The sequence below is a fragment of the Brenneria populi genome, from assembly GCF_036016195.1.
Classification (GTDB): domain Bacteria; phylum Pseudomonadota; class Gammaproteobacteria; order Enterobacterales; family Enterobacteriaceae; genus Brenneria; species Brenneria populi.
Window position 1 is genome coordinate 1 of record NZ_JAYWTM010000022.1, and the last position, 115343, is coordinate 115343.

102 protein-coding genes and 1 CRISPR repeat array (1 of these 103 running past the window's edge) are annotated in these 115343 nt (G+C 56.8%); of the genes, 56 read left to right on the plus strand and 46 right to left on the minus strand.

Features of this window, described 5'->3' with window-relative positions:
- The 8 genes from VSX58_RS17340 to cas6f form a co-directional block, all read left to right on the plus strand.
- The coding region (locus VSX58_RS17340) for a hypothetical protein (RefSeq protein WP_327619187.1) at positions 1 to 367 on the plus strand (367 nt) is incomplete at its 5' end.
- Between the two features lie 72 nt (positions 368 to 439).
- A complete protein-coding gene (locus VSX58_RS17345; RefSeq protein WP_327619188.1) occupies positions 440 to 1057 on the plus strand; it encodes a LysE family translocator in 618 nt (205 codons plus the stop codon).
- 310 nt (positions 1058 to 1367) lie between these two features.
- Positions 1368 to 2348, plus strand: a complete 981-nt coding sequence (cas1f, locus tag VSX58_RS17350; protein ID WP_327619189.1) for a type I-F CRISPR-associated endonuclease Cas1f — start codon at positions 1368 to 1370, stop codon at positions 2346 to 2348.
- Positions 2345 to 5614, plus strand: coding sequence for a type I-F CRISPR-associated helicase Cas3f (gene cas3f, locus VSX58_RS17355; protein WP_327619190.1), 3270 nt, complete (start codon positions 2345 to 2347; stop codon positions 5612 to 5614). The genes cas1f and cas3f overlap by 4 nt, the downstream gene beginning before the upstream one ends.
- A gap of 19 nt (positions 5615 to 5633) precedes the next feature.
- A complete protein-coding gene (gene csy1, locus VSX58_RS17360; protein ID WP_327619191.1) occupies positions 5634 to 6947 on the plus strand; it encodes a type I-F CRISPR-associated protein Csy1 in 1314 nt (437 codons plus the stop codon).
- Positions 6944 to 7894 carry a type I-F CRISPR-associated protein Csy2 gene (gene csy2 / locus VSX58_RS17365; RefSeq protein WP_327619192.1) on the plus strand — a complete coding sequence of 317 codons (951 nt, stop codon included), beginning with the start codon at positions 6944 to 6946 and terminating at the stop codon, positions 7892 to 7894. The genes csy1 and csy2 overlap by 4 nt, the downstream gene beginning before the upstream one ends.
- 18 nt (positions 7895 to 7912) lie before the next feature.
- A complete protein-coding gene (csy3, locus tag VSX58_RS17370; RefSeq protein WP_327619193.1) occupies positions 7913 to 8917 on the plus strand; it encodes a type I-F CRISPR-associated protein Csy3 in 1005 nt (334 codons plus the stop codon).
- A 10-nt stretch (positions 8918 to 8927) separates the two neighbouring features.
- Entirely contained in the window at positions 8928 to 9482 is a 555-nt protein-coding gene (gene cas6f, locus VSX58_RS17375; RefSeq protein WP_327619194.1) for a type I-F CRISPR-associated endoribonuclease Cas6/Csy4, read from the plus strand.
- 129 nt (positions 9483 to 9611) lie between these two features.
- A CRISPR array of direct repeats spans positions 9612 to 11680; the repeat unit is 28 nt; unit sequence GTTCACTGCCGTACAGGCAGCTCAGAAA.
- A 170-nt stretch (positions 11681 to 11850) separates the two neighbouring features.
- On the opposite strand, the gene edd is transcribed toward cas6f, so the two are convergent.
- The 6 genes from edd to VSX58_RS17405 all read right to left on the minus strand — a co-directional run bounded on the left by edd (position 11851) and on the right by VSX58_RS17405 (position 18564).
- Entirely contained in the window at positions 11851 to 13665 is a 1815-nt protein-coding gene (gene edd, locus VSX58_RS17380) for a phosphogluconate dehydratase (RefSeq protein WP_327619195.1), read from the minus strand.
- 88 nt (positions 13666 to 13753) lie between these two features.
- Entirely contained in the window at positions 13754 to 15094 is a 1341-nt protein-coding gene (gntU, locus tag VSX58_RS17385; RefSeq protein ID WP_327619301.1) for a gluconate transporter, read from the minus strand.
- Positions 15094 to 15633, minus strand: coding sequence for a gluconokinase (gntK, locus tag VSX58_RS17390; RefSeq protein ID WP_327619196.1), 540 nt, complete (start codon positions 15631 to 15633; stop codon positions 15094 to 15096). Before gntK ends, gntU begins: the two co-directional genes overlap by 1 nt.
- 334 nt (positions 15634 to 15967) lie before the next feature.
- Positions 15968 to 17161 (minus strand): amino acid aminotransferase, encoded by a 1194-nt coding sequence (locus VSX58_RS17395; protein WP_327619197.1) that lies wholly within the window; start codon positions 17159 to 17161, stop codon positions 15968 to 15970.
- A gap of 63 nt (positions 17162 to 17224) precedes the next feature.
- Complete coding sequence (locus VSX58_RS17400) at positions 17225 to 17839, minus strand: YitT family protein (protein WP_327612070.1); 615 nt, start codon at positions 17837 to 17839, stop codon at positions 17225 to 17227.
- A 245-nt stretch (positions 17840 to 18084) separates the two neighbouring features.
- A complete protein-coding gene (locus VSX58_RS17405) occupies positions 18085 to 18564 on the minus strand; it encodes an Lrp/AsnC family transcriptional regulator (RefSeq protein ID WP_327612069.1) in 480 nt (159 codons plus the stop codon).
- Between the two features lie 364 nt (positions 18565 to 18928).
- On the opposite strand from VSX58_RS17405, the gene VSX58_RS17410 reads away from it, so the two are divergent.
- Both VSX58_RS17410 and VSX58_RS17415 read left to right on the plus strand, forming a co-directional pair.
- Positions 18929 to 20314, plus strand: a complete 1386-nt coding sequence (locus VSX58_RS17410) for an amino acid permease (protein WP_327619198.1) — start codon at positions 18929 to 18931, stop codon at positions 20312 to 20314.
- A 40-nt stretch (positions 20315 to 20354) separates the two neighbouring features.
- Positions 20355 to 21119 carry a transporter substrate-binding domain-containing protein gene (locus tag VSX58_RS17415; protein ID WP_327619199.1) on the plus strand — a complete coding sequence of 255 codons (765 nt, stop codon included), beginning with the start codon at positions 20355 to 20357 and terminating at the stop codon, positions 21117 to 21119.
- A gap of 46 nt (positions 21120 to 21165) precedes the next feature.
- Here the strand turns inward: VSX58_RS17415 and alr are convergent, their stop codons facing one another.
- Positions 21166 to 22245: an alanine racemase gene (alr, locus tag VSX58_RS17420; protein WP_327619200.1), complete on the minus strand. Its 1080-nt coding sequence runs from the start codon at positions 22243 to 22245 to the stop codon at positions 21166 to 21168.
- Between the two features lie 94 nt (positions 22246 to 22339).
- On the minus strand, positions 22340 to 23746 hold the full coding sequence (gene dnaB, locus VSX58_RS17425) for a replicative DNA helicase (protein WP_327619201.1): 1407 nt from the start codon (positions 23744 to 23746) through the stop codon (positions 22340 to 22342).
- A 125-nt stretch (positions 23747 to 23871) separates the two neighbouring features.
- On the opposite strand from dnaB, the gene VSX58_RS17430 reads away from it, so the two are divergent.
- Entirely contained in the window at positions 23872 to 24858 is a 987-nt protein-coding gene (locus tag VSX58_RS17430) for a quinone oxidoreductase (protein ID WP_327619202.1), read from the plus strand.
- 483 nt (positions 24859 to 25341) lie between these two features.
- Here the strand turns inward: VSX58_RS17430 and pspG are convergent, their stop codons facing one another.
- Positions 25342 to 25563, minus strand: coding sequence for an envelope stress response protein PspG (gene pspG, locus VSX58_RS17435; RefSeq protein ID WP_327616158.1), 222 nt, complete (start codon positions 25561 to 25563; stop codon positions 25342 to 25344).
- Between the two features lie 198 nt (positions 25564 to 25761).
- Entirely contained in the window at positions 25762 to 26757 is a 996-nt protein-coding gene (dusA, locus tag VSX58_RS17440; RefSeq protein ID WP_327619203.1) for a tRNA dihydrouridine(20/20a) synthase DusA, read from the minus strand.
- A gap of 598 nt (positions 26758 to 27355) precedes the next feature.
- Here dusA and VSX58_RS17445 point away from each other — a divergent pair.
- Complete coding sequence (locus tag VSX58_RS17445; RefSeq protein WP_327619204.1) at positions 27356 to 28300, plus strand: pectate lyase family protein; 945 nt, start codon at positions 27356 to 27358, stop codon at positions 28298 to 28300.
- A gap of 155 nt (positions 28301 to 28455) precedes the next feature.
- Here VSX58_RS17445 and VSX58_RS17450 read toward each other — a convergent pair whose 3' ends face one another.
- On the minus strand, positions 28456 to 29409 hold the full coding sequence (locus tag VSX58_RS17450) for a LysR family transcriptional regulator (RefSeq protein WP_327619205.1): 954 nt from the start codon (positions 29407 to 29409) through the stop codon (positions 28456 to 28458).
- 276 nt (positions 29410 to 29685) lie between these two features.
- Between VSX58_RS17450 and lysA the strand changes: the two genes are divergently transcribed.
- The 5 genes from lysA (at position 29686) to VSX58_RS17475 (ending at position 37666) form a co-directional block, all read left to right on the plus strand.
- Positions 29686 to 30948 carry a diaminopimelate decarboxylase gene (lysA, locus tag VSX58_RS17455; protein ID WP_327619206.1) on the plus strand — a complete coding sequence of 421 codons (1263 nt, stop codon included), beginning with the start codon at positions 29686 to 29688 and terminating at the stop codon, positions 30946 to 30948.
- Between the two features lie 882 nt (positions 30949 to 31830).
- The gene (gene licT, locus VSX58_RS17460) at positions 31831 to 32676 is read left to right on the plus strand and encodes a BglG family transcription antiterminator LicT (protein ID WP_327619207.1); all 846 of its coding nucleotides are present in this window, start codon (positions 31831 to 31833) and stop codon (positions 32674 to 32676) included.
- 113 nt (positions 32677 to 32789) lie between these two features.
- Positions 32790 to 34709: a beta-glucoside-specific PTS transporter subunit IIABC gene (locus VSX58_RS17465; RefSeq protein WP_327619208.1), complete on the plus strand. Its 1920-nt coding sequence runs from the start codon at positions 32790 to 32792 to the stop codon at positions 34707 to 34709.
- Between the two features lie 10 nt (positions 34710 to 34719).
- Complete coding sequence (locus tag VSX58_RS17470) at positions 34720 to 36192, plus strand: glycoside hydrolase family 1 protein (RefSeq protein WP_327619209.1); 1473 nt, start codon at positions 34720 to 34722, stop codon at positions 36190 to 36192.
- Between the two features lie 76 nt (positions 36193 to 36268).
- Entirely contained in the window at positions 36269 to 37666 is a 1398-nt protein-coding gene (locus VSX58_RS17475; RefSeq protein ID WP_327619210.1) for a glycoside hydrolase family 1 protein, read from the plus strand.
- A 492-nt stretch (positions 37667 to 38158) separates the two neighbouring features.
- Here VSX58_RS17475 and VSX58_RS17480 read toward each other — a convergent pair whose 3' ends face one another.
- Positions 38159 to 39040, minus strand: coding sequence for a LysR substrate-binding domain-containing protein (locus tag VSX58_RS17480; protein ID WP_327619211.1), 882 nt, complete (start codon positions 39038 to 39040; stop codon positions 38159 to 38161).
- Between the two features lie 119 nt (positions 39041 to 39159).
- Between VSX58_RS17480 and VSX58_RS17485 the strand changes: the two genes are divergently transcribed.
- From VSX58_RS17485 to VSX58_RS17500, 4 genes are all read left to right on the plus strand, one after another.
- On the plus strand, positions 39160 to 40692 hold the full coding sequence (locus tag VSX58_RS17485) for an MFS transporter (protein ID WP_327619212.1): 1533 nt from the start codon (positions 39160 to 39162) through the stop codon (positions 40690 to 40692).
- A 277-nt stretch (positions 40693 to 40969) separates the two neighbouring features.
- Positions 40970 to 43126 carry a bifunctional acyl-ACP--phospholipid O-acyltransferase/long-chain-fatty-acid--ACP ligase gene (gene aas / locus VSX58_RS17490; RefSeq protein ID WP_327619213.1) on the plus strand — a complete coding sequence of 719 codons (2157 nt, stop codon included), beginning with the start codon at positions 40970 to 40972 and terminating at the stop codon, positions 43124 to 43126.
- Positions 43123 to 44334: a lysophospholipid transporter LplT gene (lplT, locus tag VSX58_RS17495; protein WP_327619214.1), complete on the plus strand. Its 1212-nt coding sequence runs from the start codon at positions 43123 to 43125 to the stop codon at positions 44332 to 44334. The genes aas and lplT overlap by 4 nt, the downstream gene beginning before the upstream one ends.
- Before the next feature lie 158 nt (positions 44335 to 44492).
- Entirely contained in the window at positions 44493 to 44948 is a 456-nt protein-coding gene (locus VSX58_RS17500; protein ID WP_327619215.1) for a GNAT family N-acetyltransferase, read from the plus strand.
- A 77-nt stretch (positions 44949 to 45025) separates the two neighbouring features.
- Here the strand turns inward: VSX58_RS17500 and VSX58_RS17505 are convergent, their stop codons facing one another.
- The 3 genes from VSX58_RS17505 to VSX58_RS17515 all read right to left on the minus strand — a co-directional run bounded on the left by VSX58_RS17505 (position 45026) and on the right by VSX58_RS17515 (position 46166).
- A complete protein-coding gene (locus VSX58_RS17505; protein WP_327619302.1) occupies positions 45026 to 45523 on the minus strand; it encodes a GNAT family N-acetyltransferase in 498 nt (165 codons plus the stop codon).
- Positions 45524 to 45549: 26 nt separating this feature from the next.
- Positions 45550 to 45819, minus strand: coding sequence for a type II toxin-antitoxin system TacA family antitoxin (locus VSX58_RS17510; RefSeq protein WP_327619216.1), 270 nt, complete (start codon positions 45817 to 45819; stop codon positions 45550 to 45552).
- A gap of 149 nt (positions 45820 to 45968) precedes the next feature.
- Positions 45969 to 46166 carry a type II toxin-antitoxin system ParD family antitoxin gene (locus VSX58_RS17515; protein ID WP_327619217.1) on the minus strand — a complete coding sequence of 66 codons (198 nt, stop codon included), beginning with the start codon at positions 46164 to 46166 and terminating at the stop codon, positions 45969 to 45971.
- Between the two features lie 237 nt (positions 46167 to 46403).
- On the opposite strand from VSX58_RS17515, the gene VSX58_RS17520 reads away from it, so the two are divergent.
- Complete coding sequence (locus tag VSX58_RS17520; protein WP_327619218.1) at positions 46404 to 47150, plus strand: sulfite exporter TauE/SafE family protein; 747 nt, start codon at positions 46404 to 46406, stop codon at positions 47148 to 47150.
- A gap of 191 nt (positions 47151 to 47341) precedes the next feature.
- On the opposite strand, the gene VSX58_RS17525 is transcribed toward VSX58_RS17520, so the two are convergent.
- The 10 genes from VSX58_RS17525 to VSX58_RS17570 all read right to left on the minus strand — a co-directional run bounded on the left by VSX58_RS17525 (position 47342) and on the right by VSX58_RS17570 (position 53722).
- Positions 47342 to 48403 (minus strand): hypothetical protein, encoded by a 1062-nt coding sequence (locus VSX58_RS17525; RefSeq protein WP_327619219.1) that lies wholly within the window; start codon positions 48401 to 48403, stop codon positions 47342 to 47344.
- A gap of 69 nt (positions 48404 to 48472) precedes the next feature.
- On the minus strand, positions 48473 to 48655 hold the full coding sequence (locus VSX58_RS17530; RefSeq protein ID WP_327619220.1) for a hypothetical protein: 183 nt from the start codon (positions 48653 to 48655) through the stop codon (positions 48473 to 48475).
- Complete coding sequence (locus VSX58_RS17535; protein ID WP_327619221.1) at positions 48616 to 48864, minus strand: hypothetical protein; 249 nt, start codon at positions 48862 to 48864, stop codon at positions 48616 to 48618. Before VSX58_RS17535 ends, VSX58_RS17530 begins: the two co-directional genes overlap by 40 nt.
- Before the next feature lie 390 nt (positions 48865 to 49254).
- Positions 49255 to 49383 carry an entericidin A/B family lipoprotein gene (locus tag VSX58_RS17540; protein ID WP_327619222.1) on the minus strand — a complete coding sequence of 43 codons (129 nt, stop codon included), beginning with the start codon at positions 49381 to 49383 and terminating at the stop codon, positions 49255 to 49257.
- 128 nt (positions 49384 to 49511) lie between these two features.
- Positions 49512 to 50648 carry a radical SAM family heme chaperone HemW gene (gene hemW, locus VSX58_RS17545; protein ID WP_327619223.1) on the minus strand — a complete coding sequence of 379 codons (1137 nt, stop codon included), beginning with the start codon at positions 50646 to 50648 and terminating at the stop codon, positions 49512 to 49514.
- Positions 50641 to 51234, minus strand: coding sequence for an RdgB/HAM1 family non-canonical purine NTP pyrophosphatase (gene rdgB, locus VSX58_RS17550; protein ID WP_327619224.1), 594 nt, complete (start codon positions 51232 to 51234; stop codon positions 50641 to 50643). Before rdgB ends, hemW begins: the two co-directional genes overlap by 8 nt.
- A 16-nt stretch (positions 51235 to 51250) precedes the next feature.
- Entirely contained in the window at positions 51251 to 51541 is a 291-nt protein-coding gene (yggU, locus tag VSX58_RS17555; RefSeq protein ID WP_327615712.1) for a DUF167 family protein YggU, read from the minus strand.
- The gene (locus VSX58_RS17560) at positions 51538 to 52092 is read right to left on the minus strand and encodes a YggT family protein (protein WP_327615711.1); all 555 of its coding nucleotides are present in this window, start codon (positions 52090 to 52092) and stop codon (positions 51538 to 51540) included. Before VSX58_RS17560 ends, yggU begins: the two co-directional genes overlap by 4 nt.
- Before the next feature lie 48 nt (positions 52093 to 52140).
- The gene (proC, locus tag VSX58_RS17565; protein ID WP_327619225.1) at positions 52141 to 52962 is read right to left on the minus strand and encodes a pyrroline-5-carboxylate reductase; all 822 of its coding nucleotides are present in this window, start codon (positions 52960 to 52962) and stop codon (positions 52141 to 52143) included.
- 46 nt (positions 52963 to 53008) lie between these two features.
- Positions 53009 to 53722: a YggS family pyridoxal phosphate-dependent enzyme gene (locus VSX58_RS17570; protein WP_327619226.1), complete on the minus strand. Its 714-nt coding sequence runs from the start codon at positions 53720 to 53722 to the stop codon at positions 53009 to 53011.
- A 20-nt stretch (positions 53723 to 53742) separates the two neighbouring features.
- Between VSX58_RS17570 and VSX58_RS17575 the strand changes: the two genes are divergently transcribed.
- From VSX58_RS17575 to VSX58_RS17585, 3 genes are all read left to right on the plus strand, one after another.
- On the plus strand, positions 53743 to 54753 hold the full coding sequence (locus tag VSX58_RS17575; RefSeq protein WP_327619227.1) for a type IV pilus twitching motility protein PilT: 1011 nt from the start codon (positions 53743 to 53745) through the stop codon (positions 54751 to 54753).
- A gap of 306 nt (positions 54754 to 55059) precedes the next feature.
- Positions 55060 to 55278, plus strand: a complete 219-nt coding sequence (locus VSX58_RS17580; protein ID WP_327619228.1) for a type II toxin-antitoxin system Phd/YefM family antitoxin — start codon at positions 55060 to 55062, stop codon at positions 55276 to 55278.
- Positions 55275 to 55658: a type II toxin-antitoxin system death-on-curing family toxin gene (locus VSX58_RS17585; RefSeq protein WP_327619229.1), complete on the plus strand. Its 384-nt coding sequence runs from the start codon at positions 55275 to 55277 to the stop codon at positions 55656 to 55658. Before VSX58_RS17580 ends, VSX58_RS17585 begins: the two co-directional genes overlap by 4 nt.
- A 449-nt stretch (positions 55659 to 56107) precedes the next feature.
- Here VSX58_RS17585 and VSX58_RS17590 read toward each other — a convergent pair whose 3' ends face one another.
- From VSX58_RS17590 to codB, 4 genes are all read right to left on the minus strand, one after another.
- On the minus strand, positions 56108 to 56239 hold the full coding sequence (locus VSX58_RS17590; RefSeq protein ID WP_327619230.1) for a hypothetical protein: 132 nt from the start codon (positions 56237 to 56239) through the stop codon (positions 56108 to 56110).
- A gap of 365 nt (positions 56240 to 56604) precedes the next feature.
- Complete coding sequence (codA, locus tag VSX58_RS17595; protein WP_327619231.1) at positions 56605 to 57873, minus strand: cytosine deaminase; 1269 nt, start codon at positions 57871 to 57873, stop codon at positions 56605 to 56607.
- Positions 57870 to 59105, minus strand: coding sequence for a PucR family transcriptional regulator (locus VSX58_RS17600; protein WP_327619232.1), 1236 nt, complete (start codon positions 59103 to 59105; stop codon positions 57870 to 57872). Before VSX58_RS17600 ends, codA begins: the two co-directional genes overlap by 4 nt.
- 1 nt (position 59106) lies before the next feature.
- Positions 59107 to 60369: a cytosine permease gene (codB, locus tag VSX58_RS17605; RefSeq protein WP_327619233.1), complete on the minus strand. Its 1263-nt coding sequence runs from the start codon at positions 60367 to 60369 to the stop codon at positions 59107 to 59109.
- 565 nt (positions 60370 to 60934) lie between these two features.
- On the opposite strand from codB, the gene VSX58_RS17610 reads away from it, so the two are divergent.
- The 4 genes from VSX58_RS17610 (at position 60935) to VSX58_RS17625 (ending at position 66340) form a co-directional block, all read left to right on the plus strand.
- Complete coding sequence (locus tag VSX58_RS17610) at positions 60935 to 62248, plus strand: GntP family permease (protein WP_327615419.1); 1314 nt, start codon at positions 60935 to 60937, stop codon at positions 62246 to 62248.
- Positions 62249 to 62264: 16 nt separating this feature from the next.
- On the plus strand, positions 62265 to 63410 hold the full coding sequence (locus tag VSX58_RS17615) for a glycerate kinase family protein (protein WP_327615420.1): 1146 nt from the start codon (positions 62265 to 62267) through the stop codon (positions 63408 to 63410).
- A gap of 31 nt (positions 63411 to 63441) precedes the next feature.
- Positions 63442 to 64884, plus strand: a complete 1443-nt coding sequence (gene pyk / locus VSX58_RS17620) for a pyruvate kinase (protein WP_327619234.1) — start codon at positions 63442 to 63444, stop codon at positions 64882 to 64884.
- Positions 64885 to 65185: 301 nt separating this feature from the next.
- Positions 65186 to 66340: a CdaR family transcriptional regulator gene (locus tag VSX58_RS17625; protein WP_327615422.1), complete on the plus strand. Its 1155-nt coding sequence runs from the start codon at positions 65186 to 65188 to the stop codon at positions 66338 to 66340.
- 124 nt (positions 66341 to 66464) lie between these two features.
- Here the strand turns inward: VSX58_RS17625 and VSX58_RS17630 are convergent, their stop codons facing one another.
- Positions 66465 to 68021, minus strand: a complete 1557-nt coding sequence (locus VSX58_RS17630) for a methyl-accepting chemotaxis protein (RefSeq protein ID WP_327619235.1) — start codon at positions 68019 to 68021, stop codon at positions 66465 to 66467.
- Positions 68022 to 68522: 501 nt separating this feature from the next.
- Here VSX58_RS17630 and VSX58_RS17635 point away from each other — a divergent pair.
- The 20 genes from VSX58_RS17635 to rplI all read left to right on the plus strand — a co-directional run bounded on the left by VSX58_RS17635 (position 68523) and on the right by rplI (position 86893).
- Positions 68523 to 69050, plus strand: coding sequence for a glutamine amidotransferase-related protein (locus VSX58_RS17635; protein ID WP_327619236.1), 528 nt, complete (start codon positions 68523 to 68525; stop codon positions 69048 to 69050).
- Positions 69051 to 69367: 317 nt separating this feature from the next.
- Complete coding sequence (gene nifH / locus VSX58_RS17640; RefSeq protein ID WP_327619237.1) at positions 69368 to 70195, plus strand: nitrogenase iron protein; 828 nt, start codon at positions 69368 to 69370, stop codon at positions 70193 to 70195.
- 71 nt (positions 70196 to 70266) lie between these two features.
- Complete coding sequence (gene anfD, locus VSX58_RS17645) at positions 70267 to 71832, plus strand: nitrogenase iron-iron protein, alpha chain (protein WP_327619238.1); 1566 nt, start codon at positions 70267 to 70269, stop codon at positions 71830 to 71832.
- 9 nt (positions 71833 to 71841) lie between these two features.
- Positions 71842 to 72192, plus strand: a complete 351-nt coding sequence (gene anfG / locus VSX58_RS17650) for a Fe-only nitrogenase subunit delta (protein ID WP_327619239.1) — start codon at positions 71842 to 71844, stop codon at positions 72190 to 72192.
- 12 nt (positions 72193 to 72204) lie between these two features.
- Positions 72205 to 73593, plus strand: coding sequence for a Fe-only nitrogenase subunit beta (anfK, locus tag VSX58_RS17655; RefSeq protein WP_327619240.1), 1389 nt, complete (start codon positions 72205 to 72207; stop codon positions 73591 to 73593).
- 76 nt (positions 73594 to 73669) lie between these two features.
- Complete coding sequence (locus VSX58_RS17660; RefSeq protein WP_327619241.1) at positions 73670 to 74074, plus strand: hypothetical protein; 405 nt, start codon at positions 73670 to 73672, stop codon at positions 74072 to 74074.
- Positions 74075 to 74111: 37 nt separating this feature from the next.
- Positions 74112 to 74618 carry a pyridoxamine 5'-phosphate oxidase family protein gene (locus VSX58_RS17665; RefSeq protein ID WP_327619242.1) on the plus strand — a complete coding sequence of 169 codons (507 nt, stop codon included), beginning with the start codon at positions 74112 to 74114 and terminating at the stop codon, positions 74616 to 74618.
- 29 nt (positions 74619 to 74647) lie between these two features.
- Positions 74648 to 75268, plus strand: a complete 621-nt coding sequence (locus VSX58_RS17670) for a Fe-only nitrogenase accessory AnfO family protein (protein ID WP_327619243.1) — start codon at positions 74648 to 74650, stop codon at positions 75266 to 75268.
- Between the two features lie 406 nt (positions 75269 to 75674).
- Positions 75675 to 77264 (plus strand): sigma-54 interaction domain-containing protein, encoded by a 1590-nt coding sequence (locus tag VSX58_RS17675; protein ID WP_327619244.1) that lies wholly within the window; start codon positions 75675 to 75677, stop codon positions 77262 to 77264.
- A gap of 3 nt (positions 77265 to 77267) precedes the next feature.
- Positions 77268 to 78416 (plus strand): sigma 54-interacting transcriptional regulator, encoded by a 1149-nt coding sequence (locus VSX58_RS17680; RefSeq protein WP_327619245.1) that lies wholly within the window; start codon positions 77268 to 77270, stop codon positions 78414 to 78416.
- Positions 78417 to 78620: 204 nt separating this feature from the next.
- The gene (gene nsrR / locus VSX58_RS17685) at positions 78621 to 79046 is read left to right on the plus strand and encodes a nitric oxide-sensing transcriptional repressor NsrR (protein ID WP_327619246.1); all 426 of its coding nucleotides are present in this window, start codon (positions 78621 to 78623) and stop codon (positions 79044 to 79046) included.
- Between the two features lie 41 nt (positions 79047 to 79087).
- Entirely contained in the window at positions 79088 to 81538 is a 2451-nt protein-coding gene (rnr, locus tag VSX58_RS17690) for a ribonuclease R (protein ID WP_327619247.1), read from the plus strand.
- Between the two features lie 106 nt (positions 81539 to 81644).
- On the plus strand, positions 81645 to 82376 hold the full coding sequence (rlmB, locus tag VSX58_RS17695) for a 23S rRNA (guanosine(2251)-2'-O)-methyltransferase RlmB (protein ID WP_327619248.1): 732 nt from the start codon (positions 81645 to 81647) through the stop codon (positions 82374 to 82376).
- Between the two features lie 78 nt (positions 82377 to 82454).
- Positions 82455 to 82853 carry a DUF350 domain-containing protein gene (locus VSX58_RS17700; protein ID WP_327619249.1) on the plus strand — a complete coding sequence of 133 codons (399 nt, stop codon included), beginning with the start codon at positions 82455 to 82457 and terminating at the stop codon, positions 82851 to 82853.
- Positions 82854 to 83464: 611 nt separating this feature from the next.
- Positions 83465 to 84199, plus strand: a complete 735-nt coding sequence (locus VSX58_RS17705) for an alpha/beta fold hydrolase (RefSeq protein ID WP_327619251.1) — start codon at positions 83465 to 83467, stop codon at positions 84197 to 84199.
- Between the two features lie 299 nt (positions 84200 to 84498).
- Positions 84499 to 85251, plus strand: coding sequence for an esterase (yjfP, locus tag VSX58_RS17710; RefSeq protein WP_327619252.1), 753 nt, complete (start codon positions 84499 to 84501; stop codon positions 85249 to 85251).
- A 197-nt stretch (positions 85252 to 85448) separates the two neighbouring features.
- Positions 85449 to 85841, plus strand: a complete 393-nt coding sequence (rpsF, locus tag VSX58_RS17715; protein WP_319604498.1) for a 30S ribosomal protein S6 — start codon at positions 85449 to 85451, stop codon at positions 85839 to 85841.
- Positions 85842 to 85846: 5 nt separating this feature from the next.
- On the plus strand, positions 85847 to 86167 hold the full coding sequence (priB, locus tag VSX58_RS17720; RefSeq protein ID WP_327615429.1) for a primosomal replication protein N: 321 nt from the start codon (positions 85847 to 85849) through the stop codon (positions 86165 to 86167).
- 4 nt (positions 86168 to 86171) lie between these two features.
- Positions 86172 to 86399, plus strand: coding sequence for a 30S ribosomal protein S18 (gene rpsR / locus VSX58_RS17725; protein ID WP_048637617.1), 228 nt, complete (start codon positions 86172 to 86174; stop codon positions 86397 to 86399).
- Between the two features lie 41 nt (positions 86400 to 86440).
- A complete protein-coding gene (rplI, locus tag VSX58_RS17730) occupies positions 86441 to 86893 on the plus strand; it encodes a 50S ribosomal protein L9 (protein ID WP_327615430.1) in 453 nt (150 codons plus the stop codon).
- Between the two features lie 101 nt (positions 86894 to 86994).
- Here the strand turns inward: rplI and VSX58_RS17735 are convergent, their stop codons facing one another.
- Complete coding sequence (locus VSX58_RS17735; RefSeq protein WP_327619253.1) at positions 86995 to 87558, minus strand: LysM-like peptidoglycan-binding domain-containing protein; 564 nt, start codon at positions 87556 to 87558, stop codon at positions 86995 to 86997.
- A gap of 229 nt (positions 87559 to 87787) precedes the next feature.
- On the opposite strand from VSX58_RS17735, the gene fklB reads away from it, so the two are divergent.
- Positions 87788 to 88408 carry an FKBP-type peptidyl-prolyl cis-trans isomerase gene (fklB, locus tag VSX58_RS17740; protein ID WP_327619254.1) on the plus strand — a complete coding sequence of 207 codons (621 nt, stop codon included), beginning with the start codon at positions 87788 to 87790 and terminating at the stop codon, positions 88406 to 88408.
- A 65-nt stretch (positions 88409 to 88473) separates the two neighbouring features.
- Here the strand turns inward: fklB and VSX58_RS17745 are convergent, their stop codons facing one another.
- The 10 genes from VSX58_RS17745 to VSX58_RS17790 form a co-directional block, all read right to left on the minus strand.
- Positions 88474 to 90150: an alpha-keto acid decarboxylase family protein gene (locus VSX58_RS17745; protein WP_327619255.1), complete on the minus strand. Its 1677-nt coding sequence runs from the start codon at positions 90148 to 90150 to the stop codon at positions 88474 to 88476.
- A gap of 238 nt (positions 90151 to 90388) precedes the next feature.
- Entirely contained in the window at positions 90389 to 92131 is a 1743-nt protein-coding gene (locus VSX58_RS17750; RefSeq protein WP_327619256.1) for a nitrilase-related carbon-nitrogen hydrolase, read from the minus strand.
- 233 nt (positions 92132 to 92364) lie between these two features.
- A complete protein-coding gene (locus VSX58_RS17755; protein ID WP_327615435.1) occupies positions 92365 to 92997 on the minus strand; it encodes an ANTAR domain-containing response regulator in 633 nt (210 codons plus the stop codon).
- A complete protein-coding gene (locus VSX58_RS17760) occupies positions 92987 to 94153 on the minus strand; it encodes a transporter substrate-binding domain-containing protein (protein ID WP_327619257.1) in 1167 nt (388 codons plus the stop codon). Before VSX58_RS17760 ends, VSX58_RS17755 begins: the two co-directional genes overlap by 11 nt.
- A 66-nt stretch (positions 94154 to 94219) precedes the next feature.
- Entirely contained in the window at positions 94220 to 95212 is a 993-nt protein-coding gene (locus VSX58_RS17765) for an acetamidase/formamidase family protein (RefSeq protein WP_327619258.1), read from the minus strand.
- 54 nt (positions 95213 to 95266) lie between these two features.
- Positions 95267 to 95989, minus strand: coding sequence for an ABC transporter ATP-binding protein (locus VSX58_RS17770; protein ID WP_327619259.1), 723 nt, complete (start codon positions 95987 to 95989; stop codon positions 95267 to 95269).
- Positions 95986 to 96711 (minus strand): ABC transporter ATP-binding protein, encoded by a 726-nt coding sequence (locus tag VSX58_RS17775; RefSeq protein WP_327619260.1) that lies wholly within the window; start codon positions 96709 to 96711, stop codon positions 95986 to 95988. Before VSX58_RS17775 ends, VSX58_RS17770 begins: the two co-directional genes overlap by 4 nt.
- The gene (locus tag VSX58_RS17780) at positions 96708 to 97766 is read right to left on the minus strand and encodes a branched-chain amino acid ABC transporter permease (RefSeq protein WP_407654889.1); all 1059 of its coding nucleotides are present in this window, start codon (positions 97764 to 97766) and stop codon (positions 96708 to 96710) included. The genes VSX58_RS17775 and VSX58_RS17780 overlap by 4 nt, the downstream gene beginning before the upstream one ends.
- A gap of 9 nt (positions 97767 to 97775) precedes the next feature.
- Positions 97776 to 98639, minus strand: coding sequence for an ABC transporter permease subunit (locus tag VSX58_RS17785; protein WP_327619261.1), 864 nt, complete (start codon positions 98637 to 98639; stop codon positions 97776 to 97778).
- Positions 98640 to 98739: 100 nt separating this feature from the next.
- Positions 98740 to 99909, minus strand: coding sequence for an urea ABC transporter substrate-binding protein (locus tag VSX58_RS17790; RefSeq protein ID WP_327619304.1), 1170 nt, complete (start codon positions 99907 to 99909; stop codon positions 98740 to 98742).
- A gap of 679 nt (positions 99910 to 100588) precedes the next feature.
- Here VSX58_RS17790 and VSX58_RS17795 point away from each other — a divergent pair.
- Positions 100589 to 101020 (plus strand): DUF2502 domain-containing protein, encoded by a 432-nt coding sequence (locus VSX58_RS17795; protein ID WP_327619262.1) that lies wholly within the window; start codon positions 100589 to 100591, stop codon positions 101018 to 101020.
- 53 nt (positions 101021 to 101073) lie between these two features.
- On the opposite strand, the gene VSX58_RS17800 is transcribed toward VSX58_RS17795, so the two are convergent.
- Entirely contained in the window at positions 101074 to 103026 is a 1953-nt protein-coding gene (locus VSX58_RS17800) for a bifunctional 2',3'-cyclic-nucleotide 2'-phosphodiesterase/3'-nucleotidase (RefSeq protein WP_327619263.1), read from the minus strand.
- Positions 103027 to 103230: 204 nt separating this feature from the next.
- On the opposite strand from VSX58_RS17800, the gene cysQ reads away from it, so the two are divergent.
- Positions 103231 to 103971, plus strand: coding sequence for a 3'(2'),5'-bisphosphate nucleotidase CysQ (cysQ, locus tag VSX58_RS17805; RefSeq protein WP_327619264.1), 741 nt, complete (start codon positions 103231 to 103233; stop codon positions 103969 to 103971).
- A 406-nt stretch (positions 103972 to 104377) separates the two neighbouring features.
- Positions 104378 to 104584, plus strand: coding sequence for a DUF1107 domain-containing protein (locus tag VSX58_RS17810; protein WP_327615444.1), 207 nt, complete (start codon positions 104378 to 104380; stop codon positions 104582 to 104584).
- A 219-nt stretch (positions 104585 to 104803) separates the two neighbouring features.
- Here VSX58_RS17810 and VSX58_RS17815 read toward each other — a convergent pair whose 3' ends face one another.
- Together VSX58_RS17815 and msrA are read right to left on the minus strand one after the other, a co-directional pair.
- Positions 104804 to 106126, minus strand: coding sequence for a hemolysin family protein (locus VSX58_RS17815; RefSeq protein ID WP_327619265.1), 1323 nt, complete (start codon positions 106124 to 106126; stop codon positions 104804 to 104806).
- 160 nt (positions 106127 to 106286) lie between these two features.
- Entirely contained in the window at positions 106287 to 106925 is a 639-nt protein-coding gene (msrA, locus tag VSX58_RS17820; RefSeq protein ID WP_327619305.1) for a peptide-methionine (S)-S-oxide reductase MsrA, read from the minus strand.
- A 336-nt stretch (positions 106926 to 107261) separates the two neighbouring features.
- On the opposite strand from msrA, the gene tamA reads away from it, so the two are divergent.
- From tamA to VSX58_RS17835, 3 genes are read left to right on the plus strand one after another with little or no spacing between them, the layout of a single operon-like run.
- Positions 107262 to 108983: an autotransporter assembly complex protein TamA gene (gene tamA / locus VSX58_RS17825; protein WP_327619306.1), complete on the plus strand. Its 1722-nt coding sequence runs from the start codon at positions 107262 to 107264 to the stop codon at positions 108981 to 108983.
- Positions 108984 to 108997: 14 nt separating this feature from the next.
- Entirely contained in the window at positions 108998 to 112939 is a 3942-nt protein-coding gene (tamB, locus tag VSX58_RS17830) for an autotransporter assembly complex protein TamB (RefSeq protein ID WP_327619307.1), read from the plus strand.
- 2 nt (positions 112940 to 112941) lie between these two features.
- Entirely contained in the window at positions 112942 to 113286 is a 345-nt protein-coding gene (locus VSX58_RS17835) for a gamma-glutamylcyclotransferase family protein (RefSeq protein WP_327615447.1), read from the plus strand.
- A gap of 68 nt (positions 113287 to 113354) precedes the next feature.
- On the opposite strand, the gene ssuD is transcribed toward VSX58_RS17835, so the two are convergent.
- Positions 113355 to 114521, minus strand: a complete 1167-nt coding sequence (gene ssuD, locus VSX58_RS17840) for an FMNH2-dependent alkanesulfonate monooxygenase (protein ID WP_327619266.1) — start codon at positions 114519 to 114521, stop codon at positions 113355 to 113357.
- A gap of 97 nt (positions 114522 to 114618) precedes the next feature.
- A protein-coding gene (locus VSX58_RS17845; RefSeq protein ID WP_327619267.1) for a sulfonate ABC transporter substrate-binding protein crosses the window boundary here: on the minus strand, positions 114619 to 115343 show its 3' portion. The gene runs 259 nt beyond the window's last position; 725 of the gene's 984 nt are visible here — the last part of the coding sequence; the start codon falls outside the window, past its right edge; it ends in the stop codon at positions 114619 to 114621.

The following is a 115343-nucleotide window of genomic DNA, read 5'->3' on the forward strand; positions in this document are numbered from 1 at the left end:
AAATTCAGTAAACCACTTCAACGGCAGTGAACGGCGACAGATCATGAAATATGGCGGCGTAGACTTTCTTAGCTGCCTGTACGGCAGTGAACATGGGTTTGGTTTTATTTCTGCTGCGGTGGGTTTTCTTAGCTGCCTGTACGGCAGTGAACTGTTGCAAAACAAATCTATTCGATTGGTTTTAAAAGAACAATTTTTAAATACATCCCTATACCCTTTTTTATCTTATATTTATAACCATTTGAATTTACGGCTACATTTTTCTCACGTCCCAAAAGGGTATAAACCGTACCGGCACGGCCGGCGGCGGCATTCCAGCCTGCTGGGGATATGGGATTTTTTATTAACGCCCACCTTCAAATGCTGACTACTGCATCTGCGGATGGATTGGGTGTATGGTAACGTGGCGATAGCGCTAAAACCGAAACGGGAAGAGAGTGTGGGCAGTGAATTTTGGGCTTTGATAACAATCGGCGGCGCCATTTTATTGGGCGCAATGAGCCCCGGCGCAAGTTTCCTGCTGGTTGCTCAGACGGCCGTATCATCCTCTCGCCGCGTCGCGATAAGCGTATCTGTGGGGATGGGGTTTGGGGCTATGCTGTTCTCCGTTATCGCTCTGGCAGGGATCCATATGTTGCTGATGTTTGTTCCGTGGCTGTATACGGCTTTAAAAGTGGCCGGCGGCTGCTACCTTCTCTGGCAAGCATGCAAGATGTTTCGTCGCTCAATCGGCCCATCAACGAATTCAACGATGGCGACGGAGGCTAGCGCTCGACGGGCATTCGCTACCGGGCTAATGACCCAAATGAGTAACCCGCAAACGGCATTAGTATTCGCGAGTATTTTTACGGCAACGCTTAATGTTCACGTCGAGATATGGATGTATATAACGGTGCCCGTAATGGCGTTCGCTATTGACGTCGTGTGGTATGCGCTGGTCGCTCTGGCCCTTTCCACAGATAAGCCGCGTCGCTTTTATATGAACTATCGTCGTCTGATAGACAGACTGAGCGGTGGAGTCATGTCGGCTTTAGGGCTGCGTTTGTTAATTAAATAATCGCCGGCGGCAATTACCGTCTATCTTGTCGCCAAAAGCCAACGCACAGGCAACTTGAAAAATGACGGGTATATTTCTATTAAATCGATTGCTATAGATATTTTCTTTTCTATACTCAATCGCATACCTCTTTTTTATTGCAAATCGCGCATGCGTTGGCTCTATTCTTCGGTTCTTTTCTGGACCTTGTTCACCCCGGCTACCTGATGTTAGCCATTGGCGCAATGCCGATTTTCTGCAATGTGCGTTGTTTAGGGTATATGGCATATAAAAATATTACGCTTGTTTAATACCTTTGGGGATATTGGAAATGGATGATTCATTTAGCCCATCCGATCTAAAAACTATTTTGCATTCAAAGCGCTCTAATATTTATTACCTGCAATATTGTCGAATTTTAGTGAATGGCGGCCGCGTTGAGTATGTTACCGATGAAGGGAAACAGTCGCTGTATTGGAATATCCCTATCGCGAATACCAGCGTCATTATACTGGGAACTGGAACCTCCATTACTCAGGCAGCGATGCGCGAGTTTGCCCGAGCAGGCGTCATGGTCGGCTTTTGCGGCGGAGGCGGAACCCCGCTGTTTTCGGCCAATGAGGTGGACGTTGATGTTTCATGGCTGACGCCGCAAAGTGAATATCGGCCGACAGAGTATTTACAAGACTGGGTGAGCTTCTGGTTTGATGATGAAAAGCGGCTGGCCGCGGCGGTCGCTTTCCAAAAAATACGCATCGCGCAGATTCGTCGTCACTGGTTGAATAGCCGGATGGAAAGGGAACAGGGATTTACGCTGAGTACCGATAGACTGCTGGCTCTGCTTGAACATTATGAAAACAGCTTGCAGCAGTGTGCCAATAGCAATGACCTTCTGGCGCAGGAAGCGGTGATGACCAAAGCGCTGTATAAACTGGCCGCCAATGCCGTTAATTATGGCGAGTTTGTGCGCGCGAAACGCGGCGGCGGCGTCGACCTGGCTAATCGTTTTCTCGATCATGGCAACTATCTGGCCTATGGATTGGCCGCCGTCGCGACATGGGTGATTGGTTTACCGCACGGGCTGGCGGTTTTACATGGCAAAACCCGTCGCGGCGGGTTGGTGTTTGATGTCGCCGATCTGATTAAAGACGCGCTGATATTGCCGCAGGCTTTTATCGCGGCCATGTCCGGAGACGATGAGCAGGAGTTTCGCCAACGTTGTCTGAACGGTTTTCAACAGGCGGAAGCGCTGGATATCATGATTGAAGCGTTGCAAACCGTTGCCAGCCAATTGAGTCAGGTCGGCCGATGAATATTTTATTGGTTTCCCAATGTAATAAGCGGGCGCTGACGGAAACCCGACGCGTGTTGGATCAATTTGCCGAACGCAAGGGAGAGCGTACCTGGCAGACGGCGATTACCCTGGAAGGGCTGAATACGTTACGTAAGCTGCTGCGTAAAACGGCCCGGCGTAATACCGCGGTTGCCTGTCACTGGATAAAAAGCGCTAACCGCACGGAATTGCTGTGGATCGTCGGCAATCTGCGTCGTTTTAATGCGCAGGGCGTGGTGCCGACGAATACCACCGAACGCGATATTCTGAAATCTCAGGATGAAAACCAGTGGCACAGCGTCGAGGCGATAAGTCTGCTGGCGGCGATCGCCGGGTTGTTTCACGATTTTGGCAAAGCCAATGCGCTATTTCAGCAAGGGCTGTCCGGCAGGGGAAAAACTTTCCAGCCTTATCGGCACGAGTGGGTTTCTCTGCGCCTCTTTCAGGCGTTTGTCGGCGATCGCGATGATCCCGACTGGCTCGCCGCTCTTAGCCGTATCGATATGGCGGATGAAGCCGAACTGCTGAATAGGCTGCGAAAAGACGGTCTTGAGCCGTTTAATAACCCGTTTAAAACGTTGCCGCCGCTGGCCGCGACCGTCGCCTGGCTTATCGTCTCGCATCATCGTCTTCCCGCTTACCCGGCGGCAAAAGAGTATACCTTTCCTCCACGATTGGAAGAGGCCGACAGCTGGCTTACGCAGCAGCTTACCGCCATGTGGAACGCCATCAATATGGATAAGGACGCGTGGAGCGAGCAGGAAAGACGGTCGGTTTGGCGTTTTCCGCACGGTACGCCGATACGCAGCGATACGTGGCGCGGCAAAGCGCGCAAATTCGCCGATCGTGCAAGACAGCTGGGATCGCTGGCGCACTACGGTAGGCTCGGCCAGCGTTTTTCCTGCCATCTGGCGCGCTTGACCCTGATGCTGGCGGATCACCACTACTCTTCGCTCTCCCCAACCGAGGGCTGGCAGGATGCCGGCTACGCCGCCATCGCCAATACCGATCGCAAAACCGGGAAAATAAAACAGAAACTGGACGAACACTGTATCGGTGTCGGACAGAATGCCCTGCTGTTAGGGCGCAGTCTGCCGCAACTGAGGAAAACGCTGCCATCCATTACCCGGCATAAAGGTTTTAAGCAGCGTAGTCCCCGCGCCGAATATCGTTGGCAGGATCGCGCATTCGATCTGGCCTGCGCGCTGCGCGAGCGTTCCGCGGAACAGGGTTTTTTCGGGGTAAATATGGCGTCGACCGGATGCGGCAAGACCTTCGCCAATGCGCGTATTATGTATGGGCTGGCGGATGAAAAGCAGGGATGCCGTTTTTCCATTGCGCTGGGGTTGAGGACGCTGACGCTGCAAACCGGCGATGCGCTGCGGGAAAAATTGACGCTGCAGAATGACGATTTGGCGGTGCTGATCGGTTCGCAGGCGGTGACGCAGTTGCATGAGCTGAAGCGCGGCGTTGTCAATGCCGCAGAGCGTTCGGGCAGCGAATCCGCCGATGCGTTGTTCGCCGAACATCAGTACGTCAGCTACGACGGCAGTCTGGATGATGGCCGTCTCAGCGCCTGGTTAAGCAAAAGTCCGACGCTGCATAAGCTGCTGAGCGCGCCGGTAATGGTGTCCACCATCGATCACCTGATCCCCGCCACCGAAGGCGTGCGCGGCGGCAAACAGATTGCGCCCATGCTGCGGCTGTTGACCTCCGATCTGGTGCTGGATGAGCCGGATGATTTCGACATCGGCGATCTGCCGGCTTTATGCCGTTTGGTGAACTGGGCGGGGATGCTCGGCTCCCGCGTGCTGCTCTCATCCGCCACTTTGCCGCCGGCGTTGATTCAGGCATTGTTTAACGCCTATCGCAGCGGACGGGCCGACTATCAGCAGGCATGCGGTAAGCCGGACATTCCGGTCAACGTTTGTTGCGCCTGGTTTGATGAATATGACGCTCGGCAAAGCGACCATCAAACCGGAAAAACCGTTAAGCCGGCGCATGAGGCTTTCGTGGCGGCGCGGGTGGAAAAGCTGCGCCAGACGCCGGTTCTACGTCTGGCCGAGTTGGTTTCGGTGACGGCAGCCACGGCAAAGAGCGACGATGTGATTGCCGGCGTGGCGGCGAGTTTTCATCAATCGATGATGAGTCTGCATCGGGCTCATCATCAAACGCATGCATCGGGTAAAACCGTATCGCTGGGGTTGATTCGTATGGCGAATATCAACCCGCTGGTCGCCGTGGCGCGATGCCTGCTGACTATGCCTTCGTCCGATGACTACCGCATACATTACTGTGTCTATCACAGCCAACATCCGTTGGCGATGCGCTCTTTTATCGAACGGCGGCTGGATGCCGCGCTCACCCGTTATGAGCCGGACGCTTTATGGCGGATGGAAGAAATTCGGCAGGCGCTGGCGCATGACCGCGAACGGCATCATCTGTTTGTGGTGCTGGCGACCTCTGTCGCGGAGGTGGGCCGGGACCATGATTATGATTGGGCGATTGCCGAACCCAGTTCCATGCGTTCGCTGATTCAGCTTGCCGGGCGAATTCAGCGCCATCGACGGCAGGCGCCCGCCGCGCCGAATCTGCATATCTTGCGCGAAAACGTTAAGGCATTGCGGGGCTGCTACCCGGCTTATCGCCATCCCGGTTTTGAGGCTTCCGATACTTTACTCGTCAGTCATGACCTGTGCGATTTATTGCAGGATGAAGAGTATCGGGCTATCCGCGCGATTCCGCGGATTCAACAACGCCCGTTACTCAGGCCAGCGTTAAGCCTGGTGGATTTGGAACACTATGCGCTGCGCAGAATATTACAGGGCAAAAAAACGGAGACAGACAAATTCTACGCCGCTTTATGGTGGAAAACCTCCGCCGACTGGAGCGGCGAACTGCAACGCCGTACGCCGTTTCGCCAGTTATCTCCGGATGAACAACACTATTTATGGATCGCCGAAGAAGGCGAACCGCCCGAATTTAAAATGCCGGACAGCGACGGCCATGGATGGAAAGCCAGCTATATCTTTCAGCTCGTCGTCGTGACTCCGGCGCAAGGCGTGAGTAGCTGGCTGACGGTGGATTATCAGACGATTTATGTGCAACTGTCGGAAAAACTGGAGATGGAGCTTAGCGCCGTTAGTCAGCGGTTTGGCGAAATAAACTTACCGTTGCGTAATGAAGAGAAAAATGAAAGGTGGCTGTGGCACCCGCTGCTCGGGGTGTTTGGCGCACTCGGGTGAGATAAAAAGGAGAGCAATAATGGAAGAGAGAGGACTAAGCCGGTTTATTATCGATTACATCGAAAACCGCAAACGTCTTAAGCTTGAAGCGGCGGAAAAAAAGTTTGCCGACGATGCACTGGCGGCAGAAGTGCGGGAGATTAATGAACGTTATCAGGTTCAGGCCTGGTTGACCGATGCGGCTTCCCGCGCGGGGCAGATTGGTCTGGCTACGCATGCGCTAAAGTTTACTCATAGCGACGCTAAAGGCAGCAGCGTGTTCAGTATGGCGTCTGTTGAGGAAAACCCAAAATACCTTTCCACCGCCGCGCTCAGACAACCGGAGGTGGACGCGGTGGGAAACGCCGCCGCGCTGGATGTGGCCAAACTGCTGCAGACCGAATATCAGGGCGATTCGCTGGCATCCGCGTTACAGCGCGGCGATACTTCCGCGCTTGCCGCGCTGACGGACGAGCCGCAACGGCTGGTTCTGTGGGTTAACGGTTTTAAACAGGCGCTGACGGATAAAATGCCGAGCTCGCACAAGCTGGCGAAGCAGATCTACTTTCCTTTATCAGACTCGCTTGACGATGAGCAATACCACTTAATCAGTCCGCTGTATTCATCTTCACTGGCGCACGCTTTATATCAGCGTATTACGGCGGAGCGATTTAGCGATGAGGCCAAAGCGATACGCCAGGCCAGAAAAGACAAACGCCGGCATGATGCTATCGAGGTCTCCTATCCCAACCTTGCGGTACAAAATATGGGGGGAACCAAGCCGCAGAATATTTCGTTTCTTAACAGCGGCCGTCGAGGAAAGTCCTACTTATTGCCTTGCGCCGCACCTGTCTGGGAAAGCATCGCGAAGCCGCCGTTACGGCATAAATCTATTTTTCGTCCCCGCGGTGAATTTGAATATCGCGCGCGCCCGGCGGTGCGGCTGATGCGGCAATTTCTACTCAGCGTAAAACCCGTCGGCAGCACCCTGGAGATTCGTCAGCAGCGCGGGGAGTACGCCGATAACATTATTGATAGCCTGTTTAACTATGCGGCAGCCATTCAGAACCTGGAGGCCGGTTGGAGCAGTGACGAAAACTGCGCTCTGAAGCGTTCCCAGCAGCTGTGGCTCGATCCGTACCGGGCGAATTTTGATCGCGATTTTAAATTTGAACGCGAAGGCGATGACTGGAAAAAAGAGGTCGCGCAAGACTTTGGCGTTTGGCTTAACCGTCAACTGGAGCATGAACAACTACGTTTCAGCGAGGTTGAACGACGCGAGTGGTCGACGGCGAATCTTTTTAAGCGCCGGATGCGGGAGTGGGAATCCGCGCTGGCGGAGGAGATATCATGAGCTCGCTGATTATCCTGCGCCATGTGAGGGTGGAAAACGCTAACGCCATTGCCGGGCTAACCTACGGCTTTCCTGCTATTACGCATTTCTTAGGTTACACCCATGCGCTTTCTCGTCGGCTACGGCAAAGTCATCGCTTGACGCTGCATGGCTGTGGCGTGATTTGCCATCAACAGCAGATCCACGCCTATGGCTCCAGTTGGGAGCGCGTTTTCGCGTTGACCCGCAACCCATTAACCAAAGAAGCGAAAACCGCCGCGTTCAATGAAGAAGGCCGGATGCATATGACGGTTTCTTTGCTGATTGAGTGTCGCGGCGCGATTGCCGATGGCGATGAAGGCGCGCGCGTATTGGCGGAACGCTTATCCACGCTATGCGTAAACCAGCGGTTGGCCGGCGGTATTATCACGGAAATCGGTAAAATTGATGTAATGACTTTTCCGTCAAACGAGGCGCAAACGCGCAACGTTATGCGGCGTTTGCTGCCAGGTTATGTGTTGCTGGATCGCCGCGAGCTGTTGAAAAATCATTTTGAGCAATTAAAACGCGCTAATCCCGATGCGGAAATGATCGATGCCTGGTTGGATTTCTCGGCGCTCAAAATGGCGGCGGCGGAAGATAATCCTAACGTCGACAGCGAACAGGTTGACTGGCGTTATTTACCGAAGCCTGCGCCAGGTTATCTGGTGCCGCTGATGACGGGGTACCGGGCTATCTCTCCGCTGTACGCCGCCGGAGAAGTGGATAAGACCCGCGATGCCACCACGCCGTTCTGTTTTGCCGAATCTATTTACGGCATTGGCGAGTGGCGGGGCGCGCATCGCATTGACGATCTTCAGGCGGTGCTCTGGCATTACGATTATCACGAAGGCTGGTATCAGTGTTGCAGTAAGCGCGCCGCTGTCCCCGAAACCTATGACGATCAATTTAACGACGATGATGAATAACGGAAAAAGGATTTAATCATGGCTAAAACAACCATTAAAACGGCGTCGGTCCTGGCATTCGAACGTAAGCTGGCGAATTCCGATGCGCAGATGTTTTCCGGTCACTGGGAGCAGTCTTCAGGCTGGCGGCCGATCGAGATTAAAGAAAAAGCGGTGCGCGGCACTATCTCAAACCGCCAGAAGAACACGCTGGCTAGCGACCCGGCGAAGTTGGATGCTGAGATTCAAAAAGCCAATCTGCAACGCGTCGATGTCGCCGCGCTGCCTTTTGACGCCGATACGCTGAAAGTTAGTTTTTCACTGCGCGTGTTGGGCAATCTGGCCGTGCCTTCCGTCTGCAATGATCAAGAGTACCAGGCTGAGTTATCACGCGTAATAACCGGTTACATCGCCGAACAGGGGTTTGGCTCGCTGGCGGCGCGCTATGCGGAAAATCTGGCTAACGGCCGTTTTTTGTGGCGCAACCGCGTAGGGGCGGATGCGTTGAAAATTCGGGTGGCTCAAGGAGAAAAAAGCTGGACGTTCGATGGCGAAGGTTATTCTTTGCGGCGTTTTAGCACGCCGGAGGGCGATTTGGCGCAATTGGCCGCCGCTATCGAACATGGGCTGGCGGGCGAGGAATCGGCTTTTTTCACCGTCGAAGCGTTTGTGCGCTTGGGGGAAGGGCAGGAAGTTTTTCCTTCACAGGAATTAGTGTTGGATAGCAGCAGTAAAAAAAGCAAGATTCTGTATCAGGTAGATGGTATTGCCGCGCTGCATTCACAAAAGATTGGCAATGCGCTGCGTACGATCGATGACTGGTATCCCGATGCCGCTGAATTAGGGTTGGGGCCCATCGCGGTAGAACCTTATGGTTCGGTGACTAGCCGGGGAAAAGCCTATCGTCAGCCGAAACAGAAAATGGATTTTTACACCTTATTGGATAACTGGGTGACAAAAGGGATCTCACCGGAAAAAGAACAGCAGCATTATGTTATCGCCACGCTGATTCGCGGCGGTGTGTTTGGCGAGAAAGGGGAATAAGGATGCGGGTATGGATCACTTTTTAGAGATAAAGGTACTGCCAGACCCAGAATTTACCGCCTCCGATTTGCTTAATGCGCTGTTTGCCAAATTGCATCGGGCGTTGGGGCGGCGGGGAAAAGGCGATATCGGCGTGAGTTTTCCAGAGGCTGGTAGGAGGCTGGGTGAAAGAATTCGTTTACATGGTTCATTGCCCGCACTAACGGAACTACAAAGCGCTAGCTGGTTGAAAGGATTGCGGGACTATACGCAATCCAGCGACATTCATCCGGCGCCTGACGGGGTAAAGTTTCGTACTGTGCAACGCGTTCAGGTAAAAAGCAGCGCGCTGCGTTTACGACGTCGTTCGGTACGCAAAGGATGGTTGACTGAGCAACAGGCCGAAGAACGGATACCGTTTACCTGTGAAAAACGCACCAATTTGCCGTTTCTACAGTTAAAAAGCTTGTCATCCGGCGAGATGTTCAGGCTGTTTATCTTACAGGGGCCGCTTCAGGATACGCCGGTTACCGGGGCGTTTAGCTCATACGGATTGAGTGCGACCGCAACTGTACCATGGTTTTGACCCTTTTTTTTCGGTCAATCTTAACCAATTGATTTTATATAAGGTTGATCGGAATTCAGGAAAAAGGGTTTTCTATCGTATAAAAATTTTTTTCTTTAACAATCAGGTAAGAGAGATTATTTTCTAACGGTTCACTGCCGTACAGGCAGCTCAGAAAGTCAGTGCGTTATCGAGATCTGAAACCCCTGAGTTCACTGCCGTACAGGCAGCTCAGAAATCTCAACAGCAGGATAACCGCGACCGCTTTACGTTCACTGCCGTACAGGCAGCTCAGAAATGGAGCGCGGCGATTGGTCATCTGACTGAGAAGTTCACTGCCGTACAGGCAGCTCAGAAAGATGAGCAAAAAAACTGGCTGTCTATCTGCGCGTTCACTGCCGTACAGGCAGCTCAGAAAACAGGTACCGGAAAGGCGGTAATGCGCTAATAGTTCACTGCCGTACAGGCAGCTCAGAAAAATATTCGAACCCCAGGTTTAACAGGGAAAAAGTTCACTGCCGTACAGGCAGCTCAGAAAGACGGCAGCCTGCACAAAGAACCCCGTTCGATGTTCACTGCCGTACAGGCAGCTCAGAAAGGCATGTGGATCGCAGAAGACGATGGCGTACTGTTCACTGCCGTACAGGCAGCTCAGAAAACAAAATTAGCGCGGTGTGGTCGCAGCCATCAGTTCACTGCCGTACAGGCAGCTCAGAAAATTGCCAACAGCCAAACTCGCGCAGAGGGCTAGTTCACTGCCGTACAGGCAGCTCAGAAATTCTGTGAAACGGCCCCGTTCATCCCGGCCGTGTTCACTGCCGTACAGGCAGCTCAGAAAGCTTGAAGATCTGACCCGCAGACGCAACTATACGTTCACTGCCGTACAGGCAGCTCAGAAAGGTGAAATCTTCCGCACCAAGATATCGATACCGTTCACTGCCGTACAGGCAGCTCAGAAACAGGCCAGATCGCCGTGACTGACGCCGCGCGAGTTCACTGCCGTACAGGCAGCTCAGAAATGAAATGCTCACCCACCTGGCTACTGTTTGGTGTTCACTGCCGTACAGGCAGCTCAGAAAAGCAGCGGCAGCCTTTGCCGTTCCACCTGCTGGTTCACTGCCGTACAGGCAGCTCAGAAATGGCGTTGGTGGGAATGCTGCAAGTATAACGGGTTCACTGCCGTACAGGCAGCTCAGAAATGTTTGCCTTTACGTTTACGCTGTTTTTTCTTGTTCACTGCCGTACAGGCAGCTCAGAAAGTATTGTGCCATCTGCCGAGCGCAACGCATGGGTTCACTGCCGTACAGGCAGCTCAGAAATGTACTGCGAGCGCCGCTGAGTTGATTATTAAGTTCACTGCCGTACAGGCAGCTCAGAAACATGTGAGGCGCAAAGTCTGTGATATTGAAAGGTTCACTGCCGTACAGGCAGCTCAGAAAAAAAACATCAAAGGGAGACTCACACGCATGAAGTTCACTGCCGTACAGGCAGCTCAGAAATATACGCCCGAAGTCGCAGCAGTGCCTTGCGTGTTCACTGCCGTACAGGCAGCTCAGAAATACACTACGATGACCACGCAGCCGGATTACTGGTTCACTGCCGTACAGGCAGCTCAGAAACGGACAGTGATGAGTTTAGTCGAATCACCACGGTTCACTGCCGTACAGGCAGCTCAGAAATTGCCGCCCAAATAAGCCGGGCCGGTAAGATAGTTCACTGCCGTACAGGCAGCTCAGAAAGGGCATTATTAGCCAATATTGCCAACGGTAAAGTTCACTGCCGTACAGGCAGCTCAGAAAATACGCGTCAGCCTGCGCATGCCAGCCGCAACGTTCACTGCCGTACAGGCAGCTCAGAAAAGCGGGACAGTCAGTGAGCATGTCATTCTTGTGTTCACTGCCGTACAGGCAGCTCAGAAATTGTTCATCATAAACGGCGTCTACGGCTTCCCGTTCACTGCCGTACAGGCAGCTCAGAAATTAGGTATGCTGCATACCCATTGGTCAAGTGCGTTCACTGCCGTACAGGCAGCTCAGAAATTGATAATTTGCCAGGGGTTGACGTTGGGCAGGTTCACTGCCGTACAGGCAGCTCAGAAATGGACCGCCATAACAGACGAGCGCAGGCACATGTTCACTGCCGTACAGGCAGCTCAGAAAGAAAGTGGCGGAACCCATGCTCAACATGATTGGTTAACTGCCGTACAGGCAGTGTAAAAAGGCGATGTAAGGAATAAAAGGCGAGCGGCAATGTTTTTACACTGTACGACATCCCGCTCTCGCCCGTTAATATTGTAGCGTGCGAGTTTAATAAAACGGCGGAATAGCCAGTGCGTCGTCTGGAAACGACAGCAGCCTCGCGCCAGGCGAAACCGCTGTCGGCGGCGAGATTAGTCGAACCGAATGCAGGTCGCGCCCTGCTCGGCGCCCGACAGCTGTTCGCGCAGGGCGCCAAACAACTCCCGTCCGCAGCCGATATGCTGCGCGGAGAGATCCGGCTGCTCGATCTGGCGGGCAGCCAGCTCCGCGGCGTCGATTAATACGCTCAGTTCGCCCGTTTGGCCGTTGACGCGAACCCTATCGCCATCGCGCAGTTTGGCCAGCGCGCCGCCGGTATAGGCTTCCGGCGTGACGTGGATGGCCGACGGCACTTTGCCTGACGCGCCCGACAGGCGGCCATCGGTCACCAGCGCCACTTTATAACCGCGATCCAGCAGTACGCCCAGCGGCGGCATCAATTTATGCAGCTCCGGCATGCCGTTGGCGCACGGCCCCTGATAGCGAACGACGATCACGCAATCCCGATCCAGTTTTCCGGCTTCAAACGCCGGGCCGACATCGTGCTGGCTGTGAAAAATAACGGCCGGCGCTTCGATGATTTGATTTTCCACCGGCACCGCGGAGGTTTTCATCACCGCGCGCCCCAGGTTGCCGGTCAAGACTTTTGTGCCGCCGTGGCGGGCAAACGGTTTTTCAAAGCTGGCGATTACGCTCTCATCCAGCGACGCCTGCGGCCCCTCGCGCCAGGCCAGTTGGCCGTTGTCCAACCAGGGTTCATGCGTATAGCGGCTCAGGCCGAATCCGGCGACGGTGTTCACATCTTCATGCAGCAGGCCGCCTTTCAGTAGTTCGCGTACCAGTATCGCCACGCCGCCGGCGGCTTGAAAATAGTTAATATCGGCGGGCCCGTTAGGGTAGATGCGGCACAACTGCGGCACGATATCGGACAGGTCGGAGAAATCATCCCAGTTGATGATGATGCCCGCCGCGCGCGCCATGGCGACCAGATGCATGGTGTGGTTGGTGGAGCCGCCGGTCGCCAGCAGCGCCACGATACCGTTCACCACCACTTTCTCGTCTATCAGTCTGCCGATGGGCATGAAACTGTCCGCGTTCTGCGTCAGGCGGGTAATTTGGCTACCGGCCGCATCCGTCAGGGCATCGCGCAGCGCGGTGCCGGGCGGCACGAAAGAGGCGCCGGGCAAATGCAGGCCCATAACCTCCACCACCATCTGATTCGAGTTGGCGGTGCCGTAAAACGTGCAGGTTCCGGCGCTATGGTAGGAGGCGGATTCGGACTCCAGCAGAGCCTGGCGATCCAGCTTGCCTTCCGCATACAGCTGGCGGATGCGCACCTTTTCTTTATTCGGCAAGCCGCTGGGCATCGGGCCGGCGGGAACGAAGATCGCCGGCAGGTGGCCGAACGACAGCGCGGCCATCACCAGACCGGGAACGATTTTATCGCAGATCCCCAGATACAGCGCGCCGTCGAACATATTGTGCGATAGCCCCACCGCCGCCGACATGGCGATCACATCGCGGCTCATCAGCGACAGTTCCATACCGTCCTGCCCCTGGGTGACGCCATCGCACATCGCCGGAACGCCCGCCGCGACCTGTCCGACGGCGCCGACCCGATGCAGCGCCTGTTTCAGCCGCTCCGGGTATGTTTCATAAGGCTGGTGAGCCGACAACATATCGTTATACGAGGTCACGATGGCGATATCGTTGCGCAGCATATTCATGAGTGCGGCTTTATCGTCGGGCTGGCAGGCGGCAAAACCGTGCGCCAGATTGCCGCAAGCCAATTGGGAACGGTGTACCGTCTGGCCGCAGGCCGCGTCGATGCGTGCAAGATAGCGGCCGCGCGTTTTGCGGGAGCGTTCAATAATTCGCTGAGTAATACGAGATACGGTGGGATTCATAATATACATTCCTTACACGACACACGCCGTACAGCATTAAATTTTTAATTTAAAATCATGTGATTAATCGAATTTTTCACTTTGGCTTTTACAGCAGAGCAAAGGCGATCATGCCAACCAGCGCACCGGTGGTGCCCAGGATGGTTTCCATTATCGTCCATGTTTTTAGCGTCTGGATTTCGCTCGCGCCGGTCAGCTTGCCGAACAGCCAGAAACCGGCATCGTTCACATGGCTCAGCACAATCGCGCCGCCGCCGATGCAAACCGCCAACGCCGCTATCCGCGCATCGCTGAAGTGCAGCGCCTCAACCACCGGCATAATCAGCCCCACGGTGGTCAGGCAGGCGACGGTGGCCGAGCCCTGAATAATGCGGATGGCCGCCGATAGCACGAAACAGGCGATAGGGATGGGCAAACCGGTGCCGATCAGCGCGTTGCCCAATGCCGGGCCTACGCCGGAATCGACCAACACCTGTTTGAATACGCCGCCGGCTCCCGTCACCAGCAGAATGATCCCGGCGGGCTGCAGCGCGGCGGAGCAGATATCCATCACCTGCGCTTTACTCATCCCCTGACGGCGGGCAAGTCCATAGATAGCCAGTAAACAGGCCAGCAAGATGGAAATAAACGGGTGGCCAATCAGCTCCATCCAGTCGTAAAGCGCGGAGCCTTGTTCCACGAATAGCGTGCCGATGGTTTTCATCCCCACCAGCACCAGGGGAAACAGCACCAGCGCGACGCTAAAACCAAAGGACGGCATCGCCTTGCTGTTAAGCGAGGGCTCGTCCATTTCACTTTGCGGGATAGGGATTGTAACATACTGGCTGATGAAACGGCCGAACAGCGGCCCCGCCACCAGCATTCCGGGGATGGCGGCGGCAAGGCCGATGGCGATCATCCAGCCGAAATCCGCGTGCATCTGAGAAGCCAGCAGCATGGGCGTCGGGCCCGGAAGTAAAAACGCGGCGGCGGCGGCGACCCCGGCAAATAGCGGAATCAGCAGCTTGACCAGGTTGCCGTCAGTACGGCGGGCGACCGCAAAGACCATACCGATTAGCAGCATAATGGCGACTTCGAAGAATAGCGGCAGCGCGCAGATCAGACCGACTACCCCGAGGGCCAGATAGGCCCGGCTTTCGCCGAACCAGCCGACCATACGTCTGGCGATTTGATCGAGCGCGCCGGTTTCATGCAGAATGCGGCCGAACATCGACCCCAGCGCCACCACGACGGCGAGAAAACCGAGCGTACCGCCCATTCCTTTTTCCATGGTGCCGGCGATATCCGTCAGCGGCATACCGGAAAACACCCCCGTTCCCACGGAAACCAAAAGCAGGGCGACGAAGGCATGCATCCGTACTTTCATGACCAGAAACAGCAACAGCAGTACCGAACCCACCGCGGTGAGCACCAGCGTCAAGGTTTCCATCATTCCTGATCCCTGGCCTGCCGAATGATTTTCACCGCGTCGGTCACGACGCCCTCCAGGGACTGGTTGATATCGACGGTATACACATCCGTTTCCTGCGCATCCGGTTCCTGTAAGGTCTCAAATTGGGATACCAGCATCTGAGGTTTGAAAAAGTGGCCTTTACGGGCCTTCAGGCGCTGCTCAATAACGTCGAAACTGCCTTTCAGATAGATAAACGACACGTTTTGATTGCCGGCGCGCAGTTCATCGCGATAGTTCTGTTTCAGCGCCGAGCAGACCAGCAGGGAGATCTCATTGGTTCGCTGCATGGCGAAAATGGCGTCATTCAACGCCCGCAGCCAGGGCGCACGGTCGAGATCGTTGAGTGAATGGCCGGAAGCCATTTTGCTGATGTTGGCGCGCGGATGCAGGAAATCCCCGTCGAGGCTGGCGGCGCCCAGTCGAGCGGCGATGGCGCTGGCTACGGCGGATTTACCGCTGCCGGATACGCCCATCAAAATAAAAACGTGATGTGCTTTTTTCTGTTCAGTACTCATTTGTTGATACACGCCAGCTTACGCCCGGCTCTCCTGTCGTATAGGGTCAGAACGAATATTGTTACCGGTAACAATATTCGTTCTGAAGACTAAAAAAGGCAATGGGATTGATTAATTCCACACAAAAAATGTGACGAAATTCAAATAATGCCTTTTAGGCCAACGGCGTTCGGTATGCGCAAAGCGGGGTAAAAAGCGGTGCTTTGGCCGCTGCGGTATAAGGGGTAATTTGGATAATATGCTGATATATAAGGTTAATTTTTAACGATGGCGCGGCGAGGCGGCAGGGGAACAAAAAAACAGGCGCCGCCTCCAGGCGGCGCCTGCATGCGCTTTACTGAACGGCGGCGAAAGCCGCGGCGACGCGCTGAACGTTATCGTGATTCAGACCGGCCATGCACATGCGGCCGCTGGAGATCAGATAGACGCCAAACTCCTCGCGCAGGCGGTCAACCTGTTCCGGGCTGAAGCCGGTATAGCTGAACATGCCGCGCTGGGTCAGCAGGTAATCGAAATTGCGCGCCGGCAGCGCCTCTTTCAGCGCGGCGACCAGCGTTTGGCGCATTGCTAGAATACGCGTGCGCATCTCTTCCACTTCGGCGCGCCAGTCGGCGTTCAGCCCCGCGTCATTGAGCACTCTGGATACCACCTGAGCGCCGAAATTCGGCGGCGTGGAGTAGTTGCGGCGTACGGTCGCCTTCAACTGCCCCAGTACGCGCTGCGCGGTTTCGGCATCTTCGCAGACTACGGAGAGGCCGCCCACGCGTTCGCTGTACAGCGAGAAGATTTTAGAGAAAGAGTTGGCGATCAGAGCCGGAATGCCCGTGCTGGCGATCGCGCGGATGGCGTAGGCGTCTTGGTCGATGCCGGCGCCAAAGCCCTGATAGGCGATATCCATAAACGGAATCAGTTCACGGCTGATAAGCACTTCGATAATGCGATCCCACTGCTCGTTGGTTAGATCGGAACCGGTTGGGTTATGGCAGCAGGGGTGCAGCAGCACAATGCTCTGCGCCGGCAACTGTTGCAATGCGGACAGCATGGCGTCGAAATTCACGCCCAGGCTCTCGGCGTCGAAATAGGGGTAGGTGTGGACGTTAAAACCGGCGCCGGAGAAAATCGCGATATGGTTTTCCCAGGTGGGGTCGCTGACCCACACTTCCGAATTCGGGAAATAGCGTTTCAGGAAATCGGCGCCGACTTTCAGCGCGCCCGAACCGCCCAGCGTCTGGATGGTGGCGATGCGGCCGGCGGTCAGCGCCGGGTGACCGGCGTCGAACAGCAGGTGCTGAATGGCGCTGCGGTAAGAGTGCAGCCCTTCCATCGGTAGATAGGAGCTGGCGATTTTAGGCTGCTGCTCCAGATACTCTTCGGCCGCGCTGACGGCGCGGAGCTGGGGGATGATATTCTGCTCGTTGTAGTACAGACCGATGCTCAAATTCACCTTGTCCGCGCGCGGATCCTGCTTGAATTTTTCCATTAGCGACAGAATCGGATCGCCGGCGTAGGCATCAACTTTTTGAAACACAGCGTAACTCTCCTGGATAGGGTATATAGATATCGGGTAATGCGACGGCGCGGGTTCGGGCCGTCAAGCCGCGTAGCGGCCGGGGCGATGATTCATCGCGATAATCAGGTTGAGAATGGTCGCGCCCAGAATCGAAGCGATCAGCATGGGTATGCTTACCACGAACAGGGAAGCCAGCACAATCACAATGTCCACCCCCATTTGTAATTTTCCCGCGCGGATCCCGTATCTATCCTGAAGGTAGAGCGCCAGAATGTTCACGCCGCCCAGACTGGCCTTGTGGCGGAACAGCACGATGAATCCCAGCCCCATAATAACGCTGCCGAACAGCGTGGCGTAGAACGGATTCAGCTTATCCATATGAATAAACAGCGGATGAAGGTCGGAAAACAGGGAAACCAGCGCCACGGCGCAAAACGTTTTAATGGTGAATTTCCAGCCCATTCGGCGGATAGCCAGATAATAGAACGGCAGGTTCAGCAGAAAAAACGCCGTACCGAAGGAGATATGGGTCAGGTAATGGAGAAGAAAGGCCATTCCCGCGGTACCGCCGGTCAGCGCCCCGGACTGACGTAACAACACGACGCCGAAAGAGACCATCAGCGTGCCAATCAGGATGGCCAGAACATCTTCCGACAGGGAATGTGACAAATTTTCTGTAGCGATAACGTTATCCATGATGGCGGCTCAATAGGTAGTGAACAGAACGATAAAACTCGGAGATATTAAGCAAAAATTACACCATGTCACAGGTTGGCGGGGCGTCTGCGGGCAGGGATAAGCGTAACTTATTGAATTGTAAATAACAAAAAATGCATAAATATTGCATGCAATGGCTTTTTTTGCGTGGTTTGTGTGTTTTGGGTTTATTTATGCATGAATCGATTGGCGACGTGCACCGGCAAGGCGCACGACGCCCCATGTTAGGGCAACGGGGGCGCTTCCGGCGTCATCAGGCCGTTTTCCTTGAGGCGATTAAGCACCACGGAGGTTTTCAGGTGCGCCACGCTCTGGTTTTGCGACAGAATCTGGCTGATTAACGCGCTCAGCGCCGGCAGGTCCGCCACCGCGACTTTCAGTAGATAATCGGCGTCCCCGGTGGTTTTGTAGGCGTCGATAATGGCGTCGACTTCCCCCAGCATGCGGTGAAAGCTCTCAACATAATCGTTGGTATGGTTAATCAGCCGCACTTCGATCAGCCCCAGGCACTCCAGGCCGACCGCGTTGGGGGAAAGGCGGGCGTGGTAGCCAAGAATAAGCTGCGCCTGCTCCAGCGCAATACGGCGGCGGGAACACTGGGAGGCGGAAAGCCCCACCAGTTCGCTCAGCTCCTGATTGGTGAGACGCGCGTTGGACTGCAACAGCGTCAGAATTTTCAGATCAAAGTCATCAATGTGGTACATGGTTCCCCCAAACGGCGCCGAATCATCAAGAACACAGACTAACAGCTTTTTATCCCGCTTTGTCTATCGCCGCCGGCCAGGCAGGCTATCATGGCCGGCGCAACCTGCACCATTATGGATCGTTATCATGCGTAAAAAACGCCTGGTTGTTTATTTTCATGCGAAAAATGATTCTTTTATGCACCGTGTAAACATTTAATGTTTTTTAATGCATGATTCGTGAAATAAAGATAAATATAAATTATCAGCTTTTTCATTGCGTTATCCCTTTCCCCGACGAAACGCGGCGGCGAAACGATCGCGGCTGGCCTGATAGTTGCTAAGCCGGTGAACAGACTTTTCCATTTTTTATCGGGATAAACTCATGGACAAACAGCAGTCAGAGGGCCAGTTGAAGAGAGGCCTGAAAAACCGTCATATCCAGCTTATCGCCCTGGGCGGCGCGGTGGGCACCGGCCTTTTCCTGGGGATTGCGCAAACCATTAAAATGGCCGGGCCGTCGGTGCTGCTCGGCTATGCCATTGCCGGAGCGATCGCTTTTTTCATTATGCGCCAGCTGGGGGAGATGGTGGTGGAAGAGCCGGTGGCCGGCTCATTCAGCCATTTCGCGCATAAGTATTGGGGCGGTTTCGCCGGCTTTATGTCCGGTTGGAATTACTGGGTGCTTTATGTCCTGGTCAGTATGGCCGAGTTAAGCGCGGTCGGCATCTATGTTCAATACTGGTGGCCGGATATTCCGACCTGGGTATCGGCAGCGGTTTTTTTCGTGCTGATTAACGCCATCAACCTGACCAACGTGAAAGTTTACGGCGAGATGGAGTTCTGGTTTTCCATTATCAAAGTGGCGGCGATCGTCGGTATGATCCTGTTCGGCGGCTATCTGCTGATCGGCGGCGCCGGCGGGCCGGAAGCCGGCGTGGCGAACCTGTGGCGGCACGGCGGGTTTTTCCCCAACGGCATCGGCGGCATGGTGATGGCGATGGCGGTGATTATGTTCTCTTTCGGCGGCCTGGAGCTGGTGGGCATTACGGCGGCGGAAGCCGATAACCCGGAAAGCAGCATTCCGCGCGCGACCAATCAGGTGATTTATCGTATCCTGCTGTTTTACGTCGGCGCGCTGGCGGTGCTGCTGTCGCTCTACCCGTGGCCGAAAGTCGTCGAGGGCGGCAGCCCGTTCGTGCTGATTTTCCATGCGCTGAACAGCGACGTTGTGGCGACCGTGCTGAACCTGGTGGTGCTGTCTGCCGCGCTGTCGGTGTACAACAGCTGCGTCTATTGCAACAGCCGTATGCTGTTCGGCCTGGCGAAGCAGGGGAATGCTCCGCAGGCGCTGCTGAAGGTGAACAAGGGCGGGATTCCGCTGATGGCGCTGGGCGTGTCGGCGCTGGCGACGGCGCTGTGCGTATTGCTCAACTATGTGATGCCGGGTAAAGCGTTTTCGCTGTTGATGGCGCTGGTGGTTTCCGCGCTGGTGATCAACTGGGCGATGATCTGCATTACGCACCTGAAATTTCGGATGGCTAAAAAGCGGGCGGGGGAAGAGACCCGGTTTAAAAGCCTGGGCTATCCGGCCACCAATATCATCTGCCTGCTGTTTCTGTTCGGAATTCTGGTGGTGATGGCGATAACGCCGGGTATTCAGATTTCGGTCTGGCTGATCCCGTTCTGGCTGCTGGTGCTGGCGGTTAGCTATGCGATTAAAAATAAAAAACGTTCTTTGTCCGCATTGGCCGTAAAGGCGGATTGCTGATCGTTGTCTGCGGGCCTATTCAATTTTGTGAGGAAACGCGATGATAAAATGGAGTCCACTTGCGTTGTTGTTGATTGCCGGCGGCGCAAGCGCACAGTCCCATCTGGATAAAGTGGTGGAGCGGGGGACGCTGAACGTCTGCACCACCGGCGACTATAAACCTTATACCTACCTGCGCGACGACGGCCGCTATGAGGGCATCGATATCTCGATGGCCGAATCGCTGGCGCAGAGTCTGGGCGTAAAGGTGAATTGGGTTAAAAGCACCTGGAAGACGCTGCTGGCGGATTTACAGGCGGGTAAATGCGATATCGCCATGGGCGGCATCTCGGTGACGCTGGCGCGGCAAAAGGCGGCGTTCTTTACTACGACGCTGGATGTGGATGGCAAAATCCCGCTGGCGCGCTGTGAAAATAAAGACAAATACCAGACGATCGAACAGCTTAACCAGCCGTCGGTGCGGCTGATCGAACCGGCGGGCGGCACCAATGAAGCCTTCGCGCATAAATATCTGCCGCGGGCGACGCTGATACTGCAAGACAACGTGACCATTTTCCAGCAGTTGGTGGATAAAAAGGCGGATGTGATGGTGACGGAAGCGTCGGAAGCGTTGTTCCAGCAGAAACACTACCCGGAGCTGTGCGCGATTAACCCCGATAAGCCGTTACAGTACGGCGAAAAAGCCTATATGCTGCCGCGTGACGATATGACCTGGAAACAGTATGTCGACCAGTGGCTGCACCTGAGCAAAGCGACCGGCGAGTACCATAAGATTGTCGGCGAGTGGCTGGCGGTCAGCCCGTAACGGGCATAAAAAACGGGCCATCTGCGATGGCCCATATCGCTATCCGTTACTCGTCGATATACTCCAGCCTGGCGCGCTGGGTCAGCCGGGTGATGAGTTCATAAGCGCTAATGCCGGTATGCGCGGCGATTTTTTCAACCGGCAACACATCGCCCCAGACGACCGCCCGATCGCCCACCCGATCCTGCGCATCCGGCCCGAGATCGACCGTAATCATATCCATCGACACGCGCCCGGCCAGCGGCGCTTCCCGTCCGTTGATCCACACCGGCGTGCCGGCGGGCGCGCTGCGCGGATAGCCGTCGCCGTAACCGATGGCCACCACGCCCAGCTTGGTATCGCGTTCGCTGGTCCAGGTGCTGCCGTAGCCGACGGGCTGTCCCGCCTTGTGTTCACGCACGGCGATCAGGTGCGAGGTAAACGTCATGGCCGGCTGCAGACCGAAGTCGGCGGCGCTTTCGCGCTCGGTGGGCGACACGCCATACAGCACGATGCCTGGACGAACCTGATCGCGGTGCGCCTGCGGCCACAGCAGAATGCCGCCCGACGCGGCGATGGACTGCGCGCCCGGCTTGCCGCGCGTGAAGGTGTCAAAACAGGCGAGCTGGCGCTCGGTGGTGCCGGCCTGGGGTTCGTCCGCGCGGCAAAAATGGCTCATAACGTTCACCGGCTGCACCACATTGCGGCATTGCGTCAGGCGTTGATAGAACGCCTCGGCCCGTTCCGGCAGCACGCCGAGGCGGTGCATGCCGGTGTCGAGCTTCATCCAGACGCGGATAGGCCGCGGCAGATCGGCCGCTTCCAGCGCGGCGAGCTGTTCCACGCTGTGAACGGCGCTTTCCAGACGATGCTCTGCCGCCAGGGCGAGCTCATCGGCGGAGAAAAATCCCTCAAGCAGCAGGATAGGTTTGGCGATGCCGGCCTCGCGCAGCTGCAGCGCTTCCGAAAGGCGGGCGACGCCGTAAGCGTCGGCGTGACAAAAGGCGCGAGCCGCTTCAATAAGCCCGTGGCCGTAGGCGTTTGCCTTCACAACGGCAACCAGGCGGCACTGTGGGGCCAGTTCGCGGATCCGTTGCAGGTTGTGGCGCAAAGCGCGGAGATTAACGACGGCGGTTGCCGTTTTCATGCTGTATCCTTAGCGCATCTTCCCCCTGTTTTCCACGTCGCGGGCCTCTTATCTGCCGGGCTCCGGGCGTTTACAGGGGATTTATCATCGTGCGTTATTCATCGTCGTATTGTGGTCCGGCGTAATTGTCGAAGCGCGACCACTGCCCGTTAAAGGTCAAGCGAACGGTGCCGATGGGACCGTTACGCTGTTTTCCCAAAATAATTTCAGCTATGCCTTTCATGTCGCTGTTTTCATGATAAACCTCATCACGGTAGATAAACATAATCAGGTCGGCATCCTGTTCGATGGAGCCTGATTCGCGCAGGTCGGAGTTAACCGGCCGTTTATCCGCGCGCTGTTCCAGGCTTCGGTTAAGCTGGGAGAGCGCCACCACAGGGACTTGCAATTCTTTTGCCAATGCTTTGAGCGAGCGGGATATTTCGGCGATTTCCAGCGTACGGTTATCGGACAGGGACGGTACGCGCATGAGCTGCAGGTAATCGATCATGATCAGACTTAGCCCGTCATGCTCGCGAAATACCCGGCGGGCGCGGGAGCGCACTTCGGTCGGCGTCAGGCCGGAGGAGTCATCGATATACATATTGCGCTTTTCCAGCAGCAGGCCCATGGTGCTGGAAATGCGCGCCCAATCCTCGTCATCCAGCTGGCCGGTACGAATGCGGGTCTGATCCACGCGCGACAGCGACGCCAGCATACGCATCATAATCTGTTCGTCGGGCATCTCCAGGCTGAAGATCAGCACCGGTTTATCCTGCATCATGGCGGCGTTTTCGCACAGGTTCATGGCGAACGTGGTTTTACCCATGGAGGGACGCGCCGCCACGATGATCAGATCCGATTTCTGCAGGCCGGCGGTTTTCTTATCCAGATCCTGATAACCGGTCGAGACGCCGGTCACGCCATCGTGCGGCTTCTGATAAAGCTGTTCGATACGGGAAACGGTCTCTTCCAGAATACGATCGATGCTTTTCGGCCCTTCGTCTTTGCTGGCGCGGTTTTCGGCGATTTGGAAAACGCGGGATTCCGCCAGATCGAGCAGATCTTCGCTGCTGCGCCCCTGAGGATCGTAACCGGCGTCGGCGATCTCGTTGGCGACGGAGATCATCTCCCGCACCACGGCGCGTTCCCGTACGATGTCGGCATAGGCGCTGATATTGGCCGCGCTGGGGGTGTTTTTCGCCAATTCCGCCAGATAGGCAAAGCCGCCGGCCGACTCTAAAGATCCCTGCTGTTCAAGCGATTCGGACAGGGTGATCAGATCGATCGGCCGGCTCATTTCGAGCAGACGCTGCATTTCAGTGAAAATAAGACGGTGGGCCCGATTGTAGAAATCATTGGCGACGACGCGCTCGGCGACGTTATCCCAACGTTCATTATCCAGCATCAGACCGCCCAATACCGATTGTTCCGCTTCCAGTGAATGTGGGGGCAGCTTTAAGCCTTCCATTTGACGATCGCGGGGTTCTTTCGATTTATTGGTTGGTCTTTTTTCTGCCATGAAACGGGTTCTTTATCGGTTGATTTGCTATTGGGGAAAGGCGCATTGTATATCTGAAAGCAAAGAATACACACTTCTAATCCACATAAGGGCGATGCCTAAAACGGTTCAATTGAGGAGATGTTATGGCAAAACGTATTCAGTTCAGCAGCCACGGCGGCCCGGATGTACTGGAATACGTCGATTTTACCCCGTGCGATCCCGCGGCGGGCGAGGTGCAGATAGAGAATCGCGCCATCGGCATTAATTTAATCGACACGTACTATCGCGCCGGGCTTTACCCGCCGCCTTCACTGCCTTCCGGGCTGGGAACGGAAGCGGCGGGCGTGGTGACCAAGGTCGGCGCGGGCGTGAGCCGCCTGAAAGTCGGCGACCGCGTCGCCTACGTTTCAACGCTGGGCGCCTACAGCGATGTCCATAATATGCCGGAATATAAAGTCGCCCTCTTGCCGGATGAGGTCAGCTTTGAGCAGGCGGCGGCGCTGTTTTTGAAAGGCCTGACGGTTCACTTTCTGTTTACTCAGACCTATCAGGTTAAGCCGAACGAGATCTTTTTGTTCCATGCCGCGGCGGGCGGCGTCGGGCTGATTGCCTGCCAGTGGGCGAAAGCCTTGGGCGCCAGGCTGATTGGCACCGTCGGTTCGGATGAAAAGGCGCAGCGGGCGAAACAGGCGGGCGCCTGGGAAACGATTAATTACCGCACGGAAGATATCGCCGGGCGCGTAGCGGAATTGACCGGCGGCGAAAAGGTCGGCGTGGTTTATGATTCCGTGGGGAAAGATACCTGGGAAGCCTCGCTGGACAGCCTGCGCCGTCGTGGGCTGATGGTGAGCTTCGGCAACGCCTCCGGGCCGGTAACCGGGGTTAATCTGGGTATTCTGAACCAGAAAGGATCGCTGTACGTTACCCGTCCGTCGCTGTTTGGCTACATCACCACGCGCGAGGAGCTGGAGCAGGCTAGCAGAGAGCTGTTCGCCATGATCGCCAGCGGCGCGATTACCGCCAACGTGCCGGACAGCCAGAAATTCGCGCTGGCGGATGCCCAACGCGCGCACCGGGCGCTGGAAAGCCGGCTGACGCAGGGGGCCAGCCTGCTGATACCCGCCCTATAACTCTTTACCGCAATAAAGCAAAAGGCCTCCGTGAAGGAGGCCTCAGACTGTTGACAAACCTATCGTTCTTTATCGAACGGTGATAATGGAATGGAAGAGTAAAGCGTCCGCGCCAGGGACGGCGCGGCTCGAGCTTACAGGGACGTACTTGCAGCGTCTTTACGATCCATTCATTATCGCCGCTCACCGGACTTTGTTAGCAAACTCAGGCCTCCGTGAAGGAGGCCTTTGCTGCGGCGCTGCTTTCATCAGGCTGTCTGTAGGGTACAGCGGAAGACCGTCATGGCGGTGTCACTGGGTGACGTTATTTATTTTCCTGACGGTGATGAAATCCGTTTGATTTATTGCGTCTAATCGCCGGCGCCGTCATTTTGCCGGGCGAATCGCATCAAGTGGCGACATCCTAGCAGCCCCGATCGGGAAAAAATATCTGCTGGCGCACAATTTTGCATTTCACTCCCGACGCGGATCCTATTCCGCGCGTTACCGGTAATAGCGCAGCGGTTTTTGCTGGAAATAACGCCATAGCCAAACGGCCGCGATCGCCAGCAACAGCCAGGGCAGCACTTTTATCGCCATCACGAACACCCCGCCGATCAGCATGAAAATCGCGGCGATAAACAGCGCGGCAATCACCCCTAACAGCGACACGCCGGTGACCATCAGCATGATAAAAAAACCGATAACGAAAAAGAGTTCCAGCATGGCGTGCTCCTGTGTGCGCTGAACAGATTGTTGTCGCGGCCCATCGACGGACCCTGGGATTATTCCGGCGATTGGCGAACCTACTGACGTATTACAAGAAGCGTGCCAGCTTTCATCGCTGATAACCTATTGATTTATCGGCGATGAAAAAAAGAAGCGCATTGGAGCGTTAGTCAAAAAGGCTAACTGTTGGTTTTTTTAATCCTGAGAATGCCTAACCAGCGACAGGGCTTTTTCCACCACGCGGGTATCCGCGCCGGGCTTGTGGGCATTTTCGCTCAGATAGCGCCGCCATTGGCGCGCGCCGGGCACGCCCTGAAACAGGCCGAGCATATGACGGGTAATATGGCCGAGGGACGCGCCGGCCGACAATTCGCGTTCGATATAGGGATACATCGCCTCCACCACGGCGGCGCTATCCGAATCTGGCGTGTGCGTGCCAAACAGCTCCCGATCGACCTGCGCCAGGATGCCGGGATTCTGGTACGCTTCGCGCCCCATCATGACGCCGTCCAGATGTCGCAGATGGATTTTTGCGTCGGCCAGCGTTTTAACACCGCCGTTAATGGCGATGGTCAGGGCCGGGAAATCGCGCTTCAGCTGATAGACGCGCGGATAGTCAAGCGGTGGAATTTCACGGTTTTCCTTGGGGCTTAGCCCAGACAGCCAGGCTTTGCGCGCGTGAACGATAAACGTGTCGCACCCGCCACGCTCGGCGACGGTTTGAATAAATTCGCACAGAAATTGATAGCTGTCGCAATCGTCGATGCCGATGCGGGTTTTCACCGTCACCGGAATAGCGACGCGATCTTTCATCGCCTTGACGCAGTCGGCCACCAGCGGCGCTTCTCCCATCAGGCAGGCGCCGAAGCGGCCGTTCTGCACCCGATCGGAAGGGCATCCCACATTCAGGTTAACCTCATCATAGCCCCGCTGTTCCGCCAACCGCGCGCAGCGCGCCAGCGCGTCGGGATCGCTGCCGCCGAGCTGCAGCGCCAGCGGATGCTCGGCTTCGCTGTAGGCCAGGTAATCCCCCTTGCCGTGAATAATGGCGCCGGTGGTGACCATCTCGGTATACAGCAAGGTCCGGCGGGTTAACTGGCGGAGAAAATAGCGGCAATGGCGATCCGTCCAGTCGAGCATCGGCGCGATGGAGAAGCGGTGGGGACGGTAGATAGCGGTTTCAGTATTCATAGGACTCGGGCTTTTTTAGCGGTTATATTTCGCACATCTCTGATCGGCCAATCGTATCGGCGCTGCTCGTGCCCCGCAAGCGCTGTGAGTTTAGCCGGCGTTGACGGCGCAACACTATAGCATAGTGGCGTTGCCGTAATAGATTTGTCGTTCCTCCAGTCACTGGCCGGCGACTGGCAGTTTATAGCCAAGCCGCGTGATTGCGCCTGCGCGCTTGGGGGCCAGCGTAAGCTCAGTTCAAAAATGCGGTCGGCGTTTTTGTCCTGCAGCCTGAATTATTCAAGGGGATAACATAATTGTTTATTCGCATAAATAATGAAAATATTTTTATGTATTATTGTTGACTTGTGCAATTTTGGGTCGTAAAGTTTACACAATAGGATTTCATGTATTAAAAAAATATTTAAACATTTTAAACCCCGCTTATGGCGGGGTTTTTCGTATATGGCGCCATAAAAACAGCTAGCGCGATGATAAATATTTTTGAAAGCCTATAAATGAATAAAAAACCCGCTTCGGCGGGTTTTTTATTGCCGAAAATTTATGTTTCTGTCATTTGGCAGAATGATATTCATTGTGAAAAGAAAAGAGGTAATTTATGTCATACCCACAAACTAATTTAACGGGTCTCATTGGTTTTGCAAAAGTCGCCGGCGTTACGGGTGGTACGGGCGGTACCGTGGTTACGGTAAAATCTCTTACGGAGCTGCAGTCCGCGGTCAGCGGTTCGGCGAAAAAAATAGTGGTTCTCGCCGCCTCGCTGAGCTCCTCGACGTTGCGGAAAGTCACGTTTGGCAGCAATAAAACCATTGTCGGGTCGTTTGGCGGTGCCAATGTATTGAACAATATCCATTTGCGCGCCACATCGAGTTCATCCAATATTATTTTTCAGAACTTGACGTTTAAACATGACGTGTCAATTAAAGCGAATGATGATATTCAGCTATATCTGAATTACGGGAAAGGATACTGGGTCGATCATTGCTCATGGCCCGGACATACCTGGAGCGATACTGACGGCAGTCTGGATAAATTGATTTATGTCGGGGATAAAGCCGACTATGTCACCATCAGTAACTGCTATTTCTCCAATCATAAATATGGCTGTATTTTTGGTCATCCGGCGGATGACAATAATACGAGCTACAATGGCTATCCGCATTTAACCATCTGCCATAACCGTTACGAAAATATTGAAGTCCGCTGTCCGGGATTGATGCGCTATGGTTATTTCCATGTATTCAACAACTATGTGAATAAATTCCAGCTGGCCTTTACGGTTGCGCAAAACGCCAATATCCTTTCTGAAAAAAACGTATTCGGCAGCGGCGCGGAAAAAGGCGGTATCGTCGACGATAAGGGCAACGGTTCAACCTTTACCGATAACGGCAGTTCCCCCACCGCCACGGCAAGCAAGTCTTCGGCGGCCAAATGGGCGGCATCGTCTAATTATTCATACAAACTGATGAGCGTCAGCGAGGCGAAATCCTGGGCAGTGGCGTATTCCGGCGCTCAAAACAGCGCGCTGACGTTCCCGGCATGACGATCGCTCATATGGCGAATGAAAAGAGACTCTGCATCGGCAGAGCCTTATCGTTGGGCGTCGGGAACCCATGGCAGACCGCGCCGCCGATTATTAACCTATCATTGCGTTGCCGGCGGGTTTTATGGCCACGGGCATTTCGTAGCGGCGTATGGCTAAGGCCGCAAAACGCGCTGCAAGCGGTCGGGAATCTGTTCCGCATAGCGTTGCAAGCGTTCGATAAAGGTATCGACCAGCGCCGAAGCGGGGCGGTGCAGCGGGCGAATCAGGCTGACGGTAAAAGGCACATCGATACTGAAAGGGCGCACGACGACGCCGGACGCCGCGCCGCCGTATGTCGCGCCGCCGTATGTCGCATAGTCCAGCGCGGTCAGGGGATTAACGATCGAGATGCCGACGCCGGCGCGCACCATGGCGCAGACCGACGCCGCGCTGTGGGTTTCCACCACCATTTGACGAGAGACGCCCGCTTCCTGAAACAGCTTATCTAACAGTTGACGATAGCCGTCGGCGCTCGACAGGCTGATAAAGGGCTCGCCGGCGAAGTCGGCGGGGGCCAGCGCCGGCTTCGCCGCCAGCGGGTGCCGCGCGGGCAGAACGCAGACTTCGTTAAGCATCATCAGGGTCTGGCGTTCGGTGCCCGCCGGCGTCGCGCTATTTTCGGTCAGCCCCAGATCGTGGCGCTGGGCGGACAGCCACTCCTCCAGCAGCGGCGACTCCTGCGGAACAATATGCAGGCCGAGCGACGGATAGCGGGCCAGCAGCGGTTTGCACACCTCCGGCAGCAGCGACTGCGAGAATACCGGCAGGCAGGCGATGGAGAGCTGCGCCTGCTGAAAACGGCGAATATCCTCGGCGGCGTTGATGATCCTCTCCAGGCCGTAATAGGAGCGTTGCACTTCCTCAAACAGCCGCAGGCCCTGCGCGGTGGGATAAAGCCGCCCGCGCAGACGTTCGAACAGCGTCATCCGGATTAGCCTTTCAAAACGCGCCAGCTCGCGGCTAACCGTCGGCTGGGAGGTGTTCAGCAGCGCGGCGGCCTCCGTCAGATTGCCGGTGGTCATTACCGCATGGAAAATCTCGATATGTCGTAGCGACGCCGTAGCCATAGCGCATCCCGTTTGGTGACGTTTCTATACCCTAACTCATTCGAGTTGCAGGACAAAAACGCTAAAATCGTTTCAGACTGCTGACACAGTTAGATATTACTCGCCCCGTTGACGGGGCTCGCCCATGGGCCGAGTAACAAAGCCAACGCATAGGCCACTTGCAGCATGATAATAGTATATCAAAAATGAATAGACTGCCGATATATTGATATTTTATTACCGGAACGCTCATCGGCATACTGCATTCATAATAAAATTTCATTTCCAGGAAACACCATGCCGCACGATTTGAACGACGCCGCCCATGCGCTGAACGCGCAGAATCTGCGCCAGCTGCCCGCGCGTTTCGGCTGCCCGGTCTGGGCGTACGATGCGCAAACCATTATTGATAATATCGCCAAGCTGCGCCGCTTCGACACCATCCGTTTTGCGCAGAAATCCTGCTCCAATATCCATATTCTGCGTCTGATGCGGCGACAGGGCGTCAAAGTGGATTCCGTGTCGCTGGGCGAGATCGAACGGGCGCTGGTGGCCGGCTTTGTACCGGGGACCGACGAGCATCAGATCGTCTTTACCGCCGATCTGTTGGATCGCCCGACGCTACAGCGGGTAACGGAGCTGAACATCCCGGTAAACGCCGGTTCGGTGGATATGCTGGAGCAGATCGGCGAACAGTCGCCGGGCCATCCGGTGTGGCTGCGCGTGAACCCCGGTTTCGGCCACGGCCACAGCCAGAAAACCAATACCGGCGGCGAGAACAGCAAACATGGCATCTGGTACGGCGATTTGCCGCAGGCGCTGGCGAAAATTCAACGTTACCGGTTGAGGCTGGTGGGGATTCACATGCACATCGGCTCCGGAGTGGATTACGACCATCTGGCGCAGGTCTGTGACGCGATGGTGCGGCAGGTGATCGATCTGGGGCACGATATCGAGGCGATTTCCGCCGGCGGAGGTCTGTCCATTCCTTATCGCGACGGCGAGGAAGCGATAAATACCGAGCATTATTATGGTTTGTGGAATCAGGCGCGTGAAAAGATCGCCGCCCATCTGGGGCATCCGGTGACGCTGGAGATTGAGCCGGGCCGTTTTCTGGTCGCCGAATCGGGCGTGCTGGTGGCCGAAGTGCGCGCGGTGAAGGAGATGGGCAGCCGTCACTTTGTGCTGGTGGATGCGGGGTTCAACGATCTGATGCGTCCGGCGATGTACGGCAGCTATCACCATATATCGCTGCTGCCGGGCGATAATCGCGATATCAGCCGGGCGCCGCTGCGCGATAGCGTGGTCGCCGGGCCGCTGTGCGAATCCGGCGATGTGTTCACCCAGCAGGCGGGAGGCGGCGTTGAAACCATCGCGCTGCCGGATGCGCGGGTGGGCGATTATCTGGTGTTCCACGATACCGGCGCCTACGGCGCATCCATGTCATCCAATTACAATAGCCGTCCGCTGTTGCCTGAAGTGCTGTTCGAACAGGGACGGCCGCGGCTTATCCGCCGCCGTCAGACGCTGGAGGAGCTGCTGGCGCTGGAGTCGGTTTAACCGGCCGCGCGGGCATGATGCCGCCGCGTCATGCCCGCCTCTTTTTGGATGCGCGCGCGCCACGGCCAAAATACGCAATGACTCTCATTAAGCGCCGTTTATACCCAAAATAATTCGCGTTGCAGGACAAAAACGCCAAAGCGTTTTTGAACAGCGCTTGCGCTGACCCCGAAGGGGTGAGGCCCTCGGGCCGAATAACGCGGCATTGCCGCGACAAATTAGTCAGGAACGAATTTGACCAGCCAAAGGCTGGCCTGCGGTGAGAGACAGGATGTCTCTCATTAATCCCCAGGAGCAGATTTGAGCGCCGCTTGCGGCGGCCCCAAGGATGGGGCGAGTAACAAAGCCAACGCACTTGCAGCTTGAAATAAAAAGGGGATATTACATGACGCCGAAAAGATTTACAGTTGGTTTCATTTGGAGCGAAACTCTTTCGATTAGGCGCTGGTTTCTTTCCGCCGGCATCTTTAGAGTATCAAGTCCCAGAGGTATTGATTGGTGATATATCAATGTGCTCTGTACATTGAAGCATTTGATTACACCAACCTACGCGGATGCGTAGGTTTTTTTTGCCGCGACGCCGCCTATTCGCCTGTTTATTGTCCGGACGTTTGCGCCCATCGCTTTCCGCGGCGGTAATTTTTTCTGCCGGGTAAAACATTACTTACATCACAAATAGAAAAGAAACCGGTTTGCTCTCCGGTTAGGCGATTGACCGTTTAAATAGCCGGTGCTAATTTCTTCCCATGCATAAGGCTTGTTACCGTTCGGCGGGCAAAACTTAAGTGCAGAGACTTAGCGTATGTATTACATGTCCGTATTACATAGCGTCTGGTTCTGTATTTTAGTTTTGCCCGTTTTTATTTATAGGGGACAAGGGTGATGAAGATAAAGCAGATCCTGAATAATAATGTCGTCAGCGTTTTGGACAATCAGGGTCAGGAGCTGATCTTAACCGGTTGCGGTCTGGGTTTTAATTCAAAAAACGGCCAGCAGGTGGATGAATCACGCATTGAAAAAATATTTCACTTACGAGATAACGCGATTTCCGCCCGCTTTAAAGATCTGGTCGATCAGGTGTCGTTGGAGGTATTACAGATCACCGACGACATCGTCGAGCTGGCGAAAGCGCAGCTGCAGCAAAAGCTAAGCGAAGGTATTTACGTCACATTGGCCGACCATCTGAATTTCGCGCTGCAATGTCAGCAGAACGGCGTCGCGATCCAGAATCCGTTGCAGTGGGAAGTACGCCATTTTTACAAAGACGAATACGCGGTGGCTGAAAAAGCGCTGGATTTGGTGTTTGAAACATTGCACGTGGTATTGCCGGAATCCGAGGCGTGCAGTATCGCCCTGCATATTGTCAACGCCGAATTAAACGACAATATCGGAAATATGAAGCAGATTACCCAGCTGATTTATCAGGTTCAAAATATTGTTAAATACTATTTTCGTATTTCCTTGGACGAGTCGGGTTCTAACTATCACCGCTTTATTACCCATGTTAAGTTTTTTGCCCAGCGGGTGATTGAGGGCGCTACGTTGGAAAATGATGATGGCGACTTATTTAATATGGTGCAGCAGCGCTATCAAAAAACATTAGGCTGCGTTGAATATATCAGCGCGTTTATCAGTAAAAACTATCAACACAACATGAGTAATTCGGAGAAACTCTATCTGACGATACATATCGATAATATGATCCACAATTTAAAAAATTCCAAATAGGCTTGTTACTGTTCAATCAGGCAAACCCCAGAGGAAACAAGGCGTCGCGGTAAATAAAAACCGTGCGGTTGTTGATGAAATCTTGCGATTTCATTCTGGAAAGAGGAATAACCATGAATTATCAGGAAACGGCAAAACAGATCGCTGAATTAGTGGGCGGAGAAAAAAATATTCAGCACGTTTTCCATTGTATTACCCGTTTGCGTTTTAATTTACGCAATATGGCTCTGGCCGATAAAGAGGCGCTGCAGCAGATTAACGGCGTTATCGGCATTAATGTGGCCGGCGATCAGTTTCAGGTGATTATCGGCAATGAGGTCGCGGACGTTTATCGCGCCCTGATCCAAGACTATCCGGCGTTATCGCAGAAGGCGGATGGCGCGCAGGAGAGGGAAAAACGCAATCTGATTTCCACCATGCTGGAGTCGCTATCCAGCATCTTTTCGCCGATTATCCCGGCGATCGCCGGCGCCGGTATTCTCAAAGGGGTGCTGTCGCTGTGCATCGCGCTGCAGTGGATAGCGCCGACCAACCAAACCTATCTGATCCTCTCCGCCATCAGCGACGGCGTGTTCTTTTTCATTCCGCTGGTGCTGGCGTTCAGCGCGGCCAATAAACTGGGCTGCAATCCTTATGTCGCGGTGGCACTGGCCGCCACCCTGTTTCACCCGACGCTGCTGAAGCTGTTTGCGCAGGGCGAGCCGATTTCATTTATCGGACTGCCGGTGTCGCCGGTCTCCTATGCGTCGTCGGTGATCCCGATCCTGCTGGCTGTGTGGCTGATGTCCTATGTCGAGCGCGCCGTCGACCGCGTTATGCCGGGTATGCTCAAGACGATGTTCGTCCCGCTGTTCACGCTGTTGATCGTCGCGCCGATCATGCTGATAGCCATCGGCCCGCTGGGGATTCTGGCCGGCAACCACCTGTCGTCGGGGGTGGTCTGGCTGGTGGAAAACATGGGGCTGCTCGCCGGGCTTATTCTGGGCGGTACGCTCTCCCTGATTATCATTACCGGCATGCACTATGTGCTGATCCCTATCGTGATCAACAACATCAGCAAGATGGGGTTCGATCCGCTGAAGATCATCTTTTATGTCGCCAACCTGGGACAGGCCGGGGCGGCGTTCGGCGTGTTCCTGCGTTCGCGTAATAAGAAGGTGAAATCCCTGGCGCTATCCACCAGCCTTACGGCGGCGATGGGCATTACCGAGCCCGCGATGTACGGCATCAACATCCGCTTCAAACGTCCGTTCGCCGCCGCGCTAATCGGCGGCGCCTGCGGCGGGGCGTTCGCCATGTTCTTCGGCGTGAAAACCTATGCGTTCGCGCTGAGCGGCCTGCCGGGGCTGCCCGCATTGGTCGGCCCGACCTTCCTGTATGCCCTGGCCAGCCTGGCCATCTCTTTTAGCGTGGCCGCGGCCGTCACCTGCCTGCTGGGGTTTGAGGATCCGCTTGAGCAGAAGGCGCCGGAACCGTCGGTAAACGCCGCGGCTACGCCGGTATTGCCCGGCAACCCGGCGCCGACGGGGCAAACCGTCGGCGGCGTAACGCCGGCGCGGCTCGGCCGGCACGAAGAGCAGCTCTTCGCCCCCATTGACGGGCGCATGCTCTCCCTCGACCGCCTGAGCGATCCCATTTTCGCCGACGAGATGTTCGGTAAAGGCATCGCGGTTTATCCCGCCAACGGCGAACTGGTGTCGCCGATTAACGGCCGGGTGGAATCGGTGTTTGAAACCTGCCACGCCCTGGCGCTGAAAAGCGATACCGGCGCGGAAATATTGATTCATATCGGCATTGATACCGTCAAGCTCGGCGGGCGCCACTTCGCCTGCCACGTCAAGGCGGGGCAGATGGTGGAGGTCGGCGACGCGCTGGTAAGTTTCGATCTGCCGGCGCTGCTGGCGGAGCGGATCGACCCCAGCGTGATCGTGGTGGTCACCAATACCGAATGTTATGGCGAGGTGCGTTCGCTGATCGAAGGCGACGTCCACTCGCGCGAAGCATTTCTGAAACTGACCGCGATTGCGGCATAAGGGAGACGACATGGCGTTTTCAAAGCAATTTCCTGATGATTTTCTCTGGGGCGGGGCGACGGCGGCCAACCAATTGGAGGGCGCCTGGAATGTGGGCGGCAAAGGGCTTTCCGTTTCCGATGTGTACACCTTCGACAGCCGCACGCCGAAAGAGCGCTGGCTCGACCAGTGGCTGTTTATGACCCGCCGCCAGGTGGCGCAGGCGCAGGATCCCGACAGCGACAAGTATTATCCCAAGCGTAAGGGGATTGATTTTTATCACCATTACAAAGAGGACATCGCGCTGTTCGCCGAAATGGGATTTACGTGCTTTCGCATGTCGATCGCCTGGACGCGCATTTTCCCGCGCGGCGATGAAATCGAGCCGAATGAGGCCGGGCTGGCGTTTTATGACGATGTGCTGGACACGCTGTTGGCGCACAATATTCAGCCGATCGTCTCGCTCTCGCACTATGAAATGCCGCTGTGTCTGGTAACGGAATACGGCGGCTGGCCGAACCGTCAACTGGTGGATTTCTACCTGCGTTTCGCCACGACGCTGTTCGAACGCTACCGCCATAAGGTGAAGTACTGGATGACCTTCAACGAGATCAACTGCGTGAAACATCACCCTTATGTCAGCGTGGGCGTGATTGAAGAGGATCATCCGCATCTGGAACAGGACAAATATCAGGGCGCGCACCACCAGTTTATCGCCAGCGCCCTGGCGACCAAAGCCTGCCATGAAATGATTCCCGGCGCGCAGGTGGGCTGCATGATCAGCTATCAGATGCTGTATCCCCACACCTGTCATCCCGACGATCTGCAGGCCTGCGAAGAGCAGCAACGGGTGTCGCTGTTTTTCAGCGACGTGCAGGCCCGCGGCTACTATCCGGCCTATACCGACCGGATGCTGGCGGAAAAGGGCGTGGTGCTGATGAAGGAGCGGGGGGATGACGAGATCCTGCGCCAGTATCCGGTCGATTTCGTGTCGTTCAGCTACTACATGTCCAGCACCGTCAGCGCCCGCCCGCAGGAGCTGGAGGGCGCGACCGGCAACCTGATTACCGGCGGCATCCGTAACCCCTACCTGCCCAGCAGCCAGTGGGGCTGGCAAATCGACGCCAAAGGGCTGCGTCTGGCGCTGAATCAGCTCTACGACCGTTATCAAAAACCGCTGTTTATCGCCGAGAACGGACTGGGAGCCGTCGATACCGTTAAGCCCGACGGCACCATTGACGATGATTACCGCATTGACTATCTGCGCCAGCATATTGAACAGATGAAAGAAGCGCTGGGGGATGGCGTCAAGCTGTTCGGCTACACCTGGTGGGGGCCGATCGACGTGATCAGCGCGGGAACGGCGCAGATTTCCAAGCGTTACGGCTTTATCTATGTCGATCAGGACGATGACGGCAACGGCACCCAGCGCCGTTCGCGCAAGAAAAGCTTCTACTGGTATCAGCGGGCGATCGCCTCGAATGGCGAACGGCTGGCGGATTGAGACAAAACCGGCGCGCGGCGGGCGGCGGCGCCCGTCTGCGGCTTAAATTCGGATGTGATGACGATAAGGAACGGGTATGGCGAGTTTTCCGCACGATTTTCTTTGGGGTGGGGCGATTGCGGCCAATCAGGCCGAAGGGGCGTGGAATGAAGACGGCAAGGGCGCGTCCATCGCCGATGTGGTGCGCGGCGGTATTATCGCCGGGCAGGCGGATGAAACGATCGAGGCGGGGCGGTACTACGCCAGCCATCAGGCGATCGATTTTTATCACCGTTATAAACAGGATGTGGCGCTGTTCGCCGAAATGGGCTTTACGTGTTTCCGCACCTCGATCGCCTGGTCGCGCATCTTCCCGCAGGGGGATGAGTCCGAACCGAACGAGGCGGGGCTGCGCTTCTACGACGATCTGTTCGACGAACTGCTGAAATACGGCATTCAGCCGGTGATCACCCTGTCGCACTATGAGACGCCGCTGGCGCTGGCGACGCGCTACGGCGGCTGGGAGAACCGCCGCCTGGTGGATTTTTTCAGCCGTTACTGCGCAACGGTATTCCGCCGCTATCGGCACAAGGTGAAATACTGGATGACGTTTAACGAACTGAACAACATGAACCGCATGCCGTTCGCCACCGGCGCGATACGGCCGCCGCAGGCGCGCTTATTGCAGGCGGTCTACCAGGCGAACCACCATATGTTTGTGGCCAACGCCATCGCCAATAAACTGTGCCATGAGATTATTCCCGACGCGACGATCGGCTGCATGCTGTCGCTCAGCACCGTTTATCCCTATCGCTGCCACCCGGACGATGTGTTTGAAAGCTATCAGCTGCGCCGCCGTTCGCTGTTCTATTCCGACGTAATGATGCGCGGCGTTTACCCGGCCTACAGCCGGCGGATGTGGCGCGACTACGATATTCAACTGGAGATGGAGCCGGGAGATCTTGAGCTGCTGGCGGCCTGGCCGTCCGACTATCTGGGATTCAGCTACTACCGCAGCGCCACGCACAAGGCGGGCGAACTGGTGCTGTCGGATACCGGCGGCATCACCGGGCTGGAAAACCCCTATCTGGAGAAGACGGAGTGGGGCTGGCCGATTGACGCCAAAGGGCTGCGGCTGGTGTGCAATGAGCTGACGGACCGTTATCAGAAGCCGCTGTTTATCGTGGAAAACGGCTACGGCGGCGTGGATACTCCGGCGGCCGACGGCGCCATTGAGGATGACGAGCGTATCAGCTACGGCCGCCGGCATCTGCAGGAAGTGGCGCAGGCGCTAGCCGATGGCTGCGACATTATGGGCTACACCTGGTGGGGGCCGATCGATATCGTCAGCGCCGGCACCGGAGAGATGAAAAAGCGCTACGGCTTTATCTATGTCGATAAAGACAACGACGGCAACGGCACGCTGGCGCGTACGAAGAAAAAGAGTTTTTACTGGTATAAGCAGGTCATCGCCTCCAACGGCGAGCAGCTTTGACGCTTAGGACTGTTTCCTATGCACAAATACGGGGTTCTGACGGGGTTGAGCGTTACCCGGCGTAAAAAATTATGCTGAGGAGATAGCAGGCTTAGGATGAGCCGCACGGACGCGGCGAAAGCTTGCGCCACGTCGGACAACAACGCCGGGAGCGTTTTTGAACAGCGCTTGCGCTGGCCCGACAGGGCGAGTCTCAGGGATGAGACGAGTGTTCCGTGTCGCAAGCGGTCCATTAAGCTTGATACCGACGAAGGCATCGCGCAGCGACATAATTTAGCCGCAAGCCGGGGTTCGCAGGGCGGTGGCGTTTGAACCACCCTGCGTCGGGCGCGTGCTACGGCGTGGCAGAGAAATGGTGGTTTTATCGCGTACGAAATATTCTCCGATATGACATATGCCAATTTATGGGGAGCCCTCAATGCAAAGGCAGGAATCTGGGGTCGCAGGTGGCTCGGCGTTACTGAGGTGTCCGCCAGCGCGGATAAACCACCCTTACCCCAGAACCTGTTTTTCCGTCAGAAAATCAATAAATACCCGTACTTTCGGCAACATATGGCGGCTGCTCGGCCAAACCACGGAAAACTTGCCGCCTTCTTTCAGGTAAGAAGACAGTACGGATACCAGTTGGCCGGCGTCCAGATAGCGGCGCACGATAAATTCCGGCACATAGGCAATCCCCAATCCTTGCAGCGCCGACTGCAATAATGACTCCAGATTATTGCTGCTGAGCGACAGCGGCAACGTCAAGGGCTCATCGCCGTGGATTCCCCATTCCTGCCACTGCCCGTTCGAGGGAAAACGGTAGCGCAGGCAGGCGTGATGGCGCAGGTCCGCCGGGGTCTGCGGCGGCGGGTTGGCGGCGAAATACGCCGGACTGCCGACGATCGCAAAGCGAAACGGCCCGATACGGCGCGACATCATCTGTGAGCTGCTCAGTTCGCCGCTGCGTATCGCGATATCGAAACCCTCTTCAATGACATCGACCATGCGGTCGCTGAAATCAAAATCCAGCTCCACCTCAGGATAACGTTGCCGGAACTCGGACAGATGCGGCAGCAGCATACGATAGCCGATTGCAGGCGCGGTGATGCGTAATTTACCGCGCGGCACGGCGGATATACGCACCAGCTCCTGCTCGGCCTCCTCTAGCTGCGCCACAATGTGCTGACAGCGTTCGAAGAACAGCTGGCCCTCATCGGTCAGGCTGATGCGGCGGGTGCTGCGATTGAACAAACGCACGTTGAGCTTTCCCTCCAGCCGCGCCACGCTTTTGCCGACGGCCGAGGCGGAAATGCCCATTCTTTCGCCCGCCGAGGCAAAGCTATGGCTCTGCGCCGCCCGCACAAACGCCAGTAATCCGTTGAGGTTATCCATTGTTCCCTTCTGTCTATTCGAGACATTTAGTCCTTAATTATCGGACATTCAGCCTATTTACGCCATATTGCCGACATTTTATCATTTTTAGCTCCTGTCCTTTATCCTGGAAAAAGCCCATGCAACCTTCACCCTCTTATCCGGCGGGCGGCCTTCGCGTCTTAATCACCGTGTGTCTGGCGGCCCTAATCTTGCCGATCAACTTCGTCAGCGGCGCCATCGCCACGCCGGCTATCGCTCATGAGCTTGGCGGCAGCGCGCAGGCGCTGAGCTGGATCACCAACGCCTTTATGCTCAGCTTCGGCTGTTTTTTGATGGCGGCCGGTGCGCTGGCCGACGAATTCGGCCGCAAAAAGGTATTTATCGGCGGCGTGGCGCTGTTCGCCCTGCTCTCTTTATTGCAGGCTTTCAGCGGCAGCCTGTTGTGGATCGATCTCTTGCGCGCCGCTCAGGGCGTCGCCGCCGCCGCCGCGTTGGCCGGCGGTTCCGCGGCGCTGGCGCAGGAATTCGACGGTCATGCGCGCACCCGCGCTTTCAGCCTGCTCGGCAGCAGCTTCGGCATCGGACTGGCGTTCGGCCCTTTGCTGGCCGGGGTGCTGATCGCCCATTTTGGCTGGCGCGCGGTATTCTTCACCGCCACGCTTATTTCGATGGTTTCCCTGCTGACCGGCGCAACGAAGATGCGTGAAACGCGCAATCCGCAGGCATCGGGGATCGACTGGCCGGGCACGCTGTCGTTCACCGCGATGCTGGCGCTATTAACCTGGGCGCTGATGGCGATCCCTCAACAGGGATTGCGAAGCGCGATGGTGCTGTCGCTGCTGGCGGGATCCGCCCTACTGCTGGGCGTATTCATCCAGGTGGAGCGACGCGCGGCCCACCCGATGCTGGATCTCTCGCTGTTTCGTTTCCCGCGTTTTATCGGCGTGCAGGCGCTGCCGTTGGCGACGGGTTTTTGTTTTGTGGTGCTGCTGGTGCTGTTGCCGATGTTTTTTATCGGCGTCGCCGGATTGAGCGAAGCGCGCGCCGGACTAATGATGATGGCGCTATCGCTGCCGATGCTGGTTGTTCCTTTGCTGGCCGCCTGGTTAACGCGCTGGATAGCGCCCGGCGTTCTGTGTAGCGTCGGGCTGACGATTGCGGCGTTGGGGCTTGGCTGGCTGAGCCTGACGGCGGCGGCGGGGAGCGTGCCGGGGATGGTCGCGCCGATGCTGGTTATCGGTATCGGCGCCGGCCTGCCGTGGGGCTTGATGGACGGCCTGTCGGTCAGCGTGGTGCCGAAAGCGCGGGCCGGTATGGCGACCGGGATTTTCAGCACCACTCGCGTGGCGGGGGAGGGGATTGCGCTGGCGATGGTGGGCGCGATCCTCGCCGCCTTTACCCATACGGCGCTGGCGGCGCGTTTCGGCGGCGGCGATATCGGCCAGGCGGCTCAGCGTCTGGCCACGGGGGATATGTCGCAGGCGCTGCGTCTGTTGCCGCAGGCCGACACGGCGCAGCTTCAGCAAATTTACGCCGCCGCCCTGCACTCCTTGCTGCTATGCCTGATGGCGATCGCGCTGCTGTCCGCGCTGGCGGTATTTTTCTCGCTACGCGGGCGTGAACCGCGTTCTGAGGCGTCGGCGTCATGCCGGAAGGATCTGTCGCCCTAAACGCCGACGTCCGCCACGATGCGGCAAGTCGGCTTTCCGGCCTGCCGCGCGCCTGCATTTTGCCTTCCGCCGCATCGGCCTCCGTCTTTTCCCCGCGCCGTTCCGTCGCTGAAAATACGAATTATCCTAATAAGTTAGGGGGACGGGAACCGCCTTTCGGTTGTTCTGGCGATGAGCCGTTCCCTATAGTATTTTTAACCCGGCGTTTGCCGATCTGTTTTTTTTTGCTGTTTATGCTTCACAGATCGTACTGTTCATCTGTCTATCAGGAGAAGACATGATTTATACCCTGTTGCGTTGGGTACTTAAGCGGCTGTACCGTATACGGATTGAAGGCGACGGCCGTCATTTTCAGCAGGATAAACTGCTAATTACCCCTAACCATACCTCTTTTCTCGACGGCGCGCTGCTGGCGCTGTTTTTGCCCGTCAAGCCGGTGTTTGCCGTTTACTCGACGATTTCCGCGCGCTGGTTTATGCGCTGGCTTAAGCCCTATATCGATTTCGTGCCGTTGGATCCCACCAATCCGCTGGCCATCAAGGGGTTGATCAAGGTGATCGAGCGCGGCCAGCCGGTGGTGGTTTTCCCGGAGGGGCGCATCACCGTGACCGGCTCGCTGATGAAAATTTACAGCGGCGCCGCGTTTGTGGCGGCGAAATCCGGCGCGACCGTTATTCCGGTGCGTCTCGACGGCGCGGAGTTTACGCCGTTCGGGCGACTGGCGGGCGTCTTTAAGCGCCGCTGGTTCCCGCAAATCACCATAACCTATCTGCCGCCCACCACGCTGCCGATGCCGGAGGCGAACAGCGCCAGAGAGCGCCGTATTCTGGCGGGCGAACGGTTGCATCAGATTATGATGCAGGCCCGCATGGCGAGCCGCCCGCGCCACACGCTGTATCAGGCGTTTCTCGCCGCTCAGACCCGCTACGGACGCCGCTCTCCCTGTATCGCCGATATCGCTTTCCAAGAGGATAGCTATCAGGGATTGCTGAAAAAATCGCTGGGCGTCGCGCGCATCCTGCAGCGTTTTACCCGCGGGGATGAACACGTCGGCCTGCTGTTGCCGAACGCCACGATTACGGCGGCGGCGATTCTGGGCGCATCGCTGCGTAGCCGGGTGCCGGCGATGCTGAATTACACCGCGGGGGCGAAGGGGCTGCAAAGCGCCATGAAGGCCGCCGACATCAAAACCATCGTGACTTCGCGCCAGTTCCTGGAAAAAGGCAAGCTGACGGCGCTGCCGGAGCAGGTCGGCGAAGCCAACTGGATCTATCTGGAAGATTTAAAAGATACCGTCACCCTGGCCGATAAGCTGTGGATCCTGGCGCATCTGCTGTTCCCCGCCAGAGCGATGCTGGCGCAGAAGCCCGACGATGCGGCCATCGTCCTGTTCACTTCCGGTTCCGAAGGCAGCCCCAAAGGGGTGGTGCATTCCCATGACAGCCTGCTGGCGAACGTCGAGCAGATCCGCACCGTGGCGGACTTCACGCCGCGCGACCGCTTTATGTCGGCGCTGCCGCTGTTCCATGCCTTTGGTCTGACCGTGGGGCTGCTGACGCCGCTGATGACCGGCGCCAGAGTGTTTCTGTATCCCAGCCCGCTGCATTACCGCATCGTGCCGGAACTGGTGTACGACCAGAACTGCACCGTGCTGTTCGGCACCTCCACCTTCCTGGGTAACTACGCGCGCTTCGCCCATCCGTACGATTTCGCGCGCTTGCGCTATGTGGTGGCCGGCGCGGAAAAACTCTCTGAAGGGACGCGGCAAATCTGGCAGGATAAGTTCGGCATTCGAATTCTGGAAGGGTATGGCGTCACGGAATGCGCGCCGGTGGTGGCGATTAACGTGCCGATGGCGGCGAAAATCCATACCGTCGGGCAGTTGCTGCCGGAGATGGAGTCGCGGCTGATTACGGTGCCGGGCATCGAGCGCGGCGGGCGTTTGCAACTGCGCGGGCCGAATATCATGAAAGGCTATCTGCGCGTTGAGCGTCCTGGCGTGCTGGAAACGCCGGCGGCGGAAAACGCCCAGGGCGAATCGCAGGCCGGCTGGTATGACACCGGCGATATCGTCGAACTGGATGAAAGCGGCTTCTGCACCATCGTCGGCCGGGTAAAACGCTTCGCCAAGCTGGCCGGCGAGATGGTGTCGCTGGAGAGCGTCGAGCAGCTGGCGCTCAGCGTGTCGCCGCAGGCGCAGCACGCCGCCAGCGCCAAAAGCGACAGCAGTAAAGGGGAGGCGCTGGTGCTGTTTACCACCGACGGCCAGTTAACCCGCGAACGGCTGTTGACGCAGGCGCGCAGCGGCGGCGTACCCGAGCTGGCGGTGCCGCGCGATATCCGCTATATGAAAGCATTACCGTTACTCGGCAGCGGCAAGCCCGATTTCGTCGCGCTGCGCGAGATGGCCGAACAACCGGAGCAGTCAGTATGAATCAGACGCCGCAACCCGAAACGCGCCTGCTGTCGCGCAGCATGAACGCCGTCATCATCGCGCAGTTCTTCTCCGCGTTTGGCGACAACGCGCTGCTGTTCGCCACGCTGGCGCTGATCAAGGTATTGGTTTATCCCGACTGGAGTCAGCCGTTTTTGCAGATGGGCTTCGTGGCGGCATACATCATTCTGGCGCCGTTTGTCGGCCAGATGGCGGACAGCTTCGCCAAAGGCCGGGTGATGATGCTGGCCAACGGACTGAAGCTGCTGGGGGCGCTGGCGATCTTTCTCGGCGGCAATCCGTTTCTCGGCTATACGCTGGTGGGCGTGGGCGCGGCGGCCTATTCGCCGGCCAAATACGGCATCCTGGGCGAGATTACCCACGGCGGCCAACTGGTGAAAGCCAACGGCCTGATGGAGGCGTCGACCATCGCCGCCATCCTCACCGGATCGGTGGCCGGCGGGGTGCTGGCCGACTGGAATCTGAGCGCGGCGCTGGCGATCTGCGCGATATCCTACGGCATCGCGCTGGGGGCGAATATGCTGATCCCGCGGCTGGCGGCGGCGCGCCCCGGACAGTCCTGGAATCCGGCCCGCATGACGCGCCGCTTCTTTTCGTCCTGCCGCGCGTTATGGCGCGATGGCGAAACCCGTTTTTCGCTGCTCGGCACCAGTATGTTCTGGGGCGCCGGGGTAACGCTGCGCTTTCTGCTGGTGCTGTGGGTGCCGCTGGCGCTGGGCATTACCGATAACGCCACGCCGACGCTGCTGAATGCGATGGTGGCGGTGGGGATCGTGCTGGGGGCCGGGGCCGCCGCCCGACTGGTGACCCTGAAAACGGTGCAGCGCTGTTTGCCCGCCGGCGTGCTGATTGGCGCGGCGGTAGTGATTTTCACTCTTCAGCACAGCCTGATCAGCGCCTATGCGTTGCTGATTTTGCTTGGCGCGCTGGGTGGTTTTTTCATCGTGCCGCTGAACGCTCTGCTGCAGGATCGGGGGAAAGAGAGCGTCGGCGCGGGCAACGCCATCGCCGTGCAGAACCTGGGGGAAAACGCGGCGATGCTGCTGATGCTGGGGCTCTATTCGCTGGTGGTGAAGCTCGGGGTATCGGTTATCGCCATCGGCGTCGGCTTCGGCGTGCTGTTCGCAAGCGCCATCGCGCTACTGTGGCTATGGCTGATCGTGGCTAAGCGTCGGGCGGGTAAATAAACGGCAGTGCTCCAGCGCGTCATTCGCGCGCCAGCCCACCACGCCAGTTCCCGCGGCGGTCGGCGGGAACTGGCGTCGCTGAGGTGCCCGCCTGCGCGGGCATGACATAGGGGGGGCGCGTTTAAAGGTATGGAAATAACGACGGGATAGAGGCGGGTATGAATCTGATATGGCATGACTGGCGGGTCGAGGATCTGAATGTCTATTCTCTGCATGACATTCTGGCGTTGCGCAATCAGGTGTTTATCGTTGGGCAAAACTGCCCTTATCAGGATCTCGACGGGCGCGATCTGGCCGACGGCAATCGCCATATCGCCGCCTATCATCAGGGGCGGCTGGCGGCCTATGCGCGGCTGCTGGCGCCGTCCGCGGCTAACGATGCCGTCACTATCGGCCGGGCGCTCGTCGCGCCTGACGTGCGGGGGCGGCGTCTGGGGCATCGCCTGCTGGAACACGCGCTGCTGGCCTGCGCGCGCCACTGGCCGCAAAAGCCGCTTTATCTCTCCGCTCAAGCCCACTTGCAGCATTTCTACGCCGGTTTCGGATTTGTCGCCGTCGGCGACGTATATGACGAAGACGGTATTGCGCATATTGCTATGCGCAGCGGCGTTTAAACAGCGCGAAGAGATCGCGGAGGGCGTGCCGCCGGTCACGAACCGCGAAGTGCTCCGCAAGAATGTAGGGGGGCTTATTATTTTTCCGAAAACAATTTTTCAATCGATTTAGTCGGGTAAAACAATGCATGTTCGTTCTCCCCAACCAGCGGGAGGAAACCAAGGGCCTCATAAAAACGCTTTGCCTTACCGTTGAGCGCTTCGACAAAAAGTCCGTAGATGTCTACGGCTTTAGATGCTTTCCAAACGACTTTCATTGCGTGCGTCGCTAACGTGGCGCCATATCCTTGTCCTTGTAGCGATTTGTCAATAGCCAGACGGCCCAAGGTTACGCTTGGCGTATTGTGGTACGGAACTTTTTTTTGTTGTGTCTTGGATGGCAGCGAGGCTCTTTCGAAGCAACTGCCGGACAACGTGTAATATCCCAGAATTTTCGCGCCTTCGTCCCTGAGAATATAGGCTTTTAAAATCTCTCCATCATGCTGCCGTTTGAGATGGTCTTTTAAAAATACGTTTAGCAACGTTTCACTACAGTCAAAGTTCAAAAAGTCATATTGAAAATCATCGGTGATCATCTCTATCGTCAGCTTGCTCACGGCCTCTACTCCATATTTCGTAGACGCTTCGCTGCTTGTTTCAGCTTGTCATTCGGTGCTTGCGGGTTAGCAATCGCCTCCATAACCAGACTCCAGGATTCTTCGTTAAGAAGCAATCTGCGATGCTGTTGTATAATTTCCGCGGCGCGTTGCGAAGCGCTGTTAACCATGAACTGAGTCATTGTCAGGTTGGATATTGCCGCCGCCTCTTCAATCATGCTCTTGTCGTCATCGGTTAATCTTAAATCGATGCGCTGTTTTTTAAGTGCGGACATATTTTCTTCTCCTTGGTTACCCGGTGTGTTGAGTCACCAATATGCCTGATCTCTTAGGGGATGAACCGGTAGGCGGTTTCTCTGGTTTTTTGTATCACGTACGGAATTTTCCGTACGTGAAATGTAGCGACAATTGGCCGCATATTCAACTACGGCAACCCGCTGGTTAGTCCGTCGGCAATCAAACTGCGCAGTTTTTGCAGGTCGGACTCAGCTTGTTTTTCACTCAGCATTCTGATGGCCTCGCGAACGACTTCGCTCTGCGTGCGGTAATCACCTGACTCGACCAGTGATTCTACGTAGCGGCGAAGTTCGTCTCCAAGATCAATTGTCATCGTTCTGGCCATCACGACCTCTTTTATGGATGTAAGATTTATGCTTACAAAGTATGCCTACAGATAACATCGCGATCCAGTAGCCAAAAATAGTACTCGCCGGGGAGCCTAGGACAAGGCGAATAACATAACCGTGGGAGGCGGTGCGCAATTTGGCGTTCGCCCCTGACATATTTCGTTGCATAACGAAGCATTGAGGATAGGCTTAGGTCATGATGTCGGTTCGCTTACAGGCAAAGGTACCTGACTATGAGTGATTTCACGCCGGATAGGGTTATCGCGATTGCCGTAACCTTTGCGCTCGCCGGTCTGGTTAAGGGGATTACCGGCATGGGGCTGCCTACCGTCGCGATGGGCGTTCTGGGGGCGCTGATCTCGCCGGTGGCGGCGGCCGGCATGCTGCTGTTGCCCTCTTTCGTTACCAACGTCGTGCAGATGCGCGGCGCAGAGGGGTTGCGCGCACTGCTGCGCCGCCTCTGGCCGATGATGGCGATGATTATTGCCGGTACGCTGTTCGGCAGCGTATGGCTGGCGCAGGGCAGCGACTCCCGCACCACGTTGGTTCTGGGGGCGGCGCTGATCGTTTATGCCGTCTGGACGCTATTAGCGCGGCCTTTTTCCGTCTCGCCCCGCAAGGAACCTTGGCTGTCGCCGCTGGTCGGCCTGGCGACCGGCCTGCTGACCGGGGCGAGCGGCGTGTTTGTTATCCCCGCCGTGCCGTGGCTCCAGTCGCTGGGATTGCAAAAGGATGAGCTGGTGCAGGCTTTGGGGCTCTCCTTTACTTTTTCCACCTGCGCCCTGGCGCTGGGGCTATGGTGGCACGATGCGCTGCCGACGACGGCGTTTGGCGCGTCGGCGCTGGCGATTATTCCGTCTCTCCTGGGGATGTTCGCGGGGCAGCGTCTGCGCCGACGCATCAGTCCGCCGGCGTTTAAACGCGCTTTTCTGCTCTGCCTGATGCTGTTGGGAATAGAGATGGCCTTACGCTCTTTGTGAGTCGGGCGGTCAGGAGCAGCGATGATTTACCGAAGAGGTTCCCTTGAAACAGCTTGAGGATATGCTGGCCGCCACCGCGCAAGAGCGTAACGCGCTGAAGCGGTTATTCAACCTCTTACTCTGATTGAAAAGCGAGTTTGAGCGAATGTCCGGCGCGGCTACTGCCAGGCCGGAATCATCGGTTATCGCTATCAGTGCGTCTCGGAAAATTGGACAGTACCGCCGTCGTCGCGTTCCAGCAGCGTCCAGTGGATGGGGCGGTAATCTTCTTTGCCGGTCTGCCACTGCGGCAGGATATCCCCCTGATTAAAGCGCCGCCGCTCAATGCCTTTGGCCTGGAAGGTGCTCCAGATGCCGCTATGAGGACAGACCGCGCCGCTGAGCAGGGTCAGGTGTTGTTGTTCGCCGGCCAGCAACGCCGGCTCCCGTTCCGGCCAGTTGTACAGTTCGTCGGGGCGCCCGTTGGGGAAAAATCCTTCCGACGGCACGGTGATAAATTCGTTTTCTACCCGACGGATCAGGGTCCAGGTGGCGGGTACGTCTTCGGTAATCTCCCAGGAGTAATCGCGCCTGCCGTCATCGTTAATAAAATCGCTGCGTTTGCGTCCCTGCGGTGCAACATGCGGAATATAGCTGCGCGGATGGAAAAACTGCGCGCCGGCATACGCCACATCCGGCAGATAGATGCCGGTGACCGTTACCGGATCATTGGGTCCCAGCACCACGGAAGGATCCAGCGCATAACGAGGGATATGCGGCGGCAAATCAAGCGGCCCAAAGGCGAACTCATTATATCGGTAGGTCAGATTATCCTCAGTCCAGTACGAGCCGGTGGTAATCTGCATAACATGATTATAAAGCACACCTAAACTTAACAGGTCTGAATAGCGCGTTAGCGCTGCTTTGCTCATCCAGCCTTGCGGCCAGTATTCGCCGATCCCCTTGCAGGCACTGGCGACATTGCCGCCGGTAATATAGGCGTTGGGGTCGTTATGCTGGCGTAGCACATAGTCCTGTAGCAAGCCGGAAAGGGTGGCGCGGATATTGGGCAGAACACGGCTGTTCCAGACCACGTCGTACTGCTGCCATAGCGGCAGGCTGCGCTGCTGCGGCGGCAAGTTCTGGCAGTAGAGGGCCATCTGCTGTTCGCAGTGCTCGACAAAATCCTGCCACGCCTGCCAGCGGCGGCGGTAGTAGTCCAGACTGATAAAGCGCTCCAGTAAATAACACTCCTGCGGATGTAATATCGCCATCTTGTTTACTCCTTATTGTCGCCGTACCAGTTGGTTTTTAGCTGCGGTACGCCGACAAAGCTGTTGGCTTCATCGGTAAAAATCGCGGTAGCCCCAGCCGGTTTTCCGGCGCGGGCCCAGGCCTTCGCGCTTTAACTGCGCCGGGTCGAGCAATATCTGATTGCCGCCGCCTTGCAGCACCAGCGTATCGGTAATTTTGCCGCCAGGGCCTTTTACCTCCGCCAGTTGGGTGGCGGCCGGTCCTTCCCACACCTGGTGGCGTCCTGCAGCAGCATCTGCGCCGGGGCGATATCGCTGCGGCTGGTAAAGGTTATCTGATAGCAATAAGTCTGACTCAGCCCTTCAGTGGCGCTGAACGACGCCACGTCCAGGTCGCTTCTGCCGTTTACCGTCAGCGCATAGCGGTTGTGGGTTGTGGATAAAGAAGGAAAAGGAGCGGATGTCGAGAAGTGATGTTCCATGCGATTTCCTGTTTCATATCCATTGAGAAATATCAGGAATCGATTATGCCGAAAAAAAAGACAATTCGGTAAGGAAATCTAACCGTCAAGGTGGGTAAGTTTCCTTTTAAATTAAATAATTAATGAGTTAATGATTTTGTTTATTACTATTGTCGAAATAAAGGGATGGGCGAAACAAATAGATTTTTATTCCGCCTAACTGAAAAGAAGCCCCGGAAGGCTAATGCTGTTCACTTAAGCCCATTTTTAGGGGAAACACAGGGGGGAGGTTCCCGTAGGGACGCCTCACCCCTGTGCTCGCCCCGTGTACCTCGATACTTAAATGATCGGCATTACCCCGGAAGGCGGCGTTTTTACGGCTTTTGGCGTGTCTCGCGATTCAATAGATGGTTAACTGGCCGAACTGGAAATTTTACTACCCAGTTTTTCCACGTCCTGACCGAAGCCGCGCGCGGTGTTGCAGCCGCTCAATACCGCCGCTATCAGCAGCGATGCCATGAGTAACGTTATATATTTCATTATTGTCACCAGCAGAATTGTCACTAGCGGATTTTGACATGTATATGCTCTATCATAACCGTGCATGGATATTCAATCTTAATAAGCTGATATTTATTATTATTTGAGCACCCTGCCTGATAGGCGCGCTACTCGGTCAGAAACAGCTCCAGCAGCGAATTGAGAAACAGCTTGCCGCGCTCGGTGATTTGCCAGTGGGCGGCGGTTTCCATCAGATAGCCCTGCGCCAGCGCCTGGTCCAGCTGCGGCCGGATCCGGCTTTCGTCCAGCCCGGTGTAGGCGGCGAAATCGGCGCGCGGCGCGGCTTCCAGCAGGCGGAAACGGTTCATAAAAAACTCAAAGGGACGATCTTCGCTGCCGACTTCGTGGCGCTTATCCAGATAATTGCCCTGCATATAGCCGCGCGGGTGGCGGGTTTTCACCGTGCGTAGAATACGCCCGTCGCGGAAGGTCAGCTTGCCGTGGGCGCCGCAGCCGATGCCCAGGTAATCGCCAAAACGCCAGTAGTTCAGGTTGTGTTGGCACTGGTAGCCCGGTTTGGCGTAGGCCGAGGTCTCATACTGGCGATAGCCCGCCGCGTTCAGCAGCCGGTGGCCCTGCTCATAAATATCCCACAGCGCGTCGTCGTCCGGCAGCTTGGGCGGACGCGAGCCGAACAGCGTATTGGGTTCGATGGTGAGCTGATACCAGGACAGATGCGGCGGATTGAGGGCGATCGCCTGGCGCAGATCGTCCAGCGCCTCTTCCAGCGACTGGTCGGGCAGGCCGTGCATCAGATCGAGGTTAAAGCTGCGCAATCCCAGCCCGGCCGCCAGCTGCGCGGCGCGTTCCGCCTCTTGCGGCCCGTGAATGCGGCCTAGCCGCGCCAGTTTCTGCGGATGAAAACTCTGCACGCCGATAGAGATGCGGTTGACGCCCGCGCGCTGATAGCCGCTGAAGCGATCGGCCTCCACCGTGCCGGGATTCGCTTCCATGGTGATCTCGGCGTCCGGCGTCAGCGGCAGGCGCGCCCGCACGCCGTCCAGCAGAGAGCGCATCGCCTCCGCGCTCAGCAGGCTGGGGGTGCCGCCGCCGATGAAAACGGAATGCAGCGCCCGGCCGGCCGCCGGCGCCAGGTCGGCGTCCAGATCGGCCAGTAGATGGTCGACATATTCCTGATGCGGCACCTCGCCTTTCAGCGCATGCGAGTTGAAGTCGCAGTAGGGACATTTCTGTACGCACCAGGGGATATGAACGTACAGGCTGAGCGGCGGCAGCTTAAGCATTGCGCAGGGCGTCCAGCAGCAGACGCAGCGCCTGGCCGCGATGGGAGCGGGCGTGCTTTTCTTCGCGCGTCAGTTCCGCCGCCGTTTTTCCCAGCTCCGGCACGATAAAAATCGGATCGTAGCCGAAACCCCCGTCGCCGGCGGGTTGGCGCGCCAGCACGCCGTCCCAGCGGCCGTGGAACACCAGCGGCGTGGGGTCTGCGGCATGACGCAGATAAACCAGCACGCAGTGGAAGCTGGCGCCGCGCCGTTCATCGGGAACCTCTTGCAGCGCGAGCAACAGTTTATCCAGATTCTGCCGGTCGCTGGCGTCAAGGCCGGCATAGCGCGCCGAATAGATGCCCGGCGCGCCGCCCAGCGCATCCACCGCCAGGCCGGAATCATCGGCAATCGCCGGCAGGCCGGTGATTTGGGCGGCGTGACGCGCCTTCAGCAGCGCGTTCTCGATAAATGTTAGGCCGGTTTCTTCCGCGGAATCCACGCCCAGTTCGGTTTGCGCCACGATATCCAGGCCGAAATCCGCCAGCAGACCGGCGAGTTCGCGCACTTTACCGGGGTTGCCGGTAGCCAAAACCACTTTTTGCATATGTTTTCCTGCGAGTTTATTCAATGAGTTCCGCGACTTCCGCCGGGATGTGCTGCGGATTGATGATTTTAATCTGTTTATGCCGGCCGAGTTCCCCTTTTTCAATGATGACCAGACTTTTGGCGACCCGGAACTGTTTGGCGAGAAATTTGGTCAGATGGGCGTTGGCCTGACCGTCGACCGGCGGCGCGGTCACGGCGACTTTCAGCTCGTCGCCGTGCAGCCCGACAATCTGGTCGCGGCTGGCTTTCGGCTGAATATACAGCCGAATCACCAGTCCGTCATCCTGGCGCATGACGGCGCTCACAGCAGGAACCACAGCCCTGGAAACAGATCCATTCCCAGATAATTGAACAGATAGAGGATCAAAATCACCGCCATGGCGGAAAAGTCGATGCCGCCCATCACCGGAATAACCCGACGAATCGGCGCCATCAGCGGCTCCGTCAACTGATGCAGCAGATATTCGATCGGGCTGCGGCCCTGACTTATCCAGCTCATCAGCGAGCGAATAATCACGATCCAGAAGATCAGATAGCCGGCGGACTTGACCAGGGAGAGCAAGCCGACCAGCAGGTTCATCGGGCTGAGGGAGAGGGCGCCGACCTGGATCAGCAGCAGCAGCGGGTATTTGATGGTGGTCAGGATAAACGCCAGCAGCAGCGACGCGCTGTCAATCGGCCCCAATGAAGGCAGGATCCGGCGCAGCGGCCCGACAACCGGCTGAGTGATTTTGACCACGAATTGAGAAAGGGGGTTATAAAAATCACTGCGTGACCACTGCATCCAGATGCGTAACAGCAGCACTATTACGTAGAGATCGATCAGCGTTTTGACCAGAAAAGTCAGGGTAAGCATAGGTGCGTCGGTTCCTTAATAAAATGGGACGATGATTAACGTTTTCAATCAGAACAGCTTTTCCATTTCACGCGCGCGCTCGACGGCGGCCTGCATGGCTTCCGACACGGTTTGCGCCAGCCCGCGTTCATTGAATACCCATAGCGCTTCGGCGGTGGTGCCGCCTTTGGAGGTGACATTTTCGCGCAGCGTCGACAGCGGGATATCCGGGCTGGCCTCTACCAATGCCGCGGCGCCGGAGGCGGCCTGCTGCACCAGCAAACGGGCGGTCTCGGCGTCAAACCCCTGGCGGATCGCCTCCTGCTGCATCGCCTCCATAAACAGGAAGAAATAGGCGGGCGCGCTGCCGGCGGCGGCAATCACGCCGTTAATGCCCTGTTCGCTCGCTACCCAGCATACCTTACCCACGCTTTGCATCAACTCGGCGGTGAACTCGCGGTCGGCGGCATTGACCGCGGCGGGGGCGAACAGTCCGCTCATGCCTTTTCCCACCAGCGACGGGGTATTGGGCATGATGCGCACGATATTCACGCTCTCTCCCAGCAGCGCCTGAAACCGGGCGATGCTGACGCCGGCGGCGATCGACAGCACCAGTTTACCGGCGAAATCCACCTGCTGGCGCAAAGGCTGGCAAACGTCCGCCATCATCTGCGGTTTTACCGCCAGCACGATGACGTCGGCGTCTTGAGCGCTCCGTATGTTGTCCGCGCTGCTGGTGATGCCGTATTTGGCCGCCAGCGCGTCGCGGTGCTTGCCGGACGGCGCGCACACGCTGATATTGCGGGCGGGATAACCCTTATCAATCAATCCGACGACAATGGCCTGCGCCATATTGCCTGCGCCGATAAACGCTATTTTACGTTGCTGCATTTAAGCTCCCACTGATTTTTGTGTTGTTGATCGCCGTCGCGGAGGGCTATTTCGCTGACGCCGCATAGTCCCGTGCGCCGAAAATGGCGGTGCCGATTCGCACCAGCGTACTGCCGGCGGCGATGGCGGCGCGCATATCATCGGTCATGCCCATCGATAAGGTGTCGATATCGGGGTAGTGTAATGCCAACTGGCGAAACAAATCATCCATTTGCCGGAAAACGGCGAGCTGGCGCGGATAGTCCGTTTCCGGGGCCGGAATGGCCATCAGCCCGCGCAGCCGCAGATTCGGCAGGGCCGCCACGCCGGCCGCCAGCGCCGGCAGTTCATCGACGCTAATGCCGGATTTGCTCGCTTCGTCGCTGATATTAATCTGCAGCAGCACGTTCAGCGGCGGCAGCGACGCCGGCCGCTGTTCGCTCAAACGGTGCGCGATGCGCAGGCGATCCACCGTATGGAACCAGGCGAAATTTTCCGCCACCAGACGGCTTTTGTTCGCCTGTAGCGGGCCGATGAAGTGCCATTCTAAATCCAATTCCGGCCGGTTTTCCTGAAAGTAATGGATTTTATCCACCCCTTCCTGCACATAGTTCTCGCCGAAGGCGCGTTGCCCGGCTGCGATCGCTTCTTCGATAGCGGTCACAGGTTTGGTTTTGCTGACTGCAAGCAGCTTCACGTCTTCCGGCGTCCGCGCGCAGCCCTGCGCGGCGGCGGCGATCTGTTGCCTGATGTCCTGTAGATTCTGCTGGATAGTCGTCATAGTGATTCAGGAGATTATCGATGAATGTGGGTGAGTGGGTGTCGCTTAGTGTAAAGCATAATGCTTCGGATCTGCACCTGTGCAGCGGACATTCGCCGGTGTTGCGCATTGACGGTCAGCTGCGCGCGGAAAATAGCTTACCGCGTTTGCGCGCCGAACAGTTGGAACAGTGGTGCTCCGCCTGGCTTGCGCCCTCCCAGCGGCGCCAGCTCGAGCGCGCCGGCCAGTTGGACTGCGCCCTGACGCTGGCGGACGGACAGCGGCTGCGCGTCAATCTGTTTCGCCAGCGGCTGGGGCTGTCCGCCGCGCTGCGCATCATCCCGTCAACCCAGCCTTCGCTGAGCGCGCTGTTTGCGCCGCCGTTGCTGTCGGCGCTGCTCGACAAGCCCGACGGGCTGATTTTGCTGGCCGGCGCCACCGGCAGCGGCAAGTCGACCACGCTGGCGGCGATGATTTCGGCGCTGAACCAGCGTAGCCGACGGCATGTGATCACTCTGGAAGATCCGATCGAGTTTATCCATCACAGCCGGCAATGCCTGATCCAGCAGCGTGAAATCGGCCCGGACAGCAATTCGTTCGCCGCGGCCCTGCGCGCCGCGCTGCGGGAAGATCCCGATGTGATTCTGCTGGGGGAGCTGCGCGACGCCGAGACCATCCGCCTGGCGCTGACGGCGGCGGAAACCGGTCATCTGGTGTTGTCCACCTTGCACGCCCGCGGCGCGGCGCAGGCGGTGGAGCGGCTGGTCGACGTGTTTCCCGGCGATGAAAAGGCGTTTGTCCGCGGCCAGCTCGCCGCGTGTTTACAGGCGGTGATTGCGCAGCAACTGCTGCCGATGCCGCAAGGCGGGCGCGTCGCCCTGTTCGAGGCGCTGACCGCCACCCCGGCGGCCGGCAATCTGATTCGGGAAGGGAAGAACCATCAGTTGCCCGGCCTGATCCAGAGCGGCGGCCAGGCCGGCATGCAGACGTTTGAACAAAGCCGTCAGCAGCGCTGTCGGGAAGGGCTGCTTAATCTCGATGCCTTGCCGTGAGAACGAATTAAAAAATCGTCGGGAGCGATTTTCAACGCCGTTTGCGGCGGCCCGAACTAAAGATTAATTTTCTGGCAGCTTAAATTCTTAGACGGCACAGAGGTTAGGATGACTTCATGCCGCTTTGCGGGATTACGATTCCATGAATCAGGAGCCGCATAAGAGCGTCAGTACAGGAGGTGAGATCGCGTTGTATCTCACTGACATATTACGGCAGCGTATCGAATCGGGTGGATATGTTGCTTCGCAATCAGTTAAATTGTACAGTTCAATGTTGTGCAACCCGCCGCCAACGAGGTAAGAGACATGATAACACTCACCTATTCTGATGCTCGCGCCAAGCTGGCAGACGTGTTTGATCAGGCCATTGAGCAGCCAGTAACAATTACCCGCCGTAGCGCGCCTGATGTTGTGGTTATCAGCGCTGAACAGTACGCCGCATTTCAACAGGCTAGATTTGAAACCGCCATGAAGCGGGTAACGACGGCCAACCATGAAGTGCTGAAAGCATTGGCTGACAAATGATATTTTTCCTTACCCTGGAACAGGTGATCGTGCTCCATGATGACCAGTTGGCAATGCATGGCGGGTTGCCCGGATTCCGTGACCGTAGCGTAATAGAAGGCATGATCGCCAGAGTGGAAAATCTACACGGCTATGAAGGCGAAAAAGACCTGTTCACACTAGCCTCTGCCTATCTGCTGGCAATCGCACGAGGGCATGGGTTCAACGATGCAAACAAACGAACTGCGCTGGCGTTAGCACTGGTATTTCTAGAAATGAATGGCATTTCAGTGTTTCCGCCGGTGGAATACGCGGACTATGTGGTGGAGGCCGCGCAGGGGCTGCACGATATTCACCATGTTAGCGAGTCACTGCGCAAGTTGGGCAATGCGCATGACTGACCGCGGCAATAGCTCCAACCAATGTGGAATATTCTTGATTAATCAGTCAAACCATTCACTGAATGACCTCTACCTAACCGAGATCATCAACCTCAACTTAGGTTAGCTGTAGTGATTCAGAACGCATACTGTGAAAAAAGTCGGCATATTGCCTATCACTGCTTTTATCTAGAACGATGATATTCTCGAACGGGTGATCGACGTGTAAACAATCTATGGTGTGTCCTTGTCATTCATGACATAGAAGACGGTTTTAGACTCCAAATTGTATCCCGTAACTCGACGGCTTTCGCCTGGGGTTGCGCCGCATCGACAGCGGGCTTGGTGAGCATAATGACTGTTCAAAAAAAACCGGATTCCGGGAGCCGCATGAGGGCCCTACGACCGGATTCCGGGGCTGGCTTCAGACAGCGACGGCTTATGATGAATGAGCCTAACGTATTATGAACCTACTGTAGCAGGTTCTGGCGCGGCTCATCAAAACCCGGTGATAGCGTCAGCTTGAATAAAAAATCGCCGGGCGCGATTTTCAACGCCGTTTGCGGCGGCCCGAAGTGAGGCGGGCAGGGATAGCCCGCCATAAAAAACGCCCGCTTGTCGACAAAGCCTTCCCGCCCCGTTCAGACCTTCTGCGCCATCTTCGCGATCAAACCTTTTACGTCATCCCCGCGGTCAGTTGGCGGGGATCGCTCTTTCCAGACGGCGTGACGTCGCCGGAGATGCCCGCCTGCGCGGGCATGACGAGAAGAGGGAAGATGGGGCGCGCTCAGGCTCGGCATCCGCGTAAATCATTCGGCACCCGCGTAAATTATAAAGGGGGCTTAGGCGAATGCGGGTCACTTAAGCCGATTGTTAGGAGAAACACCGGGGGGAGGTTCCCGCTTACGACGCCTCACTCCGGCGGGCGCCCCGGGTGTCTCGATGCTTAAACGATCGGCATTAGGGCTTAGGCGTTATTGCCGCTAAGCGCTCCCGACGGATAGCTCAGCTGCTCAGGGATTCGGCGCATAATCACCTTGCCGTGGCGTATCGATATGCGGGCTTTGGCCTGACGGCGCACCGCTTCGTAATCGCTTTCCGCATCCAGCACCAGCAGGTTGGCTGGCCGGCCCACGGCGATGCCGTAGCCTTCCCCCAGATTCAGCGCCCTGGCGCTATTATCGGTGACGAAATCCAGGCTGCGGCTCAGATCCTCATATCCCATCATGTGACAGATATGCAGCCCGGCGTCCAGCACGCGCAGGATGTTGCCGTTGCCGAGCGGATACCAGGGATCTTTGATGGAGTCCTGCCCGAAGCAGACGTTCATGCCGGCCCGATCGAGTTCCGCCACCCGCGTAATGCCGCGCCGCTTGGGAAAGGTGTCGAAACGCCCCTGGAGATGAATGCTCTCCGTCGGGCAGGAGACGAAACTGATGCCGGACAGGCGCAGCAGGCGGAACAGCTTGGAGCAGTAGGCGTTATCGTAGGAGCCCATGGCCACCGTATGACTGGCGGTCACCAACTGGCCGATTTGTCGCACCCTGGCCTCTTCCGCCAGCACTTCCAGAAAGCGCGACTGCGCGTCGTCGGTTTCATCGCAGTGCACGTCCACCAGACAGCCGGAACGTTCGGCCAAATCCATCAAAAACTTGATTGAACTGACGCCCTGTTCGCGGGTATTTTCGAAATGCGGAATGCCGCCGACGACGTCCGCCCCCATCTCAATGGCGCGCTCCATCAGCCGGCGGCCGTTGGCGAAGGATTCAATGCCTTCCTGCGGAAAGGCCACGATTTGCAGATCAATCAGCGCGCGCGCTTCCTCTTTCACCTCCAGCATGGCCTGCAGCGCCGCCAGGCTGGGGTCGGTGACGTCGATATGGGTGCGCACGTGCTGAATGCCGTGGTCGCGCAGCATGCCGATGGCGGCGTGCGCCCGGCGCTTGGTATCGTCATGCGTGATGGTCGCCTTGCGCTGGCTCCAGCGCTCTATGCCTTCGAACAGCGTGCCGCTCATATTCCATTGCGGTTCGCCTGCGGTTAGCGTGGCGTCGAGATGAATGTGCGGCTCGACCAGCGGCGGAATAACCAGCTGGCCGGCGGCGTCGATCTCCCCGCCGTTCGCCGAGGCGGGCAGGCGTTCTGGCTGCGCCTCAACGGCGGCGATGAGCGCGTTGTCGAGGGTGATGCTGAAAAGTCCGCTTTGCCGGCGGAGGACGGCGTTGATGATTTTCATAAAAACTCCTGCTGTTGCGCATGGGACATGCGCCAGATAAGTAGCGCGACGGATGCGTTTAAACGAAACTGGGGGTCGCCGAGCGACTGGCCCGATTGTCGTTCAATCCGCTGTAGCCGCTGATTGAGCGTATTACGGTGAATGGCGAGGCGTTCGGCCGCTTTGATCAGATTTCCGTTCTCCTGCAGCACGGCGTCCAGCGTTTCGATCAACTGCGCCGGTTTTTTGCGGTGGCCGTCGAATAGGCGGCCGAGGGTCTCCTGCATAAAGCGCGTCACCAGCTCCTGATCGGCGACGGCGGTCAGCAATTTGAGCACGCCGAGTTCGCTGTAGTCGCACAGTCCCTTGTCCGGGCGCATGCTTTCCGCGACCTCCAGCGCCCGCCGCGCTTCGCTCAGACCCGAGCGATAGTGCCGGGGCGCCGTCACCGTGGATGAAATACCGCTGAACAGTCTCAGCGGATGAATCTTTTGCCGCAGCGATTGCTGCACGGCGTACAGCCACTGTTTCCCCTGATGAAACTGCATACTGTCGTTGGGCAATACCAGGATAAACAGATCGCCGATCGTCACCAGCGGCAGGGTTTCGCCCAGCAGCGGCTGCTGCTCTTCCAGGCGCTGCCGCACCAGACGGCGCGCCGCCTGCAGGCGCGCTTCGGCATCCTCCGGCGCGTTGTCGTCGAACAGCGCCTTGATGGCGGAGAGACGTAGCGCGATGACCCGGCAAGGGCGGTCGAGCGTTAACTGAAGATGGCCGGCCCGCTGGCTGGCGATATCGATGCCCGGATAGTCGCCGGTCAGCAGCTGGGTCAGAATATCGCGCTGCGAGCGCAGCGTGGTTTCGCGCCGTACCAGCGCCGTGCCGATGAGCTGCGTAACGATGACCATTTTCAGCAGATAGGGTTGCTCGATCAGCGGCATGCCCAAGCGGGCGGCCAGCGCGACCACCGCGTCGGGAATGGCGCGAATGAAGGGGCCGCCGGTAAGGATCGTCAGACCGGCGATGCCGCTTTGCTGCCCTTCGCGCACCAGTTGCAGCAGGTTGCCTTCATCCCTGGGGTGATTAATCCCGGTGACGAAGACCAGCTCGCCGCCCATAATCCAGTCGGCGATGCCTTCGTTTTCCGCTACGTAATACCAGCGCACCGTGCGGTGAAGATTTTCCTCCCCCGCGCGCAGTTTCAGTTCAGCCAGCCCCGGCAATGCCAGGATTTCGCCGACGGACAGGCTCATTCTACTCTCCCTGTACGGCGACGGAGGAATTGACGCGTCTGGCAATCAGGCAGAGCGCAATATAGCTGGCGGCGGAGGCGGCGATGCCGACCAGCGGCGCGATCCACGGGGAGAAATAGGCCAGCAGCGCGCCAATCGCATAGGCGGCAAGGCCGACGACATTAAAACGCGGCAGCAGGGTGCGTTGAATCGACGGGTAGTGGCCGCGGTACCGGAACCAGTAGTCCGCCATGATCACCCCGCCGATAGGAGGAATAATGGAGCCGAGCAGAATCAGGAACGGGATCAGCATCTCGTACATGCCGCCGATAGCCAGCGCGATGCCCGCGACGGCGCCCAGCAGGGTCAACGTCCGGCGGCGTTCGCTGCGCAGCAGATGGCAGGCGGCGGCGGAAACGTTGTAGATGGTCGGCCCCTGAATGGTCCACAGGTTGAGGCACAGCATGATTACCGCGGCGACGGAGAGCCCTTGCAGCATCATCACGGCGACGATATCCGCCTGTTTATAGACAATCGCGCAGTAGGCGCCGGAGATAATCATCAAGCCGTTGCCGCCGAGAAAACTAAGGAAGCTGGCGGTGACGGCGATGCGGCCGCTGCGCGCCAGACGGGTCCAGTTGGTCGCCTGGGTGGCGCCGCTGGCGAAGGTGCCGAATACCATGGTGATGGCGGCGGAAAAGGTCATGGCGTTTTCCGGCTCGATCTTTTTCAGACCCTGCCAGCCGCCGATGTCACGGGTGGCGATCCACATGGAGGCGATCAGCATCACGAACATCAGCGGCACGGAAACGCGGGACAGGATATCCAGCCCTTTGTAGCCCACCAGCGCGGTGATGGAAAAGCCGAGACCGAACAGAATCATCAGCGGAACCGTATAGGCGTCGGGAAGATTCAGCAGTTTGCTCAGCGCGATGGCCAGGGTCGCGGTGCCCCAGGCGTACCAGCCCAGCTCGGCGAAGCCCAGCAGAAAATCGGAGAGTTTGCTGCCGATTTCACCGAAGCAAAAGCGCCCCATCAGCACGGAATTCAGACCGCTGCGCGCGGCAATCAGCGCAAGCGACGCGGCATACGCCGCCAGCAGCAGGTTGCCGACCACGGCCACCCACAGCATATCGCCGATATTGAAGGCGACGCCGATTTTCCCGCCGGCGAACATGGTGCCGGTAAAAAAGGTAAAACTGAATAACACCATCGAAATCGACAGTAATCCCTTGCGCCCCTCTTTGGGGGCTTCGCTTAGCGGGAATTCGTTCTGCTCGGACATATTGCTTTCCTCTGGTAAAAATGGGTTGCGTACCGACAGGGCACAGCAATAAACGTGCCTGATTTTTAAAGCGAAAAATCGCCGGATAACCTAGCAGCGGAAACGCTATTTGATGTGCATGTTGCATACTTTTATTTTTATATCCCGCAGATTACGCACTATAAGTGTGCGTATTGCCGTGCAATGCACTAAAAAGTGCGAGGCCCGCCGGAGGGCGGATAAGCAAGCCAACGCATCGGCGGCTTGCAGTATGACGGGTGTAAATGCGGTATTCGGCAGGCGGCGCTGCCCGGTTCCCGCGCACTGTGATAAACCTCTCGCTTTCTTGTTCATTAGCATGAAAATTTTTGTTTGTCCGACCGTTTTTTCGTGTCGCGACACATAGGCCATTTTATGCATGCGTAATAAAATAATTCCCAACCAATATATGATAAGGAATTATTTTATCGACCCTATTTATTGATAGAGCAATATTTTAATTACCATGAATTAATACAAATTCCACCAGGGAAATTTGTATCGATACCCTATTATCGATAACGTAGAAATTATAAGAGGTTTTATTATGCATACCATCGAACCATTGGCATGGTACGGAGCGTTAATCGGTCTTTTTATTGCTATTGTCCTTATATTAAAAAAAATAAATCCTGTTTACTCACTGTTCCTCGGCGCCATTCTCGGCGCCATCATCGGCGGCGCTAATCTGGATCAGACGCTGGCGTTATTGACGTCGGGCACGCAAAGCCTGATGGGCACCGTTATCCGCGTGCTGGCGGCCGGGGTGCTCGCCGGCGTGATGATGGAGTCGGGCGCGGCGGAAACCATCGCGCAGGCCATTGTGAAAAAGATGGGCGAAAGTAAAGCCATATTGGCGCTGGCGTTAGCCACCATGATTATTACTTCCGTGGGCGTATTTATTCCCGTTGCGGTATTAATTGTGGCGCCGATTGCGCTATCGGTGGGAAATAAAATGGGGATATCAAAACTGGCGTTATTGCTGGCGCTGTCCGGCGGCGGTAAAGCGGGTAACATTATTTCTCCGAACCCGAATACCATCGCCGCGGCCAATGGTTTCCACCTCAATTTGAGCGACGTTATGATCGCCGGTTTTATTCCCGCCCTGTGCGGTTTGCTGATGACCGTTATCGTCGCCTCACTGCTGAAAAATAAAGGCGTTAAGGTGAGCGATAACGAAGCCGCTGCGGCCTACGGTACGCAGAGCGCCAAGAGCGAGAAAACCTATCCGTCGCTGGGCAAAGCGATCGTCGCGCCGGCGTTGGCCGTTATCCTGCTGATGATTAACCCGATTGGTTCCATTTTCCACATCAGCGCGCTGTCCGCGTTCAAGCTCGACGCGCTCTACGTGCTGCCGCTGGCCGGCGTGGTCGGGTTGATTGCTATGGGGCAGAAGAGCAAGATTATCGCCTATACCACTTCCGGGCTGGAAAAGATGACGGCGACGGTACTGATCCTGATCGGCGCCGGATCGATCGCCGGGCTGATCGCCGCCTCCGACCTCTCCGCGCAGGTCGTGCAGCTGATTAATATCATGGGGATTTCAGGCACCTTCCTGGCGCCGATCTCCGGCATTCTGATGGCGGCGGCGACGGCATCGACCTCGACCGGCGTGATTCTGGCTACCAGCACTTTCGGCCATGCGATCTCCAATATCGGCATCGCGCCTATCGCTTCCGCGGTCATGGTGCATACCGGCGCGACGGTGATCGACTCCTTACCCCAGGGCAACTATTTCCACGTTACCGCGCAGAGCATGAATATGAGCATCAGACAGCGTATGAGCCTGCTGCCGTATGAAGCGATTGTCGGGGGAACCATGACGATTGTCGCCACTGTACTTTACGGCTTTATTTTTTAGGAAGAGGCAACCCACAATGAAAAAAGAGACCTTTGTTTTAGCTCCCGATTCGTTCAAAGAGAGCATGACGGCGAAAGAAGTGTGCAACGCTATGGAGAAAGGGTTAAAAAAAGTCTTTCCTAATGCGAACTATATTCATGTTCCCATGGCCGACGGCGGCGAAGGCACCACCCAGTCGTTAATCGACGCCACCCAGGGGAGCCTGTATTCGCTGACGGTCACCGGGCCGTTAGGCAAACCGGTGGAGGCCAGCTACGGCATCATGGGCAACGGCGAAATCGCCGTTATCGAGATGGCGTCCGCCAGCGGCATTCATTTCGTCAACCGCGACACCAAAAATCCGCTGGTGACCACCACCTACGGCACCGGCGAACTGATTCGCGCCTGCCTGGATAAAGGCATTAAAAAGATCATTTTGGGCATCGGCGGCAGCGCCACCAACGACGGCGGCGCCGGCATGGCGGAAGCGCTCGGCGTGCGCTTCTACGACGAATCCGGCGAACCTTTGCCATGCGGCGGCGGCGCGCTGGGTCGTCTGCACCATATCGATCTCTCCGGGCTGGATAGCCGATTGGCGCAGGTCGATATTCAGGTGGCCTGCGATGTGACCAACCCGCTGTGCGGCGAACAGGGCGCTTCCGCGATTTTTGGGCCGCAGAAAGGCGCCACGCCGGATATGGTGGCGCAGTTGGACGCCAATCTGGCGCACTACGCCGCGGTCATCCGCGCTCAGTTGAATAAGGACGTCGCCGATATTCCGGGGGCGGGCGCGGCCGGCGGCCTGGGCGCCGGACTGATGGCCTTTACGCGCTGCACGCTGCGCAAAGGGATTGATATCGTTGTGGAATTCAGCGGACTGCGCGACAAATTGGTCGGCGCCGATTTTTGCTTTACCGGCGAAGGTCGTATCGACTATCAAACCAAGTTCGGCAAAACGCCGTATGGCGTCGCTAAAACCGCCCAGGCGCAGGGCGTACCGGTGATTGCCGTTTCCGGCTGCATCGGCGACGGCGTCGATACGCTCTATGACGAAGGCATCGATGCCATTTTTGGGATTATTCCGCATGTGGACAGCCTTGACGCCTTGTTAAAAGACGGCGCGATAAATATGGAACGCGCCTGCGAGAATATCGGCCGGTTAATGAAAATAGCCGCTTTATAAATTAAGAATCCATTTATAAAAGGACATCATCATGGCTGAAACCGTGCGGCGTACGAAAATAGTCGCAACCTTAGGTCCCGCCACGGATCGGGATAATAACCTGGAGAAGATAATCAGCGCGGGTGCGAACGTGGTGCGTTTTAATTTCTCTCACGGCTCGGCGGAAGATCATCTCGCCCGTGCGGAAAAAGTGCGCGCGATAGCCCGCCGTCTGGGAAAACATGTCGCCATTTTAGGCGATCTGCAGGGGCCGAAAATTCGCGTATCCACCTTTAAGGAAGGCAAGGTTTTTCTGAACGTCGGCGATGAATTTATCCTCGACGCGCAGTTGGAAAAAGGGCTGGGCGATAACGCCCAGGTAGGCATCGATTATAAGGCGCTGCCGCGCGATGTGGCGCCGGGCGATGTGTTGTTGCTGGATGACGGTCGTATTCAGCTACGCGTGCTGCGCATTGACGGTGAAAAGATCGTGACCGCGGTGACGGTGGGCGGCGTTTTATCAAATAACAAAGGCGTCAATAAATTAGGCGGCGGACTTTCGGCGCAGGCGCTCACGGAGAAAGATAAGGCGGATATTCTGCTGGCGGCCAAAATGAACGTTGATTTTTTGGCGGTCTCCTTCCCGCGCTGCGGCGAGGATTTGCGCTATGCGCGCCGTCTGGCGCGCGACGCGGGCTGCCAGGCGGCGATTGTGGCCAAGGTGGAGCGGGCGGAGGCGGTCGCGACCCAGGAGAGCATGGACGATATGATCCTCGCCTCCGACGTCATTATGGTGGCGCGCGGCGATCTGGGCGTTGAAATCGGCGACGCCGCGCTGGTCGGCGTACAGAAACAGCTGATCCAGCGTTCGCGCCAGCTGAACCGCGTGGTGATCACCGCCACCCAGATGATGGAATCGATGATTAGCAACCCGATGCCGACGCGCGCCGAAGTGATGGATGTGGCTAACGCGGTATTGGACGGCACCGATGCGGTGATGCTATCGGCGGAGACGGCTGCCGGCAGCTACCCGGGCGAGGCGGTGGCGGCGATGGCGGGCGTGTGTCTGGGGGCCGAGCGTATTCCGCGTATCAGCATCTCAAAGCACCGTCTGGACGTGCAGTTTTCCAACATCGAAGAGATGGCGGCCATGTCGGCCATGTACGCCGCCAACCATCTGCGAGGGGTGAAAGCGGTAATCGCGCTGACCGAATCGGGACGCACCGCCCGCATGATGTCGCGCATCAGTTCCGGGCTGCCGATCTTTGCGCTGTCGCGTCACGATGCGACGCTTAACCTGACCGCGCTCTACCGCGGCGTGACGCCGGTGCGCTTCGACGGCCGGGCCACGGGGCCGGAAGCCGCGCAGGACGCGATGGAGCTGCTGCGGGAGTGCGGCGCGTTGTCGTCCGGCGATAGCGTGATTTTGACTCAGGGGGATAGCGTCGGGCAAATAGGCAGCACCAACACCTGCCGCATTTGCGTCGTCGCGTAACGCGCTACCCGAAGGCCGCCGCGCCGCTACGGCGCGGCGGCGACTTGTATGCACGAAATCCCCGCCGTGCCGATAGAAACGCTTCGCCACATCTCCCCCGTCTTTTATTCGTAAGCGCAGGGATTCATCGTGGGTTTTGCCGTTACCCGGCATAATTAGCCGCAAATCGCATTCTTTAATGCATATCGATATGAATGTCTTATTAAATTACAAAAAATAGTGGCGACGCGCGTGGCGTTTTCGTCATCGGGCGTCAAGCATGTCTATGTGCTATTTTTAGTGCCGCACCTGGGGATAATAAATGACAGATTACTATTTTGACGCGAAATTAGCCTCTTCGATCGTCAAACGAACCATGGATATTATTCACTGTAATATCAATGTGATGGATGCTAAAGGCCGCATTATCGGCAGCGGCGATCGGGAGCGGATCGGCGAAATTCACGAAGGCGCGCTGCTGGCGCTGACGCAGGAGCGCATCGTGTCTATCGACGACGCTTCCACGCACACCTTGCATGGCGTGAAGCCGGGGATCAATCTGCCGCTGCGCCTTAACAACCAGATTGTCGGCGTCATCGGCCTGACGGGGAACCCGGAGGGGCTGCGGCAATTCGGCGAACTGGTCTGCATGACCGCGGAGATGATGCTGGAGCAGGCGAATTTGCTGCAGCTATTGGCGCAGAACAGCCGTCTGCGCGAAGAGCTGGTGCTGAGTATGATACGCAACGACGTCTACTCCTCGACGATGCAAGAGTGGGCGCAACGCCTGGGCGTCGATTTGCTGCGGCCGCGCGTCGCCATGGTGGTGGAGCTGGACAGCGGACAACTGGGCGTGAGCACCGCCATGAGCGAGCTGCAGCAGCTGCAGTCGCTGCTGATGGAAACCGGCAAGGATGATCTGATGGCGATCGTATCGCTGACCGAGATGGTGGTGCTCAAACCGGCATACCTGCACGCGGAACGCTGGGAGCCGGAAGAGCACAAGCGCCGTATGACATTGCTGCACCAGCGTCTGCAGCAGGAAAGCCCGCTGAAGGGACGCCTGGCGTTGGGCAAGTTTTTCCCCGGAGAAGGCGGCGTCGCCCGTTCTTATCAGACGGCGAAAACCACGATAAAAGTGGGCAAGCAGCGGATGCCCGACGTTCAGTGCTACTGCTATCAGGACATCAAACTGCCCGTCCTGCTGGATAGCCTGCGCGACGGCTGGCAGGCGACCGAACTGGTCAGCCCCCTGCAGCGGCTCAAAGCGATGGACGGCAATGGGGTGTTCAGAAAAACGCTGCATACCTGGATTCGTCACAACCAGCAGGCGGGCGCGACCGCCAGCGCGCTTTTTATCCATAAGAATACGCTGGAGTACCGGCTGCGGCGTATTTCCGAACTGACCGGGTTGAATCTGTCCGTGTTTGAAGATCGTTTCCTGCTTTACGTCGCCGCGCAGCTGGATGAGGAGTAGTTATTCCTCTGTACGAAAGGCCGGCTTGGGTTTACGGCATAGGTCTGAGATGCGGGCCAGACACCGCCGATCGAGGGAAGGAACGCGTCGTCGCGCGGTGGCGCTGGTGAAATCATGATTATCGTTATACGTGAAACGCCGACATCGAGCGGATAAGCTGCTGTGACTGTTCTTCCAGCGATTGCGTGGTGACGGAGAACGATTTCACTAGCTGGGTATTCTGCTGCGCCGCTTTATCGATTTGCGCGAAGGCGATATTGACCTGTTCAATGCCTCGGTATTGTTCCTGCGTCGCGTTGGAAATATTTTTCATCAATTGGGTGATCCGCATGATCGTGCCATCCATGTCGTCCATGGTTTCACCCGCGCGGGAAGCCAGCTCCAGCCCTTCGGAAATGCGCGTTTGTGAATCAGCGATCAGCGCGCGGATCTCTTTGGCCGCCTGCCCGCTGTGCAGCGCCAGATTGCGAACCTCTCCGGCCACGACGGCGAATCCCCGGCCTTGCTCGCCCGCGCGGGCCGATTCAACCGAGGCGTTCAGCGCCAGAATATTGGTCTGAAAGGCAATACCGTCAATCACGCCGAGAATGTCGTTAATCCGTTTGGCGCTGCTGTCGATCTCCTGCATTTTTTCGATGACATAGCAGACTGATTCGCTGCTAAGAGCGCTGGTATCGGTCGCGCTGTTGGCTAACTGATGCGCTAATGCCGCATGTTCGGCATTGTTTTTCACGGTGGCGCTGAGCTGTTCCATACTGGCTGCGGTTTGCTCCAGCGAGGCGGCGGACGCTTCAGTACGCTGGGAAAGACGACTATTTTCTTCAAAGAGTTCGCGGCTGCCGCGATCGATCTGCGTGCTGGCGTCACGCACCTGCCTGACGGAATCCAGCAGCGAGCCCTGCATCCGGCCGATCGCATCGTTCAGCCGACCCAGCTCGTTATTTCCCCCGAGCATCACGCGGCAGGTAAGATCGCCCTGCGCCACGCGCTCCAGCTGTTCAATGGCGTAATTCAGCGGCTTGAGCAGCATATGGCGCAGGGCTGCCCAGGCAAGAGCGACCAGCGATATCGACAGCAGGCAGGAGAAAATGATGAGCAACCGCATTAAGCGCTCATTGCGTTCGGACAGCGCCAGCCTCTGCTCAGAGAGTTGCCCGGCGTACAGGTGAAATGCCTGGATGGATTGATCGAAAGCGTCGCTCAGCGGGCCGAGCTGTTTTTCCAGTACGTCGTAATATTCGTCGGTGTACTGTTTCTGCAAGGCGCTGAGCATCGGCGTCATGCCTTGTTCGAAATAGGCCTGATAGGCTTTCTGTACTGCCTGCGCCAGCGTGTGCCGTTGGGTATTGGGATCGACGGACGCCATGACGCGCGCAATTTCCTGCTGAGACTGGCGCAGGTTATTTTCCACGGTTTGGGTCGCTTTCGTTCCATCGTCAAGCAACCCGCTTTCAATTTTCCTCACCGCCAGCGCTGCCGATGCCCTGGCTCTTAGCGTCTGGTTATAGCCGTTCATCAGGCTACTTAACTCTGTTCCCTGAATTTTATTCAGCGATAGAAGCGCTTCTTTGTCTTTTTTAATCGCTAGGAGACCCATACCGCTAACAATAAGCAGTAACAACGTGGTCAATAATAATAATGTTAATAACCCGGCTCGAATGGAGGTATTTTTTAGTCCCATGGTTTCCTTTTCCTTGTGTGCGAATGAAGAGACAAACGTGGTAAATCTTGCAGCCTCGTCAAACCTCAATTTCCCTCGAGGCCGTTCATCAAAAAGAACATCACAGAAAATACGGATTAGTGCGGCGCGAACATCGCTAATTCCGGTAATACTACAACAAAATTAGTTAGATAGAGCCACGCGGACTACCCGGATAACCGGGTGAATCATCTGTCCGCTACAGGTTAGCCGGATTAGCGCGAGGTTTTAACTTTGTTTTTTCGCTTTGCCTAACTAAAAATCGGCTTAAAAGCGATAACCATTAGGGTAATGCGACAGCTATTTTGCAATATGCGCGGCGCCGGTCGGCGCAGCCGTAGAACGGGGCGTCAGCGATAAAAAATCGCTATATAAAAAAGATCGGCCGTTCTGGCACTATCGACAGGAAAGCGCGATATTCGCCGGTTGAACCAGTGGATGTCTGGCTGCGCGCCCGGTGCGATGTGATAAGGAGAGTGACGGATGAAAACAGCGGTGGTTTTGCGTCATGTGCATTTCGAAAATCTGGGTATGCTTGAGTCGTTATTACCCGCCTGCGGTTATCAATTTCGCTATCTCGATCCGGCGGTTGATGATTTGTCGCCGGCCGCGTCGGATCGCTGTGATTTGCTGGTGGTTCTGGGCGGGCCGATAGGGGCCTTTGACCACGAAAGTTATCCTTTTTTAACCGCCGAGTTAACGCTGATTAGCCAGCGTCTGGCGAGCCAAAGGCCCATTCTGGGGATCTGCCTGGGCGCCCAGCTGATGGCGCGCGCCTTAGGCAAGCATGTCGGGCCGATGGGAGTGAAAGAAATTGGCTTTAGCCCACTGTCGCTAACCCCGGCCGGCGAAAGTTCCGTGCTGTCGCCTCTGGCCGGCGTGCCGGTTTTGCATTGGCACGGCGATCGGTTTGAAATACCCGATGATGCGCATGTGCTGGCGCAAACGCCGATTTGCCCTCATCAGGCCTTTGCGCTGGGCGCTGTCGCCCTCTTCCCGCAACCCGAATGAGTTAGAATATATGGCTGAATTGGGGAAAACGGCGATGTTAACATCCGCGAACGATCCGCAATAAAAATGCACGTTAACGTACGAAATGATTTAGTTCTCTGTAGGATAACCCCATCCCCCGCTGTTTTTTATTCTCCGCGTTAAAAATAAATCATTCTCCGTAACGTAATGAATCATCGCGTTTATTAGGCCGATATCGCCTGTCGGGGTGATTTTTTATTGGCGCGGTTATCCGCCTGGCACAGGGCTTGCTCTATTTATCGTGAACCTAACTAGCATGACGTTGCTATTTAACACTAATTAAATAGGGGTATGTGATGACTCGGAAATTAGCGATTTACGGTAAGGGTGGGATTGGTAAATCAACGACCACACAAAATACGGCGGCGGCTTTGGCTTATTTCCATAGCAAGAAGATCTTTATTCATGGTTGCGATCCAAAGGCGGACTCCACGCGTTTAATATTGGGCGGTAAGCCTCAGGAAACGCTGATGGACGTATTACGCGATCAGGGCGCCGAGAAAATCACCAATGAAATGGTGGTGAAAAAAGGCGTATTTGATATTCGCTGCGTGGAATCCGGCGGCCCGGAACCGGGGGTGGGATGCGCCGGCCGCGGCGTGATTACCGCGATTGATTTAATGGAGAATAATAAAGCCTATACGGACGATCTGGATTTTATTTTCTTTGACGTGCTGGGGGATGTGGTGTGCGGCGGCTTCGCCATGCCGATTCGCGATGGCAAAGCCCAGGAGGTGTATATCGTCGCCTCCGGCGAAATGATGGCCATCTACGCGGCGAATAATATCTGCAAAGGGTTGGTGAAATATGCCAAGCAGAGCGGCGTACGCCTCGGCGGTATTATTTGCAACAGCCGTAATGTGGATGGGGAAAAGGATTTTCTTGAGGAGTTCACCGCCGCCATTGGCACGAAAATGATTCACTTTGTGCCGCGCGACAATATTGTGCAAAAAGCCGAGTTTAATAAAAAGACGGTGACGGAATTCGATCCTGAAGCCAATCAGGCGAAAGAGTATTGCGAGCTGGGCCGCAAGATTATCGAAAATACCGATTTGGTTATTCCCCGGCCGTTAAGCATGGATCAACTGGAATCCATGGTGGTGAAATATGGTCTTTCCGACTAATACATAACGGCGGTAATTAACAGGACCGTTCGGCGGTATTGATAATCTTAACCACATGTGAGGAATCTATTATGCCTTACCATGAGTTTGACTGTAGTAAATGTATTCCAGAGCGGAAACAGCATGCCGTAGATAAAGGGCCTGATGAGGATTTAACGTCGGCTCTCCCGAAGGGCTATTTAAATACCATTCCGGGGACCATTTCCGAACGCGGTTGCGCCTACTGCGGCGCGAAGCATGTTATCGGCACGCCGATGAAAGACGTTATTCATATCAGCCACGGCCCGGTTGGCTGTACCTATGATACCTGGCAGACAAAACGCTATATCAGCGATAACGATAATTTCCAGCTTAAATACACTTTTGCCACCGATATGAAGGAAAAACATATCGTATTTGGCGCCGAAGGCGTGCTGAAGAAAAATATCATCGAAGCGTTTGACGCCCATCCATCAATTAAACGGATGACCATTTACCAAACCTGCGCCTCGGCGCTGATTGGCGATGATCTCGCCGCGGTGGCGCAGGACGTGATGGACGAACGCCCCGATGTGGATATTTTTGTCTGCAATTCGCCGGGATTCGCCGGCCCCAGCCAGTCCGGCGGGCACCATAAAATCAATATCGCCTGGATCAATCAGAAGGTCGGTACGGTGGAGCCGAAAATAACCAGCGATTACGTCATTAACTATGTCGGTGAATACAATATTCAGGGCGATCAGGAGGTCATGACCGACTACTTCAAACGCATGGGAATCCAGGTGCTTTCCACCTTCACCGGCAATGGCTCCTATGACGACCTGCGCGCCATGCACGGCGCGCAGCTGAACGTGCTGGAGTGCGCCCGCTCGGCGGAATATATCTGCAATGAACTGCGCGTCCGCTATGGGATTCCCCGGCTGGACATCGACGGATTCGGCTTCGGCCCGCTGGCCGATTCGCTGAAAAAGATCGGCCTGTTTTTCGGCATCGAGGATCGCGCGCAGGCGATTATCGACGAAGAAACGGCGCGCTGGAAGCCGGAGCTGGACTGGTATCGGGAGCGCCTGAAAGGCAAGAAAGTCTGTATCTGGCCCGGCGGTTCGAAGCTGTGGCACTGGGCGCACGTTATCCATGAAGAGATGGGGGTCGAAGTGGTGTCGGTATACACCAAGTTCGGCCATCAGGGAGATATGGAAAAAGGCATCGCCCGCTGCGAAGCCGGGGCGCTGGCTATCGACGATCCCAACGAGCTGGAGTCGCTGGAGGCGATGTACAAGCTGAAACCGGACGTGATTTTTACCGGCAAGCGGCCGGGCGAAGTGGCGAAGAAGATTCGCGTGCCTTACCTCAACGCGCACGCCTACCACAACGGGCCGTATAAGGGTTTTGAAGGCTGGGTGCGTTTCGCCCGCGATATTTACAACGCCATTTATTCGCCGATTCATCAGTTGGCCAAACTTGATATCAGTCGGGATGAGATACCGACCGAGCGGGGTTTCGTCACCGCCAAAATGCTTTCCGACGCCGGCTTGAGCGAAGAGGTCCGCCATGCGCCCGGCCTGCGTGAATATAGCGGCGGCTACGACAGCGTATCCAAACTGCGCGATCGCCAGTATCCGGTTTTCGCCGAACAATCCGCCGTCGCTGAAGAGTAGGGGGGCGCTATGACGAATGCAGATGAGTCGAAGATTGAGGCGATGGTGGACTACATCATGAAAAACTGCCTCTGGCAGTTTCACTCCCGCTCCTGGGATCGGGAAAAGCAAAATGCCGGCATTCTGCTGAAAACGCAGCAGATACTGTGCGATGAAGCGGTCGATCTGAGCACGCCGGCCGATCGCTGTTACTGGGCGGACGCGGCGGTGCTGGCGGAGGCCTACCGGGCCCGGTTCGCCTGGCTGAAGGAGATGGATAACGACGCGATCCGCGCGCTGATGAAGGCGCTGCATGAGCGGATTGATTATCTGACCATCACCGGGTCGCTGAATGCGGAACTCACCGATCAACGCTATTAGAAGGTGGCTGAAATGTCTTGTGAATTGAAAACGAAAGAGCGTGTCGGCGTGATCAACCCGATTTTTACCTGTCAGCCGGCCGGCGTGCAGTACGCCAGCATCGGCATCAAGGATTGCATCGGCATCGTACATGGCGGGCAGGGGTGCGTGATGTTTGTGCGCCTGCTGATTTCCCAGCATCTGAAAGAAAGTTTTGAGATCGCCTCGTCGTCGGTGCATGAGGACGGCGCGGTGTTCGGCGCGCTGGACCGGGTTGAGCAGGCGGTTGACGTCCTGCTGATGCGTTATCCCCACGTTAAAGTGATTCCCATCATCACCACCTGTTCGACCGAGGTTATCGGCGATGATGTGGACGGCGTGGTCATCAAACTGAACGAAGGCTTGTTAAAGGAGAAATTTCCCGGGCGCGAGGTCCACCTGATTCCGATCCATTCGCCCAGTTTTGTTGGCAGTATGGTCAGCGGCTATGACCTGGCCGTCCGGGATTTCGTGAAATATTTTGCCGCAAAAAGCGAGCCGAACGGCAAGCTGAATCTGATCACCGGCTGGGCCAATCCGGGCGATGTCGCCGCGCTCAAGCATCTGCTGGCGGAAATGCAGATCGACGCCACCGTACTGTTTGAGATCGAGAATTTCGATTCGCCGCTGATGCCGTCCGGCAATACGGTTTCGCACGGCAATACCACCATTGAAGATTTAACCGGCACGGCGAATGCGCTGGGCACTATCGCCCTAAACCGTTATGAAGGGGGCAAGGCGGCCCGCTATCTGGAGGAACAATTCGGCATACCGACCATTATCGGGCCTTCCCCCATCGGCATCCGCAATACCGACGCCTTGCTGCAAAATCTTAAACAGATGACGGGAAAACCCATTCCGCCGTCGCTGGTGCGGGAGCGCGGGATTGCCATCGATGCGTTAACCGATCTGGTTCATATGTTTCTTGCCGATAAGCGCGTGGCGATTTACGGCAATCCTGATTTGGTGATTGGACTGGCGGAGTTTTGCCTGGATCTGGAAATGAAGCCGGTGCTGCTGCTGCTGGGCGACGACAACGCCGGCTATGAAAGCGATCCGCGCGTTCTGGCGCTACAGGAAAACGTCGATTACGGCATGGAGATCGTGACCAACGCCGATCTGTGGGAACTGGAAAACCGCATTACCCAGCAATCGCTTGAGCTGGATCTGATCCTCGGCCATTCCAAAGGGCGCTTTACGGCTATCGATAACCAGATCCCGATGGTGAGGGTGGGCTTCCCGACTTACGATCGCGCCGGGCTTTATCGGCACCCGGTGGTGGGATATGCCGGCGCTATCTGGCTGGCGGAGCAGATGGCCAACGTGCTGTTCACCGATATGGAATACAAGAAAAACAAAGAGTGGATTCTGAACGTCTGGTGACGGCAGCGTTTTCTCATCTTCCCGGTCAGGCACGCCGGGGAAACTTGTTTCCTCTTGGTTTAAACGGGATGTCGCCATGTCAAAACACATTTTTGAGACAGATGAAAAACGATTTGAACGTTGTTATCAGGAAGCGCGGTGCTATCACCGGCGGGCCGAGTTATTTTCCGAGCAACGGCAATCAGCCAGTCTGGTGTTTAACGTGGCCGCCATCGCCGTGGAGAATTACCTGATAGCTCTCTGCGCGCGCTATGGCGAGATGCCGTTCAACCACAATTACAGTAGCCTGCTCGCCTCCGTGAACGATGCGATGCCGGAACCATTGCCCCCGGCGCTTTGCGACGGCATCCGTTATCTGGATAGTATTTTCGGCATCTGCTCCGTGGATAATTATCACCACGGCGCGCCGAGTGCGGAAGATAAAGAGGCGATTTTAACCATTTGCAATGCGCTTTTGATGCAGCTAAAGGCGGTGGAATAGGGCGTTAACGTTTGTCGCACAATAAACAGGAGCAGTCATGGTGTCCAGCAGCGCGATATGGGCGAAAAGCTTTCCGCATGGCGAGATGCGCCGGGAGGATCGCGAAATTACCGATCCGGCGGAGATTGAGCGGATCATTCAGGCGTCAAAAGTGATGTATCTGGCGTTGTCCAGCGACGATCTTCCTTTTCTCGTGCCGGTGTTTTACGCCTGGGACGGGCGCTCGATCTATTTTCACTCCGCCAAAAACGGCGCCAAGATCGAGATCATGAAGAAAAACAATAAGGTCTGTTTTGCGATCTCGGTCGATCAGGGGATCATCGAAGATGACCTGGCCTGCAATTTTGAAGCCCGGCATCGTACGGTGATCGGCGTAGGCGAAAGCGTATTTATTGACGATGAGCGGGAAAAAATCGCGGCGCTGGATCGCATCGTGGCGCGTTTTACCGACAAAGCCTTCCGCTATCCGTCCGCCAATCTGAAATCCACCCGGGTGATACGTATCGATATTTTGTCTATCAAAGGCAAGAAACACGGCTTTTGAATCCGAGAGCCGACGCTTCGGGAGGACAGATGAAAATTGCCGTTTTTGTTGATTCGAATGGAAATATCGCGCCGTTGTTCGAACCCGGCCGGGTGCGGCTATTTTCCCGCTGCGATAACCGCTGGCGGGCGGTCGGGGATATTCCCTATGCGCTGGATCGGGCTATGTCGTTGCATGAGATTCGGACGCGAACCTTAACGCTGCTGGAAGAGATGCCGGGCTGTCATCACTTTGCGGCGCGGCGCATACAGGGGGCGCTGCTCGCCTGGTTTGACGGCATGGAGGTCGCCATGTGGCAATTCAGCGGGCGCGCGGAGTCTTGTCTGGAGGTGATTTATGCCGCGGCGACGCGGATGAAGCGGGTCTCCGCCATCGGCGCCGCTTCGGACGCCTTCATTCAGGCCGGCCCCCATGAGGGCGAGTATCATATCGATCTGATTACCGCTCTGGCGGGCGACCCCGGTCTGACGTCAAAACAATTGTTGATTCCTTTTTTACAGTCGCAGGTTTTTACCCGGCTGAGCGTGACCTGCGACCATCTGCCGAAATGGTTTGAACACCAACTGCCGGCGCTAAACCTGACGGTTGAGGTGGAAAAGCGGCATCAGGGCGCGCTTTGCGCGATTATCCACCCCAGCGCCGCCAGATGAATCAGCGGCCCGCCGTCTCCATATCCATTTGTACCAATGCGTACATTTTCTGACAAGAGTGTTCCGTCAGGAACACTTTTACGGCGTTGTGCAAATCAATAAATAAAAAACTAATACAAATCAAAATAATAAAAGCGGGACGTTCCGCATGATGATGGCGTTTATTTTGCATTAATGCTTATCCAGCCTAAATGCGGCGCGTAATCATGCCGAATCATCATCGGAAAAAACGAGAGGCGAAGGGGAATGCTGGTCACTTAAGCCGGTTTGTAGGGGAAACGCCCGGGGGGGTTCCCGTAGGGACGCCTCATCCCGGTGGTCGCTCCGGATCGGTATTAGGGGCGAAGGGCAGGCATTAACGGTTGTCTTTTTCGGAGAAAAAGCCATGCGTAGCAGAAAAGAAAATATGACGGTTACAGATGCGGGACGGAATATTTTAAAGCCGCTGTCGTTTACCTGTCTGCTGGGCGAGTGTCGCTCCGAATTACTGCCGTTGCTTTCAGAAGTCAGTAAAGTTGTCAGCGCGGAAGGTTCGCTATCTAAAACATTAAAGCTGGTGCTCGAATTGATGAAACAGCACCTCCAGGTTACGCGGGCGATGATCAGCCTCTATGATGCCAGCTGCGATCAGATCTTTATTCATGAAAGTTTCGGCCTGTCGAAGGAAGAGGCCGAAAAGGGGGTCTATTATCCCGGCGAAGGCATTACCGGGAAAGTGGTTGAAACCAAGCAGCCGATTATTGTCCCGCATATCGCCGACGATCCGCTGTTCCTGAATCGTACCGGCAGTTGGAATAAGGATGAGGATCGCCATCTGTCGTTTATCTGCGTTCCGATCGTCCGCGGGATGAAAGTGATGGGGACCATCGGTATTGAACGCCGCTACAACAACGATCAACTGCTTTATCTGGATTTGGAGGTTTTGCGCATTATCGCCACCACCGCCGCGCAGGCCGTTGAGCTGCATCTGCTGGAAAGAGCGCACAAGAAGGTGCTCAGAGATCAGGATTCTCTGTTAAAACGCACGCTGCGGGAGAGCTTTAAGCCCGCCAATATTATTGGTAATTCACGGGTGATGCAGTCAGTCTATCAGCTGATTGAAAAAGTCAGCCATGCCCGCACCACGGTATTGATTCTGGGCGAAAGCGGCGTCGGCAAAGAGCGCGTCGCCAGCGCCATTCACTATAACAGCCCCTGCGCCAACGGGCCGTTTGTGAAATTCAACTGTTCCTCATTGCCGGAAGGCATCATCGAAAGCGAACTGTTCGGGCATGAGAAAGGCGCGTTTACCGGCGCCACCGCGCGGCGGGCCGGGCGTTTTGAAGAAGCGGACGGCGGCACCATTTTTCTTGATGAAATCGGCGAACTGACCCCTCTGGCGCAGGCGAAACTGCTGCGTGTATTGCAGGAACGCTGCTTTGAGCGGGTGGGCAGCAATGAAACCATCAAGGTGAATGTGCGAATCCTGGCGGCGACGCACCGCAACTTACAGGATATGGTCGCCAGCGGCACGTTTCGTGAGGATCTGTTTTACCGCCTGAATGTTTTTCCGATCACCATTCCTCCGCTGCGCGATCGCGGCAACGATATTCTTATTCTGGCCGATCATTTCAACGCCTATTTCGCCAAAGAGATGGGAATTGATGTGCCGACTATCGCCACGCCCGCGTTGAATCTGCTGCTGAGCTACGGCTGGCCGGGCAATGTGCGCGAATTGGAAAATACCATGGAGCGGGCGGTATTGCTGGCCGATGAGGGGGTGATTCACAGCTACCATTTGCCGATTAACCTGCAGCCGGTAGTTTTGGGGGAAACAACGACCGGCCTGGAAGCGCAGTTGGCGAGAATCGAATACGACCTTATTGTCGAATCGCTGGCGCGCAATCAGGGAAATGTTTCCCGCGCCGCGGCGCAGCTGGGGATGACGCGACGGGCGCTCAGCCTGCGGATGGAGAAGTATCGGCTACATTATAAAACCTACCGGTGCGGAAATTAGCGTATGGGACAACCCCTCCATCCCGTGAGTGCGGAAAATCGGCCTTTCAGCGATGCGTGCGGCGGGCGATCGAAAAGGAAGCCCCACGCGGTACATGCGGTTAACCGTATCATTGCCCGTTCTTACGCTATGAAACGGGCGATGGAGAGCGTGGGGCGCTTTGCGCCGACGCTATCGCCGATACTGTTGCGCGGCGAGCCCGGCAGCGGTAAAGACGTTATCGCCAGGGCCATCCATGCGCAATCGATGCTCCGCCGACGCGCGTTCATCAAAGTAAGCTGCGATTACTCCGATGATGAACAGGCGATCGCGGCGTTGCTGGGCAGCGATGAAAATGGAAATCGGCGTCCGGGCGCCGTCGCGTTAGCGAACGGCGGCACGCTCTTTTTGAGTGAAATCGGCCTGTTTTCGTTGCGTATGCAAAAGTGCGTGCTGCGTCTATTGCAGGAAAAAGAGTATGTGCCGTTGACGGGCAGCCGGGTTTTACCTTGCAAAATGCGCCTGGTCTGCGCGACGGAAAAGAATCTTGAACAAATGGTGGCCGCCGGCGGCTTTCTGCCGGAGCTGTACTACCGGCTGAACGTCGCCGCTATCGCGCTGCCGGCGCTGCGCGATCGTCATGAAGATATCCCCGAACTGGTCAATTATTTTTTTGAACGTTTTAACCGTGTGAATCGCCTGAATATCTCAATCACGGAGCAGGCGCTGTCTCCGCTCTATCTATGCCACTGGCCTGCCAATGTGCGCGATTTGGAAAACTGCCTGGAATATGCCGCGCTGCATCGGGAAGGGGACGTCATCAAACAGCTGCCCTGCCTGACCGAGCGCTGTATGCGGCAGAAGCTGAATTTAAAAATCGGCCGTTATCTTCAGGCCCATATCGAAACGCCTGACGCCGCGGCGGAAAAGACGGCCGCGGCGTTTTCCGCGCCGCTGCACTGGGAGCCCGGCGCGGTATCGCCGCATGTGGCGATGCCGATAGCCGGCGGCGGCGTCGGTTACGATCCCAGCGATGAAATTCGCCACCGTATTATCGCCGCCCTGGAAAAAAGCGGTTGGGTTAAGGCTAAAGCCGCGCGTTTATTGAATCTGACGCCTCGCCAGCTATCCTACGCCTTACAGAAACTACAGATCGAAGTGAAAAAGTTTTAGCGTTATTCAAATTTGCCCCTCTTTTCGCCGCAAAGCGCGCCGTTTCAGCGGTGTATCTCTAGGTCTTCGTTAAATAATTAGCCGTAGCCTTTGCGGCTGGTTTATTATCTTTCATAAGCGAATTTGAATCGTGGCCGCCTGAGCGTTTTTTCAGCGCGTATCGTCCACGTTGGAAAACGATACCTGGAGGTATCCGAGGTTTATGTGCAGTTAACAAGTTTTACGGATTATGGCCTGCGGGCGTTGATTTATATGGCGTCGTTGCCCGGCGGACAGATGACCAGCATTTCAGAAGTGACTGAAGTGTACGGCGTGTCGCGTAATCATATGGTCAAAATTATCAATCAACTTAGTCGGGCGGGGCTGGTTATGGCCGTGCGCGGCAAGAACGGCGGGATCCGGCTGGGCAAACCCGCCGAATCCATCCGAATTGGCGATGTGGTTCGCGAGCTGGAGCCGCTCTCGTTAGTTAACTGCAGTCATGAGTTTTGCCACATCACGCCGGCCTGCCGACTAAAAGAGGTGCTCCAGCGCGCGGTCCATCATTTTCTCCGCGAGCTGGACCAGTATACGCTGGCCGATCTGGTCAAAGAAAACCCGCCGCTTTACAAATTATTGTTGGTTGAATGAGTTATGTTCAGCCTCCTGCTGATGACAACGGAGGAGCCGCAATGTCACAAGATCCCTTTCTGGAACGCGAAGCAGAAAAATACGCATCCCCCATTCCCAGCCGCGAATACATTCTGGCGCATATCGCCAAACGGGATACCCCGATTAAACGGGAAGAGCTGGCCGCCGATCTGCAACTTACCGGCGACGAACAGCTGGAAGCCTTACGCCGCCGTCTGCGGGCGATGGAGCGTGACGGTCAGCTGATTTTTACCCGTCGCCAGTGCTACGCCTTGCCGGAGAAGCTGGATTTGCTGCGCGGCACGGTGATTGGCCACCGCGACGGCTACGGCTTTCTGCGCGTGGAGGGCCGCAAAGATGACCTTTACCTCTCCGCGGAAGAGATGAAACGCGCCATTCACGGCGACGTGGTGCTGGCGCAGCCGCTGGGCGCCGACCGCAAAGGGCGGCGCGAAGGCCGTATCGTGCGCGTTCTGGAGCCGCGTACCGGGCAGATCGTCGGGCGCTATTTTGTCGATGCCGGCGTCGGTTTTGTCGTTCCGGACGACAGCCGCCTGAGCTTCGATATTCTGATCCCGCAAGAGAATATCAACGGCGCCCGGATGGGCTTTGTGGTGGTGGTGGAGCTCACTCAGCGCGCTACGCGCCGCACGAAAGCCATCGGCAAAATCGTTGAGGTGCTGGGCGATAACATGGGAACCGGTTTGGCGGTGGAGATCGCCCTGCGCACCCATGATATTCCGCATACCTGGCCGCCGAAGGTGGAAGAACAGGTCAAGGATCTGGCCGAAGAGGTGCCGGAAGAGGCCAAAAAAGGCCGCGTGGATTTACGCAAGCTGCCGCTGGTGACGATTGACGGCGAAGACGCCCGCGATTTTGACGATGCCGTATACTGCGAGAAAAAACGCGGCGGCGGCTGGCGTCTGTGGGTGGCGATTGCCGACGTCAGCTACTATGTGCGCCCGAATACGCCGTTGGACGTCGAGGCGCGCGCGCGCGGGACGTCGGTCTATTTTCCGTCGCAGGTGGTGCCGATGCTGCCGGAAGTGCTCTCTAACGGCCTCTGTTCGCTCAACCCGCAGGTCGATCGCCTGTGCATGGTGTGCGAGATGACCGTTTCGGCGCAGGGAAAGCTCTCTTCCTACAAATTCTACGAAGGGCTGATGAGCTCCCACGCTCGTCTGACCTATACCAAAGTGTGGAGCATTCTTCAGGGCGACGCCGAGCTGCGCGAGCGCTATAAGCCGCTGGTGGGCGGTCTGGAGGAGCTGCACAGCATGTATCGGATGCTGGATCAGGCGCGCGAAACGCGCGGCGGCATCGCCTTTGAAACGGAAGAAGCCAAATTCATTTTTAATGCCGAGCGTCGTATTGAGCGGGTTGAGTCGGTAGTGCGTAACGATGCGCATAAGCTGATTGAAGAGTGCATGATCCTGGCCAACATCTCCGCGGCGAAATTCGTGGAGAAAAATGAGGAGCCGGCGCTGTTCCGCGTTCACGATCGGCCAAGCGAAGATCATGTTCTGGCGCTGCGCAGCGTGCTGGGCGAACTGGGGCTGACGTTAAAAGGCGGCATGAAGCCGCAGCCGAAAGACTACGCCGCGCTGATGGAGGAGGTGGCCGATCGCCCGGACAGCGAAATGCTGCAAACCATGCTGCTGCGCTCGATGAAACAGGCGGTTTACGATCCGGAAAATCGCGGTCACTTCGGTTTGGCGTTATCCTCCTACGGCCACTTTACTTCGCCTATCCGCCGGTATCCCGATCTGGCTTTGCACCGCTCGATCAAATATCTGCTGAGCTCCCGCAACGCGCGCTGGACGCCGACCGGCGGCTGGCACAGCGATATGAACGAGATGCTGCAGCTGGGCGTGCACTGCTCGATGACGGAGCGACGCGCCGATGAGGCCACCCGCGATGTGGCCGACTGGCTGAAATGCGATTTCATGCAGGATCACGTCGGCGAAGTGTTTAGCGGGATCATCTCCAGCGTAACCGGCTTTGGTTTCTTTGTGCGTCTCAACGATCTGTTTATCGACGGACTGGTGCATGTCTCCTCGCTGGATAATGACTACTATCGCTACGATAATATCGGTCAGCGCCTGATCGGCGAGTCGCGCGGCCAGGTTTACCGCCTGGGCGATGAAGTGGAAATTCGCGTCGAGGCCGTTCATATGGACGAGCGCAATATCGATTTCGCGCTGGTGTCCAGTTCGCGCAGGCCGCGCGGCGAAGGTAAAACGGCCCGCGACCGGGCGAAAAAAGCGGATAACCGCGAGGTTAAACCGGTCCGCCGTCGCCGCAACGCCGCGAAGCCGGCCGCCAATTTCGAGCCGGACGCGGCGTTCCGCAAAGAGGACGAACGAAAAGACAAGGGCAAAACGAAGCCGAAAAAGAGCGCGGACAAAAGCAAAAAGAACGCCGCGAAAACGCGTAAGATCGCGGCGGCGACCAAGACCAAGCGCGCGAAGAAGAAGTCGGCCGAGTCATAGTAGAACGGCGTGAGACGTCGCCTTCTCTTCGGCCCCTGCGTCGTGCCCGCCGGGGCATGACGCAGAGCGGACGTCATCCGTTTATTTTTTAATGTAAAGAGCATCAATGAGCGAAATTATTTACGGTATCCATGCGGTTAAAGCGTTGCTGGACAGAGATCCCCAGCGTTTCCTGGAAGTATTTATCCTGAAAGGCCGCGACGATCGCCGCTTGCTTCCGCTGATCGCCGAGCTGGAGTCGGCCGGCATTGCGGTACAGGTGGCCAGTCGCCAGTGGCTGGACGGCAAGGTTGAAGGGGCCGTCCATCAGGGGATCGTCGCCAAAGTGAAAGAGGGGCGGCAGTATCAGGAGAACGATCTGCCCGCTCTACTGGACGGCCTGGAACAGCCTTTACTGCTGGTGTTGGACGGCGTGACCGATCCGCACAATCTGGGCGCCTGCCTGCGCAGCGCCGATGCGGCCGGGGTTCATGCGGTGATCGTGCCGCGCGATCGCTCCGCGCAGCTTAACGCCACGGCCAAAAAAGTCGCCTGCGGCGCGGCGGAAAATGTTCCCTTGATTCGCGTGACCAACCTGGCCCGCACCATGCGTTTGCTGCAGGAGCATCGCGTCTGGATCGTCGGAACGGCGGGGGAGGCCGACCACACTCTGTATCAAAGCAAACTGAACGGCCCGCTGGCGCTGGTGATGGGCGCGGAGGGCGAAGGGATGCGCCGCCTGACGCGCGAACACTGCGACGAATTAATCAGCATCCCGATGGCGGGCAGCGTCTCTTCGCTGAACGTATCCGTCGCCACCGGCATTTGTCTGTTTGAAGCGGTGCGCCAACGCGGTTGACGGCGGCATTCCACCCGCGCCGTCATAAACGCCGGCGCGCTATTCACCCTTAACGGCAAACATAAGGAAAGTTACGGCATGACGATTATCAGCGCATTATTGGCTTTCGCTTCTTACTTTTTTATCGGGTTTGTCATGGTGCTGGCATTCCTGTTTATCTATACCCGCGTTACGCCGCATGATGAATGGACGCTGATCAAAGCCAATAATGGCGCGGCGGCGGTCGGTTTCGCCGGCGCGCTGATCGGCTATGTCATCCCCTTGGCGAGCGCGGCGGTCAACTCGGTGAGTCTGTTGGATTACGTCACCTGGGGAATTGTGGCGCTGGTTATCCAACTGCTGATTTACGGCGTGGTGCGTATCTATCTGCCGGGCCTCAGCCGGCATATTCAGGATAACGAAATCGCTTCGGGGGTTTTCCTGTGCACCGCTTCGCTGGGCGGCGGGATTCTGAATGCGGCCTGTATGTCTTACTGAGCCTAATACGCCCGCCTATGCGAGCCGCGGGCAAAACGTTCCAGACGTTTTTGTCCCGCGGTTCCGGTTTTCCCCCGCCTAACGCTTCCTACCCTCGCCCCATCCGTGGGGCTCGCCCCGTTGGGGCCGCCGCAGGCGGCGTTCAAATCCGCTCCCGGCAGATTTGTCAGTTACCCGAATCACTGACTTGAGTAAGCGCCTGGGGTGAGCGAGGAAAGCCAACGCACATGCAACTTGAAGTATGACGAGTATAACGCCGGATAATTAATACCAGATATTAATTAATATTCATTTCAACTAATAACTTATTGGTAAAATTATTGGCTCAATAATTTCTATTATCCACAGAATGTTATTGTGAAAATTTATTGTAAATTATATTTTTTCGTATACCATATATTATATATAACTTAACTATGTCTATAATAATTCACAATTGTTACTTTTCCTATGTGTAAAATTAATGGATTGCGGATAACGTCCGGCGTTTCTGTTCGGTTTTCACTTTTATTAAAGTAATTATTTATTACCGTGATGAAAATTTCACTGCCAGGATGAATATATCTCGCTTGCTTATTCAAGCGATCGCGTAAGGAAATAGGGAGAGTATTATGTTATATGAAACGACAGGGGCCGGTTATCCGGTTATTTTTTTACCAGGACTGTTTGCCGGCGGCTGGATATGGGATTCTGTGATTAAAAGCGTCGTTAATCAGGGATATCGCGCCATTGTATTTAAAGATGCTATTCCAATGGCATTCGGCGGTGGTTATAAAAAAGCGAAGAATGCATTGAATGAGGTTGTCGCCGCATGCGATGACGCGCCCTATTTAGTGGGGAATTCTCTCGGGGCGTTAATTGCGATGCATTACGCATCGGAAAATATGGCGCAGATAAAAGAGCTGGTGATGAGCGGCGCCCCCGGTCAGATTGAAGCCGACGCCGGCGTGTCTCTGAACGATCTGCGCACCGGCGAAACGCGGTACGCCCGCGCCCTGATGAGCAATGTTTATTTCGATAAGAGCAAGGTTCCCCAACGTGGCGTGGACGAAATATCGCGCCTGTTCAGCGATCATGAAATACTTAAAAACATCGTGCGTTGGCTGTCATTCAGTAGAAAATATGATGTTCCGGCCACGCTGAATAAAATGAACGTTCCTACCCATTTTATCTGGGGAAAGGAAGATTTAATCACGCCTATTGAACCGTGGATAACATTGGCGCATCGGTTGGATCACGTTACCATGTCCATTATTGCCAATTGCGGACATAGCCCAATGCTGGAAGCCCCGCAAAAATTCGTTAATGAGTTTTTATCCCTGAGCGAAAGTAAAATCGCGGTGTGAAAGGGCGCTAACGGATTAGCAAGAAATCCGAACGGCACGCGTTCGATAATAGTTGGAAATCAATATCCGTATTCTGGAAATATATATGCCGTCTGATATTTATGAAGGGCGCATCGGTGTTTTCTGCCGGATATTGATTTGTATATCAATATTTAAGAAAAGCGTGATTGTGTAAAATAATTATTCGCACCGGCGTTGATAAGGAAATGCAAATAAAAACTATCATAAATGCGATTCGGCGCTAATATAGATATCGGTAATTGAATGTAGATATCGATAACTGAGCGCAGAGAGGAAATATGGTCGAAATGTTCGAGGAAGTCATAGGCAGCGGCATAGCCGCGCTTCATGCCGTACCCGCCGGAAAACGCGAACAGCCTTTGCCAACCCTTTTTTTCTTTCACGGCTATCTCTCATCAAAAGAGGTCTACTCCTATTTCGGCTATGCGCTGGCGGCGGCCGGCTTTCGGGTGATATTACCGGATGCCGCCATGCACGGCGCCCGTTATGACGGCGATGAGGGCCGGCGTCTGCGCCATTTTTGGGATATCCTGCAGTCGAATATTCACGAACTGCCCGACTATGCGGATGCCTATCGACGGCGCGGGCTGATTGCCGACCAGCGCATCGGCGTGTGCGGCGCCTCACTGGGCGGAATGAGCGCGCTGGGGTGCATGGCGCGCTATCCCTGGATTTCCTCCGTCGCCGCCTTTATGGGGTCGGGCTATTTCTCAACGCTGTCCCGCTCGCTCTATCCCCCGGCGCCCGCCGGCAGCGAAGGCGCCGATGTCGCGCTACGGCGGCTGTCCGACACGCTCGCCGAGTATGACGTCTCATCCCGTCTGGAGGCTCTGGCGGATCGTCCTTTACTGCTGTGGCACGGCGAGGCCGACGAAGTCGTGCCGGCGCAGGAGAGCGCGCGGCTGCATCAGGCGCTGAAAGAGAGCCGTCAGGATAGTCGGCTGACCTATCTGACCGAGGCCGGGGTGACCCACCGCATTACGCCGTTGGCGCTGCGGGCCGGCGTGGATTTTTTCCGGCGCTATTTATAGCTATCGGGAAGGGCGTTCTTGCAGCAATGCTTCCGCCGGCCGTCAGCCGGTTTTTTCCTGATTCCTCCTTGTATTCCTGCGCGCGGACCAATATAATTACGCGTCATTTTTTCAGCCGCTCACATAACACGTTCCTTGCTTCCATGGGCCGCGGCTGACCCTGACAGGAGGCTGAATAATCCGTAAGGAGCAATTCGATGCGTCATTACGAAATCGTTTTTATGGTTCATCCTGACCAAAGCGAACAGGTTCCGGGCATGATCGAACGCTACACTGGCGCCATCACGGCGGCGGAAGGCACGATTCACCGTCTGGAAGACTGGGGCCGCCGTCAGCTGGCTTACCCGATCAACAAACTGCACAAAGCACACTACGTTCTGCTGAACGTTGAAGCGCCGCAGGAAGTTATCGACGAGCTGGAAACAAACTTCCGCTTCAACGACGCCGTTATCCGCAGCATGATTATGCGCGTTAAACACGCGGTAACCGAAGCATCTCCGATGGTGAAAGCGAAAGACGAACGCCGCGAGCGTCGCGAAGATTTCGCCGAATCCAACGATGATGCGAATTCTGGGGATTCTGAAGAGTAATTGTTGTGGTGACGACCAATCGTCTGGTGTTGTCCGGCACGGTGTGCAAGACCCCCATGCGAAAAGTCAGTCCTTCGGGTATTCCTCACTGCCAGTTTGTGCTTGAGCACCGCTCGGCGCAGGAGGAAGCCGGATTTAACCGGCAAGCATGGTGTCGTATGCCCGTGATTGTCAGTGGACCCGCGTCACAAGCATTTACCCACAGTATAACGGTCGGCGCGCAACTCACCGTGCACGGGTTTATTAGCTGCCACCAAGGGCGCAATGGCCTGAGCAAAATTGTGTTGCATGCCGAGCAGATTGAATTGATAGATTCTGGAGACTAGCCAAATGGCACGTTATTTCCGTCGTCGCAAGTTCTGCCGTTTCACCGCGGAAGGCGTTATCGAGATCGACTATAAAGACATCGCTACGCTGAAAAACTACATCACTGAAAGCGGCAAGATCGTTCCTAGCCGTATCACCGGTACTCGTGCAAAATACCAGCGTCAGCTGGCTCGCGCTATCAAGCGTGCGCGTTACTTGTCTTTGTTGCCGTACACCGATCGTCATCAGTAATCGGCCACTGTCCATAAACGAGACTTTGAGAGGATAAGGTAATGCAAGTTATTCTGCTTGATAAAGTAGCAAACCTGGGCAGCCTGGGTGATCAGGTAAACGTTAAAGCGGGCTATGCTCGCAACTTCCTGGTTCCGCAGGGCAAAGCTGTTCCGGCAACCAAGAAAAACGTTGAGTTCTTCGAAGCGCGTCGCGCTGAACTGGAAGCCAAACTGGCTGACGTTCTGGCCGCCGCTGAAGCTCGCGCCGCCAAGATCACCGAACTGGCTACGGTCACCATCGCGTCTAAAGCAGGCGACGAAGGTAAACTGTTTGGTTCTATCGGCACCCGCGATATCGCCGACGCGGTAACCGCGGCCGGCGTTGAAATTGCGAAGAGCGAAGTTCGCCTGCCGAACGGCGTTCTGCGTACTCTGGGCGATCACGAAGTGAGCTTCCAGGTACACAGCGATGTGTTCGCTACGCTGAATGTAGTTGTCGTTGCTGAAGCGTAATTTACGCTGAAGGTAACGAGTAAAACGCCGGCCTTGCGCCGGCGTTTTACGTTTCCGCCTTTTTTCACGCTAAACTGCGGCTGCTAGGTCGCCGCCCATCGTTAACGAGAGCGGGTAAATCCGCCGTCCGCGTTGCGGGTGAAGCGGATCGCCTGATTGTCCGCGGTCGCTATTTCCAATTCCGTTACCGCGCCCTGCGCGCTCAAGCGTAATTTCACTTTCTGGCCGGCTCGCAGATTGCTGAGCGGTTTATCATCTCCTTCCACCTGCGCCATGGCGAAAACATCGCTGACCGGCAGATTGTTGTCGCGGAATAGTTGCGCCAGCGTCTGACCGGAACGGATTTCATAGTCGCGCCAGGGCGTAGCGGTATTCTGCGGCGCGGAGGGCGTCGGCTCGGTGGGCGCCTGACGCGCCAGGGAGCTGTTTTCGACGATTTCCGCCTGCATCGGCGCGGCGGCGTCAACGGCCGACGGCTTTGGCTGCGGCGTCGATACGGGCGGGGGGCTGTAGGGCCACAGTATGGCGACCAGAACGACCGCGGCGGCGACCAGCATCCAGCGGCGATGGAAGAGAGGAAGCGGCTCCATCCAACGGTAGCCGTCGGGCGCATGCCAGACTTTTTGTAACGCGGCTTTAATCCGCAGACCGGATGATGGTTGCAATGGGTTATTCTCCTCCCCAGCGTTGAATTTTCAGTATATACCCTTCATCTTGCAAGTTGCAGGTCTGTTGGCTTCCCGCATGCTTAAATCCGTCGGATATTGATGCGCCGGCCGAAACGGCGCCGGCTATCCGTTAATAAAAGCGCCGTAGGCGCACGCAGGATTTTACCCTAATCTCCGGCGCTGTTATGCTGCGCTTTCGGTTTTTTACAGTTTAAAAGGAACATCCATGACAACCCCTTCTTTTGATAGCGTTGAAGCGCAGGCAAGTTACGGCATCGGCTTACAGGTAGGTCAACAACTACAGGAATCTGGTCTTGAAGGGTTGATCCCCGAGGCGCTGGTCGCCGGCCTGCGCGATGCGCTGGAAGGCAATGCGCCAGTGGTTCCCGTGGATGTGGTTCACCGGGCCTTACGCGAAGTGCATGAGCGCGCGAGCGTCGTTCGCCGCGAGCGTCAGCAGGCGATGGCCGTCGAAGGAGAACGCTTCCTGGCTGAAAACGCGCAGAAAGAGGGCGTGAGCAGCACGGAGTCCGGCCTGCAGTTCCGCGTGCTGACGCAGGGCGAGGGCGATATTCCGTCGCGCCAGGATCGCGTACGGGTGCATTACACCGGTCGTCTGATCGACGGCAGCGTATTTGATAGCTCGGTTGAGCGCGGCCAGCCCGCCGAGTTTCCGGTAAGCGGCGTGATCCCCGGCTGGATTGAGGCGCTGACGCTGATGCCGGTCGGTTCCAAGTGGGAGCTGTACATTCCCCAGAATCTGGCCTACGGCGAACGCGGCGCGGGCGCGTCCATTCCGCCGTTCAGCGCGTTGATTTTTGAAGTGGAGCTGTTGGAAATTTTGTAAGTTCAGTAGGGTAAAAGCTAAGGCGCTCATCGGGTGCCTTTTTTGTCAGCAGGGAAAGAGCAGGATCACGATCGGTGCGTTGTATTACGCTGCGCGAGCGACTGGGTAACGGATTGTAGCAATTTCGGCATGTCCATTTTGGGCAAAACCACTTCAACCAGCGACAGACGGGGTTCGCTGTTTATTTCATCCAGCGTCTGAGCCAGTTGCGATAGTGATGTTGTTCGCCGGCAAAAAACGTTATCGCCGTCGGCGCCCAGCGCGGCAGGTAGCTGCGTCCAGTTCCAGGCCGCGATGTCATTGTAGCGCTGCTCCGGGCCATGTATCGCCCGTTCGACGGTATACCCTTGGTTATTGATTACGAAGATCACGATCTTAAGATCGTCCCGGATGATGGAGCCAAGTTCTTGCGCGGTGAGCTGAAGCGCGCCGTCGCCGATCAGCAGAACGACTCGACGTTCCGGAGCCGCTATTTGCGCGCCGAAAGCAGCGGGTAACGCATAGCCGATAGATCCCCATAATGGCTGAACAATGAACTGGCAATGTTGCGGCAGAGTGAGCGCCGCGGCGCCGAAGCAGGACGTTCCTTGCTCCGTAACGAGGATATCGCCAGGCTTAAGGAAGCGCTGAATTTGCCGCCAAAATCCGCGTTGATCCAGTTTATTATCTTTTTCATCCGAATATGGAAGGGCGGGGGACGTAATCGCCGCGTGCCGCCAGCGGGATGAGAACGCGGATGTTATCTTCTCTAATACTTCGATCGCGGTCAGCATCGGAATATTGGGAAATGTCTTATGCCCGACACGGGTTGTATCAGGCTGAATATCAATACTTTTTTCCGTTGGGATCTGATGGCTAAATCCGGCGGTGATGGTATCGATAAAACGCACGCCGACACAAATGACCACATCTACATCTTCAATCAGCGCTCTTATTTTTTCATCACTGGCGTGGCCAGCGTAAGTGCCGGTGAAGCTGGGATGTTGTTCGTTCAGGGTGCTTTTGCCCATCAGTAAGGTTGCGTGCGGGAGAGAGATATGATCCAGCCAGCGTTGCAAAGATTTTGCGGCGCCAAAGCGTTGCGCAAGAAAATCTGCCAGCAATGATACTGAATTTGCCGTAGCGAGTATTTCTGTCGCGGCATCAACGAACTCTTGTAGCGACGCGTCAGAGCATACGAGTTCCGGTATCGGCAGCGGACAAGGGCGGTTTTCGGTTGGCGCCGACGCCACATCCAGCGGCAGAAATAGATAAACCGGCCGACGGCGGCGCAGCGCTTCTCCAACCACGCGATCGATTTCCACGGTTGCGTTTGCGGTAGTCAGCCTGGCGGCGATCGCGGTGACTTCCGCCGCCATACGGAAAAAATGATCGAATTCGCCATCTCCCAATGTGTGATGAAGCAGCTCTCTTTTATGCTGTGATAAAAAAGCGGGGGCGACGGCAATGTGAATCACCGGTACGTATTCAGCGTAACTTCCGGCAATGCCGTTAATCGCACTGAGCTCACCGACGCCAAAGGTGGTCAACAGGGCTGCGGCGGGTTTGCAGCGCGCGTATCCGTCGGCGGCATATGCCGCATTCAATTCGTTGGCGCAACCAACCCAGGTGATATGAGCATGGTTAAGAACGTGGTCAAGAAATTGCAGATTGTAGTCACCCGGTACGCCAAAAAGATGTGTGATCCCGGTTTGTGCAAGACGATCCAATAAATAGTCGCCTATCGTATAGCCGCTAAGCATTGTTTTCTCCATGAGTAATCATCTCATGTGTAAGTATTGGCGATAAGTTAAAAAATTCTAATATTTAGTGCGCATAAAAGCGGCGGTTAAGCGCATGTTTGCTGATAAATAACCTGGAAAGCCGCAGATATGATGATTTTTTTTAATAAATGGGGGCGGTTTTGTCTGAAGTGCGCGGTGTTTATGGTTGCGTGGCATTGAATAATGGCGCTCAGCGAGCGCCATGCCGGCGTGCTAATTAGCCCTGCTCAAGCAGCAGCGGCGGGTAGTGATGAACCTGACGCATACTCACCAGATCTTTACGCCGTACCGGGTTGGTCGGCGCCGGGCTGCCGGCTAACGAGGCGGTATCGATGGTCAGCGTCGCGATGCCTTCATCCTGCCAGAGCACCTGTTCATGCCGGGGAAAAGTGAAGGTTTCCGGCCCGAATATCCCGCTGTATCCGCCGCGCCGATGGCGCTCATCCACGCTGTTGGCGAAGGCCAGGTAGAGATTGTTTTCGCCGGCGCGGGTGCGCAGTAAGTGCCAGTGAAGAGGATCGGCGCCCGCCGGAATCGGGTAATTCTGGGGTACCTGGCTGCCGGCGTGGCCGCTGACGAAACCGCCGTCGAGCGCGGCGGAGCACGCCACGATGTCGCAGCCCATCAGCGTAAGAATACGCGCCGACTCGGGAAACAGGGCGTCATTGCCCAGCAGCAGACCGATACGGCCCACCGGCGTATCGAAGGCCCGCCACTGCTCGCCGGCGCTCGCCCATGATCGATAGGCCTGGGGCAGATGCATCTGGCGATAGCAACCGATCATGCCTTCCGGCCCCAGCAGCACCTGGGTGTTGTAGTAACTCTCTCCCTGTTTTTCCGCCATGCCGAACGCCAGATAAACCCGCAACCTCATGGCGAGCCGCGTCAATGAGCGCAGCGCGGGCGCGTCCAGCGTCTGGGCGCTGGTTTCGGGCGCGTCGCGGCCCGTCAGCGCCAGCTCAGGGAACACCACCAGTTCGCTATGCCGCTGGCAGACCGCCTCCCGCGTTAGCGTCTCGATGCGGCTCAGGTTGTCTTCAAGCCGATCGCCCGGAGAGAACTGGCAGACGCTGATACGGCTCTGTTTGCCCGCCGGCAAGGGATGGCGGCCGTACAGGCCGAAGAAATCCGCGGGGTTCCACAAAAAGCTGTCGCTGAGCAACGCATGGTAAGCCTGCGGGCGCCGCTGGGCGAACACCGGTTCGCCCAATACCCGGCGCCGGCGGCTGAGCCGGACGTCAATCTCGCCGTAGGCGATGCCGTCTCCGCTATCCACGACGTCAATCAGCGCACCGTCCGGAGCGATGATCGTACTGCCGCCGCTGAACTGCACGCCGCGCTCCAGTCCCCAGCGGTTGCTCTCCAGCAGATAGCAGCCGTTTTCCATCGCTCGGCTGATCCAGTAGGGCGCGGGCGTGCGTTCCGCCAGCCAGTTGCTGATATGGCAGATGATATCCGCGCCCGCCAGCGCCAGCAGCCGGGCGGTTTCGGGGAAATGGATATCCATGCAGATCAGCATGCCGATCTTGCCAAGCGGCGTATCAAATACCTGATGCCCGACGTCTCCCGCCGCCGCCCATTTGGGTTCGGAAATGTATGAGTGGCTTTTGCGGTGACGGCCGATCACGCCCTGCGGGCCGATCAGCAGCGCGCTGTTGTAATAGAGTTGCGTGGCGGAGTCGACTTCCGGCATGCCCAGCACGATATAACACTGATGGCGCCGCGCCAGTTCGGCAAAGCGCGCGGCGGTTGCGCCAGGCACGGTTTCCACCTGGGAGGCGATCTCCTGTCGGTCGTACCAGCAGTAGCCGGTCGTCGCCATCTCCGGCGTGGTGATGAGCTTAGCGCCCCGGCGGGCCGCCTGTTCCACCAGATCCAGCAGACGGGCGATATTGGCGTCTTTGGCGAACATCGTCGGTTCAAACTGAACGGCGGCTGCGAGAAACGGAGCTGTTGACATGATGAATCCTCACTGACGGTTAATAGCGCCGCGCGCCGACAACGCCGGCGCCGCAGCATGAAAAAGAGTCTCCCGAGGCGTTAACGCCGATCGGTTAAGCCGCGGGATACAGGGGCGACCACTGGGGTGAGGCGTTCCTACGGGGGCCTCTCCGCGTTTTCCCTAAAAACGGGCTTAGGCGACCGGCACTTCCCCTGGGGGCTCGGCTGTTTTGTTGCGCGACGTGAAAAAATTTATCCCGAAAGTTTTTTGACCGGCGCGGTTAGGGAAAACACATCATTGGCCTGAATCAGTACGCTGGACATCTCTTCCACCGTGATGCGCTTATCCATCGCCTGATGGCGCAGGATTTCGTAGGCCCGCTCCTCGCTGATGCCGTGCATGCGCATCAGGATGGCTTTGGCTTCGCTGACCTGGCGGATCCCCAGCATTTTTTTCTCCAGCCGCTCGATACGTTCCGCCATGCGCTGGCGCTGCTGGCGGTGGTGCAGCGCGACGACCATCGAAGAGAGCAGGCCGGAGGCGCGGATCGGGGTGGTGATCGTGGCGCCGGCGCCCATGCTCAACGCCTGATCGATAAAGGTCGGGTTTTCATAGGCGATGATCGAGATCAGCGCATGCCGGGCGTGATCCAGCCAGGGAACATCCGGCTCCGGCCGATCCGACTGCGGCGCAAAGAAAATCAGATCGGTGTCCGCGGGAAGCCGTTCCGGGATCGGCCAGAACGCCTTGACTTTGAACCCCATACGCCGCAGGTGGCGGGTCAGCGTTTCGCCATCTTCATCGTCGGGATGCAGCACCACGCAGCGAATCCCCCGGCTGAGGAGCAGCGCGGTGGTGCTGTTTTGGGAGTCGTTACGGCGCATTGGGATACTCCACTTTCGTCAGTTTGGTGACCCAGTCCCCCTGAACCTGGTTGGTCATATAGGGGTCGGGCGCCACGATGCGGCGGGACTCGCGCACAACGGTGAATTGCCCGGCGCCGTTGGCCTTGCCGATGCGCGGATAAAGCCCGGTATGCTGGTTTAGCGGATCGATCCTGATACGCCCCTGCGGCGCATTGAACTCGCTGCCTCGCAGCGCGGATGACAGCAACGGAACGGCGTCGGTGCCGCATTCCCGCAGCGCGTTGGCGAACAGATGCACCTGGCTGTAAGTCGCTTCCCAGTTCATATCGGTGGTCAGGTCCGAGCCGAACATCTGCTGAAATTTATCCAGCGCGGCCAGATTCGCCTGGGTGCGCAGGCTCTGAAAATAGGGCGAGGAGGTAAAATGCCCGACCGCCAGTTCGGCGCCCATCTGCGCGATTTCGGTTTCCGAGGTATTCAGGCTGCCGATCGGCATCCGTTCGGGATCAAGCCCCACCTCATGGTAAGCGCGATAGAGATAGGGAACGGTCTGGCCGATGACCGTGCTGAAGATAAAATCCGGCTGTTTCTTGCGGATCTCTTCCAGCACCGGCAAAAAGGCTTCGTAGGGCGCGTTGAGATCGAGATAGCGTTCGCCGATCACCGCGCCGTCGTCCCGCTGCAGCAACAGCTCCTGCATATTGCGGTTGCATTCGTAAGGAAAGACGTAGCGGGAGCCGATCATATAGACCCGCGCGCCGAAATGGCTGGTGAGATAATCTTCCAACTGGACGCAGTTCTGGTTGGGCGCCGCACCGCCGTAAAAGATGTTTTCAGAGAATTCGAACCCTTCATAAAGTTGAGAGTAGAACAGCAGCCGCTGGTATTTTTCCACGATGGGCGACATGGCTTTGCGGCTGCTGGAGGTATAGCCGCCGAAGATCGCATTCACATGATGTTCGACGATCAACTGTTCCGCCAGCGTCCGAAAACGCGCATTGTCGGAGCGCGGATCGAGATGAACGGCCTGCAGCGGACGGCCGTTAACGCCGCCCTCTTGGTTGATCTCGGCGATCGCCAGGATCGCGCCGCGCAGTTGGGATTGCTCCTGCGCGGCGGTAACGCCGCTGGACGAGTAGAGTAAACCGATATTGATTGGTGTGGCCGACCCCATATTGACTCGCTTAATGTTGGTGACAGAATTTACCCCGGCGTCCCTGCGCCGGGATCGCCGGCGTCATTAATGCGCCAGCAGCGTTTTGTTGAGCATGGCGCCGACGGTGTATTTCGGGTCTACCATATTGCCTAGCCGGACTTTTCCGCACTGGCTCAGCAGCATATAGGCGTCCCACTGTTCGAAACCAAAATCCTCCACCAGCCAGTAGATCAGATCCCGGTAGGCAATGCGCGTGGCGTCCTCCAACGGTCGGGCGCTGCCGATACTCATGATGGCGCTGTCGTTTTCCATACGCGGCCAGTTGATTTGCCAGTTTTTGATCAGATCCACCTTGATGGTGGTGACCGACGGATATTCCACCGCCGTTCCGCAGATTTCGCCGTCGCCCTGGCAGGCGTGGGCATCGCCGATAAACAGCCGTCCGCCCGGCGAGCGTACCGGCAGATAGGTGATGCTGCCGGGGCCGATATCGGGCACGTCCATGTTGCCGCCGTGATTATCCGGCGTCAGCGAGTTGATGGAGTCGATCTCCGGCGATACGCTCAGGGTGCCGATGTGCGGTTTGTAAGGCAGCGTGTGGCGCCGGCTCCAGTAGACCTTTTCGCCGTCCAGCTTGATTCGGCGCACTTTTTCCGGCAGGGGATCGTTGAGCATCGCCGTCAGATCGGTGCCGGTCAATCCGCCAAAGTGCGGGATCATGGCGCAAATGCCATGCGGATCGTCGCCTCTGGGCAGCATGGATTCGATATATACCGCCAATACGTCGCCTTTTTCCGCGCCGTTGACCATAATCGGACCATTCTGCGGATTGAGGAACGGCATTTTCAGCAATTGGCTGGGAATGTCCTGTTCGGACTGAATGGCGCCTTCAAAGGCGTCGCGGGTTTCGACGATCACCCGGTCGCCCGGATCTATCGTCAATACGGGGGTGGAATAGGGACCGATGGTATAGTGAAACTCTTTCTGCAGCTCTTCGGTCAGATGATGCGTAATCGGCTGACGCCGCGCTCCCACTCCGCGCTTGGTCATGATGGACTCTTCCAGCCACGTTTTCATTGCGTACTCCTCCGAGAAAAATGCTATCGGCCGTCGCTGCGGCACGGGTCAAGGTCACAGCGCCAGATGGCGGCGCATCAACAGATCGTCAGAAAGCTGCCGCTGGTCCAGGGTGTCGACCACTCGCCCTTTATCCATGACGCAGCAGCGTTGGGCGGCCCGCTGGATCATAGCGATATCCTGTTCGACCAGAATAACGGCGACTCGCAGCTCGCGGGCGATGCGCGCCAGCGTGTCGGCGATGACGTTGACGATGGAAGGCTGTACGCCTTCCGACGGTTCATCCAACAGTAAAACTTTCGGTGAGCCGACCAGCGCTCTGGCGATGGCCAGTTGCTGTTGCTCGCCGCCGCTCATGGTGCCCGCTTTTTGCTTCAGCCGTTGGCGCAGGATCGGGAAGTAATCCAACACTCGCTCCAGCAGTTCGCCGGCGAACTCCCGATGTTCGCGCACAAACTGCATGCCGACCTGCAGGTTTTCCGCCACGGTCAGGCCGGAGAACACTTCGCGCCCTTGCGGCACATAGCCGATGCCTAACCGGGCGCGGCGCTGCGGCGTGGCGTGAGTGATCTCCGTCTCTCCCAGCAGGATATGGCCCTGGCTGACGGGAACGATCCCAATCAGTGAACGCATCAGCGTGGTTTTCCCCACGCCATTACGGCCGATCAGCCCCAGCACTTCCGCCGTATGCAGTTGGAATGTGGCGCCGTTGAGCACCTGGCCGCCGCCATAGCCGCCGGTAACGCCATTGACCTGCATAAGTACGTCATCATTCATCCGGCTTTCCCCAAATAGATATCCGCTACATCATCCCGGGCCAGCACCGCCTCGGCCTCGCCGTCGGCGAATACCTGCCCCCCGTGTAATACCGTCACGCGCGAGGCGATCTGACGGACGAAGGTCATATCGTGCTCTACCACCATCAGCGTCAGGCCGTCGCGGCGCATCTGTTTTATCAATTCGCCGGTCAGATAGGTCTCCTCCACCGATAGCCCGGCCACCGGCTCGTCGAGCATCAGCAGCTCCGGTTGCAGCGAAACCGCCATGGCGATTTCCAGCCACTGTTTTTTCCCGTGCGACAGATTGCCGGCCAGCTGGCGATATTCTCCGCTCAGGTTGAAACGGTGCAGCAGCTCATCGATACTCGCCGGCCGGTGACGGACTTCCGGCCGCAGATGGCGCAGGGAGAGTTGCAAATGCTGTTCGACGCTCAGATCGGGAAAAATGCCGGGGATCTGAAATTTGATGCTCATCCCCATGCGAATGCGTTGAAACGGCGACAGTGAATTGAGACGCTGGCCGAAAAAGCGGATCTCGCCGCTGCTTGGGGAATGTTCGCCGGTCAGCAGTTTGAAAAAGGTGCTTTTGCCCGCGCCGTTGGGGCCGATGACGCAGCGGACTTCTCCGCGGCGGATGCGCATATCGACTCGATCGATGACCTGCGCGCCGCCGAAGCGTTTGCCCAGCCCGCGCGTTTCCAGAATGATCTCCTGCGTCATCGGGAGTCCTCCGCGTTGCGGCCGGACGGCAGCATCCGGCGCGCTGCCGCGCCCAGCCAGGGCAGAATGCCGTTAGGGGCGGCGATCACGACAAACAGCAGGATGGCGCCGAGCAGGATCATGGCGTACTCGCTGCCGTAAACTGCCAGCCATTGGGACAGCCAGACCAGCAGGGCGGTCATGACGATGGTGCCGAAGATATTTTTGCGTCCGGCGGTGGCGACCCAGATAACCGGCATCGCGGCGGCGGTAAGCCCCATGGATGACGGGGTGATATAGGATCCCCACAGGGTATAGAGCACGCCGGACAGCCCGGACAGCACGCCGCCCAGCGTGAAAATCAGCAGCTGATAGCGGCGGATATCGATACCCAGCATTTCCGCCCGCCGCGGATTTTCACGAATGGAGGCCAGCGTCAGGCCGAAGCCGGAGCGTAATAAACGCCGGACGCCCCAGTAGGACAGCGCCAGCAGTACGATAATCAGGTAATAAAAGGCGTTGCCTCCCAGCGCCAGCAATTCGCCATCCAGACCGGGCAGTGAAAGCGGCGGCATGCCGGACATCCCGTTGAATCCGTTTAGCCGGGCGTCGCCGATAGTCCACTGCGGCCCGGCTGTCTGCGACATAAAGGTTTCCAGCACCAGGGTAAAAGAGAGGGTGACGATGCCGATAAAAATGCCGGTGACGCCGCCGTAAAACATCATGTAGCCGAGCGCCGCGGCGACGGCCCCCGCGATCAGCAGCGCCAGCAAAAATCCCGACCAGGTGGACAGCACGCCGGCGCCGAAATTCAGCGTAAACACGCCATAGGCATAACCCGCCAGGCCGAAAAAGGCCGTCTGGCCGAAGGAGAGGATCCCGCCGTGGCCCCACATGGCGGCCAGCCCGATGGCGCAGAAGGTCCACAGCAGGAAGTAGGCGAAATCGCCGATCGTCGCGCTATCGACGCCCAGCGGCAGCAACAGGGCGCATAGCAGGATCGCTCCCGCGGACCAGGGCGCGATCCGGCGTTTCCCGGCGCGGGCCGGCGATAAGTTGATGGATGAGAGGGTCACTGTCGGCTCCTAGCGGTTACGGGTAAACAGGCTGCCGACCCCGTTCGGCAGCAGACGGATGACCAGCATGGCGGTAACCAGCAGGCCGATTTGCCCGGCCAGTTGGCCGTACCAGGCGTTGAGTCCGGTTTGGATTGCTCCCAGGGTCATGGCGGCGGGAATTGTGCCGACCAGCACATTGGCGCCGCCAACCACCACGGAAACAAAAGCCTGCACGATAAAACTGCTGCCCATGGTGGGCACGGCGGTGAGCGTCGGGGCGTAGAGCGCGCCTGCCAGTCCGGCGAGCCCGGCGCCCAGCGCGAAGGTCTGGGTATAGAGACGGTCGGTTTCCAGACCCAGACAGGCGGCCATACGGGCATTCTGGATGGTGGCGCGGGCGCAAACGCCGTAATTGGTGTGAAAGAACAGCCAGTACAGCAGCAGCAGGATGGCGATGGCGAACAGCGGCAATAGCGCCCGGTAGGTGGCGAAAGAGTAGCCGCCCAGGGTGAAGGAGCCGAAAGGCGTGGATAACCCCTCCAGCGACGGTCCGGCCAACAGCAGCATACTTTGCTGCACGATCAGGCTGATCGCCCAGGTCGCCACCACCGAATCATACAGGCGATGGTAAAGGCGGCGCACCACCAGCCGCTCGATCACGCCGCCGGCGAACGCGGCGGCCAGTGAACCGGCCAGCATCGCCAATGGCAGCGGCAGGCCGGACTTGTTCAGTGAGATGGTGACGTAGGCGCCGCACATGATGAATTCGCCATGGGCCAGATTGATTACCCCCATCATGCCGAAGATCACCGCCAGACCCAGCGCGGCCAGCACCAGATAGGCAAAGTTGTCTCCGAACTGATAAATCACTGAATAAAGAAAGGAGAGCATCTACTTATCATCCTTAGTGTCCCGCGCGACACCCGTCAGAAGGGATAATGTCAGGGAAACGCCCGTGTGGCCGGCGCTTCCCCGGCCGTAAACCGCCAGGTTATGCCTTGGGCGGGTTAGAGGGCGTGTACTGGCTGGTGTCCGGCTTCGCCGGCAGATTACAGCCCGCCTCGCCTAACCAGTAAGGTTTGATGTCCGGCCAGACTTTGGGGATTTCGACGGAGTGATCTTCTTTCACATGGGCCAGATAAATGGTGTGGCTCAGGTGGTGGCTTTTGGGGTCGATACAGACTTTGCCGGACGGACCGTCGGTACAGATATCGCCGCTTTCCAGCGCCTTGCGCACCGCGACCTTATCGGTGCCGTTGGCGCGCTCGACCGCCAGTTTGTACAGGTAAACGGCGTCGTAGGCGTTGGCCGCTTCCTGATTGATATAGGGTTCATTCGGGAATTTGGCGCGGAAACGTTGCTTAAAGTCATTACTGGCCGGCGTATCCACCTCTTCCATGTAATTCGCGGTAATGTACATATCTTTCAACGCGGGAGCTTTAAAGCGTTTATGCTCGTAAGCCTGAGCCACGTTGACGGAACTGGCCATCGGCAGGTTGAGTTTCGCCGCCGCCTGTTGCTCGTAATAGGACGACTGGTTGGCGCCGACCAGTAGGGTCATGACAAAATCAGGTTTGGCGCGCTGAATATTCTGAATGGTTTGCCCGAACTGGGAGACGCTGAGGGGAATGAACTCCTCGCCGACCATGGCGCCGCCGTTTTCTTCGACGATTTTACGCACCCATTCCGCTGAAATCTGGCCGAAGTTATAGTCGGCGGCAATGGTGTAAACCTTTTTGCCGTATTTCTCCATCATCCAGGGAATCAGCGTGGAGAACTGCTGTTCAGGCACCGCGCCGGTCACGAAAACATGGGTGTCGCATACTCCGCCTTCATACTGATTGTTGTACCAGTAGAGCTGTTTTTCCCGATCCATGATCGGACGAATGGCCTCGCGCGAGGCGCTGGAGAACGCGCCGAAAATCACGTCTACCTTATCGGTTCTGATTAACCGGCGGGCCATCTGTTGAAAACGGGTATTGTCGGATTGCGTATCATATTTTACCAACTCGACCGGACGCCCAAGAATACCGCCTTTCGCATTGATTTCTTCAATCGCTAATTCGGTGGCATGGATCTTGGGAATAACGGGCAGAGCGAAATTACCGGAAGCATCTTCCAATAATCCGATTTTTATTGGTTTATCCGCGGCGGACGCCATACCTGAAAAGCTTACGGCGCATGCGCAGGCGATGGCAAGTGTCAGAGCGGCGTAATTACCTGTTGTTCTGGACATAAATACCTCTGGCGTTGGTCTGGAAAGAAGCCAAAAAAAAGAGCCCTGCATAGTCCGAAGACCTTGCATGGGCTCTATTGCCTTCACCACAAACCGACGTCATTGGCGGTCTTGCGGAGAGTTAACGTCAATATAAAAAGTAAAATGAAGCGCTGTCAATGACTAATTTCTTAATATAAATCATATAGTAAAAACATATTGCCGCGCACCGTTATTGACCGCTCCCGCACAATTTTCGTGCACTGGGATATAGAGTGTGCGATATATTGCTAACGTCTGGTTATTTATAAATTATTACCGTTTCTTCGCTTTCTCCGGCGCGCTTAATAATAAAAAGAGACGGTGATTGTTAATGAAATGCCCTGGATAAGGGATAAGAAAATTTTTAATTCAGCATAAAATAACCGCGTTATTGGAAGGCGAAGTGCGCGCTATATGGAGCAAAATGATAAATAAACATCGTGGCCAACGACATTCGCAATGCCCGCCGTCCTTCTGTTAAGAAATGTAAATCCATGAAAATGGGTATTTATCTTATAGTGGCGCGGAATAAACCCCCGTATATCTTCGCTATCCGCAATAGCGGCAAGGGAGGAGTCATCCTATGTTTAGGCCACTGTTAGTGAGTTCTCTGTTAGTCGGGATGCTGGCGATGGCGCCCGCGGCGGAAGCCGATGGCATCAGCATCGATCTGATGCCCGGCGTTACCTTGAATATCGGCGATCGCGACCGGCGCGGTTACTATTGGGACGGTTATGATTGGCGCAGCGAACGCTGGTGGCGGGAGTATCGGGGGCATCACCGCGGCGCGCGCAACCGGCATGGCTACTATTGGGACGGCTGGCGCTGGCGTGATGTCGGCTGGTGGCGCGAATATAACCGCGGCCCGCGCCATTTCGATCGCGGTCCGCGCGACTTTGATGACCGTCATGCGCGCGGGGATTTTCGCCGCGGACCGGGATGGGACGACAGACGCGGGCCGGGACCAGGACCAGGCTGGGACGACAGACGCGGACCGCGCCGTGACCGCGATTAGCGGGCGGAGAGCGCCCAAGGGCGGCCGGCGACGGCCGCTGTTATGTCCGCCGGCTATTTACCCTGTCGCAGATCGAGACGGTAAACCGCGAACCCCTCAGCGTCAGTCCCGACGGATACCATCGGATATTGGGCTTTTTCTTTGATAAACGCGGCCGCTTTTTCTGATGGCGAGGTGGCGAAACGAATATCCAGCGGCGTATCGCTCGCGATGGGCGCCAGCCGCCAGTTATTATCCGCCTGCGGTCGCACTTCTCCGGCTTTTTGCGTTTGCGCGCTGATATAGGCGGCCAGCACGGCGCGGTTTTCATCCGGCGCGGCAAAGGCGATATGTTTTTCCCCGGTGCCGGCAAACTTTTCGCCATAGGCGCGATAGTTATTGGTCGCAATGAGGAAGGTCGCGTCGGGGTCGATAGCCTTGCCCTTGAAGGTCAGATTCTTGATGCGGCGCGCGTCGCCGTTGATTAAGGCGCATTCGCCGTCATAGCGCGCGGGCTGAGTGACGTCGATCTGGTAGTTTACGCCGTCGATAACATCAAAGTTATAGGTGCGAAAGCCGTCCCAATTGAGCAATTCCTGGGGCTTACTGTCGTGGATATCAATTTGCCTGAACTGGCCCGCTGAACACTCCAGCCACTCCCGCACCTCCGCGCCGTTCGCTTTAACCACCACCAGCGTGTTGGGGTAGAGGTAAAGATCCGCCGCGTTACGGAAGGTTAGCCGCCCCTTTTCCACCTCGACATAGCTGGCCGGATCGTTTTTGCGCCCGCCGGCTTTAAAGGGCGCGGCGGCGGACAGTACCGGCAGGCCGGCGAGATCGGGATCGCCCTGGATAAAGCGTTCAACATAAGCGCGCTGGGCGTTGTTGACGATCTGCACGGTCGGATCGTCCTGAATCAGCGCCAGATAGCTGTACATATTATCGGCGGATTCGCCGATGGGTTTGCTGACGAAATCACGGGTGTTGCGGTGCGCTTCGGACAGCACGCCGACTAGGTCCGGGTCTTCCGGCGCCAGCGATTTTTTCTGCGCTTTATCGTAGATCGGCCAGGCTTGCGCCGTGGCCTTCTCGACGCGCCACGCGCCGCCGTCGTTATTCAGCGTGAAATCGACGACGCCGAGATGGTCGCCCCACTGGCCCGGCATCACGGCCGGAATGCCGTTGAGCGTGCCTTGAGCGATATCGGCGCCCTGGATCGCGATGAAATCACGGCTGGGGAAGACGGCATGGGCGTGGCCGAACAGGATGGCGTCAATGCCCGGAATCTGGCTGAGGTAGTAGACGGAGTTTTCCGCCATGGCTTTATAAGGTTCGGCGGAGAGGCCGGAGTGGGGAATCGCGATCACCAGGTCGGCTCCCTGCCTGCGGATTTCCGGCACCCACTTTTTGGCGCTCGCGGTAATGTCTTCAACCGTGACTTTGCCCGCCAGATTGGCTTTATCCCACACCAGAATCTGCGGCGGAACAAAACCGACATAGCCGATGCGCAGCGTATGGGGCTTGCCTTCGCGGTCGACGACCGTCTTATCTTCTATCAGGTAGGGGGTAAACAGCGGCTTACCGGTTTTGGCATCCAGTACGTTGGCGTTCACATAGGGGAATTTGGCGCCGGCCAGCGCCTTGCGCAGATAATCCAGGCCGTAGTTAAACTCATGGTTGCCGATGTTGCCGACGGAGTAGTCAAGCGTATTGAGAGCCTGATAGACGGGGTGAACCTCGCCCTCCTGCAACCCCTTGGCCGCCATGTAATCTCCCAATGGGCTGCCCTGGATGATGTCGCCGTTATCGACCAGCACGCTGTTCGCTGCCTGCGCGCGGGCCGCGTGAATCAGGCTGGCGGTGCGAACCAGCCCGAATTTATTGGTCGGCGTGTCCTTGTAATAATCAAAATCCATCATGTTGCTATGCAAATCGGTGGTTTCCAGCACCCGTAGATCAACGGTTGCGGCGTGAACGCTTGCGGCGACGAGCGCAGCAAGCAGGCTTAATGCCAGCGAATGCTTCATTAATGTGAACTCCTTTACGGCGGTTATCGGGGTTATATCTCATATAATGATGAATCTATGGTTAAGCATCACCGTGAAATGTGAGACTGTTCATAAAATGGCGGCGGCAATCGTTGTGCGTTTCACTGTTGTATAATGATAGACAGCCGCAGCGTAACGACGATGGCGCGTTTCACGGCATAACCGGTAACGATGAGGTAGACAATGCTAGAACATATTTGCCAGCTGGCCCGCGATGCGGGGGATGCCATCATGGCGGTTTATGAGGGGCGTCAGCCGCTCGAAGTGGCCCATAAGCAGGACGATTCACCGGTGACGGCCGCCGATCTGGCCGCTCATCGGGTGATAAAAAACGGGTTGGCGGCGGCATTCCCGGAGATTCCGTTGCTGTCTGAAGAAGATCCTCCGCAGTGGTCGGAACGCCGGCGCTGGCAACGCTATTGGCTGGTCGATCCGCTGGACGGCACCAAAGAGTTTCTTAGCCGGAACGGCGAGTTTACGGTGAATATCGCGTTGATCGACAACGGTCAGGCGGTGCTGGGCGTGGTCTATGTGCCGGTTACGGGCGTGATGTATTCCGCCGCGGAGGGCAAAGCCTGGAAAGAGGATGAAGATGGGCGGCGGCAAATCACCGTTCGGGATGCGCGTCCCCCGCTGGTCGTGGTGAGCCGCTCGCATGGCGATAAAGAGCTGAAAGATTATCTGGCTCAGCTGGGCGAGCACCATACGGTGGCGATCGGATCGTCGCTGAAGTTTTGTCTGGTGGCGGAGGGGAAAGCCCAGCTTTATCCGCGGTTCGGACCCACCAACATCTGGGACACGGCCGCCGGACACGCGGTAGCCGCGGCCGCCGGCGCGCAGATTCATGACTGGCAGGGGCGGCCGCTGACCTATACGCCGCGCGAGTCGTTTCTCAACCCCGGTTTTCGCGTATCGCTGTTCTGATTTCCCCGGTTTCGCTTCCCGCCGGACACGCAGCAGGAGCCGCCTGCTGCGCTTCGCCCCTTTCTGCGTAATACGCGCTTTCTCTTTATTCGACGCGGCGCAAAGCGCGTCGGCTGTCGTCGTTTTGTCATATGCGTCCCGTAGATTAGCGTCCTGCCACGCGGGGATGATGCCGTTGACAAAGCGCACGAATTCCTCATTTTTGAATATTTACACTGATTGTGTGGAAAATATTTAAATACCGTTCTGTAAAAGTGTGTAAAAGCAGTCAATACTACTGTGCAGGGCGGAACTAAATACCGTTTAATAGAACTAATAATCTGCATCCATTATTTCATACGCGAGTCCTTAACCGCGTTGGTCAGAGGAAGAGCGTAAAACAATAAGATGGGAGGAGAGTAAAACGATGAGGATCTTCGAACGTTACAATCCTATGAAGGTCGCAAAGTATGTGAAAACACTCTTTCGCGGGCGGCTGTATATTAAAGGCGTCGGTGCTTTTGAATTTGATTACGGCAAGATTTTATTGCCCAAGACGAAAGATAAACAGCATTTGCTGGTGATGTCTGAAGTGAACCGTCAGGTTATCAGATTACAGGCCGAGATGGGCTGAGGATAAGCCCCTCGCGGTTTGCGGCGGGGCCGGTCAAGGCTGCCGCCGCCAACGATAACGGCCCGTCAACAGTCTGACCCAAAGGGTTAGTTTGCTGACAAACCCATCTGTCAGAGCGAGATACACGGGGCGACCACCGGGGTGAAGCGTCCCTACGGGAAGCTCCCCCGGTGTTTCCCCTAAAAACAGGCTTACGTGACCAGTATTCGACCGAAAGGGTTAGTTTTTCTCCTCGGCATTCGGCGCGCCGGTGGCGGTTTTTTCCTCCAAACGGGTAACCAGCAGCTGATCGATTTTATAGCTATCGATATCCACCACTTCGAATTTGAAGCCGGAAAAGCGCACGGAGTCGGTCCGTTTGGGAATTTTGCGCAGGGTATACATCATAAATCCGCCGATGGTTTCATAGTTGCCCGCATGGGGGAAATCATCGATGCACAGCGCGCGCATCACGTCCTCGATCGGCGTTCCCCCCTCGATCAGCCAGGAGTTTTCATCGCGGGCGACAATCTGCTCCTCCAGCCCCTGGCCGACTAAATCGCCCATTAGGGTGGTCATGACGTCGTTAAGGGTGATAATCCCCACCACCAGCGCATATTCGTTCAGAATAACGGCGAAGTCTTCCCCGGCGGTTTTAAAACTTTCCAGTGCTTCAGACAGCGTCAGGGTATCCGGTACGATCAGCGCGGGGCGAATCTGGACGCCGCTGTGCAGCTCAAGGCTCTGGTTGCCCAGCACCCGGTTCAGCAGATCTTTTGAGTCGACGTAGCCGACGACCTGATCGATATGGCCGTCGCAAACCAGGAATTTAGAGTGCGGCTGCTGGGCGATTTTTTCTTTGATTTGCGCTTCGTCTTCATGCAGATCGAAAAACACCACGCTTTCGCGCGACGTCATGGAGGACGGCACCGTCCGCGACTCCAGCTCAAAGACGTTTTCGATCAGCTCATGTTCCTGTTTGCGCAGCACGCCCGCCAGCGCCCCTGCCTCCACCACGGCGTAAATATCGTCGGAGGTGATGTCGTCCTTACGCACCATCGGCAGTTTAAGCAGCCGGAAAATAACGTTGGCCAATCCGTTAAACAGCCAGACCAGCGGACGGAAGATAAACAAGCAGAAGCGCATAGGATTGATAATGCGGATGGCGACGGCCTCGGGGGCAATCATGCCAATGCGTTTCGGGGTGAGATCGCCAAATAAAATAAACAGGCTGGTTACCAGGACGAACGAGCAGATAAAGCTGACTCTGTCGGCCGATTCCGGCGACATGAACTGTTCAAACAGCAGGGAAAAAGTGGGGGAAAACGCGGCATCGCCGATAATACCGGCCAGAATGGCGACGGCATTGACGCCGATTTGGATCACGGTAAAGAAGATACCGGGGGTTTCCTGAAATTTTAATACCAAATCGGCATTAAGGTTTCCCTCATCCGCCATCTGTTTAAGTTTTAATTTACGCGACGCGGCTAACGAAATCTCGGATAGCGCAAAAAACGCACTGATGGCGATAAGGGCAATAATAATCAATAGACTGTTTAACATAATGTTTTCGCTTTGACCCAGAAAGGGGGAAAGGTCATCCTCGGAAAGGCAAATTATCTCAAATAACGCATAGAAAACGCTTAACAGAGCCGGTTGGTTACCAGCCCTGATTTTTAATAGCGCTTCATTATAACAGGAGTGACGAAATTACCGCCAGACTTCAGCGCCGAGGGGGCAGACAAACGCCGATACCGCCCAGCCCGCAGTAACCCTGCGGGTTTTTATGCAGGTATTGCTGGTGTTCATCTTCGGCATAATAGAACGGACCGGCGGGAACGATTTCCGTGCTGATGGTTCGGTTATCGCCGCTCTCTTTCATCGCCTGCTGAAAATGCCGGCGGCTCTCCTGCGCCGCATTTTCCTGTTCGGGCGTGAGCGTATAAATCGCGGAGCGATATTGGGTGCCGATATCGCCGCCCTGGCGCATGCCCTGTGCCGGATCGTGGTTTTCCCAGAAAAGCTGCAACAGCCGGCTGTAGCCGATCGTTTCAGGATCGAACACCACGCGCACCGCTTCCGCGTGGCCGGTTTGTCCGGTGCAAACTTCACGGTAGGTGGGGTTGGGGGTGTAGCCGCCGGTATAGCCCGCCGCCGTGCTGTAGACGCCGGGCTGTTGCCAGAAAAGGCGCTCGACTCCCCAAAAACAGCCCATGGCGAACAGCGCCACCTCCATATTGTCCGGCACGTGGGTCATGGAGTGTTCGCTAACGGCATGCAACCTGGCGACCGGCATCGGCGTTATGCGGCCGGGCAACGCGTCTGATTGCTTAATCCGCTGCATTTTATCGATGTTATCTATCACGTTATTTGCTCCCGGCGTTACCCATTGACGTTCTTCTTTTCCGCAGCATAACTGAAGAAGTCATGCTCTGTCTTTATAACCCATATGTGGTTAATGTTATATATTCGCTTGCGACGAGGCATTTTAAAATTTACCGGTTAAAATATATATCTAAAGGAAAATATTGGTATTTCCTGCTAACGTTCGGGCTAATGGCGTTTGCCGATATAATGCGGTATGAAAACGATATTATAGATTTGATGTGACAGAATAAAAAGGTTGTCAGGGAGCTAAGTGACTATTTTCTCAGGACAAAAAAACAGCCGTTTGGGCTTCCGCGCGCCATATCGCCGTATTTGGGGATTGCTGTGCGTACTCTTATTTCCTTCCGCAGGTTTCGCCGCCAATGTGCGTTTACAGGTCGTTGGATTGGACGGCGCGCTGCAAAAGAATGTGCGGGCGCGTTTATCCACGATTGCCGCCGATGAAGTGAATGCCGATGGCCGTTTCCGCTCGCGCGTCGATGATGCGATACGTCAGGGGTTACGCGCCCTGGGGTATTACGATCCGCGTATCGATTTTGAATTTCGCCCCGCGGTCAACGGCGGACGTCCCGTGCTGATTGCCACCGTGACGCCCGGCGAACCGGTAAAAATAGCCGACGTGAATATTGTGCTGCGCGGCGGAGCCCGCGACGACCAGGAGTATCGGCAACTGGTGAAGAAGGATACGCCCGATGTCGGCAGCGTGCTTAATCATGGCGATTACGACAGTTTCAAAAATTCGCTCAATAGCCTGTCGCTGCGTAAAGGGTATTTCGACGCCCGCTTTTTGCAGAGCCGGCTAGGGGTGATGGAAGAGGAGCGAAAAGCGTTCTGGGATATCGATTTTGACAGCGGCGAACGTTACCGCTTCGGCGAGGTGAAATTCGAGGGATCGCAAATCCGCGAGGAGTATTTGCGCAATCTGGTGCCGTTTCATACCGGCGACGCCTACAGCAGCGAAGCGCTGGGCGAGTTTAACCGGCGTCTGTCGGCCACCGGATGGTTTAACTCGGTGGTGGTCTCCCCTGATTTCACGCAGTCGAAAGCAACCAAAACCCTGCCGCTGGAAGCGGTCATCAGCCCCCGTACCCGCAACCGCATCGAAACCGGGGTAGGGTATGCGACGGACGTGGGGCCGCGTTTTAAAACCACCTGGAATAAACCCTGGATCAACAGCTACGGGCACAGCCTGGAGAGCAGCATCAGCGTATCCGCGCCGGAGCAGAGTCTCGATCTGAGCTATAAAATCCCGGTACTGAAGAACCCGTTGGAGCAGTATTATCTGCTGCAGGGCGGATTCAAACGCGAAGATCTCAACGATACCCAGTCCGACTCCACCACGCTGAACGTCGCACGTTACTGGGATCTCTCCAGCGGCTGGCAGCGGGCCATCAATCTGCGCTGGAGCCTCGACCACTTTACCCAGGGCAGCGTGACGGATACCACCATGCTGATCTATCCCGGCGTGAGCATTAGCCGTACCCGTCAGCGCGGCGGCCTGATGCCGGTATGGGGCGATACGCAACGCTACTCCATCGATGTTTCGGACACGCTGTGGGGCTCGGATATCGACTTCGCCGTTTTACAGGCGCAGAACGTCTGGATCAGAACGCTGGCGGAGAAACACCGCTTTGTGGCGCGCGGCAATCTGGGCTGGATCGAAACCAATAATTTTTCGCGCGTGCCTCCTTCCTTACGCTTCTTCGCCGGGGGTGATCGCAGTATTCGCGGCTATAAGTACAAATCCATATCGCCGCGGGACAGCGACGATAAATTGACCGGCGCATCCAAGCTGGCGACCGGGTCGCTGGAGTATCAATACAACGTGACGGGAAAATGGTGGGGCGCGGTTTTCGTGGATTCGGGCGAGGCCGTCAACGATATCAAACAGAGCGACTTTAAGACCGGCGCGGGTATCGGCGTCCGCTGGTCGTCTCCCATCGGTCCGGTGAAATTTGACCTTGCGACGCCGGTCGGCGATCCGGAAAAACACGGCGTGCAGTTCTATATCGCTTTGGGGCCTGAATTATGAGTCTGATGAATAAAATGGGCCTGATGAAAAAAATCGGCATAGGTATTCTCGCTTTCCTGCTGCTGTTGCTCGTTACGCTGGTGCTGCTGGTGGGAACGACGCCGGGTTTGCATCTGTTGCTGAACGGCGCCGCGCGCTTTGTTCCGGGGCTGGAGATCGCCGGCGTCAACGGAGGCTGGCGCGACCTGACGTTGAAAAATATGCGTTATCACATGCCGGGCGTTACGGTTACGGCCGATGAGTTTCATCTGTCGCTGGCGCCGCGCTGCCTGTTGCGCAGTCAGCTTTGCATCAATGACCTGTCGGCGCGGAACATTGATGTGGCGGTAGACACAAAATCGTTGCCGGCCTCTGAGGAGGCGCCGGAGCCCAGCGAACCGCTGACCGAACTATCCGCGCCGTTTCCCATCGTTTTGCGTCAGCTGGCGTTAAATAACCTGCGCGTCACCGTAGACGATACGGCCATCTCGCTGGGCGAGTTCCGCACCGGCATTGAGTGGCGGGAACGGATGCTGACGCTGCAGCCGACCAAAATCGGCGCCTTGCTGATCGCGCTGCCGAAAACGCCGGTCGACGCGCTTGAGGACGGCAAGGCGACGGCGGCGGAAGTGGCGGCGGCCGTTAAAGAGACCGCCGCCGACGTGCGCGCGTCGATGGAAAGCGGAACGACGCGGACGATTGAGATTAATAAAACGCTATCCGGCGCGAAAACGCGGCCTGACGAGACGGCCGCCGCCGGCGAGAAAGGCGGGGCGGCGCAAGATTCCGCATCCGCCGCCGACGCCGCCCAGCCGGAACAACCCCTCGGCGAGCGTTTGGCGGAGCTGTTCGCCAAACCGCTGCTGCCCGACCTGCCGCAGTTTACCCTGCCGCTGGATCTGAATATTGCGGAGATCCACGGCGAGCAGCTGCGGCTGACGGGCGACCAGGACATTCTTATCTCCGATTTACGCATCCAGGCGTCGACCCAGGCGCAGCGCCTGAATCTGGAACGGTTTGTGGTGCAGTCTCCGCAAGGGAGTCTGAATTTACGCGGCAGCGCGACGCTCAGCGATAGCTGGCCGGTTTCCTTATCGGCCAATGGCGTCGTGAATGTCGATCCGCTGAAAGGGGAGAAGATCAGGCTCAGCGTCGACGGCGGCCTGCGCGAAAAACTGAATGTGGCGCTGAATCTGTCCGGTCCGCAGCGCGCGCAGCTCAATCTGCAAACCGAGCTGGCGCAGGCGGGACTGCCGCTGGGGCTGACGCTGAAAACCGATCGGATACGCTGGCCGTTAACCGGAGAGCCGCAATATCAGGCCGATAACCTGCAATTGCAGCTAAGCGGCAAGGCTACGGATTACACCCTGTCGCTGCGCAGTGATTTGCGCGGCGCGGGCCTGCCGCCGGCGGCGCTGTCGCTGGATGGCGGCGGCAATGTGCGCCAGTTCACCCTGGCGCGCCTGCGCCTGTCCCTCCTCCAGGGGAATGCCGATCTCAGCGGCGTGGTGGACTGGAGCCAAGCCGTCAGCTGGCGCAGTGAGCTGTTATTGAGCGGCATCAATACGGCGAAACAGTGGCCGGACTGGCCGGCGAAAATTGACGGCAAGATAGCCACGCGCGGCAGCCTGTACGGCGGCAGCTGGCAGCTGCAGGTGCCGGAGCTGCGTCTGGACGGCAATGTGAAGCAGAATAAGCTGTCCGCCAAAGGCGAGCTGCGGGGCAATGCCGCCGGCCAGTGGCAAATTCCGGGGCTGAATCTGGCGCTGGGATCTAACCAGCTGAAGGTTAAGGGGGAGCTGAACGATAAGTGGCAACTGGACGCCGATATCAATGCGCCGTCGCTGAACGGCACGCTGCCCGGGCTGGCCGGACGCGTGCTCGGTACGTTGAAGCTGCGCGGCAATCTGCGTGAACCGCAGATTTTGGCGGATCTCACCGCGTCCGGCCTGCGTTGGCAGGAGATAACCATTAGCCGCATCAAGGTGGACGGCGACGTGCGGTCCGAACAGCAGATTCAGGGCAAGCTGGCGCTGCGGCTTGAGCAGTTGCATCAGGAGGGGCTGGATATCGGCCTGCTGACGCTGGAGGCCGGCGGCAATGAAAAACAGCATCAGCTGCGCCTGAATATGACGGGCGAGCCGGTATCGGGACAGCTGGCGCTCTCCGGCAGCTTCGATCGCCAAACTCAGCGCTGGCGCGCCACGCTGAGCAATACCCGCTTTGATACGCCGGTGGGCGAGTGGCGTTTGATGCAGGCGCTGGCGCTGGATTACCAAAATATCCAGCAGAAAATCACTATCGGCACCCATTGCTGGCGTAATCCCAACGCCGAGCTGTGCGTGCCCAAAGCCATTGAAGCGGGGGCCAGCGGCCAGGCGAGCATCAGATTAAACCGCTTCGATCTGGCGATGCTGAAACCGTTCCTGGGCGAAGATACCGCTTTGGCGGGCACTTTTACCGGCGGGGCCGACGTAAGCTGGCAGCCGGGGCCGGGCTTGCCGCAGGCGAAAGTGACGCTGGCGGGCAACGGCGTCAACATCCGCCAGCAGGTGCAGGGAAAAACGCTGCCCGTCGCGTTTGAGACGCTGACTCTGAACGCCGGTATCGATCGCGGCCGCGTACAGCTCGGCTGGCTTATCGCCATCAGGGACAACGGCCGCTTTACCGGCAACGTACAGATTACCGATCCGCAGGGAAGACGTAATCTCGGCGGCAATGTTGCCATCAACGGCATCTCTCTGGCGCTGCTTACCCCGATATTGCAATCGGGGGAGAAGGCCACGGGCACGTTGAACGCCGATTTGCGTCTGGCGGGCAATGCGGCCAGCCCCCAGGTGTTCGGCCAGATGACGCTGGAGCAGTTTGATCTGGACGGCAACTGGATGCCGATCGATCTGACTAACGGCCGCCTGGCGATGAATTTCAACGGCATGTCCTCAACGATGCAGGGTTTTCTGAAAACCACCAACGGCCAGCTAAACCTGAGCGGGAATGCCAACTGGGAAAAACCGGATGCGTGGCGGGCGCGCATCGCGGCCAAGGGGGAGAAGATTCGGGTCACCGTGCCGCCGATGGCGCGGCTGGACGTTTCGCCGGATATTGAGTTCGACGCCTCGCCGCAGCTGTTCGCGCTCAATGGTTCGGTCAGCATTCCCTGGGCGCGCATCGTGGTTAACGAACTGCCCGAAAGCGCGGTGGCGGTGTCGTCGGATGAGGTTATGCTGGATGAGCAGCGTCAGCCGCTGGGGAACGCCTCCGCGTCTATTCCCATCAACAGTAACCTGACTATCCGTATCGGCAACGATGTCCGGCTGGACGCCTACGGGCTCAAAGCGAGTTTGCAGGGCGATCTGAAAATGACGCAGGATGAGCGCGGTCTGGGGATTAACGGGCAGGTCAATATTCCTTCCGGCCGTTTCAAAGCCTACGGGCAGGATCTTATCGTGCAAAAAGGGCAGATTCTGTTCTCCGGTCCGCCGGATCAGCCGGTGCTGAACATCGAAGCCGTGCGTAATCCCGAGAACACCGCGGACGATGTCACCGCCGGGGTGCGCGTCACCGGGATGGCGAGCGCGCCCAAGCTGGAAGTGTTCTCCGATCCCACCATGTCGCAGCAGGAGGCGCTCTCCTATCTGCTCAGAGGCGAAGGGCTCGATAGCAGCGGAGCCGATAGTTCGGCGATGACATCGATGCTGATCGGTTTAGGGGTTGCGCAAAGTGGTCAAGTTGTGGGTAAAATCGGCGAGGCTTTCGGGGTAAGTAATTTAGCTCTGGATACACAGGGCGTTGGCGATGATTCACAGGTGGTCGTCAGCGGTTACGTTCTTCCCGGCCTGCAAGTTAAATACGGTGTTGGCATATTTGATTCTTTGGCGACGTTAACGCTACGTTACCGCTTGATGCCAAAGCTATACTTGGAAGCGGTGTCTGGTATCGATCAGGCATTAGATGTGCTCTATCAGTTTGAGTTCTAGCGATGCGAATTATTGTCTACGGCAGTTTACGACGCAAACAGGGAAATAGTCACTGGATGACCAACGCGCAGTGGTTGGGGGATTGTCAGCTCGCCGGTTACGAGCTGTACGACCTCGGCCATTATCCGGCGGTGGTGCCCGGCGACGGAGAGATTTATGGTGAAGTTTATCGCATCAGTTCGTCGATCCTGGCGGAGCTGGATGCACTAAAACGCGACGGTCACGAATACCGGCGGGAGTTGATCGACACCCCGTTGGGGAACGCCTGGATCTATTTATACCAGCATTCGGTGACCGGGCTGAAGCGAATCGCCAGCGGCGACTGGCTGCAGCGCGACGAAGCGTAGCGGCCGCAGTCAGGCAATATCGCCAACGCCGCGCGGGCGGCGTTGGCGTTTGTCGGCGCTAGCGGTTTTTACCCCACCGCTGCCACATTATCGCCGGCGCGATTATCAAACGCTCCGCCGGTGAAGACGCGCGGCGTGCCTCCTCCCGTCACGATTCGATCCCCATTCGTCACGGGTTTTTTCCCCGGCAATAGGGGGAATACCAGCTCGGCGAAACGGATAGACTCTTCCAGATGAGGATAGCCGGACAGTACAAAGGTATCCACGCCCAGATCGACGTATTCCTGCAAGCGCTGCGCTACCGTCTGTGGATCGCCCACCAGCGCGGTACCGGCTCCGCCGCGAACCAATCCCACGCCGGCCCAGAGGTTGGGACTGATTTCGAGCCGATCTTTCTTACCGCCGTGTAAGGAGGATATCCGCCGCTGGCCCACGGAATCCTGGCGGGCGAAATTCGCCTGCGCTTTGGCAATCGTTTCATCATCCAGATGCTGGATTAACCGCTCTGCCGCCTGCCAGGCTTCATCATTCGTTTCCCGTACAATGACGTGCAAACGCACGCCGAAACGAACCCGGCGGCCATATTTCGCGGCTTTTGAGCGTACGTCGTCGATCTTCTCTTTTACTGCTTCAGGCGGTTCCCCCCAGGTTAGATACGCATCCACCTGCTTGCCGGCAAGTTCATGCGCGGCCTCGGAGGAGCCGCCGAAATAGAGCGGGGGAGAGGGTTTATTTTCAGAAGAGTAATAATTTCTGGCATTCCTGGCCTGAATATACTTCCCGTCGAAGTTGACGGTCTCGTCGTTAAATAATTTTTTCCACAGCGTAATAAACTCATCGGCCAGTTCATAACGCTGGTCGTGCTCTAGGAATACGCCCTCCGCGGCCAGCTCATCGGCATCGCCTCCCGGCACCACATTAAGCAGTAACCTGCCGTGTAAGGCCTGATCCAGCGTAGCGGCCTGTCTGGCGATGACCACGGGATGCGCCGTTGAGGTGCGTAAAGCGACCAACAGCTTAATCCGGTTTGTCACGGGAATCAGGCTCGACGCGGTAATCCACGGGTCAAGGTTGCCGCTGCCGGTGGGAATCAACAGACCGTCGTATCCCAGGTTTTCTGCCGAAACGGCAATCTGCCGTAAATATTCATTGGTCGCATAACGCCCGGCGGGAGATTTACCCAGATAACGCGTGTCGCCGGACGTGGGTAAAAACCAGAAAATTTCTGTGCTCATATCATATCTCCTTGACTCTATAAGGAATTAATCCGCCGGTATGCGCGGGGCAACATCACTATTGATAGCGTTATCCGACGGTGGCCGTATGACGCGGTTATGGGTTAGGGCCTTGAGGCTTATCCTGCGACCAGCGAGCCTGGTTGATATCGACTTTCACCGGAATCAAACCCACGTCGGTAAACGTATCGGCCAGCGTCTGCTGCTGACGGATAACCTCATCGGTTATGCGTTCGGTGCCGAAAGGCATACGCGCCAGCGCGCGCAGCCATATCGGCTGCGGCAGGCCGGTGCTTTGCGAAAGCACCCGCGCCACCTCGTCATGATTTTCGTTGGCCCAAACGCTTAGCTGCGCCAGCTGTTCGATGACCAGCTCGGCGATGTCGGGATGGTTTTCAGCGAAGCGCCGGCTTGCGAGATAGAAGGTGTAGTGCGGGACAAGACCTTCGGCATCCTGAAGCCGGCGCGCGCCGGCATGGGTTTCAACCTCCGCGTAGAACGGGTCCCAGATTACCCAGGCATCGATGCTGCCATTCTGGAACGCCGCCCGCGCATCGCTGGGCGTCAGGTAGACCGGCGTAATATCGCTATAGGACAGCCCGGCTTTTTTCAGCGCTTCAATAAGCAGATAATTCACATCCGACCCCTTATTCAGGGCCACCCGTTTGCCTTTAAGGTCTCTGACGTTTTGCGCCGTCGATGCTTGCGGCACCACGATCGCTTCGGTCTTTGGATTGGGGATGTTGTGCGCCAGATAGATCAAATCCGCTTTAGCCGCCTGGGCGAAGGCGGGGGGCGCGTCGCCGGTGGCGGCAAGATCGA

Bases quoted from the DNA above. Each gene is read 5' to 3' on its own strand.
- cas1f (WP_327619189.1), top strand. From the start codon at position 1,368: ATGGATGATTCATTTAGCCCATCCGATCTAAAAACTATTTTGCATTCA.
- cas3f (WP_327619190.1), top strand. From the start codon at position 2,345: ATGAATATTTTATTGGTTTCCCAATGTAATAAGCGGGCGCTGACGGAA.
- csy1 (WP_327619191.1), top strand. From the start codon at position 5,634: ATGGAAGAGAGAGGACTAAGCCGGTTTATTATCGATTACATCGAAAAC.
- csy2 (WP_327619192.1), top strand. From the start codon at position 6,944: ATGAGCTCGCTGATTATCCTGCGCCATGTGAGGGTGGAAAACGCTAAC.
- csy3 (WP_327619193.1), top strand. From the start codon at position 7,913: ATGGCTAAAACAACCATTAAAACGGCGTCGGTCCTGGCATTCGAACGT.
- cas6f (WP_327619194.1), top strand. From the start codon at position 8,928: ATGGATCACTTTTTAGAGATAAAGGTACTGCCAGACCCAGAATTTACC.
- edd (WP_327619195.1), bottom strand. From the start codon at position 13,665: ATGAATCCCACCGTATCTCGTATTACTCAGCGAATTATTGAACGCTCC.
- gntU (WP_327619301.1), bottom strand. From the start codon at position 15,094: ATGGAAACCTTGACGCTGGTGCTCACCGCGGTGGGTTCGGTACTGCTG.
- gntK (WP_327619196.1), bottom strand. From the start codon at position 15,633: ATGAGTACTGAACAGAAAAAAGCACATCACGTTTTTATTTTGATGGGC.
- VSX58_RS17400 (WP_327612070.1), bottom strand. From the start codon at position 17,839: ATGGATAACGTTATCGCTACAGAAAATTTGTCACATTCCCTGTCGGAA.
- VSX58_RS17405 (WP_327612069.1), bottom strand. From the start codon at position 18,564: ATGTACCACATTGATGACTTTGATCTGAAAATTCTGACGCTGTTGCAG.
- VSX58_RS17410 (WP_327619198.1), top strand. From the start codon at position 18,929: ATGGACAAACAGCAGTCAGAGGGCCAGTTGAAGAGAGGCCTGAAAAAC.
- VSX58_RS17415 (WP_327619199.1), top strand. From the start codon at position 20,355: ATGATAAAATGGAGTCCACTTGCGTTGTTGTTGATTGCCGGCGGCGCA.
- alr (WP_327619200.1), bottom strand. From the start codon at position 22,245: ATGAAAACGGCAACCGCCGTCGTTAATCTCCGCGCTTTGCGCCACAAC.
- dnaB (WP_327619201.1), bottom strand. From the start codon at position 23,746: ATGGCAGAAAAAAGACCAACCAATAAATCGAAAGAACCCCGCGATCGT.
- VSX58_RS17430 (WP_327619202.1), top strand. From the start codon at position 23,872: ATGGCAAAACGTATTCAGTTCAGCAGCCACGGCGGCCCGGATGTACTG.
- pspG (WP_327616158.1), bottom strand. From the start codon at position 25,563: ATGCTGGAACTCTTTTTCGTTATCGGTTTTTTTATCATGCTGATGGTC.
- dusA (WP_327619203.1), bottom strand. From the start codon at position 26,757: ATGAATACTGAAACCGCTATCTACCGTCCCCACCGCTTCTCCATCGCG.
- VSX58_RS17445 (WP_327619204.1), top strand. From the start codon at position 27,356: ATGTCATACCCACAAACTAATTTAACGGGTCTCATTGGTTTTGCAAAA.
- VSX58_RS17450 (WP_327619205.1), bottom strand. From the start codon at position 29,409: ATGGCTACGGCGTCGCTACGACATATCGAGATTTTCCATGCGGTAATG.
- lysA (WP_327619206.1), top strand. From the start codon at position 29,686: ATGCCGCACGATTTGAACGACGCCGCCCATGCGCTGAACGCGCAGAAT.
- licT (WP_327619207.1), top strand. From the start codon at position 31,831: ATGAAGATAAAGCAGATCCTGAATAATAATGTCGTCAGCGTTTTGGAC.
- VSX58_RS17465 (WP_327619208.1), top strand. From the start codon at position 32,790: ATGAATTATCAGGAAACGGCAAAACAGATCGCTGAATTAGTGGGCGGA.
- VSX58_RS17470 (WP_327619209.1), top strand. From the start codon at position 34,720: ATGGCGTTTTCAAAGCAATTTCCTGATGATTTTCTCTGGGGCGGGGCG.
- VSX58_RS17475 (WP_327619210.1), top strand. From the start codon at position 36,269: ATGGCGAGTTTTCCGCACGATTTTCTTTGGGGTGGGGCGATTGCGGCC.
- VSX58_RS17480 (WP_327619211.1), bottom strand. From the start codon at position 39,040: ATGGATAACCTCAACGGATTACTGGCGTTTGTGCGGGCGGCGCAGAGC.
- VSX58_RS17485 (WP_327619212.1), top strand. From the start codon at position 39,160: ATGCAACCTTCACCCTCTTATCCGGCGGGCGGCCTTCGCGTCTTAATC.
- aas (WP_327619213.1), top strand. From the start codon at position 40,970: ATGATTTATACCCTGTTGCGTTGGGTACTTAAGCGGCTGTACCGTATA.
- lplT (WP_327619214.1), top strand. From the start codon at position 43,123: ATGAATCAGACGCCGCAACCCGAAACGCGCCTGCTGTCGCGCAGCATG.
- VSX58_RS17500 (WP_327619215.1), top strand. From the start codon at position 44,493: ATGAATCTGATATGGCATGACTGGCGGGTCGAGGATCTGAATGTCTAT.
- VSX58_RS17505 (WP_327619302.1), bottom strand. From the start codon at position 45,523: ATGATCACCGATGATTTTCAATATGACTTTTTGAACTTTGACTGTAGT.
- VSX58_RS17510 (WP_327619216.1), bottom strand. From the start codon at position 45,819: ATGTCCGCACTTAAAAAACAGCGCATCGATTTAAGATTAACCGATGAC.
- VSX58_RS17515 (WP_327619217.1), bottom strand. From the start codon at position 46,166: ATGGCCAGAACGATGACAATTGATCTTGGAGACGAACTTCGCCGCTAC.
- VSX58_RS17520 (WP_327619218.1), top strand. From the start codon at position 46,404: ATGAGTGATTTCACGCCGGATAGGGTTATCGCGATTGCCGTAACCTTT.
- VSX58_RS17525 (WP_327619219.1), bottom strand. From the start codon at position 48,403: ATGGCGATATTACATCCGCAGGAGTGTTATTTACTGGAGCGCTTTATC.
- VSX58_RS17535 (WP_327619221.1), bottom strand. From the start codon at position 48,864: ATGGAACATCACTTCTCGACATCCGCTCCTTTTCCTTCTTTATCCACA.
- VSX58_RS17540 (WP_327619222.1), bottom strand. From the start codon at position 49,383: ATGAAATATATAACGTTACTCATGGCATCGCTGCTGATAGCGGCGGTA.
- hemW (WP_327619223.1), bottom strand. From the start codon at position 50,648: ATGCTTAAGCTGCCGCCGCTCAGCCTGTACGTTCATATCCCCTGGTGC.
- rdgB (WP_327619224.1), bottom strand. From the start codon at position 51,234: ATGCAAAAAGTGGTTTTGGCTACCGGCAACCCCGGTAAAGTGCGCGAA.
- VSX58_RS17560 (WP_327615711.1), bottom strand. From the start codon at position 52,092: ATGCTTACCCTGACTTTTCTGGTCAAAACGCTGATCGATCTCTACGTA.
- proC (WP_327619225.1), bottom strand. From the start codon at position 52,962: ATGCAGCAACGTAAAATAGCGTTTATCGGCGCAGGCAATATGGCGCAG.
- VSX58_RS17570 (WP_327619226.1), bottom strand. From the start codon at position 53,722: ATGACGACTATCCAGCAGAATCTACAGGACATCAGGCAACAGATCGCC.
- VSX58_RS17575 (WP_327619227.1), top strand. From the start codon at position 53,743: ATGAATGTGGGTGAGTGGGTGTCGCTTAGTGTAAAGCATAATGCTTCG.
- VSX58_RS17580 (WP_327619228.1), top strand. From the start codon at position 55,060: ATGATAACACTCACCTATTCTGATGCTCGCGCCAAGCTGGCAGACGTG.
- VSX58_RS17585 (WP_327619229.1), top strand. From the start codon at position 55,275: ATGATATTTTTCCTTACCCTGGAACAGGTGATCGTGCTCCATGATGAC.
- VSX58_RS17590 (WP_327619230.1), bottom strand. From the start codon at position 56,239: ATGGCGGGCTATCCCTGCCCGCCTCACTTCGGGCCGCCGCAAACGGCG.
- codA (WP_327619231.1), bottom strand. From the start codon at position 57,873: ATGAAAATCATCAACGCCGTCCTCCGCCGGCAAAGCGGACTTTTCAGC.
- VSX58_RS17600 (WP_327619232.1), bottom strand. From the start codon at position 59,105: ATGAGCCTGTCCGTCGGCGAAATCCTGGCATTGCCGGGGCTGGCTGAA.
- codB (WP_327619233.1), bottom strand. From the start codon at position 60,369: ATGTCCGAGCAGAACGAATTCCCGCTAAGCGAAGCCCCCAAAGAGGGG.
- VSX58_RS17610 (WP_327615419.1), top strand. From the start codon at position 60,935: ATGCATACCATCGAACCATTGGCATGGTACGGAGCGTTAATCGGTCTT.
- VSX58_RS17615 (WP_327615420.1), top strand. From the start codon at position 62,265: ATGAAAAAAGAGACCTTTGTTTTAGCTCCCGATTCGTTCAAAGAGAGC.
- pyk (WP_327619234.1), top strand. From the start codon at position 63,442: ATGGCTGAAACCGTGCGGCGTACGAAAATAGTCGCAACCTTAGGTCCC.
- VSX58_RS17625 (WP_327615422.1), top strand. From the start codon at position 65,186: ATGACAGATTACTATTTTGACGCGAAATTAGCCTCTTCGATCGTCAAA.
- VSX58_RS17630 (WP_327619235.1), bottom strand. From the start codon at position 68,021: ATGGGACTAAAAAATACCTCCATTCGAGCCGGGTTATTAACATTATTA.
- VSX58_RS17635 (WP_327619236.1), top strand. From the start codon at position 68,523: ATGAAAACAGCGGTGGTTTTGCGTCATGTGCATTTCGAAAATCTGGGT.
- nifH (WP_327619237.1), top strand. From the start codon at position 69,368: ATGACTCGGAAATTAGCGATTTACGGTAAGGGTGGGATTGGTAAATCA.
- anfD (WP_327619238.1), top strand. From the start codon at position 70,267: ATGCCTTACCATGAGTTTGACTGTAGTAAATGTATTCCAGAGCGGAAA.
- anfG (WP_327619239.1), top strand. From the start codon at position 71,842: ATGACGAATGCAGATGAGTCGAAGATTGAGGCGATGGTGGACTACATC.
- anfK (WP_327619240.1), top strand. From the start codon at position 72,205: ATGTCTTGTGAATTGAAAACGAAAGAGCGTGTCGGCGTGATCAACCCG.
- VSX58_RS17660 (WP_327619241.1), top strand. From the start codon at position 73,670: ATGTCAAAACACATTTTTGAGACAGATGAAAAACGATTTGAACGTTGT.
- VSX58_RS17665 (WP_327619242.1), top strand. From the start codon at position 74,112: ATGGTGTCCAGCAGCGCGATATGGGCGAAAAGCTTTCCGCATGGCGAG.
- VSX58_RS17670 (WP_327619243.1), top strand. From the start codon at position 74,648: ATGAAAATTGCCGTTTTTGTTGATTCGAATGGAAATATCGCGCCGTTG.
- VSX58_RS17675 (WP_327619244.1), top strand. From the start codon at position 75,675: ATGACGGTTACAGATGCGGGACGGAATATTTTAAAGCCGCTGTCGTTT.
- VSX58_RS17680 (WP_327619245.1), top strand. From the start codon at position 77,268: ATGGGACAACCCCTCCATCCCGTGAGTGCGGAAAATCGGCCTTTCAGC.
- rnr (WP_327619247.1), top strand. From the start codon at position 79,088: ATGTCACAAGATCCCTTTCTGGAACGCGAAGCAGAAAAATACGCATCC.
- rlmB (WP_327619248.1), top strand. From the start codon at position 81,645: ATGAGCGAAATTATTTACGGTATCCATGCGGTTAAAGCGTTGCTGGAC.
- VSX58_RS17700 (WP_327619249.1), top strand. From the start codon at position 82,455: ATGACGATTATCAGCGCATTATTGGCTTTCGCTTCTTACTTTTTTATC.
- VSX58_RS17705 (WP_327619251.1), top strand. From the start codon at position 83,465: ATGTTATATGAAACGACAGGGGCCGGTTATCCGGTTATTTTTTTACCA.
- yjfP (WP_327619252.1), top strand. From the start codon at position 84,499: ATGGTCGAAATGTTCGAGGAAGTCATAGGCAGCGGCATAGCCGCGCTT.
- rpsF (WP_319604498.1), top strand. From the start codon at position 85,449: ATGCGTCATTACGAAATCGTTTTTATGGTTCATCCTGACCAAAGCGAA.
- rpsR (WP_048637617.1), top strand. From the start codon at position 86,172: ATGGCACGTTATTTCCGTCGTCGCAAGTTCTGCCGTTTCACCGCGGAA.
- rplI (WP_327615430.1), top strand. From the start codon at position 86,441: ATGCAAGTTATTCTGCTTGATAAAGTAGCAAACCTGGGCAGCCTGGGT.
- fklB (WP_327619254.1), top strand. From the start codon at position 87,788: ATGACAACCCCTTCTTTTGATAGCGTTGAAGCGCAGGCAAGTTACGGC.
- VSX58_RS17745 (WP_327619255.1), bottom strand. From the start codon at position 90,150: ATGCTTAGCGGCTATACGATAGGCGACTATTTATTGGATCGTCTTGCA.
- VSX58_RS17750 (WP_327619256.1), bottom strand. From the start codon at position 92,131: ATGTCAACAGCTCCGTTTCTCGCAGCCGCCGTTCAGTTTGAACCGACG.
- VSX58_RS17755 (WP_327615435.1), bottom strand. From the start codon at position 92,997: ATGCGCCGTAACGACTCCCAAAACAGCACCACCGCGCTGCTCCTCAGC.
- VSX58_RS17760 (WP_327619257.1), bottom strand. From the start codon at position 94,153: ATGGGGTCGGCCACACCAATCAATATCGGTTTACTCTACTCGTCCAGC.
- VSX58_RS17765 (WP_327619258.1), bottom strand. From the start codon at position 95,212: ATGAAAACGTGGCTGGAAGAGTCCATCATGACCAAGCGCGGAGTGGGA.
- VSX58_RS17770 (WP_327619259.1), bottom strand. From the start codon at position 95,989: ATGAATGATGACGTACTTATGCAGGTCAATGGCGTTACCGGCGGCTAT.
- VSX58_RS17775 (WP_327619260.1), bottom strand. From the start codon at position 96,711: ATGACGCAGGAGATCATTCTGGAAACGCGCGGGCTGGGCAAACGCTTC.
- VSX58_RS17785 (WP_327619261.1), bottom strand. From the start codon at position 98,639: ATGCTCTCCTTTCTTTATTCAGTGATTTATCAGTTCGGAGACAACTTT.
- VSX58_RS17790 (WP_327619304.1), bottom strand. From the start codon at position 99,909: ATGGCGTCCGCCGCGGATAAACCAATAAAAATCGGATTATTGGAAGAT.
- VSX58_RS17795 (WP_327619262.1), top strand. From the start codon at position 100,589: ATGTTTAGGCCACTGTTAGTGAGTTCTCTGTTAGTCGGGATGCTGGCG.
- VSX58_RS17800 (WP_327619263.1), bottom strand. From the start codon at position 103,026: ATGAAGCATTCGCTGGCATTAAGCCTGCTTGCTGCGCTCGTCGCCGCA.
- cysQ (WP_327619264.1), top strand. From the start codon at position 103,231: ATGCTAGAACATATTTGCCAGCTGGCCCGCGATGCGGGGGATGCCATC.
- VSX58_RS17810 (WP_327615444.1), top strand. From the start codon at position 104,378: ATGAGGATCTTCGAACGTTACAATCCTATGAAGGTCGCAAAGTATGTG.
- VSX58_RS17815 (WP_327619265.1), bottom strand. From the start codon at position 106,126: ATGTTAAACAGTCTATTGATTATTATTGCCCTTATCGCCATCAGTGCG.
- tamB (WP_327619307.1), top strand. From the start codon at position 108,998: ATGGGCCTGATGAAAAAAATCGGCATAGGTATTCTCGCTTTCCTGCTG.
- VSX58_RS17835 (WP_327615447.1), top strand. From the start codon at position 112,942: ATGCGAATTATTGTCTACGGCAGTTTACGACGCAAACAGGGAAATAGT.
- ssuD (WP_327619266.1), bottom strand. From the start codon at position 114,521: ATGAGCACAGAAATTTTCTGGTTTTTACCCACGTCCGGCGACACGCGT.